Here is a 114866-nt window from a genome sequence, read left to right on the forward strand (position 1 = left end):
CGGGCGCCGGACGCTTCGGTAACATGGTGTTTCACATGGCGCACGATGACGCGCTATACGCAACAGAATCCGGGCGGGATGACGGTCGCGTCAAGGGTTTCCCGCAGATGCGGTCCGAACCGGGCCGCCAGATGGTGAGAGTTGAGCCATGACCCGCACGCAGAAGCAGTCCGACCGCGGCGAGGAGAACGCCGGGACCACGGAGAAGCAGAGCGGCAGGGGCGCGGCCAGTGCCGTCCAGTCGGTGGACCGGGCCGTGAGTGTGCTGGAGATCCTCGCCCGGCACGGCGAGGCGGGTGTCACCGAGATCGCCGAGGCGCTGGACGTGCACAAGTCGACCGCGTTCCGGCTGCTCGGCGTCCTGGAGAACCGGGGCCTGGTCGCCCAGGCCAAGGACCGGGGCAAGTACTACCTGGGGGCCGGCGTGCTGCGCCTGGCCGGAGCGGCCGCGGTGCGGCTGGACATCTCGCAGGAGGGCGTCCCGGTCTGCCGCGAACTCGCCGACGAACTGGGCGAGACGGTCAACATCGCGGTGCTCGACGACGACGCGGCCGTCAACATCATGCAGGCCCGCGGCACCGCCTCGGTGACCGCGCAGAACTGGCTCGGCAGACGCACTCCGCTGCACGCGACGTCCAGCGGAAAGGTGCTGCTCGCGCACATGACGCCCACCCTGCGCGAGGGCCTGCTCGCCCGCACCCTGCCGCGTTTCACCGAGCGCACGATCACCGGTGCGTCGATGCTGCGGGCCGAGCTGGAGGCGGTGATCGCGCAGGGGTTCGGCGTCACGATCGAGGAGCTGGAGCTGGGGCTGGCAGCCGTGGCGGCGCCGATCCGGGCGCACGACGGCAGGGTGATCGCGTCGATCAGCGTCTCGGGTCCGGTCTACCGGCTGAATTCGGACCGGCTGCCGGGGCTGGCGAAGCGGACGGTGGCGGCCGGGGCCGAGCTGTCCCGTCGTATGGGCTACGGCTTCTGACGGAGAGCAGGCAGACGACCTGAAGACGCGGACGCCGACGGACGGCGACGGACGGCGAGCACCCGGGCGGCAAGCGGCGAGCGCCTGTGTGTCCGACAGGTTTCGGCTCCTCCCCGTCGTTTTGCCGAGGGTTAACTCACGCCTCTTGACGGCTCCATGGTGCCGTTCCCAATATGTTCCTCATCGCGCAACCCACCGCGCATTGCGCAACAGTCGAGGAGGGGATCGTGCCTCATGAGGTCCGTGCCGTAGTCGCTGTCGGGAGGGGCGCACCGGTCGAGGTGCGGACGATCGTCGTGCCGGACCCCGGGCCGGGGGAGGTCCTGGTGTCCGTCCAGGCCTGCGGGGTCTGCCACACGGATCTGCACTACCGGGAGGGCGCGATCACCGACGACTTCCCGTTCCTGCTAGGGCACGAGGCCGCCGGGACGATCGAGGCGGTGGGCGCGGGAGTCACCGACCTGACGCCCGGCGACTACGTGGTGCTCGCCTGGCGGGCCCCTTGCGGGAGCTGTCGTTCCTGTCGCCGTGGCCGTCCCTGGTACTGCTTCGACTCCCGTAACGCCACCCAGCCGATGACGCTGCCCGACGGCACGCCACTCACCAGCGCCCTGGGCATCGGGGGCTTCGCCGAGAAGACGCTGGTCGCGGCCGGGCAAGCGGTGAAGATCGACCCGGCCGCCCGTCCGGAGGCCGCCGGTCTCATCGGCTGCGGGGTGATGGCCGGTTACGGCGCGGCCGTCAACACCGGCAACGTCGGGCGGGGCGACTCGGTGGCCGTCATCGGCTGCGGCGGCGTCGGCAACGCGGCGATCGCGGGCGCCTGCCTCAACGGCGCCATGAAGGTCATCGCCGTCGACATCGACGACCGCAAGCTCGACCAGGCGGAGAAGTTCGGCGCCACGCACACCGTCAACTCCCGGGGCACGGACCCCGTCGAGGCGGTCCGCGCCCTCACCGACGGGTTCGGCGTGGACCTCGCGATCGACGCCGTGGGCCGCCCAGAGACGTTCACCCAGGCCTTCTACATGCGCGACCACGCGGGCCTGCTGGTGCAGGTCGGCGTCCCCTCCCCCGAGTCGAAGGTCGAACTCCCGCTGATCGACGTGTTCTCGCGGGGCGGTGCGATCAAGTCGTCGTGGTACGGGGACTGTCTGCCCAGCCGCGACTTCCCCTACCTGATCGACCAGTACCTGTACGGGCTGCTCGATCTCAACGCGTTCGTCTCCGAGACCATCGCCCTGGACCAGGTGGAGGAGGCGTTCGCCAAGATGCGCCGGGGCGAGGTGCTGCGGTCGGTGGTGGTCCTGTGAGCGACGTCCGGCTCGTCGCCAACAAACCCGTCGTACACCCCGGACACGGGCAGGACACCACCCTCGGCGCCGGAAAGCCCCCCATCCCCACCCGCTGAGCACGTTCACCCCCACCCTGCAAGGAGGGGCATGTCCAGCACACCCACACCCACACCCACCCCAACCCCCGCATCCCATCCGCGCGGACGCACGGCCGTCCGCCCCAAGGTCGTCGTCATCGGGGCCGGCATCGTCGGCTGTTCGCTCGCCGACGAGCTGACCGCGCGCGGCTGGACCGACGTCACGGTCCTCGAACAGGGCCCCCTGCCCGCCCCCGGCGGCTCCACCTCGCACGCCCCCGGTCTCGTCTTCCAGACCAACCCGTCCAAGACGCTCGCCGAGTTCGCCCGGTACACGGTCGAGAAGTTCGGTTCGCTCCACGTCGACGGCGTCTCCTGCTTCGACCGGGTCGGCGGCCTCGAACTCGCCACCACCCCCGAGCGCCTCGCCGAACTGCACCGCAGGGCCGGTTACGCGGCGGCCTGGGGCGTCCGCGGCGAGATCGTCGGCGCGGCCCGCTGCAAGGAACTCTGGCCGCTGCTCGACGAGTCGCTGGTCCTCGGCGGCTTCCACACCCCCGACGACGGCCTGGCCCGCGCCCTGCTCGCGGCCCGCGCCCAGCAGGAACGGGCCGCGGAACGGGGCGCCCGCTTCCTGGACCGCCACACGGTCACCGGGATCGAGCAGGAGGACGGCCGCGTCACCGCCGTCGTCACCGACCGGGGCACCTTCCCCGCCGACCACGTCGTCTCCGCGGCCGGTTTCTGGGGCCCCGTGATCGGCCGGATGGCCGGGATCGACGTACCGCTGCAACCGCTCGCCCACCAGTACGTGAAGACGCGACCGCTGCCCGGACTGGCCGGAGCCACCGCCGAGGCGTCGCGGCCGATCCTCCGCTTCCAGGACCGTGACCTGTACTTCCGCGAGCACACCGACCGCATCGGCATCGGCACCTACGCCCACCGGCCGCTGCCCGTCGACCCGTTCGCGGTCCTCCCGTACGACGAGGCCCGCGCCCAGGGCATGGACATGCCCTCCTCGTACCCCCTCACGGCGGAGGACTGGGCGCCGAGCTGGGACGACTCCCGGTGGCTGATCCCGGCCCTGCGGGACGCCGAGATCGACGAGGGCTTCAACGGCGTCTTCTCCTTCACCCCCGACGGCATGCCGGTCCTCGGCGAGTCGCGGCAGGTCAGGGGCTTCTGGCTGGCCGAGGCCGTGTGGGTCACGCACTCGGCGGGCGTCGCGAAGGCCGTCGCCGAGTGGATGGTCGACGGGCGGCCCTCCCTCGACCTGCACGAGTGCGACCTCGCCCGCTTCGAGGAGGCGCAGCGCTCACCGTCGTACGTCCGCGAACGCGGGTGTCAGCAGTTCGTCGAGGTGTACGACGTCCTGCACCCGCTCCAGCCGATGGAGCGGCCGCGCCCGCTGCGCGTCAGCCCCTTCCACGCCCGGCAGCAGGAGCTCGGCGCGTTCTTCCTGGAGGGCGGCGGCTGGGAGCGGCCGCACTGGTACGAGGCGAACGCCCCGCTCGCCGACGGGCTGGACGTCCCCGAGCGCGACGCCTGGTCGGCCCGTTACTGGTCCCCCGTCGCGGCGGCCGAGGCGAAGGCCACCCGGGAGAGGGTCGCGCTCTACGACATGACGCCGCTGCGCCGTCTGGAGGTCACCGGCCCCGGCGCGCTCGCCTTCCTCGACCGGATGACCAGCAACAACCTCCGCAAGAAACCCGGCGCGGTCACCTACACGCTGCTCCTGGACGAGACCGGCGGCATCCGCTCCGACCTCACCGTGGCCCGGCTCGCCCCCGACCGCTTCCAGGTCGGCGCCAACTCCCCCGCCGACCTCGACTGGCTCCTGCGGCACGCGCCCCGCGACGTGCAGATCAGGGACATCACCTCCGGCACCTGCTGCATCGGCGTCTGGGGCCCGCTGGCCCGCGACCTCGTCCAGCCGCTGACCGGCGACGACTTCTCGCACGAGGGCTTCGGCTACTTCCGCGCCAGGGACACGTATCTGGGGCACGTGCCGGTGACGGCGATGCGGCTGAGCTATGTCGGGGAGCTGGGCTGGGAGTTGTACACCAGCGCCGACCTGGGCCTCAGGCTCTGGGACACGCTGTGGGAGGCGGGACAGGAGCACGGCGTGATCGCCGCCGGCCGCTCCGCCTTCAACTCCCTGCGGCTGGAGAAGGGGTACCGGGCCTGGGGCACCGACATGACCGACGAGCACGACCCGTACGAGGCGGGCGTCGGTTTCGCCGTGCGCATGGACAAGGACGGCTTCGTCGGCCAGGAGGCGCTGGAAGGCCTGGAGAACCGCGCCGCGCCCGCCCGCCGGCTCACCCCGCTCCTGCTCGACGACCCCGCCCATGTGGTCCTCGGCAAGGAGCCGGTGTACGTCGGCGGCGTCCCGGCCGGTTACGTGACCAGCGCGTCGTACGGCTACACGCTGGGCCGTTGTGTCGCGTACGCCTGGCTGCCGGCGCTGGCGACCGGGACGGCCGTGCAGATCGAGTACTTCGGCGCGAGGGTGCCCGCGACCGTCGCCGAGGAGCCGTTGTTCGACCCGAAGATGACCCGCATCCGTCGCTGAGACAGACACCCCAAGACGCCCACAGGAGGCCCTCCGTGTCCCCCACTTACGACGTCGTCGTCATCGGTCTCGGCGGCATGGGCAGCGCCGCCGCCCACCATCTGTCCGCGCGCGGTGCCCGCGTCCTCGGGCTGGAGAAGTTCGGCCCCGTCCACAACCGGGGCTCCAGCCACGGCGGTTCGCGGATCACCCGGCAGTCGTACTTCGAGGACCCGGCGTACGTACCGCTGCTGCTGCGCGCCTACGAGCTGTACGAGGACCTGGAGCGGGCCACCGGCCGGGAGATCGCGATCCTGCCCGGCGGAGTGATGGTCGGCCCGCCGGACTCGCGTACCGTCTCCGGTTCGCTGCTCTCCGCCCGGCAGTGGGACCTGCCCCACGAGATGCTGGACGCCAAGGAGATCCGGCGCCGCTTCCCGACGCTCGCGCCGCAGGACGACGAGGTCGCGCTGTTCGAGAAGAAGGCGGGCCTCCTGCGGCCGGAGAACACCGTGGCCGCGCATCTCCAACTGGCCACCCGGCAGGGCGCCGACCTGCACTTCGACGAGCCGATGACCCGCTGGGAGCCGTGCCGGGACGGGGTGCGGGTGCACACGGCCGAGAACACCTACACCGCCGGCCAGTTGGTGATCTGCCCGGGCGCGTGGGCGCCCCGACTGCTCACCGACCTCGGGGTGCCGTTCACGATCGAGCGGCAGGTCATGTACTGGTTCCAGCCGAGGCACGGTACCGAGCCGTTCCTGCCCGCCCGCCACCCGATCTACATCTGGGAGAACGCGGCCGGCGTCCAGGTCTACGGCTTCCCGTCGATCGACGGCCCCGACCTCGGCGCCAAGGTCGCCTTCTTCCGCAAGGGCGAGGTGACCACCCCGGAGACCATCGACCGGACGGTCCACGAGGAGGAGGTCCGGGCGATGGCCGACCACATGGCCGGCTGTGTACCGGACCTCCCCGGCACCTTCCTCAAGGCCGCGACCTGCATGTACTCGAACACCCCGGACGAGCACTTCGTGATCGCCCGGCATCCCGCGCACCCGGAGTCGGTCACCGTGGCCTGCGGTTTCTCGGGGCACGGCTTCAAGTTCGTGCCCGTCGTCGGCGAGATCCTCGCCGACCTCGCCCTGACCGGCGCCACCACTCACCCCATCGGCCTGTTCGACCCCGCCCGCCTCGCCGCCGCGCCCGCCGGAGGAGCACACTCGTGACGACGACCCCCGCCCCCGAGAACCCCTCCCCCGCGACCTCGGTCTCCGAAGCCTCCGCCGCCGAGGCCTCCGCCTCCGCCTCCGCGCCCCCTGCCTCCGCGGCCCAGCGGATCTCCCCCAGCCTCATCGCGACGCTGCCCGGCGAGTACTACACCGACCCGGAGATCTTCCGGCAGGAGCAGGAGCACGTCTTCGAGTCGATGTGGTTCTGCGCGGTCCGCAGCGGCGACCTCGGCAGACCGGGCGCGTTCCGCACCGTCCAGGTCGGCCGGGAGAGCGTCGTCATCACCCGCAACCGCACCGGTGAGCTGCGCGCCTTCCTGAACGTCTGCCGGCACCGCGGGGCCCGGCTGTGCACGGAGGAGTCCGGCGAGGTCCGCCGCAGCCTCCAGTGTCCGTATCACGCATGGACGTACGACCTTGACGGCAAGTTGATCGCCGCGCCAAACTTGATCAAGATGCCGGATGTTGATCGTGTCGAGTACGGGTTGATCAAGGTCGCCCTGCGCGAGTGGCTCGGCTACGCCTGGGTGTGCCTGGCCGACGAGCCCCCGTCCTTCGAGGACACCGTGCTGCACGCGGCCGTCGAACGGCTCGGCGACGCGGCCGCGATCGACCACTACGGCACCGAACACCTCGCCCTCGGCCGGCGGATCGTCTACGACGTGAAGGCGAACTGGAAGCTGATCGTCGAGAACTTCATGGAGTGCTACCACTGCGCCACGATCCACCCCGAACTCACCGATGTCCTCCCGGAGTTCGCCGACGGCTACGCGGCCCAGTACTACGTGGGCCACGGCGCCGAGTTCGGCGCGGAGATCCGGGGCTTCACGGTCGACGGCAGCGAGGGCTTCGACAGGCTGCCGGCGGTGAGCGAGGACCAGGACCGGCGCTACTACGCGATCACGGTCAAGCCGTCGGTGTTCGTGAACCTGGTCCCGGACCACGTGATCCTGCACCGCATGTTCCCGCTGGCCGAGGACCGCACGGTCGTCGAGTGCGACTGGCTGTACGCGCCGGAGGTCGTCGCGTCCGGCGCGGACGTGTCGAAGTCGGTGGAGCTGTTTCACCGGGTGAACGCGCAGGACTTCGAGGCGTGTGAACGGACGCAGCCGGCGATGTCCTCGCGGGCGTACCGCCGGGGTGGTGTGCTGGTCCCCAACGAGCACCACATCGGGATCTTCCACGAGTGGCTCGTCGAGAAGCTCGGAGGCGGCCATGCCTGATCTGTTCATCGACGGCGAGTGGCGGGGTGCGCTGGACGAACGCACCCGTGAGATCCGCTGTCCCGCCGACGGCTCCCTCGTCGGGGTCGTCGACGAGGGAGGCGGCAAGGACACGGTGGAGGCGATCGCCGCCGCCCGCCGTGCCTTCGACACCGGCCCCTGGCCGCACACCGCCCCGGCCGAGCGCGGTGACCTGCTGCTGCGGGTCGCCGGTCTCCTCGTCCGCGACAAGGACGCGCTCGCCCGCGCCGAGTCGCTGGACACGGGGAAACGGCTGGTGGAGAGCGAGTACGACATCGACGACATCGCGAACTGCTTCCGCTACTTCGGGCGGCTGGTGGCGAACGAGACGGGCCGGGTCGTCGACACCGGGCAGCCGGAGATCGACAGCCGGGTGGTGTACGAACCCGTCGGGGTCTGCGCACTCATCACCCCCTGGAACTACCCGCTGCTGCAGACCGCCTGGAAGGTCGCCCCGGCGCTCGCGGCCGGCAACACCTTCGTGCTGAAGCCGAGCGAGCTGACCCCGCACACCGCGATCCACCTGCTGCGGCTCCTTCAGGAGGCCGGCCTGCCACCGGGCGTGGGCAACCTGGTCCTCGGCGCGGGCCCCGAGGCGGGCGCCCCGCTGGGCGACCATCCGGACGTCGACCTGATCTCCTTCACCGGCGGTCTGCAGACCGGCCGCCGGCTGATGGCGGCCGCCGCCGGGACGGTCAAGAAGGTCGCCCTGGAACTCGGCGGCAAGAACCCCAACATCGTCTTCGCCGACGCCGACTTCGACACGGCCGTCGACATGGCGCTGACCGCGGTGTTCCTGCACTCGGGGCAGGTCTGCTCGGCCGGGGCGCGGCTCCTGGTCGAGGACTCCCTGCACGACCGGTTCGTCGACGAGGTCGTGCGCCGGGCGGCCGGGATCCGGCTGGGCGGGCCCTTCGACGAGCGGGCGCAGACCGGCCCGCTGATCTCCGCGGCCCACCGCGACAAGGTCGAGGCGTACGTCGCCCGGGGGCTGGCGGAGGGCGCGGTCCTGCGGTGCGGGGGCGAGCGTCCGTCCGGGCCGGACCACGACGGGGGCTTCTTCTACCCGCCCACCGTGCTGGACGAGTGCTCGGCCGGGATGACGGTGGTCCAGGAGGAGTCCTTCGGGCCGGTGCTGACCGTGGAGCGCTTCACGGACGAGGACGAGGCGGTGCGGCTGGCCAACGACACCGTCTACGGTCTGGCCGGCGCCGTCTGGACGACGGACGAGGCGAAGGCGGCGCGCGTCGCGGCCCGGCTGCGCATCGGCACCGTCTGGATCAACGACTACCACCCCTACGTCCCGCAGGCCGAGTGGGGCGGCTTCAAGCAGTCCGGCTTCGGCCGTGAACTGGGGCCCTCGGGGCTCGCCGAGTACCGCGAGGCGAAGCACATCTGGCGCAACACCAACCCCTCCCCGCAGGGTTGGTTCGACTAGCCGGTCCGGCCGGCCCCATACGACTCCCGGCCCCATACAACTCCCTTCTCCACCCCCCTCCTTGATCCCGGCACCCGCAGCTCGACCGGCTCCCTCCCCTCGTCCACCAGGAGTCCGCCCATGACGACGACCGAGCAACCGCCAGGCCCAGAGCAGGACGACGCCGAACTCGCCGAGTTCGGCTACAAGCCCGAACTCAAGCGCACCCTCGGCAACTTCCACACCTTCGCCGCGGGCATCAGCTACATCTCGATCCTCACCGGCACCTTCCAGCTCTTCTACTTCGGCTACGGCAGCGGCGGCCCCGCCTACTGGTGGTCGTGGCCGATGGTGTTCGTCGGCCAGTTCGCGGTCGCCCTGTGCTTCGCGGAACTGGCCGCCCGCTATCCGGTCGCGGGCTCTGTCTACAACTGGTCGAAGAAGATCGGCAATCCGCATCTGGGCTGGCTGGCCGGCTGGATGATGTTGATCGCCTCGATCGTGTCGATCTCCGCAGTGGCCCTGGCCTATCAGCTGACGCTGCCGCAGATCTCCTCGACGTTCCAGTTCGTGGGGGACGGCACCGGCAAGTACGACGTCGCGACCAACGCGGTGATCCTGGCCGCCGTGTTGATTCTGTTCACCACCGTGATCAATGCGTTCGGCGTCAAGTTGATGGCCACGATCAACACGGCCGGTGTGTTCATCGAGTTGATCGCCACGGTCGTATTGATCATCCTGTTCGCCGTCCACATCACCCGCGGCCCGCAGGTCGTCATGGAGACCAACGGCACCGGGGCGGGGTACGGGTCCGGGTACCTCGGCGCGTTCCTCGTGGCGTCGCTGGCCTCGGCGTACGTCATGTACGGCTTCGACACGGCCGCCTCGCTCGGCGAGGAGTCCCTCGACCCGTCCCGCAACGCGCCCCGCGCGATCATCCGGGCGATCGTCGCGTCGTTCGTCCTGGGCGGACTGGTGCTGCTGCTGGCGCTGATGAGCGTGTCCAGCCTGAAGGGCGAGAAGCTGTCCACGGACGGTCTGCAGTACGTCGTGCTCGACGTGCTCGGTCCGACGGCCGGCAAGGCGATGCTGTGGTGCGTGCTGATCGCCGTCACGGTGTGCGCCCTGGCCGTCCACACGGCGGCGATCCGGCTGGCGTTCGCGATGGCCCGCGACAACAACCTCCCGGGGTCCGCGCGGCTGGCCAAGTGTCACCCGCGCTTCCAGACCCCGGTGCTGCCGACCGTGATCATCGGTGTGCTGGCGCTGGCGATCCTCGTGGTCAACATCCGCCAGCCGCAGATCTTCACGGTCGTCACCAGCATCGGCATCATCATGATCTACCTCGCCTACCTGGGCGTGACCGGCCCGATGCTGGTGGCGCGGCTGCGCGGCAGGTGGCAGCCGGCCGGTGACGGGAAGTTCTCGCTCGGCCGCTGGGGGCTGCTCGTCAACATCGTCGCGGTGGTGTGGGGCGCGGCGATGACGGTCAACCTGATCTGGCCGCGGGCCGCCGTCTACAACGCGGCCGCGCCGTTCCACTGGTACCTGAAGTGGGGCGCCGTCCTGTTCGTCGCCGTGATCGCGGGCGGCGGCTTCGCCTACTACTGGTTCGTGCAGCGGCACAAGACCGGTGTGCTCGAGGACCACCGGCTGAAAGCCGGCGCGGCGCCCGCTCCGCTCGCCGCCCCGGCGGCCGACCAAGGCTGAGGAGGCCAGCAGCTCATGAGCATCGACGAGTTCGACTACGTCGTGGTCGGCGGCGGCACGGCGGGCAACGTGGTCGCGGCCCGGCTCTGTGAGGACCCCTCGGTGACGGTGTGCGTCCTGGAGGCGGGTCCGAGCGACGTCGGCGACGACGACGTCCTCCGGCTGGAGCGCTGGATGGGCCTGCTGGAGTCCGGCTACGACTGGGACTACCCGGTCGAGCCGCAGGCCAGCGGCAACAGCTTCATGCGGCACGCCCGGGCGAAGGTGCTGGGCGGCTGTTCGTCCCACAACTCCTGTATCGCCTTCTGGGCGCCCGCCGAGGACCTCGACGACTGGGCGGCGGCGGGCTGTACGGGCTGGAGCGCGGCCGACCTCTTCCCGCTGTACCGGCGGCTGGAGTCGAACGACGCGCCCGGCGACCACCACGGCCGCACCGGCCCGGTGAAGCTGCGCACGCTGAAGGGCGAGGACCCGTGCGGGACCGCCCTGCTGGAGGCGTGCGCGCAGGCCGGGATCCCGACGGTCGGCTTCAACACCGGCACGACGGTGGTGCGGGGCGCCAACTGGTTCCAGATCAACTCCGACGAGAACAACATCCGCCAGTCCTCGTCCGTGGCCTACCTGCACCCGGTCATGGGCAAGCGGCCCAACCTGGCCGTACGGACGGGGGTGCGGGCCAGGAAGCTCGTACTGGAGGGGCGGCGCTGCGTCGGCGCCGAGTACCTGGACCCGGACCTGATCCACACCCGGACGGTACGGGCCCGGCGCGAGGTGATCGTCTCGTGCGGGTCGATCGACACGCCGAAGCTGCTGATGCTGTCGGGCATCGGGCCGGCCGCGCATCTGCGCGAGGTCGGCGTGCAGGTCGTGGTGGACGCGGCGGGCGTCGGGGAGAACCTCCAGGACCACCCCGAGGGCGTGATCATGTGGGAGGCGAGCCGGCCCATGCCCACCACGTCCAGCCAGTGGTGGGAGGCGGGCATCTTCTACGACACCGAGCCGGGCCTGGACCGGCCGGACCTGATGTTCCACTACGGGTCGGTGCCGTTCGACATGAACACCGCCCGGCACGGCTACCCCACCTCGGAGAACGCCTTCTGCCTCACGCCCAACGTGACGAAGGCGAAGTCGCGCGGGACGGTGCGGCTGCGGACCCGGGACTACCGCGACAAGCCGATGGTGGATCCGCGGTACTTCACGCACGAGCACGACGTGCGGGTGATGACGTACGGGCTGAAGCTGGCGCGCCGGATCGCCGCACAGCCGGCGCTCGGCGGCTGGGCGGGCGCGGAGCTGGCCCCCGGGCCGGACGTCCGGTCGGACGAGGAACTGCTCGACTACATCCACAAGACCCACAACACCGTCTACCACCCGTCCTGCACCGTGAAGATGGGCGCGGACGACGACCCCACGGCCCCGCTGGACGCGCGGCTGCGGGTCAAGGGGGTCGAGGGGCTGCGGGTCGCGGACGGGTCGGTCATGCCGGACCTCATCGCCGTCAACCCGTGCATCACGACGATGATGATCGGCGAGAAGTGCGCCGACCTCCTGAAGGAAAACGGCTGATCAACCGGCGTGCGGCGCGGGCCGTTTGTACATCCGCGTCGCCGTGATCTCGCTGCGCACCTGCGCCGCTTCGCCCTCTCCGGCCGGGGCCTGCCGGGGCAGACCCGGCCGGAGGTGTTCCTCGACGCTGATGTACTTCAGGCCCGCCCGCAGGTCGGCGTCGTTGCGCAGCCGGATGACCAGCGGGAACTCCGCCAGCGCCGTCGTGTCGAACAGGCCCGTCGTGTACAGGAGTTGCACGCCGAGGGCGTCCGAGACCGCGCGCTGGAGTTCCAGCAGATAGGTCGCGTTGGCCCGCCCGATGGGGTTGTCGAGGAACAGCGTGCCCGCGTACCGGTGCTTGTCCCGGCCCCGGTCGTTGCTCCGCAGGGCCGCCATCGTGCAGTACAGGGCGATGGCGGCGGTGAGGAGCTGGCCGCCGGAGAACACGTCGCCCATCTGGCCGACGGGGACGCGCTCGGCGCGCAGGACGGCGTCCGGCTTGAGGATCTCGACGGCGACGCCCTTGGGCTGGAGGCCCGCGCCGACCCCGCGCAGCAGCAGGGACATGCCGTCGCGCCGCAGGTCGGAGTTCTTCTTGACGGCCGCCCGGGTCGCCTCGTCGATGACCTCGCCGAGCCGCTCGGCGAGGGTGGCCTGATCGGGCTCCTCGAAGCGGATCCGCAGGAACTCCTGGCCGGACCACTCGCCGAGCCCCTCGGGCAGGCGGGAGAGCCGCTGGGCCGAGCGCAGGGTGGCGAGCGCGGACTCGACGAGCCCCCGCAGCCGGTCCACGATCGAGTCCCGGTTGCGCTCCAACTGCGCCAACTCGTCCGTCAGGACGCGCAGTCGGGGCGCGAAGGCGTCCGCCCACTTCTGCGCGTTCTCGGGCAGCGCGGCGGCGGGCAGTTCACGGATCTGCTGCCGCGCGGGCGTACGGACCTGCTCGTAGCGTGTGGAGTTGGCGTGCCGTACGAGGGTGTCGCCGGCCTCGCGGACGGCGGACTCGGCTGCGGACAGGTCGGCGGCGCAGCCGCGCAGCGCGCGGCGGGCCTCGGCGGCCGACTGGCGGGCCTCCTCCAGGGTTCCGGGGTAGGGGTCCGGCTCCTCCTGCTCCTCGTCCGGGGTGTGTTCGCGGAGCAGGTCGCGGAGCATCGCGGCGATCTCGTCGAAGCCGCCGGCCGCGTCCTCGGCGGCGCGGTGGGCGGCCAGGAGTTCGGCGTGGGCCTCGCGGGCCTGGCTCAACGCCTCGGCGCGGGAGGCGAGTTCGGCGGTCGCGGTGCGCAGCAGGGCCTGCGCGTGTTCGGCGTCGCGCGGTTGGAGCTCCTCGGCCAGCTCGGTGTGGGCCTCGCCGTCCTCGGGCGCGAGCCGCTCGTGGTCGCCGCGCAGTCGCCCGAGCTGCTCGCTCGCGGTGGACATACGGGTCTCCAGAAGCTGCACCAGCTCCTCCGCGCGCGCTACGGCCGCCTGCCGGGACGGTCCGTCGGAGCCGTCGGGCGACTGCAGCAACTGCTCGGCACGCGTACGGACTTTGTTGCTGAGCCGGTCCAGGTCGGTCTGGGCCGCGCTCTTCTCGCTCTCCGCGCGCGCCTGTTCGGCCCGCAGGTCGGCGCCGACGCCGACCTTCTCGTACAACTGGGAGGCGGCCCGGTAGGCCTCGCGGAGGGCGGGCAGGGGCGCCTTGGCCGCGTCCTCGTCGGCTTCCGGTACGTCGTCGGGGGCGCCGGCGATCTCGGCGCGTTCGGCGCGCAGCGCGCGGGCGGTGCGGCGGGCGTCGTCGGCGGCGCGCTGGGCGCCGCGCCGGTCCTCGTCGGCGGCGCGGGCGCGCTCCAGGCAGGTCTGGGCGCGGGCCTCCGACTCGGCGGCCTCGTCGGCGAGTTCACGCACCTTGACCTGCCAGCCGGCCCGCTCGCGCAGCCGGAAGGCGAGCCCGGCGAGGGCGTCGGCGGCCCGCCGGGCCCTCTGTGCGGCCTCCTGGCGTTCGTCGCGCATCCGGGTGGCCTCGGCGGCGGTCTCGTCGGCCTCCACGCGCAGGGTCCGCGCCTCGGCGAGCTCGGCTTCGGCCTCCTCGGCGAACGCGCGCGCCTCCCCCGCGGTCTGCGCCAGCTCGGTGAGCCGCCCGGCCGGACAGCCGGTGCGCCAGGAGGCGAGCCGCGACGCCAGTTCCCGGTCCTTGCCGAGGCGTGCCGCGAGCCGGCGGATGTCCTCGTCCCGCTCGGCGGCCCGCGCGCGCAGCGCCTGCCGCTCCTCGTCGGCGGCCTGCTCGTCGTGCATGGCCGGGTTCGGCGGGACGAGGAAGACGTCGCCGTAGGGGCCGCTGTGGGCGTCGGCGGCCGGGGTCGGGGCCAGCAGGGCGGCGGCGGTGCCGACGGCCACGGCCGAACGGGGCAGCAGGGCGGCCTCACCGAGCGCCTCACGCGCGCGTGCGTGCGAAGCGGGGTCGGTGATGATCACGCCGTCGACGAGCTCGGGCCGGGCGGCGAGCACGCGCGCGTGGTCGGCGGGGTCGACGGCCTGGGCGAGGTAGCGCCAGCCGGGCAGGGCGGGGATGCCGTGCTCGCCGAGGTACTCGACGGTGGCCAGCACGTCCGGGCCGGGCGGCAGCAGTCCGCCGTCGCCGAGCGCGCCGAGGATGCGGGAGTCGTCGGCGGCGGCGGTCCGCAGCTCGAAGAGCTGCCGTTCGGCGGCGGAGACGGCGTCGTCGAGGAGTTCGCGCAGGTCGTCGGCGCTGCGGTCGAGGTCGTCGGGCGTCAGGGAGGGACCGTCGTCCGGCTCGCCGTCCTGTCGTGGCTGCGGGATCCGGCGGCGGGGCCCGCCGCCGGTGAGGCCGAGCACTTCCGTGAGCCGTTCCTCGCCGGCCAGGGACTCGGCGAGCCGCCGCTCGGCCTCGTACGAGCGCTGCGCGGCCGTCGCGGCGTCCGCGGCCCGGGCCGCGGTGAGTTCGGCGCGGGACTCCGCGGAGGCGGCCTCGCGCGCGTGCTCGCCGGCCCTTCGCGAGGCCTCCCGGGCGGTGTCCCAGGCGGCGACGGCCGTCTTCTCGGCGTCGCTGGCGGCGAGGGCCGCGCGGGCGGGGTCGGCGTCGGGCGCGCTGTCGTCGAGCCAGCCCGCGCGGACGGCCTCGGCGGTCTCCTGCTCGACCTCGGAGAGGCGCTGGCGCAGGTGGCCGACCTCGCTGCGGGCGCGCTGGGCGTCGGTGGCGGCGGACGTCGCGTCCCGGTGCGCGGACTCGCCGACCTCCTGGAGGGCGGCCGAGCGTTCCTCCTCCTCGTTGGCGAGGGTCTCGGCGTTCTCGGCGGCCGAGTGCAGGGCCCGGACGAGATCGACGGCGGCCTTGGCGCGGGCGGCGAGGGCGGGCGCGGCGTCGCGCTCGGCCTCCTGGATGGCGGCGGAGACGCGCGCGACCCGGTCGGCGGCGGCGCGGTGGCGCAGCACGGCCTCGGCGGCCTGCCAGGCCGAGTGCAGGGTGCGGGCGTCGGCGAGTTCCCGCTTCTGCGCGGCGGCGGACTTCTCGGCCGCGGCGAGCGCCAACGAGGCGTGCCGGAAGGCGAGTTCGGCGGCGATCAGCGCGCTGCGCCCGCGGGCCCCCTCGGAGTGCGTGACGGCGTAGGCGGCGGCCGTGACCCGCTGGGCCAGATCGCCGGCCCGGACCTTCTCCCGCACGCCCCGCGCGGACAGCCGCCGGGCCTGCGCGCGGGTGCGCCGCTCGGCCGCGGCGTGGACGTCACGCGCGCGTGCCCGGGCGTCGGCGGCCTCGACGATCCGGCCCAGCAGGTCCACCGACCCGGCGGTGAAGTCCCGTTCGGCGATCAGTTCGGCTCGTCGGCCCAGCTTGTTGCCGAAGCCGCTGACGAGGTCGGCGAGCCCGTCGGTGTCGCGCGTGTCGGTGACCGCGCGCAGCAGCAGGTCGGTGAAGTCGGAGTCCTTCTTGACCGCGAAGAGGCCGGCGGCCTCGCCCTCGTCGGCGTTCATCTCCCGCTGGTAGCGGAAGAGTTCGGGGTCAAGGCCGAGTTCGGTGAGGTGCTCGACCCAGCGGTCGTGGATCTCCTCCCAGTGCACCTCCAGGTGCGGATACGCCTTCCCCGCCTCGGTGATGGCGTCCCGGAACCCCTTCATGGTGCGCCGCCGCCCGCGCGCCCCGGAGGCGCCCTCGACGGGCGGGCGTACGGCGGTGGACTCGGCGACGGGCAGGTTGTCCAGGCTCAGCCCGGGTCCCGGCCGGAAGGAGTACCAGGCTTCCGCGAACTTGCGCGGATCGTTCGACACCTGCCGTCCGCGCCACTCGCTCGCCTTGCCGACGACGACGCACTCGCCGGTGAGCACGTGCTGCCACTCCAGCGCCACGTGTCCGCAGTCGTCGGCGAGGAGGAACTTGCGCAGCACGCCGGAGCTGGCGCCGCCGAGGGTGTTGCGGTGTCCCGGCAGCATCACCGAGAAGATCAGCTTGAGCAGGACGGACTTGCCGCCGCCGTTCTCCAGGAAGAGCACGCCCGCGGGCGCGGGCCGGCGCGGCGGGCCGACCGGCTCCTCCTCGAAGAACTCCGCCTGCGTGGGCGCGGGGTCGGGCACGACGTCGCCCACGCCCCGCAGGTCAAGCACGGTGTCGGCGTAGCGCGCACCGGCGGGACCGATGGAGTAGAGGCGGACCCGGGACAGCTCGTACATGGCGGACTCTCGTAAGTCTTCGGCGGATCAGCAGATCAGGGGGTGAGGAGCTTCAGCAGCTCCACAGGCTTCGGCAGCGCTACGGGCGTCGGTAGCTCTACGGGCTTCAGGAGCCTCAGGAGCTTCCGGAGTGGAACGGCAGTCCGGCGTCGGCCACCAGGTCCAGGTCGTCGGTCTCCTCGGGGGGCAGCAGGGTCGGCGTGCCGTCGGTGACCGGGACGACGCCCAGCTCCAGCAGCTCGGCCATGGCGGCGGCGCCCGCCATGTCGCGTACCTGGAGCTGGTAGCGCGCGGTCGTCCGGAAGGTGCCGCCGCTGTCGTCGCCGGTCCGCTGGAGGAAGCCGGAGTCGGTGAGGAACCCGACGGCCTTGCCGACGATGCCGGTCGTCGAACCGGCGAGTCTGCGCGCGTCCTTGGTGGCGCCGGTGGAACTGCGTCTGGCCCAGATCCGCCAGGCGGCCTCCAGGCCGGGCGCGTCGGTCGCGGGGTCGGTGTTCTCGCCCTGCTCCGCCGCCCGCTCCTCCAGACGCCTGCAGGCCTGGCGTACGAAGGCGTCGACGCCGTTGACGCTGACCCGCCCGATGTACCCGTCGTCGGCCAGGTCCTCGGGCCGCGGGAACGCCATCGCGGCGACGGCGAGGTGCGCGAGCCCGTGCAGGAACCGGTCGCCGCCGTCGGCGGACGTACGACGCGCGTAGTCCCCCATCCGCACGGCGAACACCGAGTCCTCGGCGGCGGTCACCGCCATCCCCGCGCGCGGGGACACCTCCAGCACGATCAGTCCGAGCCCGGCGGCGACGGCGTCGGCGAGCCGGGCGAACGCCGGGTCCTCCCGGTGGCGCCGCAGCAGCTCCGCGTACTCCTGGTCGCGCGCGGGCTGCAGTTTGGGCTGCAGTCCGAAGGCGACGAGCCGCGCCGCGTCGGCGGCGTCGGCGGGGGTGACGGCGGCGCTCACCGCCGGGGCGGGGGCCTCCGTGTCGCTCCACTCGACGTGCTCGGTCACGGCTTCGGCTCCTCGGTGTTCTCGTGCTCGGTGTTCTGGTGCTCGTTCATTCGGTTCCCGGTCCGGCTCATGCCGCCTCCGTGCGGTCCGCCGCCATTCCCGCGGCGTCCAGCAGGGCGGTGCCGACGATGAGATCGGCCCCGCCGAACTCGGGGTCGTCCAGCTCCGTGCCGTCGTCCACGGCGAACAGCAGCTTCTCCTCGCCCTGGCGGTAGGCGGTGCCCACGGCCGGGCTGGCGGCGTGCACCGCCAGCAGTGCCACCAGGTACGGCAGTTCGAGGTCGCCGGTGCGGCGCGCCTCCGCGAGCAGCCCCGACAGCCGGCGCGGCGCGTCCGCCGGCAGGTCGAGCAGCTCCTTGGCGACCGCCAACTGCTCCTCGCTGAACCGGCTGTCGTCCGGCGTCGCGATGAGGTCCGGCTCCGGCATCTCCGCCCCCAGATGCTCCCGCTCGACGGGCGGCGTCAGCAGCAGGTCGACGAGATCGCCCACCCGCACCGACACCGGCGTACGCAGCCCGGTCCCGCGCGCGAAGAACGCGTCGGTGACCCGGACCGCCTGCTCCAGCGGCAACGGCAGCACGGGCGCGACGAGATGCCCGTAGAGGTCGATCCCCGACGACGTCATGGGTGTGGCGAACGCCTGCCGGTCCTGCTCGGCGCGGAACAGCGGGCCGGCCTCCAGCAGCCTGGACTGGAGCTGGGTGTGCCGGCGGATGCAGTCCTTGACGATGTCGACGAGTTCGGCGGCCCGCCGCTTGTTCTCCGCGTCCTCGATCTCGTCACGGGCCTTACGGATGTTGGTGAGGATCGCGTTCTCGTGGCGGTAGCGGTCGGCGACGTGGTCGAGGGCCTCGGCGATCATGTCGGGCACGGCGTTGAGCCAGTCAACCGCGCGGACGTTGCGCCGGGTGGCCTCCAGGGCGCGGCGCAGCGTCTCCGCGTACTGCACGGTGCGGTAGCGGGCCTGCTCGGCGGCCAACTGCGCGTCGGCGAGGCGGCCTCGGCGGATGAGCACCTCGAGCTTGACCTCGGCGGCGATCTGCGCGCTGGTGACGTCGGTGTCGAGGGCGCCGACGAGGACGTTGACCGCCTCGTCGGTGGTCCGGAGGTAGACCACGCCGCCGTAGCCGGTGACCTCCTCGATCAGCTTGAAGTCGTAGTCGCGGCGCACATAGGTGCCGTCCGGCGCGAACGTGCCGTAGGCGGCGCGGAAGCCGCGGTCGACGCTGCCGACGTTGATCAGGTTCTCCAGGACCCAGCGAGCCACCCGCTCGTGCTCGGCGACGGGCCGCCGGGGGGCCTGTGCGGCGATGCGCGGCAGGAGTCTGGCCACTATCTGGTCGTGGTCGGCGCCGGTGTCGAAGTCCATGTTGAGCGTGATGAGGTCGATGGCGGCGAGGGCGATCTCCGCCATGCCGTAGACCGAGTACTCACCGGCGAGATTGGCCTTGCGCGCGTCGAGGTCGTGGATCGGCGCGGTGCAGGCGAGCGCGCGCAGCCGCCGCGCCAGCCCCTCGTCGGCGGCCGGCCCCAGCGCGGGGCGCGGCCCCGCGCTGAGCTGGGGCGGAACACGGTCCGTCGAAGCAGGCGAAGTCACGGTGCACAGACTAGGTCCTCGGTCTGACAACGACCCAAACGACGCGGATCGCCTCCGGCGGTCGGCCGGGCGGCTACCGGTCGTTCTCCGGGTGCGGGCCGGTGGGGGCTTGTCGCGCGGTTCCCCGCGCCCCTAGAGGAGGGCTTCGCCCTCCCCCTCCCTCCGCCGGTAGACGTCGACGACCCGGGCCAGTGAGTCGGCCAGGTACACGTGGAGCAGTTTCTCCGCCTCGTGCTTGTCGCCGGCCTCCAGGGCCTCCAGGATCTGGCGGTTGCGCTGGAGGTACGGCTCGTGCAGCAGACGCGGCTCGCCGACGAGGTGGAAGGCGAGGCGCAGCTCGGCGAAGACACTGCGCATCAGCTCGTCGGTGCGGGCGCTTCCGGCCAGGGCCACGAGTTCCCGGTGGAAGTGGAAGTTGGCGGTCCCCAGCCCTTTCCAGTCATTCTCGACAGCCGCCACCTGGCCCTCCGTGACACTCGCCCGGAGACCGTCCAGCGCGTACGGCGGCTCCCCGAGCCCGCGTGTGACGGCGCACTCGACGAGCGTGCGCGTGCGGTAGATGTCCTCGACGTCCTCGACGGTCACGACCCGGACGAACACGCCCCGGTTCAACTCGTGGACGAGCAGTCGCTCGTGGGTGAGCAGCCGGAACGCCTCGCGCAGTGTGTTGCGGGACACACCGAGGGCTCCGCCGATGCTGTCCTCGGACAGTCGCGTCCCGGGCGGGAAATAGCCCTCGGCGATGCGGCTCCTGAGGATGTCCGAAACCCGTTCGGCCGTGCTGGTGCGGCCCAGGAGGGCGCGGTCGTCGGCCAGTCCCGCCAGCTGCTCTGCCATGCCCGGAATTCAACCGCAGATACGAGAACGAAACAACGTAGGTATTGAAGGATCGTTCAACGATCCTCTACCTTCCTTTCCAGGCACCGCCCCCGCCCCCACCCCGGCGACCCGCCTCCCGCACCACTCCAGCGCCACGCCCGCACCGGTCGCGCATCGCTCCCTCACGGCACGGCTCACTCCCAGCACCCTCCGTCCTCCCACAGCGAGGTGCCCCATGAGTACGACCCCTCCACCGCAGGCCCCGACCACCGACGCCCGCCCCGCGGCGTCCGAACACGCCCCCGACGACGGCGCACTGGCCTGGCTGCGCGCCCTCGGTCCGCGCGGCCGGCGCGCCTTCGCCGGCGCGTTCGGGGGCTACGCCCTCGACTCCTACGACTACTTCACGCTGCCGCTGAGCATGGTCGCGCTGGCGGCGTACTTCGGTCTGGACAGCGGCCAGACCGGCCTGTTCACCACCGTCACCCTGGTCGCGTCCGCGATCGGCGGGGCCGTGGCGGGCGTCATGGCCGACCGGATCGGCCGGGTCAAGGCCCTGATGATCACGGTGATCACGTACGCGGTCTTCACCGTCGCCTGCGGCTTCGCGCCCACCTACGAGACGCTGCTGATCTTCCGGGCCCTGCAGGGCCTCGGGTTCGGCGGCGAGTGGGCGGTCGGCGCGATCCTGGTCGCCGAGTACGCGAGCGCGAAGCACCGGGGGCGCACCCTCGGCGCGATCCAGAGCTCGTGGGCCGTCGGCTGGGGTCTCGCGGTGGTCGCGTACACGCTGGTCTTCTCGTACGTCGGCGACGACATGGCCTGGCGCGTGATGTTCTGGACGGGCGCCCTGCCCGCGCTGCTCGTCGTGTGGATGCGGCGCCGGGTGCAGGACGCGCCGCAGGCCACGGCCGCCCGCGAACAGAGCGCCGAGAGAGGCTCGTTCCGGGCGATCTTCAAGGGGCCGCTGCTGCGCACGACGCTCTTCGCGGGCCTGCTCTCCACCGGTGTGCAGGGCGGCTACTACACCCTGGCGACCTGGGTGCCCACGTACCTGAAGTCGGAGCGCGGTCTGTCGGTGGTCGGCACCGGCGGCTATCTCACCTTCCTGATCTCGGGCGCCTTCCTCGGCTACCTGACCGGTGGCTACCTCACCGACCGGCTGGGCCGGCGCCGCAACATCTGGCTGTTCGCCCTGCTGTCGGCGGTGTGCATCCTGGCGTACACGAACATCCCGAGCGGCGCGAACACCCTGCTCCTCGTGCTCGGCTTCCCGCTCGGGTTCTGCATGTCGGCGATCTTCAGCGGCTTCGGGTCCTACCTGAGCGAGCTGTACCCGACCGCCCTGCGCGGCACAGGACAGGGCTTCACGTACAACACCGGGCGCGCCGTGGGCGCCGTCTTCCCCACCATGGTCGGCTTCCTGGCCGACAGCTGGGGTGTGGGCGGTGCGCTGGTGTTCGGCGCGATCGGTTACGCCATCGCCGCCCTGGCGCTGCTCGGGCTGCCGGAGACCCGCGGGAAGGAACTGGTGTGAACCGTCCGCTCGTCACACAGGACAGTCGTCCGATCCTCACAGAGGACTACCGTCCCATCCACCCGCAGGACCACCGGCCGCCCCCTGCCGCGGACCGTCCCGTCACCCTCGTCGACGAGCACGCGCACGCGTGGAGCCCCGCCGCCGCCCGGGCCCGCTTCCGGGCGGGCCTGACGGGCCCCACGGCCGGGGTCGCGGCGGGCCACACCCAGGTCAACCTGATCTCGGTGCCCGCGGACTGGGCGTACGACATGCTGCTGTTCTGCCAGCGCAACCCGAAGCCCTGTCCCGTCCTCGACGTGACGGACGCCGGCTCCTGGACGACCGTCCTGGCCGAGGGCGCGGACCTGCGTACCGATCTGCCGCGCTACCGGGTGTGGGAGGACGGGGAGCTGGTGGACGAGCCGACGGACGTGCGCGCGTACTGGCGCGACGACCTGGTGTCGTTCCTGATCGGCTGCAGCTTCACCTTCGAGTGGGCGCTCGCCGGGGCGGGCGTCCCGATCCGGCACGTCGAGCAGGGACGCAACGTCCCGATGTACGTGACGAACCGTCAGTGCCGCCCTGCGGGGCGGCTGCACGGCCCCCTGGTGGTGTCCCTGCGGCCGGTGCCGCCGCGGCATCTCGCGGCGGCGATCCGGGAGAGCAGTCTGCTCCCGGCCGTGCACGGCAGCCCCGTACACTGCGGCGATCCGTCGGGGCTGGGCATCGACGACCTCGGCCGGCCCGACTTCGGCGACGCGGTGGACGCCGCGCCGGACGACATCCCGGTGTTCTGGGCCTGCGGCGTGACCCCGCAGGCCGCGGTGATGGCCTCACGCCCGCCGTTCGCCCTCACCCACGCCCCGGGACAGATGTTCCTCACCGACGCCCGCGACGAGCAGTACCGCGTGGCCTGAGACGGAGACAAGGAGACACGGAGAAACCATGACCGCGACGACCGCGATCGATCTGAACGCCGACCTCGGCGAGGGCTTCGGCCGCTGGGAGCTGACCGACGACGAGCGGCTGCTGTCCGTCGTCACCAGCGCCAACGTGGCCTGCGGCTTCCACGCCGGGGACGCGGCCACCATGCGGCGGGTGTGCGAGCTGGCGGCCGAGCGGGGCGTGACGATCGGCGCGCAGGTCTCCTACCGGGACCTGGCCGGATTCGGGCGGCGCGCCATGGACGTGCCGAGCGCCGAACTGGCCGCCGAGGTGGCGTACCAGATCGGCGCCCTGGACGTGTTCGCCCGGGCGGCCGGCGCGCGCGTGGCGTACGTGAAGCCGCACGGCGCGCTCTACAACCGGGTCGTGCACGACGAGGAGCAGGCCCGCGCGGTGGTCGACGGGGTGCGCCTCGCCGACGCCGCGCTGCCCGTGCTCGGGCTGCCCGGCTCACGTCTGCTGGAGCTGGCCCGCGAGGCGGGGCTGCCGGCCGTCCCGGAGGCCTTCGCGGACCGCGCGTACACCGAGGAGGGCACGCTCGTGCCACGTGGGCGGGACGGGGCCGTGGTCAGCGATCCGGACGCCGTCGTGGAGCGGTCGGTGGGCCTGGCCCGCCTCGGCCGGGTCACCTCCCACGCGGGGTCGTCCATCGAGGTACGCGCGCGTTCCCTGTGTCTGCACGGCGACACGCCCGGCGCGGTGGAGCTGGCCCGCCGGGTCCGGCGCCGGCTGGAGGAGTCGGGCGTGCGGGTGGAGGCCTTCGCATGAGCCTGCGCGTCCGGTCCGTCGGCGACGACGCCCTGCTCGTCGAGGTGGCCTCGGGTGCGGAGGCCGAGGCCCTGCACGCCGAGCTGCTGCGCCGTCGCGCGGCGGGCCTGCTCAGTGCCCGCGAGATCGTCCCGGCGGCCCGCACGGTCCTCCTGGACGGTCTGACCGACCCCGGCCGCCTGGCGTCCGAGCTGGCCGCCTCCGACATACCGCCCGCTCCCGCGCGCGAGAGCGACGTCGTGGAGATCCCTACGCGGTACGACGGCCCGGACCTGTCCGAGGTCGCCGCCCTGTGGGGTGTCCCGGAACAGGAGGTGGCCCGCATCCACGCGGCCGCCGTGTTCCGGGTCGCCTTCTGCGGGTTCGCGCCAGGCTTCGGCTATCTCACCGGCCTGCCCGCGCGCTACGACGTCCCGCGCCGGGCCGCTCCGCGCACCTCCGTGCCGGCGGGTTCGGTGGCGCTGGCGGGGCCGTACACGGGCGTGTACCCGCGTTCCTCGCCGGGCGGCTGGCAGTTGATCGGCACCACGGAGGCGGTGCTGTGGGACCACGCGCGCGTACCGGCCGCACTGCTGGCGCCGGGCACACGCGTGCGCTTCGTCCCGGCGGGGCCGGGAGGGCCGGTGGACACGGTGGGGACGGCAGAGACGGTGGGGACGACATGAGCGACCGCGCACTCTGCGTCGTCCGCGCCGGGGCGCTCACCACGGTGCAGGACCGGGGCCGTCCCGGACACGCGCATCTGGGCGTGCCGCGTTCCGGTGCGCTGGACGTGCCCGCGGCGGCCCTCGTCAACCGGCTGGTGGGCAACCCGCCCGACGCGGCCGTCCTGGAGACCACGCTCAACGGCTGTGCGCTGAGGCCGCGTTCCGCCGTGACCGTGGCGGTCGGGGGCGCGCCCTGCCGGGTCACGGTGGACGGCCGGCCGGTCGCCTGGGGCGCACCCGTGCGCGTCCCCGCCGGGGCGGTGCTGGACGTCGGACCGGCCGTCTCCGGGGTACGCGGTTACGTGGCAGTGGCCGGCGGCATCGCCGTCGAACCGGTTCTCGGCAGCCGCTCCACGGACCTGCTGTCGGGCCTCGGCCCCGCCCCGCTCACGGACGGCACGATCCTGCCGCTGGGCCCCCTGGGGCCGCCGGGGCGCGAACTCGCCCCGCACGCGCGCGTGGACGTCGCCCCGCAGCCGGCGCCCCCGGCCGAACTCGTCCTGCGGGTGACTCTGGGCCCGCGCGACGACTGGTTCACCCCGGACGCGGTCCGCGCCTTCACCTCGCGGACGTTCCGCGTGTCCTCGGCGAGCAACCGCATCGGGCTGCGCACCGACGGGCCCGCCCTGGAGCGGGCGCTCAGCGGGGAGCTCGCGAGCGAGGGGATGGTCCTGGGCGCCGTACAGGTGCCGCCCGCGGGCCGCCCGGTGGTCTTCCTGGCCGACCACCCGACCACCGGGGGCTACCCGGTGATCGGGGTCGTCCGCGCGACCGACCTCCCGGCCGCCGCCCAGGCGGTACCGGGAACACCGGTCCGCTTCGTGGCCGTACGCCGACGCTGACGCCCATGGCGTCCGTCTCAGGCGGCGTCCGGCTGCCGTTCCCCCACGGACAGAGCGGTGAGTGCGGCGGACACCGCGGCGGAGGCGCGTAGGTCGAGCCGGGCGCTCGTGCCCCGCGCGCGGTGCCGCATCTCGTCGGCGGCCAGGGTGAGCAGTTGCGGGAGCAGGTCGGTGCACCGCCGGGCGATCCAGCCGGTGCCGGCGGTCGCCAGCCACCACAGGCTCGCCGACGTCGTGGGCGCCGGGAACTCGGGCTCGGGCGACGGCGCGGGCCCGGTCGCGAGGCCCGCCTCCGCCAGCAGCGCGTGGAAGCGGACGGCCAGTTGCCGGTGCCCCCGTTCGCCGGGGTGGAGCCGGTCCGCGCTCCACATCGCCCGGTCGGTGAGCCAGGCGCCCTCCGAGGCGTGCAGGTGGACGGCGCCGTACCGCTCGGAGAGGGCGTGCACGACGGTGTTGACGGCGCGCTGGCGCCGGGCCAGCGGCCGGGCGAGGGCCCCGGGCAGCCCGAGGGTCCCGCCCGGGTCGGGCAGGCACGCGGTGAGCAGGACCGCGCCCTGCTCGGCGAAGGCGCCGTAGACCGTGTCGAGCCGGGCGGCCACGGCGTGGATGTCGAAGGTGCAGCGCAGGGTGTCGTTGACGCCGACGACGACGGAGACGACGTCGGGCCGTAGCGCCAGCCCGGCCGGGAGCTGCCGTTCCAGCACGTCCCGCGTCTGCGCCCCGCTGACCGCGAGGTTGCTGAACTCCACGGCCGCCACGGGCCCCTCGCCCCCCTCGATCCCCTCAGCCCCTTCGGCTCCCGCGGCCTCCTCGCCCCTTTCGGCCTCCCCGGCGATCCCGTCCGCGAGGAGCGCGGCCCAGCCGCGCCACCCCTCGCCCACGGGGTCCCCCACGCCCTCGGTGAGCGAGTCCCCGAGCGCAACGAAGCGGACGCGTCTCATCCGAGGCCTCCGGGCACGAAGGGACGGGCAGGGGCGGTGGCCGGTCCCGGTGCGGGCGGGTCGTAGGCGTCGCTCCCGGCGGGCACCGTCGCGTCGTGCGCGGCGAGGAACCCGTCGACGGCCGTCCCCCAGCCGAAGCACTCCGCACGCGCGCGTGCCGCCTCCCGGCGGGCCGCCGAAGGACGCTCCAGGAGGTTCTCCACAGCGTCCGCGAACGCCTCCCCCCGGTCGGCCGCGGTGGCCCCCGCGGCCCCGATCACCTCGGGGAGCGCCGAGGAGGCGCTCGCGACGACGGGGGTCCCGCAGGCCATCGCCTCCAGGGCGGCGAGCCCGAACGTCTCCGCGGGCCCCGGTGCCAGGCACACGTCGGCGGAGGCCTGCAGGGCGCCCAGCGAGCCGCGGTCGGAGACGTGCCCGAGGAACGTCACGGGCAGCCCGCGCTCCCGGGCCCGCTGCTCCAGCTGCGGCCGCAGGGGCCCGTCCCCGGCGACGACGAGCACCGCCCGCACACCGCGCCGCAGCAGCGCCTCCAGGGCGTCCAGCGCCGTACCGGGCCGCTTCTCCACGGAGAGGCGGGTGCACATCACCAGCAGGATCTCGTCCACGCGCGCGTGGACGGCCCGCAGTCCGGCGTCGCGCAGGGCGGGGTGCCGTTCGACGAGGTCGACGCCCAGCGGCGCCCGCACCACGTTCCGCGCCCCGATCCGGACGAACTCCCGCTCGGCGAACTCGGTGGTGCACACCACGCGCGCGTACGTGTGCGCCGTACGGAGGTTGAGGGCGTCGGCGGCGCGCCGGGCCGCTGCTTCGGGCACGCCCCAGGTGCGCAGGACGCCGTCGGCGGTCTCGTGGGAGACCATCACGGCGGGAACGCGGGCCCGGCGCGCCCAGGTGCCGGTCCAGCGCAGTGTCGTGCGGTCGGAGACCTCCAGGCGGTCGGGGGCGAGTTCCTCCAGGAGGCGGGCGACCCGCCGTTTGTCGGTGAGGACGCGGTAGCCGCCGGTGCCGGGGAGCAGCGGCCCCGGCAGGGTGATCACCCGGCCCTGCTCGGTCGCCCGGTCGCCGACCCGTTCACCGGGGACGATCAGGACCGGCTCGTGACCGGCCGCGCGATAGCCCTTGCCGAGCTCGCGCAGCGCCGTGCGCAGCCCGCCCGAGGCGGGCGCCACGAAGTTGGCGAGCCGCACGATCCGCAACGGCCCGGAGCGCGTACCGGCAGCACGGCCCGCGCCGCCCAGGTCGCTCACGCCGCCCAGGTCGCTCGCGTCGTACAGGGCGCTCATGCCGCCACCACCAGTCGGCGTGCGGCGAGCACGTCCTCGTAGTGGCTGATGAGCCGGTCCCCGACGGCGGCCCAGGTGCGTCCCTCGACCCATTCCCGCCCGGCGGCGCCGTAGGCGGACCGCTGTGCGGGGTCGGCGGCAAGCGAGGCCACCGCGCCGCGCACCCGGGCCGCGTCGCCCGGCGGGACGAGCAGGCCGGTGCGCCCGTGGGCGACCAGGTCCAGGGGGCCGCCCGCGGCGGGCGCGACCACCGGCACACCGCTGGCCATGGCCTCCTGGACGGTCTGGCAGAACGTCTCGAAGGGGCCCGTGTGCACGAACACGTCCAGCGAGGCGAAGATGCGGGCGAGTTCGTCGCCGGTGCGGTTGCCCAGGAAGGCCGCGCCCGGCAGGGCCTCCTCCAGGCCGGGCCGGCTCGGCCCGTCGCCCACCACGACGACGCGGACGCCGGCCAGCCCGCACACGCCGGCCAGCAGCTCGACCTGCTTCTCGGGGGCGAGCCGGCCGACGTAGCCGACGATCAGCTCGCCGTTCGGGGCCAGTTCGCGGCGCAGTGCCTCGTCGCGGTGGTCGGGACGGAAGCGCACGGTGTCCACGCCGCGCGGCCACAGCTTGACCCGGGGCACCCCGTGCGTGTCCAGGTCGTGCAGGGCCGCGCTGGAGGGGGCCAGGGTGAGGTCGGCGGCGGCGTGCACGGACCGTATCCGGCGCCAGGCCGCCGCCTCGCCGGCGCCCATGTAGGTGCGGGCGTATCCGCCCAGGTCGGTCTGGTAGACGGCGACGGCGGGAATGCCCAGCCGGGCGGCGGCGGCCATGCCGCGGACGCCGAGGATGAAGGGGCTGGCCAGGTGGACCAGGTCGGCGCGGTGCTCGGCGATGGCCGCGGCGACGCGTCGGCTGGGGAGGGCGACGCGGACCTGGGGGTAGCCGGGGAGCGGAAGGGAGGGGACTCGGACGACGGGGCAGGGCGCTTCGGCGTCCGGCCCGGTCCCGGCGGCGGTGGCCGGGGCGACGACGACGGGGGCGTGACCGCGATCGACGAGGTGTCGGGCGGTCTGGAAGGCGCAATGGGCCACGCCGTTCACGTCGGGGGGAAAGGATTCGGTCACGATGACGACACGCATACCCGTGTTGTCGCCGCCCCGGACGTGGCCACGTCAAAGTGGATCTTTCCGCACGACAAACGTCCCGTGGCCGTTGAGCTGAGCACCCGGTGCCCGCTCGACGCGTACCGCGCAGGTCGGACGGCGTCCATGCCCGTCCGCCCCACTGGTCACCCCGTGTTCATCCGCCGGGGCGGGCCGCCGCCCGGCTCCCCTCGGGCGGCGGCCTGCCCCGGTGTCACACGGCGGTGTCACATGGCTGACGCGGCGTCCGGTCCGATCCGGCTGCGGACGGCGGTCTGGACCTCCGCCTCCTCGGCCGGGTCGGCGGCGAGCCGGCGCAGGCGCTCCACGACCCGGGTGTCACCGGTCTCGGCGTGCCGGGCGGCGATCTCGCGGGTGCCCTCCTCGCAGTCCCAGAGACACTCGACGGCGAACCCGGCGGCGTAGGAGGGGTCGGTGGCGGCGAGTGCGCGGGCGCAGCGCCCGCGCAGATGCGACGAGGCCGTCTCGCGATAGATGTGGCGCAGAACCGGCGCCGCGCAGACGATGCCGAGTCGTCCGGCGCCGTCGACGAGGGTCCACAGGGTCGGCGCGTCGCAGCCCTCGCCGCGTACGGCCTCGCGCAGGGCGCCGAGGACCAGGTCGCTGTCCTGGGTGCCGCCCCGGCAGGCGAGCATGCGGCCGGCGGCGGCGCCGAGGGCGTCGGGCCGGTGGACCCAGCCGCGGGCCCGGTCGACGGCGGCGACGCTGCGCATACGTTCGAAGGCGTCGACGGCGGCCTCCACGACGGCCGTCGAGCCGGCGGCGACGGCCTGCTCGATCAGGACCGGAGTGTCGGGATCATTGCAGTCGGCGAGGTAGCGCAGGGCGGTACAGCGGGCTCCGTCGCTGCCGTCCTTGGCCGCCTGCACGATCTCGGGGCGGTCCTCGGGCCCGGCCACGGCGGACAGACAGCGGGCGGCGGGCACATGGAGGGCGGCGCCGCGTTCGACGCCCTGCTGGGCCCACTCGAACACGGCCCGCACGCTCCAGCCGGGGCGGGGTCCGCCGGGACGCATCTGCCGTTGCCAGCGGTCGAAGGAGCCGGCCTCGTGAGCGGCACGCACGCGCGTGGACACGTGTTCGCGGGGATCCTCGGCCCACAGCCGCCAGGGCCGTGGCTCGAAGGCGTCCCGGACCGCGGCGACGAGTTCGGCCTCGCCCTCGGCGTCGGCGGCGAACCGCGCGAGCACGGGTACGGCCAGGGCGCGCAGCCCGGCGTCGTCGTCCCGCAGGGCGAGTTCGTCCAGGGCCCAGGCCCAGTTGGCACCCGAGGCGGCGTACCTGCGCAGCAGGTCGAGGGCGTCTCGCCGGCCGTAGGAGGCGAGATGACCGAGGACGGCCAGGGCCAGGCCCGTGCGCGACTCCTCGGTGTCGAAGACGTCCTCGACGTCGAAGAGGTGGGCCTCGATCTCGTCCAGCTCGCCGTTCAGGTCGAGGTAGAGGCGGGCGTAGTAGAGGGAGCGGTTCTCCACCTGCCAGTCGTGGCGGGGATCCCGCAGCACACAGTGGTTCAGCGCCGCGAGCGCCTCGGCGCGCGGGGCGGTGAGCGCGTGCAGCGTGCCGTCGCCGCGGCCCCTCTGGAGCAGGCCGAGCAGCGTACCGCTGGGCGCTATGACCGGATCGAACATGGGAAACAGCCTCACATCAAGCGTCGACGCAACCGGGGACGTGCATTACCTGGCCGCGTGACAACACGTCGGGGCGCCCGCCGTTTCCTGCTTGCTGTAGACCATTTCCTTCTGCCTCTCGTCAGTTGGCCCATGCGGACCGCGTCACGGCCCGCGCGGTGCGGCAACACCTGCCCAGCCATCACGTCCGTGCATCACGACGTCATGATGACCCGGCTGTTCTACCTGCCGCGACCGAAATTTCCGGCGGCCTTGTACCGCCTCCCCCGTGGTCGTTGATTTATCCGGTCAGGAACTTCTCTCGACCTGCCCAGGACCGTCGGCTCAGTGCGCGCCGAACAGTTCCAGCAGCTCCGTCTTGCCGAACATGCGGGCCGTGTCGACGGCCGAGGGCGTGCCCTGTGAGGGGTCGGCGCCGGCCTCCAGCAGGGCCCTGATGACGTCCGTCTCACCCTTGAAAACGGCTCCGGCGAGCGGGGTCTGACCCCGGTCGTTGATCCGGCCGGCCTCGGCGCCGCGGGCCAGCAGGGCCCGGACCGCCTCTGCGTGCCCGTGGTACGCGGCGAGCATCACGAGCGAGTCGCCGCGGTCGTTGGTCAGGCCTGCGGGAACGCCCGCGTCGACGTAGGCCACGAGCTCCTCGGTCTGTCCCCGGCGGGCCAGATCGAAGATCTTGGTCGCCAGTTCCACGACCTCGGGGTCGGGGGCTTCGGACATCGGCCGGACCGCCTCTCGCTACAACCGTTCAGGTGAATCGCCAGCGTACTGGCTCGCCGCACACATGGCCGGTCCCGTCGGCGGCAAAGATCACGGGCAGACCCGTTCGACGCAATTTCGCTGCTCAGCAGCCCACCAGACCTTCCGCCACTCGGGGGAAATCTGCCGAATTTCACCCAGTTGCACCTTTTATCGTATGGATACATCCTGTGAGCCTGGAAGTACTCATGGTGACTGTCCCCGCGAACCAGGAGAACTCAAATGATCCTGTCCATGTCAGGCGTGGTCCTGCTCGGCATCATCGTCTTCCTCTTCTTCCGGAAGGACGGGCTCAAGGCGTCGCACGCCGTGGTCTCGGCCCTCTTCGGCTTCTACATGGCCAGCACGGCCATCGCTCCGAGCATCAAGGCGGGCGGCGAGAGTCTGGCCGGCCTGCTGGGCGGCATCAAGTTCTGACGCCGCACGTCCCGTCCGTACGCACCTCCAGGAGACAGCAGTGGTCCGGCGCCCCCTCCCCCGCATCCTGAGCACAGGCAACGCGCAGCTCGCCCGGAGCCGGGAGCTGGCCCGGACGGCGGCCGACAGCGCCACCGATGTCCTCCATCCGCTGATCACGATCACCCGCGGACTGCGCCGGCTGGCCTCGGCCGGGCGGCGCAGGTGGGCCGGGACCCCCAAGGACCGGCGCGGACCGCTGCTGTTCCTGGCGGCCTCGGTGATCCTGGTCGTCGCACTGGTGCCGTACGGCCCGCTGCTCGCCGTCATCACCCTGATGGCGGCGGCGGCCTGGCAGGGCAGGGACCGCACCCCACCGGTTCCCGAAGGCCCCGACGAGTCGCAGACCCAGCGGCTCCAGGTCCTGTACGACGCTCTGGTGCCGTACTTCTCGACGGCCGAGGACCCTTCTCCCCTCTACGCCCACGGCGGCGAGTGGGAGAAGGTCTTCCCGGCCCAGGAGTTCGACGACTCGGGTCGCGTCACCCACCTCGTGATCCGCTACCCGGCCTACTTCCCGGACGGCGAGGCCGCCCCCCGCGCGCGGATCGAGCAACTGCTCGCCGCGAAGTCGGGCCGCGGCCGTGAGTACCTCTTCGTCTGGGACGAGGAGGGCAACGAGCTCACGGTCGGCGTCCTCACCCCCCTCCCCACCGACATCGCCGCCCAGCGCTTCGTCACCGCCCCCGGCGAGACGGTCCTGGGCTTCACCGACCCCTCCCGGGTCCAGCGCACGCTGCCCCTCGCCTTCGGCAAGGACCGGCGCGACGTCCCGCCGGTCGTCTGGCGCACCGGAGTCCGCTCCACCGAGCCGCACCTGCTGGCGGTCGGCCAGCCCGGCAGCGGCACGTCGACCCTGCTGCGCTGCATCGCCCTGCAGGCCCTGCAGTACGGCGACGTCCTGATCGTCGAGGGCGGCGGCACCGGCGAGTACGCCTGCCTGACCGGCCGGGAGGGCGTCCTGGGCGTCGAGGTCGGCCTGGCCGGGGCGCTGGCCGCCCTGGAGTGGGCGGCGGGCGAGACGGAACGCCGCCTCATCGCCGCCAACCTGGCCCGGCAGGCGGGCCAGGCGCCACCGGAGGACACCAAGCGCCCCCTGTGGATCGTCCTGGACCGCCCCACCGTCTTCACCCACCTCGCTCACGCGGACGGCCACAAGGACCCGCAGTCCCTCCTTCAGGTCCCCCTCCGGCACGGCCGCGCGGCCGCCGTCACGGTCGTGGTGGCCGAGCAGTCCGACGCCCTGGACTCCCTGAGCGACGCCGTACGGCAGCACACCCGCGCGCGTGTCGTGCTGGGGCCGGCGTCGCGGGAGCACCTGGAGACGGTGCTCGGCGCGCCCCCGCACACCACGCCCGTCGACCACGTCCCGCCGGGGCGCGGATACGCCCGGCTGGGGTCGGGCCCGGTGCACCGGCTGCAGGTGCCGGCGACTCCGGATCCGTACGACGACGCGACGAGCGACGCCGACCGGAAGGCGGTGCTGGACCTGCTGCCGCCGCGTTCCGCACCGGCCGACACACCGGCCGACACGAAGTCGCTGTCGGTGCCGGTGCCGGTGGAGGCCGCCGTCGTGGAGTAGGCGCGGCACGCGCAGCAACCGGTGCCCACGCGGGCGGGTGACGCACCCGCCCGCGTCCTCACGCGCACCACCGCCCGTACCGCTACGCCACGAACGTGCGCGGCCCCTCGCCGCCCGCCACGCCCCCGCTCTCCACGATCCGCGCGGTCGCGGCCAGCCGAGCGGCCGCCTCCTCCGCCACCGCGCCGCCCACGGTGAACGGCAGCCGCACATACCCCTCGAAGGCGCCGTCGACCCCGAACCGTGGCCCGGACGGCACCCGCAGGCCCACCCGCTCCCCCGCCTCGGCGAGCCGCGACCCGGAGAGCCCGCCTGCCCGCACCCACAGCGTCAACCCGCCCTTGGGCACGGCGAACTCCCACTCCGGCAGCTCCCGGCGCACCGCCGCCACCAGATCGTCCCGGTTTCCCCGGGCCTGGGCGCGCCGCAGCTCGACGGCCTGCTCCCAGCCGCCGGTGCTGAACAGCCAGTTCACCGCCAACTGCTCCAGCACGGGCGTGCCCATGTCTGCGTAGGCGCGGGCGGCGACGAGGCTGCGGATGACGTCCGGCGCCGCCCGCACCCAGCCGATGCGCATCCCGGCCCAGAAGGCCTTGCTCGCCGACCCGACCGTGACCACCGTCGACCCGGCGGGGTCGAAGCCGCACACGGGCCGCGGCATCTCGACGTCGTCGTCGAGCCACAGTTCGGTCATGGTCTCGTCGGCGACCAGGACCGTCCCGGCGGAGCGGGCCGCCTCCACGAGCCGGCGCCGCTGGTCCTCGTCGGCGAGCGCGCCGGTCGGGTTGTGGAAGTCGGCGACGACATAGGCGATGCGCGGCGCGGCTTCGCGCAGGACCTGGCGCCAGCGGTCCATGTCCCACCCGGCGAGCCCCTCGGCCATCGCGACGGGCACCAGCCGGGCGCCCGCCTCCCGCATCAGCTGAAGGATGTTGGCGTAGGAGGGCGACTCGACGGCGATGCGCTCGCCGCGCCCGCCGAACAGGTGGCAGATGGCGTCGATGGCCCCCATCGCCCCGGTCGTGACCATGATCTGCTCGGGCATCGTCGGGATCCCGCGCGCGGTGTACCGCTCGGCGATCATCGCCCGCAGCGCGGGCAGCCCCGCCGGGTAGTCGCCGTGCGTGTGGGCGTACGGGGGCAGCTCCTCCAGCGCGCCCTGGACGGCGCGGGTGAGCCAGGGCTCGGGCGCGGGCAGCGCCGCGCAGCCCAGGTCGATGATCGAGCCGAGGGCCTCGGGCGGCAGGGGCTCCAGGCCGCGCGCCGGAACGGGGTTGCCCGCCGGGACGGCCGTCCAGCTCCCGGCGCCGCGCCGCGACTCCAGGAACCCTTCCGCGCGCAGCGCCTCGTAGGCGGCGGCGACGGTCGTACGGCTCACGGAGAGGGAGAGCGCCAGTTCCCGTTCGGCGGGCAGGCGGGCGGCGACGGGGACGCGGCCTTCCAGCACCAGCAGCCGGACGCCGTCGGCGAGCGCGCGGTAGGCGGGCGGGCGGCGCGTCCCGGGGCCGGCCGGGCGGTCCTGCTGGGACTTGAGCAGCCGCGCGAGCTGCGCGGCCCCCACCGCCGAGGTCCACTGGGTCATGTTTCCAGTCCACCTTCCCGGAATTGGCCATGGATGGCGTTCGCTTCCAAGCCACAGAGTGTCATGGGTCAGGCCACTACGACCACCCACCATGACCACTCGCTACGACCACTCACCATGACCACGAAGGGGCACCTCTTGGCGACCAGGGCACATCTCACACGACGGCTGGTCCAGCTGTACGCCGGCCTCGCGCTGTACGGCGCCAGCACGGCCCTGCTCGTCGAAGCGGGCCTGGGCCTCGAACCCTGGGGCGTGCTCCACCAGGGCCTGGCCCAGCTCACCGGCCTCACGATCGGCGTCGTGTCGATCATCGTCGGGGCGACCGTGCTGCTGCTGTGGATCCCGCTGCGCCAGCGCCCGGGCCTCGGCACGGTCTCCAACGTCTTCGTCGTCGGCCTCGCGATGGACGGCACGCTCGCGCTGGTCCCCGACACGCACAGCCTGGCCGTACGCGTTCCGCTGCTGGTGGCGGGCATCGTGCTCAACGGCGCGGCCACCGGCCTGTACATCGCCGCCGCCTTCGGTCCCGGGCCGCGCGACGGGCTGATGACGGGGCTGCACCGGCGCACCGGGCGTTCGATCCGGCTGATGCGGACGGCGATCGAGGTGGCGGTCGTGGCGACCGGCTTCGCCCTCGGCGGCACCATCGGCGTCGGCACGCTCCTCTACGCGCTGACGATCGGTCCGCTCGCCCAGGTGTTCCTGCGGATGTTCGCCGTTCCCGCGGCATCCGGCGGCAGCACGGTCGTTGCCACCGGGACACCCCAGGGAGCGATACTGCGTCCGTGACCAGCCTCATACGCCACCCCTACCTCGACCATCCGGGCCCCCTCCCGTTCGCGCACCGCGGCGGGGCCGCGGACGGCCTGGAGAACACCGAGGCGCAGTTCCGGCGCGCGGTCGAGGCGGGCTACCGCTACCTCGAGACCGATGTGCACGCCACGCGGGACGGCAAGCTCGTCGCCTTCCACGACGCGACGCTGGACCGGCTGACCGACGGCGCGGGCCGCATCGCCGACCTCCGGTGGTCGGACGTACGGCACGCGCGCGTGGGCGGCAGGGAACCGGTGCCGCTCTTCGAGGAGCTCCTGGAGACCTTCCCCGAGGCGCGCTGGAACATCGACCTCAAGGCCGAGCCCGCCCTGCACCCCCTGCTCAACCTCATCGGCCGCACGGGCGCGTGGGACCGCGTCTGCGTCGGCTCGTTCTCGGAGGCCCGCGTCGTGCGCGCCCAGCGGCTGGCCGGGCCACGCCTGGCGACGTCGTACGGCACCCGGGGCGTGCTCAACCTGCGGCTGCGGTCCTGGGGCGTGCCCGCGGCGCTGCGCCGGTCGGCGGTCGCCGCGCAGGTGCCCGAGACCCAGTCGGGCATCCAGGTCGTGGACCACCGCTTCGTGCGCGCCGCCCACGCGCGCGGGCTGCACGTGCACGTGTGGACGATCAACGACGCGGATCGGATGCACCGGCTCCTGGACCTGGGAGTCGATGGCATCATGACCGATCACATCGACACGTTGCGCAAGGTCATGGAGGACCGGGGCGTCTGGGTCTGACCCCTCGGACCCACCGCCCCCGCGCGGTCGCGGCAGCGGGAAGCGAGGGCACGGGTGGGCATCGACACCGTGCGGACGGCGGACTCCGACGAGTCGGCCGAGCGGCGGCGCGAGCAGCGCGGCTGGTACTTCTACGACTGGGCGTGCTCCGTCTACTCGACGAGCGTGCTCACCGTGTTCCTCGGCCCGTACCTGACGTCGATCGCCAAGAACGCGGCGGACGCCGACGGATACGTGCATCCGCTGGGCGTCCCGGTCCGCGCGGGCTCCTTCTTCGCGTACTCCGTGTCCCTGTCGGTGATCGTCGCCGTCCTGGTGATGCCCCTGGTGGGCGCCGCCGCCGACCGCTCCGGCCGCAAGAAGCCGCTGCTGGGCGCCGCCGCCTATGTCGGCGCCGCGGCCACGGCCTGCATGTTCTTCCTCGACGGCGACCGCTACCTCCTGGGCGGCGTGCTGCTGATCGTGGCGAACGCGGCCCAGTCCGTGTCGATGATGCTGTACAACTCCTACCTGCCGCAGATCGCCCCGCCCGAGGAACGCGACGCGGTCTCCTCCCGGGGCTGGGCCTTCGGGTACGCGGCGGGCGCCCTGGTCCTGGTCGTCAACCTGGTCCTGTACCTCGCCCACGACTCCTTCGGCGTCTCCGAGGCGATGGCCGTCCGCATCTGCCTGGCCTCCGCCGGCCTGTGGTGGGGCGGCTTCACGCTGGTCCCGCTGCTGCGGCTGCGCGACCGGCCGGCCGCCACCGCGCGGGAGGCGACCGCGCCGGGACTGCGCCAGCTCGCGGCGACGGTCCGCGACATGCGCCGCCACCCGCTCACGCTCGCCTTCCTCTTCGCGTACCTCGTCTACAACGACGGCATCCAGACCGTGATCTCCCAGGCCTCGGTCTACGGCTCCGAGGAACTCGGCCTCAGTCAGTCCACGCTGATCGGCGCCGTCCTGCTGGTGCAGGTGCTGGCCGTGGCGGGCGCGCTGGGCATGGGACGCCTGGCCCGGACGTACGGCGCGAAGCGCACGATCCTCGGCTCCCTGGTGGCGTGGACGCTCACGCTGGGCGCCGGGTACTTCCTGCCGGCCGGGGCGCCGGTCGGCTTCTTCCTGCTGGCGTCCGCCATCGGGCTGGTCCTCGGCGGCAGTCAGGCCCTGTCCCGCTCCCTGTTCTCCCATCTGGTCCCGCCGGGCAAGGAAGCCGAGTACTTCTCCGCTTACGAGATGAGCGACCGGGGCATGAGCTGGCTGGGACCGCTGCTGTTCGGCCTCACCTACCAGCTGACCGGGAGCTACCGGGACGCGATCATCTCGCTGGTGGTCTTCTTCGTCATCGGGTTTCTCCTGCTCGCGCGGGTGCCGGTACGGCAGGCGATCGGCGACGCGGGAAATCCTGTACCCGAGAAGATTTAGCGCTCAAGGCGAAAGGGCGGTAGTGTACGCGTTTGGCCCGCCAGGCGTACCGTTACTGCGCGTCAAAGATGCAGAAACGCTGGGTGACATCTCCTTTCAGATGTGACAAACCGGGCGGCGGTGGGTACTGCACTGGTTGACAAGGCTACGGCTACGACGGCGACGCACGAACCCGGAACGGGACTCGGAACGGGAATCTTTACCGCCGACCGGACGTTGACCGGATGACGACGACAGCGACACCTGTCCTGTGGGCGACAAGCCCGGGAGGCACGATTCATGAGTGAGCGAGCTCTTCGCGGCACGCGCCTCGTGGTGACCAGCTACGAGACGGACCGCGGCATCGACCTGGCCCCGCGCCAGGCCGTGGAGTACGCATGCGAGAAGGGGCACCGGTTTGAAATGCCCTTCTCGGTCGAGGCGGAGATCCCGCCGGAGTGGGAGTGCAAGGTCTGTGGAGCCCCTGCACTCCTCGTTGACGGCGACGGCCCTGAGGAAAAAAAGGCCAAGCCCGCGCGTACGCATTGGGACATGCTGATGGAGCGGCGGACCCGCGAGGAACTGGAAGAGGTCCTCGAGGAGAGGCTGGCCGTTCTGCGGTCCGGGGCGATGAACCTTGCGGTACATCCCCGGGACAGCCGCAAATCGGCGTAGCCGAAGGCCGGTAAGAAACGCACTCCAATGACCGCGGGCGCCGTACGTGATATGCGTACGGCGCCCGCGGTCTTTGTGCTGCCATCTGCCGGTTCCGGGTGACCGGCCCTGAGGGCCGCGCCCCCAGGGCCCCATCGGCCCTTCGGGCCTCGTCCTCAAACGCCGGACGGGCTGAGTCGTACCGGACCGTACCGAGTAGTCACCGTTCGTCCCTGATGACCTCGCCCGGTACCACCTTGCCGTCCGGGCGGTGGATGCGGGCCTGCTGGAAGGCGTCGCCCAGGGAGCCCTGGGTGGCTGCCGCCGTGCGCAGCTTGCGTTCGGCGAAGGCGGTGACCGCCTTCTGGACCGGCGGGAGCAGGAGGAGCAGGCCGAGTGCGTCGGTGGCCAGGCCCGGGATCATCAGGAGGAGGCCGCCGAGCATCATCAGACCGTTGCCGCCGCCCTTGGTGGGGGCCGTGCCGCGCTGGAGTGTCTCGTTCAGGTTCTGGAAGGCTCGTCGGCCCGCCCGCTTGATGACCACCGCGCCGAGCAGGAACCCGGCGAGCAGCAGCAGGAAGACCGTGAATCCGCCGGCCGCGCCCGCGACCACGGTCAGCAGCCAGATCTCCAGTACCAGCCACCCGGCGAGGCCCAGCGGCAGGAACGTCCGCAGGCGGGAGCGGCGGGGCCGGGCGGAGGGGGCTGCTGATGCGGAAGCCGGGTACGTCGGGATCGGAGCGCCAGTCGTCATGCTTCCAGTGTGCCCGGGCTCGGCTCAGACCGGGATAAGGGGAGGCTCAGGCGCCGCTGTGAGGCTCCGCGTCGCTCTGCGGCTTCGCCGCGGGCGTCTGGGGTCGCTCGGGCTGGTCCCCGGTGCGGCCCGTGATCTTGTTGACCCGTTCCCCCACGCCCCACGCCGTGACCCGCCAGAGCGCCTCCACGAGGATGTCGCGGCTCATCTTGGAGTCGCCGAGTTCCCGCTCGACGAAGGTGATGGGGACTTCCACGACATGGAAGCCGGCCCGCACCGCACGGCGGGCGAGGTCGACCTGGAAGCAGTAGCCCTGGGAGGAGACGTCCTTGAGGCCGAGGCCCTCCAGGGTCTCGCGGCGGAAGGCACGGTAGCCGCCGGTGACGTCGCGCAGCGGGAGATCGAGGGCGATGCGGGAGTAGAGGCTGCCGCCCCGGGAGATGACCTCGCGGGACTTGGGCCAGTTCACCACCCGGCCGCCCGGCACCCAGCGGGAGCCCAGGACCAGGTCGGCGCCCTTGAGCGCGGTGAGGAGACGGGGCAGTTCCTCGGGCTGGTGGGAGCCGTCGGCGTCCATCTCGATGAGCACGCCGTAGCCGTTCTCCAGGCCCCAGCGGAAGCCCGCGAGGTAGGCGGCGCCGAGGCCTTCCTTGCCCTTGCGGTGCAGCACCTGGACCTGGTCGTCCCCGATGGCGAGTTCGTCGGCGAGCTTGCCGGTGCCGTCGGGGCTGTTGTCGTCGGCCACGAGGACGTGGGCCTCGGGGACAGCCTCGCGAACCCGTTCGACGATGCCCTTGATGTTCTCCGCCTCGTTGTAGGTCGGAATGATCACCAAGGCGGTGCCGAGCGGACCGAATCGCCTCCCTCGGTCCTGTGCCGCGAGGGTCCCGTCGCCGTCGTTCACTGCTGCCCCTTCAAGTCCGTACGCAGGGGACCACCATAGTGGCCCTCGCCTGCGCCGACGTGACAAGACGTTCGACTGATGGTGTCGAATACGCAAGAGCCGGGTAACAAGGTTCCTTTGGGCTTGTATGTACGGAGTTGGCCCGCACGGGTGTCCTCGGGCCTGCTGCGGATGGGGGCCCGGCGCTCTTCGGGCCGGCCCGGGATCCGCTGGCTGCGGGTCGGCCGAAAGCCGTTGTCTACTGAGCGCCCGGGCCCCACCCGGGTCACACCTCCCCGACCGGCCGGAACGTTCCCTCGCTGCGGCGCGGGCGCTGAGCCTGGCTGGCAGTGGCGGTGCGCCGGTGCGGCACACCGTCCCTGACCCAGCGGCGCCGCGGCGAGTGCGCGGACGTTCCCCGGCGGGGCGTCCGGTGGTGGACTCCGCCGAACCTACCGGCCTTCCGCCATCGGCTGTCAACAGCCGCTTGACCTGCGGATCTTTCGTCAATGCCCTGGTCAGCGGGGAGGAGACGCAGGTCGCGCGACAGCGGGCGGACGGGTGATCTTCCCCGCGCCGCCCCGGGAGATCACTCGCTCGGCCGTACGAACACGGTCCTGCCGCCCACCACCGTGCGCAGGCACACCGGGAGGTCGTTGCCGGGGGTCAGGTCGGGCAGTCCGGGGGTGCCGGAACGGGGGTCGGTGGACCAGCGGGCGACCCGGTCGTCGGGGGCCTGGACGACCAGTTCGGCCGTACGCCAGACCGCGTAGTCGGCGGGTGCGCCCGGGACCAGGACGCCCGCGTCGTCGCGGCCGACCGCCCGCCAGCCGCCGCGTGTGTGGGCCGTGAACGCGGCGCGTGCGGAGATCCGGTGCCCGGGGGTGCGGTGGAAGGCGGCGGCGCGGACCGTGCCCCACGGGTCGAGCGGGGTGACCGGGCTGTCGGAGCCGAAGGCGAGCGGGACGCCGGCCCGCAGCAGGGCCGCGAAGGGGTTCAGGGTGCGGGCCCGTTCGCCGCCAAGACGCTGGGCGTACATGCCGTCCTCGCCGCCCCACAGGGCGTCGAAGGCGGGCTGGACGGAGGCGGTGAGGCCGAGTTCGGCGAAGGCGGCGATCGTCTCGGGCGTGAGCATCTCGGCGTGCTCCACACGGTGGCGGGCGGCGCGGATCCGGCCGAGGCCGACCTTCTCCGCGGCGGCGCGTACGCCCTCCACGACGGCGGTCACGGCGGCGTCGCCGATGGCGTGGAAGCCCGCCTGGAGGCCGGCCTCGGTGCAGGCCGCGACGTGCGCGGCGACCTCGGCGGCGCCCAGGTAGGCGGTGCCGGTGTGGCCGGCGTCGGTGTACGGGGCGTGCAGACAGGCGGTGTGCGAGCCGAGGGCGCCGTCGACGAACAGGTCGCCGGCGGCGCCGAGCGCGCCCAACTGCCGAACCTTGTCGATATTCCGCTCGGCCCAGTAGCCGACGACCCGCGGGCCGGGTTCCTCGGCGGCGAGCCGCAGCAGGTCCGTGAAGTCGTCCTCGGAGGAGATCTCCGGGCCCGCGCACTCGTGGACGGAGCCGATGCCCAGGGAGACGGCGTGCGCGAGGGCGGTCCGCTGCGCCTCGGCGCGCTGGGCGGGCGTCACGGCTGCGAACGCGGCGGCGCGGACGGCGTGGTGGGCGTCGCGGGTGAGCGGCTCCCCGTCCGCGTAGCCGGCGCCGGTCCGGGCCCGGGGCGCCAGGTCCAGCAGGGCGGTGGTGACGGCGGCCGAGTGGACGTCGATGCGGCTGAGGTAGAGCGGCCGGCCACCGGTGGCCTCGTCCAGTTCGTCCCGTCGGGGCGGGCGGCCCTCCGGCCAGCGGGAGGCGTCCCAGCCGTGTCCGAGCAGCACCTTGTCGTGCGGTCGGGCCGCCGCGAAGTCCCGTACGCGGGCGAGGGCGGCCCCCAGGGAGGGGGCGGCGGACAGGTCGAGGCCGGTCAGCGCGAGGCCGGTGGAGGTGGTGTGCACATGGGCGTCGGTGAACGCCGGGGTGACCAGGCCGCCGTCCAGGTCGACCACCTCGTCGACGCCGTCCGCGAAGGCGTCGGCGGCGCCCTCGGAGCCGACCCAGGCGACCTGGCCACGCTCGACGACCATTGCGGTCGCGAACGGGTCGGCGGGGCTGTGGACCTCTCCTCGGCGGAGCAGGACGGTCTTCGGCTCGGGGGCGCGCTCACTCATGGGGAACAGTCTCGCGCCTCGCGCCGGCCGCCCCGCACGGGACCCCGGCTCGGGGACCCTCAGATCCGCGGCGGCCGGGCCTCGTACGGGGTGGACAGGACGACCGTCGTCCGTGTCGACACGCCCGCGAGTGCCCGGAGCCGCCCGAGCAGTTCCTCCAGCTCGTGCGGGGTGGCGACGCGCACCTTGAGGATGTAGTTCTCGTCGCCGGCCACGCTGTGGCAGGCCTCGATCTCGGGTACGCCGGCCAGGCGTTCGGCGATGTCGTCGGGGGCGCTGGGGTCGAACGGTTTCACCGAGATGAAGGCGGTCAGGGGCAGCCCGATGGCCTCGGAGTCGACGACGGCCGCGTACCCACGGATGACGCCCCGCTGTTCCAGTCGGCGCACCCGTTGATGCACGGCCGACGTGGACAGGCCCGTCGCCTTGCCCAGATCGGTGTAACTCATCCGCCCGTCCTTGACGAGCAGCTGCACAATTTGTCGGTCCAGCTCCTCCATGACGCAAGAACTTACCGTGCGGGTGATCGCCGCGTATACCTATGCAGCGCGGGTCATAGCCGGTTCGTGATGTCGCCGCTCCAGGCACCTGCACGCGGCATGTGACGAAGGCCACAGCACTCGTCAAGTCTTCGTGATGCACTCGCGATTACCGCCGAGACGGGGTGGGAAGTGCTTGCTGTGGTCGAGGCCGCAGTGCCTTCACGGCCCAGCCCGAGGGGGAGAATCCATGCAGAGTCTTAAGCGCCCTGGTCGCACCACGCCCAAGCGGCTCCATTCGGTCGTCGAGCCCGAGCCGGAGGGCGTCGAACCCGCCGATCTGGACTACTCCGACAGTTTCGACGCGGACGACGCCGACGAGGGCGACGGCTTCGACGCGTACGACACCTTCGAGATGTACCGGGTGATCTGCCCGGACTGCGCGCAGCCCATCGCACTGCTGGCGGACGAGGAGGTCCTGCCGGAGCACGCACTGTGCGCCTCGCCGTGGAACCCGTTCGGGCTCACGGTCTGCGCCGGGACGGGACGCGGCGCGTCCGAGGCCCGGCCCGCGGACGAGTCCGTGGAGCCCCAGGAGCAGGACACCGCACTCCTGCTGACGCTCCCTCAGGGACTGGACTGGCGCACCCAGCCCTTCTCGCACGTCGGCGGGCCGGCCTCGCGCCCGATGCGCGTACCGGCGATGCGCCGCGCCGCCGCCTGAGCCCCGTTCGGCGCTCACTTCAGCGGATCGACTCCGGTGACTGCCCTGCACCATGGCCGCGGACAGCCATGGTGCAGCCAGTTGCCCTCCAACTGACCCACACCCCGAACTGACGCCCGGTCGCACTCGCCGGTGACTTGTCGTCGCATCTCCGCGTTGCCCCGGTATGACCCCCATCTCTTCGACTGCGCCCGGGCGTCACCGCCAGCTCTTCGCTGTCGTGCGCCCGGGATCCGGCTACGCAGAATCGGTTCCGCCGACTCCGCCGCCCCCGCAGGACCCGCCCATCTACCGTGACCTGCTGCGCACTTGGGCCGACCGGGGCCGCACCCTGCCTGGGTGCCACGACCCGGAGTGGGTGCGGCTGGTGGCCCCGCAGGTGCGGCCGGGGCAGTTCAGCGGGTTTCCGGACCCAGCAGATGACGGGCGATGACCATCCGCTGGATCTGGTTCGTGCCCTCGACGATCTGCAGGACCTTCGCCTCGCGCAGGTAGCGCTCGACCGGGAAGTCGGCGGTGTAGCCGTACCCGCCGAGGACCTGGACGGCGTCGGTGGTGATCTGCATCGCGGCGTCGGTGCAGTGGAGCTTGGCCATCGCGGCCTGCCCTGCGAACGGCCGGCCGGCGTCCCTCAGCCGCGCGGCCGCGAGATAGAGCGCCCGGCCCGCCTCGATCCGGGTCGCCATGTCGGCGAGCAGGAAGCGCAGCCCCTGGAAGTCGGCGATCGGCCGCCCGAACTGCCGTCGCCGCCTCGCCCAGGCGACGGCCTCGTCGAGGGCCGCCTGGGCGAGGCCGACCGCGCAGGCGGCGATGCCGAGCCGCCCGGAGTCCAGCGCGGCCAGGGCGATCGCGAAGCCCTGACCCTCGTCCCCGATGCGGCGCGCGTCGGGGATCCGTACGCCGTCGAAGTGGACCTGGGCGGTGGGCGAGCCCTTGAGTCCCATCTTGCGCTCCGGGGTCGCGGCGCTGAGGCCCTCGGCGTCGCCGGGCACCAGGAACGCCGTGATCCCTGCTGCGCCCTCGCCTCCGGTGCGGGCCATGACGGTGTAGAAGTCGGCGATCCCGCCGTGGGTGATCCAGGCCTTCGTGCCGGTGATCACCCAGTGGTCGCCCTCCCGCACGGCCCTGGTCCGCAGCGCGGCGGCGTCCGAGCCGGCGGACGGCTCGGACAGGCAGTACGCGCCGAGCAGCCCGCCGCCGAGCATGTCGGGCAGGTGCGCGGCCCGCTGCTCCCGCGTGCCGTGGGCGGCGAGAGCGTAGGCGGCCAGGGTGTGCACGCTGACGCCGAGCCCGACGGTGAGGCGGGCCGCGGCGAGCTCTTCGAGGACCTGGAGGTAGACCTCGTACGGCTGGTCGCCGCCCCCGTAGGCGGAGTCGTACGGCAGACCGAGCAGCCCCGATGCCGACAGCAGGGTGAACAGCTCACGCGGGAAGCGCCCCGCCTCCTCTTCATCGGCTGCGGGCGGGGCGACCTCGCGGCGGACGATGGCGCGGACGAGCGTCATGAGTTCCCGGGCCTCGGCCGTGGGCAGCGGGCGGTCCACCGGTGTCGGCCGGCGATCGGGCATGACGGCTTCCTCCTCCCTGACCGGCCGACGGCTTCGCGCTGTGAGTATGCGCGCGGGAAGCCCTCGCCGCACGGGCGGAAGGACGAACGGGCGGCGAGCGGGCGTCAGTCCTCGCGGCGGGCGGGCTTCGGGGCCGGGAAGGAGGGGTCGAGCTCCTCGATGGCGCGCATGGAGCCGCCCAGGGTCTTCACCAGCAGGTCGCCCATGACCTCGCGGGAGAGTTGGGGGCGGTCGATCCATTCGAGGGTGGCCCCCTCGACGCTGCACAGCCAGGCGAGCAGGCCCATCCTGGGCAGCGGCGGAATGTCGCTGTGGCCGTACGCGCCCTCGGCGATGGTCGCGACGATCGCCGCGCGCACCCCGTCCCGGATCGCGTGCACCTCGGTGTCGAAGCCGACACCGCCGCTGACGATCGTGCGGTAGGCGGCCTGGTTGTGCTCCGCGTAGCGCAGATAGCTGTCGATGGTGCGGTGCACCCGGTCCACCTGGGGCAGCTCGATGCCGCTCGCCGCGAAGCTGACCAGGTCGGCGACGGCGTCCTGGATGATCGCCAGGTAGTAGCCGCGCTTGGACTGGAAGTAGTAGTAGATGAGCCCCTTGGCGACGTGCGCCTGCTTGGCGATGTCGTCCATCGAGAGCGCGTCGTAGGACGTGTCGGCGAACAACTTCCGTCCGATGGAGATGAGTTCGGCGCGGCGCGCCAGTGAGCGCTCGGTGCCGCGTGCCCGGGGACGGGCAACTTCGCGCTGTTCGCTGATATTCAATTTCGACCCTGGTCTCGGGCGGTCGGCGGGACGTTCGCAGTATGTCAGGTCAACCGTGCGTCAAGTCACGCCCGTCACAGCAGCCCGAGTCGGGTGACCAGCATCGCGACGACCGCGACGAGGACCCAGCCCATGACGTGCTCGATGATCTTCGGGCCGTCGCTCTCGGGGCCGCCGGTGCGGGCCCGGACGGCGGTAGCTGTGGCTGTGGCCATGGCTGTCTGTGCGGTCATGGTGTCTCGCTGAGGTCGGATGTCTGGGTGGATTCCCCCCACCGATCCGTCCACCTTGCCACCCGTCGGGGCTTTTGCGGCCGAGATCTTACTCACATGACCTTGCTCGGACGGCCTTGCTCAGACGGCCTTGGTCACGCGCGCACGCCCACCGCTTCGAGCGCCGTGCACTGGCGCACGGTCGGACGCGCCGGGAAGTAGAGGTAGCAGACGCCCCCGGTGCCGGAAGTCACCTTGCCGCTTGCGTTGTACCGCTTGGTCCTGAGCCAGATGTTCTCGAACTCCCGCCGCGCGTACACGCGCCGCACCGCGCCGTCGTCCGCCGAGAACGGATCGTTGGCGATCACATCGCCCTCGGCCGTGAAGCCGATCACGGTCATCAGGTGCCCGGACGTGCCGTACCCCGCCCCCGTGAGCTCCCCCTTGAGGAAGGACTGGGACGTCATGGCCGGGATCCCGGCCGCGATCAGCGTCTCCAGGTCGGTGAGGGAGCCGAGCCGGGTGACCACGCCCTGGAGGTCCGCGAAGGTGGCCGCGTAGGCGGCGTTGAACGGCCAGTTGCCGCAGCCGGCGTACTGATGGTCGTACGTGTGCCTGGCCGCGTGGCACACCTGCGGGTCGGCGTAGGACGGGTCGACCCACGCCAGTTGCTTCGGCGTGAGCCGGCCGCCCCAGTACTCGATGATCATCTGCGAGGAGGTGGGGCTGCACCAGGCCTCGCCGCCGCTGTCGTACTCGGGGTACTGGCCCTGGTGGATCTCCTGCGAGTAGCGCGGGACGGGCAGCTCCCGCGCGAGGCCGGGCGCGGAGGCCGGAACGGTGAAGCGGTCCGGGACGTCGGAACCCGTCGCGCCCAGCCGCCACACCGTCGGGGTGAGCGCGGTGCCGGGGCGGCGGTACAGGGTGAGGCGGAGGCGGTACGAGTCGAGGCGCAGGCCGGTCGAGGCGTCGTCGATCGCGAAGGTGTCGGTCCAGACGGTGCTCCTGCCGTCGGTCTGGCCGTCGACCGAGGTCCGCTTGATGTCCTGGTCGCCGGAGGCCCAGCGGCCCATCACGTACCAGGGGGTGGCCGTGCCGTCGGAGTACGTGCCCGTCAGCTCGATCTGGAGCCAGGTCCCGGCCGGGGTGCTCGCGTTCCAGGAGGCGATCACCTCGGTCGCGGGGACGGCGAGCGCCTGGAGCGGGGACGTCCAGGTCGCGTACTCCCATGCCGCGGTGCTCTTGGTGTGCGGGTCGGTGTAGTCGACGGTGCCGAGCGGGGCGGCGACGGCGACGCCCGGGCGGACGCCCGCCACGGCGCGGGTGCCCTTGGCGGTGCCGGCGAGCCAGTCGGCGTACGAGGTCCAGGCGTGGTGGCCGACGGAGCGGGCCGGGGCCGATGCGCCGTCCGCGGCGTCGTCGGCGTCGGCGTCGGCGCTGCCTGTGGTGTCCGCCGTGTCTGTGGCGTATGCGGTGTCCGCCGTGGCGGCAGCCGTGGCCGAGCCCCCTGCCACCGCCGCGGCGACCGCGGCGGCGAGGACCGTTCTGCGGGACGGCTGTTCGGCTCTGCTCATGGGCGGAGGACCCCCAGGGTGTCGGCGCGGCTGTGCGCCCACTATGGACGGGGGCGGGCACGCCTTCCAGCACTTCCGGCCGTGCCACGCCCACGACCACCGGTCTGCGCCACCTGCGCGGACGCGGCGAGCGGCGTCCGGCGTACCGCCGTAGACTTTCGCGCCGAACCGATGCCCCCCTTCACCGCACCCCCGGGACCCGCCATCCGCCAGCTCGCCGCCCGGCTCCGCCGCCTGCCCCCGTCCTGCGGGCCGGTCCGTCTGATCGGTGTCGACGGGCACGCCGGTTCGGGGAAGTCCACGTTCGCCGGGAAGCTGGCCGAGGCGCTGGGGGGCGTGCCGGTGCTGCGCCTCGACGACATCGCCAGCCACGACGAGCTCTTCGCGTGGACCGGGCGTCTGCTGACCCAGGTGATCGAGCCGTTCCGCCGCGCCGAGACCGCGCACTACGCCCCCTACGACTGGCGCGCCCACCGCTTCGGCCCGCCCCTGCCGCTGCCCCCTGCCCCCGTCGTCCTGGTCGAGGGGGTCGGCGCGGGCCGCCGCGCCCTGCGGCCGTTCCTGGCGTGCCTGCTGTGGATGGACGTGCCGCCCGAGGAGGCCTGGGCGCGTGGACGGTCGCGGGACGGGGAGGAGCAGCGGGAGTTCTGGGACGGGTGGGTTCCGGCGGAAGTCCGCCATTTCGCCGAGGATCCCTCGCGACCCCATGCGGCCCTGCTGGTACGGCAGTTGAAGCTCGGGTACGAGGTGCTGCCGGGGCCGGTGAGAGAGCTTGGTCCACACCAGGATGTCACCCACCGTGATGGACCACCCGCGATGTGGTGAACCCGTGAAGGGCCGCGCACGCGAACTTCGCCAAGTGCTTCAACTGCGCTTGACCGACCGGCCGTACAGGACTTACGTTCTGAATGTGCGGCATTCGAAGCCGCCCTCAGACGCGAAGCCCCCGGTTGTTCCCCCGTGATCGGGGGCTTCGTTCTGCCCTCAACCCGTTTTCCGGCCCTTCCCTGGCGCTTTCCGGCCGTTTTCCGGACGCGACGTGACACGATTCGCTCACCCAGGGTCACCGTGCGGGATGCGCCCCGTCTGCTCCCACCTCACCGAACGACCGGTACGGCACCCTACGGCGGGCACCGCTCACGCAGGTACGATGCCCTCGGTGCGACCTGGAAAGTTGCTGCGCGCACCTTGCAACTCCGGTCCGCGGCACAGCGGTTCGACCAAGGCAGCCGACGGGCGACGACTCGGCGGCATACCGACGGGGGCACGGTTTGTGGGGGACGTGATGGACTTCGGCACGCAGGGTCCCGAGGCCCCGGCCGACGCGGCCGACCTCGCCTGGCTGCGAGGCGTGGACGCCTACACGATGGGCGCCTATCCACAGGCGGAGGACGAGTTCCGCGCCGCGGTGCGCATCGATCCCGGGATGGCCGACGGCTGGCTCGGGCTGCACGCGCTGCGCGTCGACACGACGACCGCGCTGCTGCGGATGTTCCGGCACCGCGAGCGCTTCGGCGAGCAGCGGACCCGGCACCGCCGCACGCTCAACTCCTGGTACTGGCTGGGCTGGTGGGTGCAACCGGTGCTGGAGAGCCCGCGCGATCTGCTCCTCGCGCACGCCTCGCACTGGCTGGACGGCCGCCATGTGCCCGAGCTGGACCGGGCGCTCGCCGGGCTCCCGCCCGTCGACACCGACCACCAGGTCCGCTTCCTGCACGCCTGCCGCGCTTACCTGGTCAAGGACTGGGAGCAGTTGGTCCGGCACACCGACCCGCTGCTCGACGACCCGCTGCTGGGCATCGAGGCCGGCCTGTTCGGCGGGATGGCCCGGGTGCGGCTGGAGATGTACGGGCAGGCCGAGCCGCTGCTCTCGGCGGCCCTGATGCGCTGCCGCAGCGAGCAGCCGCAGCGCAAGGAGCTGCGGTACTGGCTGGCCCGGGCCCACGAGGGCACCGGCCGCTCGGCGGCGGCCCTCCCCCTGTACCGGGCCGTGCACCGCGTCGACCCCGCCTTCATGGACACCTCGGCCCGGCTCGCGGCCATCGCCGAGAGCGACGGGTACGACGACACGGCCGACCTCGCGGCGATCACGCTCACCGGGGTCGGGCAGGACATGGTGGACGGGCCGGACGGCTTCGACCCGCTGTTCGGCACGGAGGGCCGGGACCTGCGGCTCAGCGAGCCCGCCGACCTGCCGCCCGACCTGCCGCCCGTCGTCCCGCTGCCGTCGGTGACCGATCCCGCGGTGCGGGAGAAGTTCGTCGTCCCCTCCGTGCTGCCGGCCGGGCCCACCGACCCCGTGTTACTGGAGGAGGCACTCGCCGAGCTGGAGCGCATGGTGGGCCTGGAGCCGGTGAAACGGCAGGTCAAGGCCCTGTCCGCGCAGCTCAACATGGCCCGGCTGCGGACCGGGCAGGGCCTTCCGGTGCAGCCGCCGAAACGGCACTTCGTCTTCTCCGGGCCCTCGGGCACCGGCAAGACGACGGTGGCCCGCATCCTGGGCCGCGTCTTCTACGCCCTCGGGCTGCTGGGCGGCGACCATCTCGTGGAGGCCCAGCGGGCCGACCTGGTCGGCGAGTACCTCGGCCAGACGGCCGTCAAGGCCAACGAGCTGATCGACTCCGCCCTCGGCGGCGTGCTCTTCGTCGACGAGGCCTACTCGCTCTCCAACTCCGGTTACGGCAAGGGCGACGCGTACGGCGACGAGGCGTTGCAGGTGCTGCTGAAGCGGGCCGAGGACAACCGGGACCACCTGGTGGTGATCCTGGCCGGCTATCCGGAGGGCATGGACCGCCTGCTCACCGCGAACCCCGGACTGTCCTCCCGCTTCACGACCCGCGTCGACTTCCCCTCCTACCGGCCGCTCGAACTCACCTCCATCGGCGAGGTGCTGGCCGCGGAGAACGGTGACGTGTGGGACGAGGAGGCCCTCGACGAGCTGCGCTCGATCGCCGGGCACGTCGTCGACCAGGGGTGGATCGACGAGCTGGGCAACGGGCGGTTCCTGCGGACGCTGTACGAGAAGAGCTGCGCGTACCGCGATCTGCGGCTGTCGACCTACCCGGGCACGCTGACCCGGGACGACCTGTCGACACTGCGGCTGGCGGATCTGATGCAGGCGTACGGCGAGGTGCTGTCGGGACGGGGGCCGCAGGATCCGTCGACGATGTGACGGACCCCGCGGACCCCATAGCTCCCCCGGCTCGGGTCAGCGAGCCAGCGCTTCCTTCGGCTCGTCGCTCACCCTCGGCTCCGTCAGCCGGACCTCGGGCTCGGACAGCTCCCGGTGCGCGGGGTCCGTGACCTCGCCCACCAGCAGCTCCAGGACGTCCTCCAGCGCGACCAGGCCGAGCACCCGGCCGGACGCGTCGGCGACCTGCGCCAGGTGGGTCGCCGCCCGGCGCATCACCGTCAGCGCGTCGTCCAGCGGCAGTTCCGAGCGCAGCGTCGTCATCGGACGCCACACCTGCTGCGGCACCGCCCGCTCGGAGTTCTCCACGTCGAGGACGTCCTTCACGTGCAGGTAGCCCATGAAGGCGCCGTTCTCCGCGGCGACCGGGAAGCGGGAGTAGCCGGTGCGGGCGGTCAGCTCGACGATCTCGCCCGGGGTGACCGACGGACTGACCGTGATCAGCGACTCGCGCTTCAGCAGGACGTCCGTCACCGGGCGGGAGCCCAGCTCCAGCGCGTCCTCCAGCCGCTCCTGCTCCTCCCGGCCGAGCAGGCCGGCCTGGCCGGAGTCCTCCAGCAGACGGTTGAGCTGCTCGCTGGTGACGACGGCCTCGACCTCGTCCCTGGGCTCGACGTGGAAGAGCCGCAGGATGCCCCGGGCGCAGGCGCCGAGGGCCACGGTGATCGGCCGGCACACCCGGGCGAAGGCGACCAGACCGGGGCTGAGCCACAGCGCGGCCTTCTCCGGGGCCGCCATGGCGAGGTTCTTCGGGACCATCTCGCCGATGACGAGGTGGAAGAAGACCACCGCGGCCAGGGCTATGACATAGCCCAGGGGGTGGATCATGCCGTCCGGGAGGTGGATCCACTCGAAGAGCGGTTCCAGCAGCTCGGCGACCGTCGGTTCGGCGACCGCGCCCAGGGTGAGCGAGCAGACGGTGATGCCGAACTGGGCCGCCGCCATCATCTGGGGCAGGCGCTCCAGGCCGTAGAGGACCTGGCGGGCGCGGGCGGTGCCCAGGGGTTCGATCTGGCTGCGGCGGACGGAGACGAGCGCGAACTCGGCGCCGACGAAGAAGCCGTTGGTGAGCACGAGCAGTGCGGCGAAGAGGAGTTGGAGGACGCTCATCGGGCGACCTCCGCGACCACGGCGGTCCGCACCAGCCGGATCCGTTCGGCCCGGTAGTGGCCGACCCGGCGCACCGAGAGCCGCCAGCCGGGCAGTTCGGTCCGGTCGCCGACGGCCGGGATCCGGCCGAGCAGGTCGGCGACGAGCCCGGCGACCGTCTCGTACGGGCCCTCGGGGACCTCCAGGCCTATGCGCTGGAGGGTGTCGACGCGGCAGCTGCCGTCCACGTCCCAGGCGGGCCTGCCCTCTTCGGGCGGGGCCGCGGCGAGCTCGGGCGTGTCCTGGCCGTCGTGCTCGTCGCGGACCTCGCCGACGAGCTCCTCGACGATGTCCTCCAGGGTGACCACGCCGGCCGTGCCGCCGTACTCGTCGACGACGACGGCGATGGGCTGCTCGCTGCGCAGCCGGGCCAGCAGGGGCTGGACGGGCAGGGTCTCGGGGACCAGCAGCGCCGGGCGGGCGATCCGGCCGAGCGGGGTGCGCAGCCGGTCGTGGACGGGGATCGCCAGGGCGTCCTTGAGGTGGACCATGCCGACGATCTCGTCGATCTTCTCGCGGTAGACGGGGAACCGGGACAGGCCGGTGGCCCGGGTCAGGTTGACGACGTCCTCGGCGGTGGCCGACGACTGCAGGGCGCTGACCTTCACGCGCGGGGTCATGACGTGCTGCGCGGTCAGTTCGGCCAGCGACAGGGTCCGTACGAACAGGTCGGCCGTGTCCTGTTCGAGGGCGCCGGCCCGGGCCGAGTGACGGGCCAGGGAGACCAGCTCGCCGGGGGTGCGGGCGGAGGCCAGCTCCTCGGTGGGCTCGACGCCCAGGGCGCGCACCAGGCGGTTGGCGACCGTGTTGAGGGCTGAGATCACCGGCCGGAAGAGGCGGGAGAAGGCGGCTTGCGGGCCCGCGACGAACCGCGCGACCTGCAGGGGCTTGGACACCGCCCAGTTCTTGGGCACGAGTTCGCCGATCACCATCTGCACGGCGGACGCCAGCAGCATGCCGACGACCACGGCGACACCGGAGACGGCGCCCTCGGGGATGCCGATCGCGGTGAACGGGCCGTGCAGCAGCTCCGCGAGCGCCGGCTCGGCGAGCATGCCGACGACGAGGGAGGTGATGGTGATGCCGAGCTGGGTGCCGGAGAGCTGGAAGGACAGCTCCTTCAGCGACTCGACGACCGTACGGGCTCGCTTGTCGCCCTCGGCGGCGGCCTTCTCGGCCTCCGGGCGTTCGACCGTGACGAGGCCGAACTCGGCGGCGACGAAGAAGCCGTTGGCGAGGATGAGCAGGAACGCGGCTGCCAGGAGCAGCAGGGGCGTGGTCATGATGCCGCCGCCTCCGAACCAGGTCGGGTGGGGGCGGCGCAGGTACTACAGGACGAACCGTCCATCGCCGGAGGGAGTCACTCCTCGGGTAGCAGGAACCCCTGTGCACCGGGCAGGGCACATCAGGGGCGGAGGCGGCAAGGGGAACGCCTCCGTCACCAGATTAATCAAGACAATGGCTCCAGCGGCAGGGTGGACGGCCCTGAGTCAGCCCTGATCTTGCCCTGTGGACGGTTCGGGGTCCCGGACGGACCGGATTTCCGCGAGGGCGCGCAGGGTGCGCGCGTCGGTGATGGCCTGCTGCTTGTCGATGCCCGGCTGGATGCCGAGCGCGGGCAGGCTGGTGCCGTCGCTGAGGTCGAGGAACACCCAGGGGTCGCCGGGGCGCAGGTTCACCCGGAGGATCTCCGCCCACGCCAGGCGCCGCCGGCTCGCGATGTTCACGACGGTGACACCGGAGTCGTCGGCGTCGACCCGTACCCGGGCGAGCCGGGCGAGCACCCAGAAGATGAGGGCGCCGGTGAGGACGAAGCTGAGCCGCTCCCCCGGGCCGAGCTGTTCGAGCAGCATCGCCACGGCGGAGATGACGAGGAAGATCGCCACTCCGGCCGTGAGCAGCACCGCGCGGGTGCGGCCCGGCCGGAGGGTGACGGGGAGGGTGGGCAGATCGCTACCCGGATGATCGGACATGTTCCCGGAGGTTTCTCGCCTGGGGCTTCAGAGGCGGCAGGCGTGGATGGCCGTGGTCAGGATGGCGCGGGCGCCGATGTCGTACAGGTCGTCCATGATCCGCTGGGCCTCCTTGGCGGGGACCATGGCGCGGACGGCGACCCAGCCCTCGTTGTGCAGCGGGGAGACGGTCGGCGACTCCAGGCCCGGGGTCAGCGCGACGGCCTTCTCGAGCTGCTCGACGCGGCAGTCGTAGTCCATCATCACGTAGGTCCGGGCGACCAGGACGCCCTGGAGGCGGCGCAGGAACTGCTGCACCTTCGGCTCGGCGGCCTCGTCGGTGTCCGCGCCGGTGCGGCGGATGACGACGGCCTCGGACTTCATGATGGGGTCGCCGAACACCTCCAGGCCCGCGTTGCGCATCGAGGTGCCGGTCTCGACGACGTCGGCGATGACCTCGGCGACGCCCAGCTCGATCGCGGTCTCGACGGCGCCGTCGAGGTGGACGACGGCGGCGTCGATGCCGTGCTCGGCGAGGTACTTGTCGACGATGCCCTCGTAGGAGGTGGCGACCGTCTTGCCGGCCAGGTCGGCGAGGCCGGTGGCCGTGCCGGGCTTGGCGGCGAAGCGGAAGGTGGAGCGGGCGAAGCCGAGCGGCAGGATCGTCTCGGCGTTGGCCCCGGAGTCGATGAGCAGGTCGCGGCCGGTGATGCCGATGTCGAGCTTGCCGGAGGACACGTAGATCGCGATGTCGCGGGGGCGGAGGTAGAAGAACTCGACCTCGTTCACCGGGTCGACGATCCGCAGTTCCTTGCTCTCCCGGCGCTGCTGGTAGCCGGCCTCATGCAGCATGTCCGCCGCAGGTCCGGACAGGGAACCCTTGTTGGGGACGGCGATGCGCAGCATGAGGCGAGCTTCCTTCGCGTGGAACGTGGAAAAGGGGCGACTGTGTGACGGGCGACTGCTGTCTGGAAAGGGTTTACAGGTGGGCGTACACGTCGTCCAGCGAGATTCCGCGGGCGACCATCATCACCTGGACGTGGTAGAGCAACTGCGAGATCTCCTCGGCGGCTGCTTCCTTGCCCTCGTACTCGGCGGCCATCCAGACCTCGGCGGCCTCTTCGACGACCTTCTTGCCGATGGCATGGACGCCCTTCCCGACCAGTTCGGCGGTGCGGGACGTGGTGGGGTCGCCGGTGGCGGCCTTCTGCTGGAGCTCGGCGAAGAGCTCCTCGAAAGTCTTGTTCGACATGGTGAGGTCAGCCTAGCTCCAATGCCGGGTTCGTCAGCGCCAGGGTTCGGATACTGAGCGGAGGGTGGCCGCGGTCGCCACGGCCGCCGTCACCGCCTCGTGTCCCTTGTCCTCGTTGGAGCCCTCGATGCCGGCCCGGTCCAGGGCCTGCTCCTCGGTGTCGCAGGTCAGGACGCCCATGCCGATGGGGACGCCGGTCTCGACGGAGACCTGGGTGAGGCCCTGGGTGACGCCCTGGCACACGTACTCGAAGTGCGGGGTGCCGCCGCGGATGACGACCCCGAGGGCGACGATCGCGTCGTAGCCCCGCCCGGCCAGCACCTTGGCGACGACCGGGAGCTCCCAACTGCCGGGCACCCGCAGCAGGGTCGGCTCGTCGATGCCGAGGTCGTGCAGGGCGCGCAGGGCGCCGTCGACCAGGCCGTCCATCACCTTCTCGTGCCACTGTGCCGCGATGACGGCGACCCGGAAGTCACCCACATTGCGTACGGACAGTTCCGGTGCACCCTTGCCGCTCACGTCTCTCCTCAGTGCTGTTCTCTGCCGCTGTGCTTACTTGCTGCTGTTGCTGCTGTTGCTGCTGTTGCTGCTGTTGCTGCTGTTGCTGCTGTTGCTGTTGCTGCTGTTGCTGCTGTTGTGCCTACTGGTTGCCGCAGGGGGACACGGGGGCCGGGTCCAGCCAGGGCAGGTCGTGGCCCATCCGGTCCCGCTTGGTGCGCAGGTAGCGGATGTTGTGCTCGCCCGCCTGCACGGGCATCGGCTCGCGCTCGGTGACCTCGATGCCGTGCCGGACGAGCGCGTCGGTCTTCTCGGGGTTGTTGGTCATCAGGCGCACGCTGCGCACACCGAGGTCGTCGAGGATCTGCGCGCCTGCCCCGTAGTCGCGGGCGTCGGCGGGCAGGCCGAGCTCCAGGTTGGCGTCGAGGGTGTCGTGGCCCTGCTCCTGGAGTTCGTACGCCCTGAGCTTGGACAGCAGGCCGATGCCCCGGCCCTCGTGGCCGCGCAGGTAGACCACCACGCCCCGGCCCTCGCTCTGGATGCGCTCCAGGGACGCGTCGAGCTGGGGGCCGCAGTCGCAGCGCAGCGAAGCGAAGACGTCGCCGGTGAGGCACTCGGAGTGCACGCGGACCAGGACGTTGTCGCCGTCGCCGAGGTCGCCGTGGACGAGGGCGACGTGCTCGACGCCGTCGACGACGGAGCGGTAGCCGTACGCGGTGAACGTGCCGTGGACGGTGGGCAGCCGGGTCTCGGCCTCGCGCCGGACGGTGGGCTCGGCGGAGCGGCGGTAGGCGATCAGGTCCTCGATGGAGATGATCGTCAGGCCGTGCTTGCGGGCGAACGGGATCAGTTCGGGCAGCCGGAGCATCCGGCCGTCCTCGCCGGCGATCTCGACGATCGCGCCGGCCGGGCGCAGGCCCGCGAGGCGGGCGAGGTCGACGGCGGCCTCGGTGTGGCCGTTGCGGGTCAGCACGCCGCCGGGCTGGGCGCGGAGCGGGAAGACGTGCCCCGGGCGGACGAAGTCGTCCGCCTGCGCCGCGCCGCTCGCCAGCAGGCGGAGGGTGGCGGCGCGGTCGGCGGCGGAGATGCCGGTGGTGACGCCGTGGGCGGGACCGGCGTCGACGGAGACCGTGAACGCTGTCCTCATCGACTCGGTGTTGTCCTCGACCATCTGCGGGAGCTTCAGGCGCTCCAGTTCGTCGCCCTCCATGGGGGCGCAGATCAGGCCGCGGCACTCGCTCATCATGAAGGCGATGATCTCGGGGGTGGCCTTCTCGGCGGCGACGACGAGGTCGCCCTCGTTCTCGCGGTCCTCGTCGTCGACGACCACGATGGGGCGGCCTGCCGCGATGTCCGCGATGGCCTGCTCGATCGGGTCGAGCGAGAAGTCCTCGATGCCGTCGGTGGTGTAGAGGATCGGTGCCGTACTCATGCCGGCGCTCCTTCCAGAGCGGGCTGCGAGGCCTTGCGGGAGCGCAGCCACCAGTCGCGCATGCCCCACAGGACGAGCGCGCCGTAGATGACGTAGACGAAGCCGGAGAAGGCGTAGCCGTTGGCGAAGTTGAGGGGGACGCCGACGAGGTCGACCAGGAGCCAGGCGAACCAGAACTCGACCATGCCGCGGGCCTGGGCGTACATGGCGACGATGCTGCCGACGAAGATGTAGGCGTCCGGCCAGGGGTCCCAGGACAGGGCCGGGTAGGCCGTGAAGAGCAGGGCGACGGCGACCGTGCCGAGCGCTGCGGCGCCGGTCATGGCCGCGCGCTCGCGCCAGGTGGCGAAGCGCGGGGTGATGGCGCCGTCGGTGGCGCTGCCCTTGCTGCGGTTCCACTGCCACCAGCCGTACAGGGCGACGGCCATGACGACGACCTGCTTGCCGGCGCTGCCGGTCAGGTGGCCGAAGAAGGCCACGAAGAGGACGAGTCCGGAGAGGAACTGCACCGGCCAGGTCCACAGGGAGCGCCGCCAGCCGAGGGCGAGGGTGATCAGGCCGAGGATGTTGCCGATCATGTCCGACCAGAGGATGTGCTGGTCGAACAGGACGAAGGCCTCGGAGTTCAGCGAGTTCACCGCGCCGCTCCCTGAGTGGTGGTCAGCAGGCGCTCGACGTACTTGGCGACGATGTCCACCTCGAGGTTGACCGGGTCGCCGGGCTGCTTGAGGCCGAGCGTGGTCAGGGCGAGGGTGGTGGGGATGAGGCTGACGGTGAAGTGGTCGAGGCCGGCGTCCACGACCGTGAGGCTGATGCCGTCGACGGTGATGGAGCCCTTCTCCACGACGTACCGGGCGAGGCCGGCGGGGAGGGAGATCTTGATGATCTCCCAGTTCTCGGAGGGCGTGCGCGCCAACACCGCGCCGGTGCCGTCGACATGGCCCTGCACGATGTGCCCGCCGAGGCGGGCGCCGACGGCGGTGGGGCGTTCGAGGTTGACGCGGGAGCCGACGCCGAGGGCGCCGAGGCTGGAGCGGTTCAGGGTCTCCGCCATGACGTCGGCGGTGAACTCGTCGCCCTCGTGTTCGACGACGGTGAGACAGACCCCGTTCACGGCGATGGAGTCGCCGTGCTTCGCGCCGTCGGTGACGACGGGGCCGCGCAGCCGGAAACGGGAGGCGTCGCCGAGGTTCTCGACGGCGGTGACCTCACCCAGTTCTTCGACGATTCCGGTGAACACTTCCCGGGTCCTCCTGCCTCTTCGGGCACGGACTCCGGGGCCTGTCGATGACGACAGTTTGAACGGGCAACGGCACTGGGGGCGACGCCGGACAGACCCGTCCGCGGACGGGTACGTATACGGCGGCGCGCACGAATGCCCGCCCGCCGCGCACTGCCTCCCATCCGGACTTTAACCGTCGGTCCAGGAATTTCACCTGGTCAACCGGCCGCTGGAAGCGACCGGGTCGCGGACTGTAACCGCCGGTTCGGACTTTCACCGACCCCGGAGTGCGCTGCTATAGGTACAGGGTCAGTGTGCCACGGCCGACAGTCGTCCATACAGGTGAAGGGTGTGGGGTGGCTCACAGGCCGTCACCACCGGGTCGGCGCACACCCATTGGCGTACTGGTCTAGTCCTTTTTAGGGTCTACTCGACGGGAAGAACACCGGGGTGCGGGCGGTGTCGAATACGAACAAGCTGGACTTCGTGGAGCGTTCCGGCCGGGAGCGTCCGGTGTTCGAAGGGGCTGAACAGCATGACCACGATCCTGGTGACCGGCGGCAGTGGAACCCTGGGCCGGCTCGTCACCCAGCGGCTGCGGGCGGACGGGCACGAGGTGCGGGTGCTGAGCCGGCACAGCGAGCCGTACGCCGTCGACCTGCGGGAGGGCGGTGCCGGGCTGGACGCGGCCGTCGCGGGCGTGGACACGATCGTGCACTGCGCGAGCACGCCGCGCGGGGGTGACGAGCAGGCGGCCGCGAACCTGATCGCCGCGGCGCGCCGGGCCGGGGTGGAGCACCTGGTCTACATCTCGATCGTCGGGGTGGACCGGGTCCCGTTCGGCTACTACAAGACGAAGCTCGCCGTGGAGAAGCTGGTGGCGGAGTCGGGGCTGGGCTGGACCGTGCTGCGGGCGACCCAGTTCCACGACCTGCTGGTCCAGGTGCTGCAGGGGCTGGCCAAGGTGCCGGTGATGGTCCTGCCGGCCGGGGTGAGCGACCAGCCCGTGGAGGTCGCGGACCGGCTCGCGGAGCTGGCGACGGGCGCGCCGGCGGGGCGGGTCGACGACATGGCCGGGCCCGAGGTACGCACGTTCGAGTCGTTCGCCCGCGCGTTCCTGAAGGCGAGCGGCAGGCGGTGCGCGGTGGTGAACGTGCCGCTGTGGGGCGCGGCCTACCGGGGCTTCCGGGCGGGCGGTCACCTGGCGCCGGAGCGGGCGGTGGGCAAGGGAACGTTCGAGGATTACCTGGCGCAGCGCACCCGCCACTGACCGACATCACAGGGGCACACCTAGCGCGTCCCGAACAGCTCCTCCTGGGCGGACTCGCGGGCCGTCAGCAGCGCCCCGCGCAGCACCGCGGCACCGCCCAGGGCACTGGGGCGGACCTCCGTGGGCAGGGGCGCCATGCGGCGCAGCCGCTCGGCCACCCGGCCGGCGAGCGCGTCCCCGCCGGCCTGTCCGACCTCGCCGCCGAGGACCACGCAGCCGGGGTCGAGGACGGCGACGACGGAGGCGGCGCCCAGGGCGAGCCGGTCGGCGAGGGCGTCGAGGAAGCGGTCGGCGCCGCCCCCGGCGGCCGGCCGCACCGCTTCCCGCACGAGCGCCGCCGCCACCGGCTCGGTGGGGCGCGCGCCGACCGCCGTCAGGCCGTGCTCCCCCGCCAGGGCGGCGATCGCCGCCGAGCCGGCCAGCGAGTGGAAGCCGCCCTCGCAGTCCGTCGCCGAAGGCAGGCCGCCGGTGCCGGGGACCGGCAGGAAGCCGATCTCGCCGGTGCCGCCGGAGGCCCCGCGGCGCAGGGCTCCGTCCAGGACGACGGCCGCGCCGGTGCCGTGGCCCAGCCACAGCAGGACGAAGGTGTCGCGATCCCGGGCCGCGCCCTCGCGCTGTTCGGCCAGGGCGGCGAGGTTGGTCTCGTTCTCGACGTGCGCGCGGGCCTGCGGGAACCGTTCCTGGAGGGCGGCCACCAGGCGGCGGTGCCACGCGGGCAGGCCGCTGGAGTCGCGCAGTTCGCCGCTGGCCGGGTCGATCAGGCCGGGCGCGCCGATGCCGAGGGTGTGCAGCCGGTCGGCCCCGGCCTCCTTCGCCGTCCGCTCGACCAGCGTGACCGCCTGCTCCACGGCCGTCCCGGTGCCCGTGTCGCCGCCGATCGGCACGGCCGCCTCGGCGAGCACCCGGCCGACCAGGTCGGAGACGAGCACGGCGACGCCCTCCGTGCGCACGTCCAGCGCGGCCAGGTGGGCGCGGTCGGCGACGATCCCGTAGAGCTTCGCGTTCGGCCCGCGGCGCTGCTCGCCCGCCTCGCCGGCGACCTCGATCAGGCCGGCGACGGTGAGGCGTTCGACGAGGTCGGCGACCGTGGGTCGGGACAGGCCGGTGAGCTGCTTCAACTGCCCTGCCGTCAACGGGCCTTCGTGTTGCAGCAGGCGCAGGGCGAGGCGGTCGTTGATGGCCCGGGCGGTGCTCGGGGATGCGGGCATGGCGGGAATCCTCCCACGGCGGTCGAGAGCGCCTGGCGGCCGTCGAAACGCCCACTATTTATCAGGCAGGGTTCCTGATAGTTTACGGCGGCGGCGCGACAGCTCGACGGACGCGACAGCGCGGCACGAGCCGGGAGGGCGGGAGAATGGGCGGAGTGGGTGAGGTGAGCGACGCACCGACGGAGGTACGGCGCGCCCGGTACGCCGTGGCGGCCGTGTTCACCGTGCACGGCGCGGTCACCGGTTCGTTCGCCACTCGCGTGCCGTGGATCCAGGACCACGCCGGCGTGTCCACCGGCCAGCTCGGGTTCGCGCTCGCCTTCACCGCGTTCGGGGCGGCCTGCGCGATGCCGCTGGCCGGCTCGATCACCCATCGCTTCGGCAGCCGTGCGGCCCTGCGCGGACTGCTCGCGCTGTGGACGCTGGCGCTGACGCTGCCCTCCCTCGCCCCGAACCTGCTCACGCTGTGCCTGGCGATGTTCGCCTACGGCGCCACCTCGGGCATGGCCGACGTCGCGATGAACGCGCTCGGCGTCGAGGTGGAGCGGCTGCTCGGCAGGTCGATCATGTCGGGGCTGCACGGCATGTGGAGCGCGGGCGCCCTGCTCGGCTCGGCGGGCGGGACGCTCGCCGCGCACCTGGGGTCGGACGCGCGCGTGCACCACGCGCTGGCGGCGGCCGTGCTGACCGGCCTCGGCCTGCTGGCCTGCCGCTGGGTGCTGGACCTGCGGCCGGCCGAGGACGAGGAGCCGCCGCCGCGGTTCGCGCTGCCGCCCCGCTCGGCGCTGCTGATCGGCGCGGTCGGGTTCTGCGCGGTGTTCGCGGAGGGCGCCAGCCTGGACTGGTCGGCCGTCTACCTGCGCGACCAACTCGGCTCGTCGGCCGGGGTGGCGGCGGCCTGCACGACCGGCTTCATGTTCACGATGGCGGTGGCCCGGATCGCGGGCGACGCGGTGGTGAACCGGTTCGGCGCGGTGCGTACGGTCCGGGCGGGCGGGGTCCTCGCCGCGCTGGGCGGGCTGCTGATCGTCGTCGCGGGGCATCCGGCGGTGGCGATGGGCGGGTTCGGGCTGATGGGGCTGGGCATCGCGGTCGTCGTGCCGCTGTGCTTCGCGGCGGCCGGGCACAGCGGGCCGAACCCCAGCCAGGCCATCGCGGGCGTCGCGACGGTCACGTACACCTCCGGGCTGATCGCCCCGAGCCTGATCGGCGGGGTGGCGCAGGCGACCAGCCTGATGGTGTCGTTCGGTGTGGTGACGGTGCTGGCGTTCGGGCTCGTGGCGTTCGCGGGGGTGCTGCGGGGCAGCGGCGGGCGGACGGGCGCGAAGGTCGGTGCGCAGGCCGCGGCGGTCCCCGGCCCACAGCCCTGAAGGGGGCCAGCTAAGCGGTCGCTCACCCTCCGGTTCCACGGGAGAATGATCGCGACAGCCGCACCCCTGACGACTGGCACCGGCCGCGGCGGGCGTCATCATCGGCGTCGGCAACGTCACGATGAAGTTCACCGACACCTTCTCGTTGAGCGGCATCGCGCTCGGCACGGTCGTCGTCATCACCGGCTACCACGCGCTGCGCGCCTTCGCCCCCGCCCACCTCAAGACCAACGGCCACTGCTGGACGGCGGCACGAGCAGCTACGACGAGGCCGGCTCGTAGGCGGGCGCGGCGGGCGCGTTCCCCCGTTCCGGGGAAGCGTCGGGCTCGCCGACCCGCGGACCGGCCCAGGGCTGCGACCCTGCCCCCATGCCGCAAACGGAACAGTTCACCGCTCCCGTCGAGACAGGCGTCCCGTGGGGCGTCGACGTAGACACGGTCGGTCCGAGCGTCGACGACGTGCTCGCCCGGATGCACGCCCTCGACGCGACCCTGCCTCCCTTCGACGGGGTCGCGGTCTTCAACCGCGTCTACCTCGCGGTGACCCGGGAGGTGGACCGGCGCATCGAGACCGGCCGGTTCCCGGACGCGCGGGCCGCCGTCACGCTGGACGTGCGGTTCGCGCAGCGCTACCTGGACGCGGTGGACCCGCTGCCGAGCGACCGGCGCCCACCGGCCTGCTGGCGCCCGCTGCTGCAGTTCCGCCGCCATCCCGGCGTACGCCCCCTGCAGTTCGCCGTCGCGGGCATCAACGCGCACATCGGGCACGACCTCGCGCTCGCCGTCGTGGACGCCTGTCGTAGCCTCGGCTGCGAACCGGCCGAGCTGGAGGACGAGTTCGAGCGCGTCGGCGACCTCCTCGTCTCGCTGGAGGAACGCATCCGCGAGGAACTGATGCCGGGCCCCGACCTGTTGCAGATCGCCGACCCCCTCACCCACCTGCTCGGCTCCTGGAGCCTGGAACGCGCCCGGGACGCCACCTGGACGGCGGCCCGGGCGCTGTGGGCGCTGCGCCGACTCCCCGACGTCGCCGAGGAGTTCACCGAACGGCTCGACACGGCCGTCGGCTTCGCGGGCCGCATGATGCTCACCCCCATGTGAGACCTCGTGCTGTGAGCCCCCGTGCTGCGGGACCTCAGTCCTCCGGGAGTGCCACGGGCGCGATCTCGTCGTACACGTCACCCGGGCCCGGGTTGGTCGCGTCGGTGGTCCCGCCGAAGTGGTGCATGACGCCCCAGACCGCGTTCAGCGCGGTCTGGACGGCGCCCTCGGCCCAGCCGGCCGTCCAGGAGATGTCGTCGCCGGCGAGGAACACGCCCCGCTTGTCCTCGGGCAGCCGGTCCTGCATGAAGTGGGTGAACAGGCGCCGCTGGTAGCGGTAGTGGCCGGGCAGGTTGGCCTTGAACGCGCCCATGAAATAAGGCTCGTTCTCCCAGGAAACGGTCACCGGGCTGCCGATGACGTGCTTCCTGATGTCGACCTTCGGGTAGATCTCGCCGAGCGACTTCAGCATGACCTCCATCCGCTCGTTCGCGGACAGCGGCAGCCACTTCAGGCTGTCGTCGCACCACGTGTAGGAGAGGCAGATGACGGCGGGCCGGTCCGGGCCGTCGTCGAGGAGGTAAGTCCCGCGCGTCATGCGGTCGGTGAGCGTCATCGACATGACGTCACGCCCGGTCTCCTCATCCTTGTCCAGCCAGAACGGCCGGTCGACGGGCACGAAGAGCTTGCTGGACTCCATGTAGTGGGTGCGCTCGATGGCGGTCCAGTGGTCGATCGGGAAGAGCGAGTCGTCGCAGTCGATCTTCGACAGCAGCATCCAGGACTGGGCGGTGAAGACCGCCGCCCGGTAGGTGCGTATGTCGCCGTTCGCGTCCGTCACGGTGATCCGGTTGCCCGCCGTGCGGTGCAGCCGGATCACGGCCGGGCGGGGCTCGCCGCCCTCGTGCAGGCTCGCGAGCGAGGTGCCGTACGGCCAGTGGACGATCTTCTCGGGCTCGCGTTCCCACAGCCGCAGCGGGAGTTGCTGGGAGCCGCCGACGATGCCGCGGTGGTGGTCGTCGGCCTCGCTGTAGACGACGCGCAGGATCTCCAGGATGGAGTTCGGGAAGTCGGTGTCCCAGCCGCCGGTGCCGAAGCCGACCTGGCCGAAGATCTCGCGGTGCCGGAAGGACTTGAACGCCGCGGAGTCGCAGAGGAAGCCGTAGAAGGTCTGGTTGTCGAGCTTCTCGACGAGCTTCGCCCAGATCTCGCGGATGCGCGGCACGTCCCGCTCGCGCATCGCGCGGTTCATGTCGGAGAAGTCGGCGCCCTCTTCGAGACAGGCGTTCCAGGCGTGCATCACGTCGCGGTAGACCTGCGGCAGGTCGTCGACGGTGGTCGCGTAGTGCGACTCGCCCTTGAGGTCGACGACGGTCGAAGGGGTCACGTCGGCAAGGGGGTTGGGGAACGGCCGGGTCCGAAGGCCCACCAGGTCGATGTAGTGCTGGAGGGCGGTGGAGGACGGTGGGAAGCGCATCGCGCCCATCTCGGCGGTGAGGGAGGGGTCGCAGCCGTCGAAGCCCACGGTCCGCAGGCGCCCGCCGATCCGGTCGGCCTCGTAGACGACCGGCCTGAGGCCCATCTTCATCAGCTCGTAGGCGGCCACGATGCCGGACAGGCCGCCGCCGATCACCGCGACCTCGGCGCCGTGCTCGGTCGCGGGGATCTGGCCGAGCCCCGCCGGGTGGCCGAGGAAGTCGTCGTACGCGTACGGGAAGTCCGGGCCGAACATGGTGATCGGCGGCTGCTGCTGCTCGTCTGCGTGCTCGACGGCGTTGGGCACGGTGGACGTCATGGGGTACGGACTCCTTGCACAGGAAATGAGCGTGTGGGTTTCAGACCAGGGACCCGTACAGGCCCGGGCGGCGGTCCTTCAGGTACGGGTTCGCCTCGCGGGAGGCGGCGAGGGCGACGGGGTCGGCGTCGGCGAAGAGCAGTTCCTCGCCGCGTCCGGCACGGGCCCGGGCGACCCCGTCGGGACCGGCGAGGGTGGACAGCCCGACGAACTCGAACTCCCCTTCCTGACCGACCCGGTTGACGTAGGCGACGTACATCTGGTTCTCGAAGGCGCGCACCGGGATCATCGACTCGGCGACGAACTGGAAGGGGTGCATCTGCGCGGTCGGCACGACGAGGAGGTCGGTGCCGGCCAGGGCGTGGGCGCGGACGTTCTCCGGGAACTCGACGTCGTAGCAGATCATGAGGCCGACGGTGAGGCCGTTCAACTCGGCCTGGACGACCGGCTGGTCGCCCGGGTGGAAGTGGTCGTGCTCGAAGCAGCCGAAGAGGTGCGTCTTGCGGTAGTTGGCCAGCCGGGTGCCGTCGGCGCCGATGAGCTGGGCCGCGTTGTACACCGTCTCGCCGGCGCGCTCCGGGTAGCCGTACGCGATCGCCAGCCCGTGCCGGCCGGCGAGTTCGGCGATCGTGTCCGCGGCGTCCCCGTCGGCGGGCTCGGCGAGGCGGGCGACGTCGTCGCCGATCGCGTACCCGGTGAGGAACAGCTCCGGCGCGACCAGGAGCCCGGCGCCCGTGGCGGCGGCCCGGTCCGCGGCCTCGTCGAGGACCTTGAGGTTCTCGACGACGGAGCCGGGGCGGCCGGAGCTCTGGAGCAGGGCGGTGCGCATGCGTGATCCTCACCGGTACGAGGGGGTTCGGGGGCCTCTGAAGGGGGCCTTCTGGAGACCTTCTGAGAAACCTTCTAGGGGCCAGACAGACGGTACGGTCGGCCGCGCTCGGCGGACAAGGAGGAGCCGTTGCGCGCCGGTGAGCGGTTCGTTGCGCGCATCGGGGGTGGAGCGGCGATTCGTTGCGCGCCCTCACTCCCGTCCGCCCCGCTCCCGTCTTCTCCGGGCGACCGCCAGCGCCGTCACCAGGTACGGCACGGCGCACACCGCGAAGACGGTGCCGTGGGCGAAGGACGACCCGAGGACGCCGTACACGCCGTAGACCGCGATGGTCACCAGCTCGGTGCCCAGGCTCGCGACGGAGGTCACGGTGGCCCGGCCGGTGCCCTCGATGCGCTGCTGGAGCCGGACGTCGGCCAGGACGGTCGCCAGTTGGAAGCCGCCGAAGGCGAGGGCGACGAGGACGACGCCGGCCGGCCGCTCCGTCAGCGCGCCGGCCGCCAGGGCGAGCGCGGCGCCCGCGAGGAGCGCGGCGAGGCCGGTGCCGCCGAGGCGCTCGGCGCGCCCGGACAACAGGCTGCCGACCGTGACGCCGGCCCAGATCACCATGAGCAGGTAGGGGACGGCGGCGTCCGGTACGCCGGTCTCCCTGACCAGGAGCGAGGTGTACTCGTCGAGCGCGCCCCACACCGCCGTGACGGCCGGGACCAGCAGCAGGGCGCCGAGGACGCGCCGGTCCCGGTGGACCTCGGCGAGTCCGGCGCGCAGCGTGGCCGCCCAGCCGTCCTCGCTCTCGGCGGCCGGGGTGCGGTGCTCGGGGAAGCGGGTCGCCGTCGCGGCGCAGAGCAGACACGCCAGCACGCTGGCCGCGCCGACGGCCGGGTAGCCGCCGGCCGCGAAGACCGGCCCGGCCAGGCCCATGGCCGACATGACGGCCACCTGGCCCACGGCGTGCGCACGGCCCATGACGTGGGCGTACCGGTCCGCCGCGCCGACCCGGTCCAGTTCCTCGTACACCAGCGCCTCCAGGGCGCCGGAGCCCAGCGCGCCGCGCGCACCCCACAGGACGAAGCCGGCCGCGAAGGCCCAGTACGACGGGACGAGCACCCACAGCGCGAAGCCGGCCGCCCCCAGCAGCGGGCCGATCCACAGCAGCAGCCGACGGGACACGGCGTCGGCCCAGGCCCCGGAGGGGACCTCCAGCAGGACGCCGGTCAGCGACCACAGGACGAAGAGGGAGGAGATCTGTCCGACCGACAGGCCGCTGTCCGCGAACAGCAGCGCGTACACCGGGTAGAGCAGCACGAACTCGTCGAGGAACGCGTACGCGTACAGCGTGGCGGTCAGTCGACGGGTGTCGGGGCCGGTCGTGGATCAATGTCGCCAGGTCATGCGACCGAGGGTAGCCGCCGGACGGCCGATGCGCACCGGTCGGTTCAGATACTGATCAGGGCGGGTACCGGTCAGGTCGGGCACCGGTCAGGTCGGCGAGCCCGAGGAGAAGCGGCGCAGCAGGGGCGACAGCACCAGGACCGACTTGGTGCGCTCCACGAACGACTCCCCCGCGATGCGTTCCAGGACGCGTTCGAAGTGGCGCATGTCGGCGGCGAAGACCTGGGCGACGGCGTCCGCCTCACCGGTGACGGTGGACGCGGCCACGACCTCCTGGTAGCGCTCGAGGCCCCGCTGGATGGTCTCCGGGGAGGTGTTGCGCCGGCAGTAGATCTCGACGAACCCCTCGGTCTCCCAGCCGAGGGCCGCCGGGTCGACCCGTACGGTGAAGCCGGTGATGGCTCCGGTGGCCCGCAGCCGGTCCACGCGGCGTTTCACGGCGGGCGCGGACAGGCCGACCTGGTGCCCGATGTCCGCGTAGGAGCGGCGGGCGTCCTCGGCGAGGGCGTGCACGATGCGTTCGTCGAGATCGTTCAGCACAGTGGGTTGATCACTTTTCGGATGTTGCGAGTCGGGAGCGGCGGTGGCCGCAACTGAAGTAGAACACGAGCCCGACGGCCGTCCAGACGCGGAAGACGAGGCCCGGGCCGGGCAGGACCGGGGAGAGCGTTGCATCGCAGGACGACTGAACGCGCCCCGAAAGGGGCGCGGGGAACCGCGCGGCCGGCCGCGGAAGACCCGCACCCGAACTACGGCCCGACCAGCGGAGCTACCAGCTGGAGTGCAGCGGCTTGCCCTCCGCATAACCGGCCGCGCTCTGGATGCCGACGACGGCCTTCTCGGCGAACTCCTCCAGGGAGCCCGCGCCCGCGTAGGTGCAGGAGGAGCGGACGCCGGCGATGACCGAGTCGACCAGGTCCTCGACGCCCGGGCGGGCCGGGTCGAGGAACATCCGGGAGGTGGAGATGCCCTCCTCGAACAGCGCCTTGCGGGCCCGGTCGTACGCCGACTCCTCGGACGTGCGGTTGCGGACGGCCCGGGCGGAGGCCATGCCGAACGACTCCTTGTAGGGGCGGCCGTTCGCGTCGTGCTGGAGGTCGCCCGGGGACTCGTACGTGCCCGCGAACCAGGACCCGACCATCACGTTGGACGCGCCGGCGGCCAGTGCCATCGCGACGTCACGAGGGTGGCGGACACCGCCGTCGGCCCACACGTGCTTGCCGTACTTCTTCGCCTCGGCCGCGCACTCCAGGACGGCCGAGAACTGCGGCCGGCCCACGCCGGTCATCATCCGGGTCGTGCACATGGCGCCGGGGCCGACGCCGACCTTGATGATGTCGGCGCCCGCGTCGATCAGGTCCTTGACGCCCTCCGCGGAGACGATGTTGCCGGCCACGATCGGCACCCGCGGGTCCAGTGCGCGCACGGTGCGGATCGCGCCGAGCATCGACTCCTGGTGGCCGTGCGCGGTGTCGATGACGAGCGTGTCCACGCCCGCGTCGAGCAGTTGCTTGGCCTTGCCCGCGAAGTCGCCGTTGATGCCGACGGCGGCGGCGACGCGCAGCCGGCCCTGCGCGTCGACGGCCGGCGTGTACAGCGTGGCGCGCAGGGCGCCCTTGCGGGTGAGGATGCCGGCGAGCTTGCCGTCCTCGCCGACGGCGGGGGCGTAACGCCGGTTGGCCGCGTCGAGGGTGTTGAAGGCCTCGCGCGGGTCGATGTCGGCGTCCAGGAGCAGCAGGTCCCGGGACATGACGACCTCGAGCTGCGTGAAGCGGTCGACGCCGGTCAGGTCCGCGTCGGTGACGACGCCGACCGGCCGGAAGTCCTCGTCGACGACGACACCCGCGTTGTGCGCCCGCTTGGGCAGCAGGGCCAGCGCGTCGGCCACCGTCTGGTGGGAGGCGAGCACGATCGGAGTGTCCAGCACCAGGTGACGGCTCTTGACCCAGGTGACCACGTCGGTGACGACGTCGATCGGAATGTCCTGCGGGATGACGACGAGGCCGCCCCGCCGGGCCATGGTCTCGGCCATCCGGCGGCCGGCGACGGCGGTCATGTTGGCGACGACCAGCGGGATCGTGGTGCCGGTGCCGTCCGGGGCGCTGAGGTCCACGGCCTGCCGCGACCCGACGGCGCTGCGGCTCGGCACCATGAAGACGTCGTCGTAGGTGAGGTCGTAGGCAGGCTGGATGTCGTTGAGGAAACGCACGTGCTGCACATCCCGGTCGATCAGAGGTGACCCCCCGACAGGACAGCCAGGGGGAGAAGCACGTACCTCATTCTCCCACGAAGCCCCAGATCCGATGCCCGGACGGAACGTCCAAGCAGCTCGGCGGGGCCTTAGGAGGATCCTCCGAGGGCGAGCAGCACGGACAGCTCCGGAACCCGGTCCACCGCCTGCGAGAACACGTCCTCGGCGATCTCCCACTCCTCGGGCCGCGCGCTGGCGTACGGCCGCCAGTTCCGTACGACGATCCGCAGCGCTTCGTCGCCGGGCGGGGCGGAGAGGTCGGTGAGGCTGTCGGCGAGGGCGTCCCAGTTGCGTCCGAACCAGTCGGGCAGGCCGAGGGCGTCGGCGCAGCGGTCCATCAGGGCCGCCTTGTCGGCGACCCCGTCGAGATCCAGGGTGAGCACGTGCTCGGTCATCCGGAAACCGTCCTGAGGTGGTCGTGGTGACGGCGGAGCAGGTCGCGGTGACGGCGGAGCGGAGGGGGCGGCCCGTATACGAACCGCCCCCCTGACGCACCGTCAGATCCCGTCCGGGTCCGCCCGGTTGAGGGCCGGCTTCGGTGCCGGTCCGGCCGTCATCAGGTAGTCGGCCGCCGACGTGTCCGTCACCAGGCTGGTGACGAGACCGGAGCGGAGGACCGCGTCGATCGCGGCCGCCTTGCGCTGACCACCCGCTATGGCGACGACCTCGGGGACCCGGCGCAACTGGTCGGTCTTGACCGTGATGCACCGCTCGCCCAGGTCGCGGCCGACCCTGCGGCCCTCGGCGTCGAAGAGGTGCGCGGACATCTCGGCGGCGACGCCGAGCGAGGCGTAGTGCGCCCGCTCCTCGTCGCTGAGCATGTCGTGCACCGTCGAGATGCCCGGCTCCCAGGAGCCGATGGAGACGCAGGCGACCGTGACCTTGTCGAAGTACTCGAAGGCCCGGGCGATCCCGGTCTGGTGGCGCAGGGCCTGCGCGGTCGCCGCGTCCGGCAGCAGCATCGGCGCGTAGATGGGGTGCGCGTCGCCGCCGGACACCTGGGCGGCGCGGCGGACGGCCTCGACCGAGCCGCGTTCGGCGGTCCCGGCGTCGTACACACCCGTCAGCTGCACGACCGTGCAGGGCGGCAGCCGGTCCAGCGCCGCCGCCATGTGAATCGTGGACCGGCCCCAGGCCAGCCCCAGCACATCCCCCTCCTCGACCAGTTCGCCGAGCAGGTCGGCGGCCACTTCCCCCAGGTTCTCGGGGTCCGTCGCCTCCTCGGCCTCGGCCGGGGACTCGACCACGACGGCGTGCCTGAGGCCGTAGCGGGCGCGGAGCGCGTCGGAGCGCTCGGCGTCCAGTTCGGCCGGCACGCGGATCTCGATCCGTACGAGATCCCGTTCGAGGGCGGTCTCCAGGACCCGGGCCACTTTGAAGCGGCTGACGCCGAACTCCTCCGCGATCTGGATCTTGGACTTTCCCTCAAGGTAGAAGCGGCGGGCCATGGCCGCCGCCTGCACCAGCTCTGCGGGTCCCATCCGCATGGCTGACCGGCCCGCCGACATACCCGACACGGCGTTCTCCTCACTGCTGTTCACACTCTGGATACGCCGTTCATCCTCGCAGATCCGGCGCAGTTGATCAGCTCTGATGGGAGCCGTTCACATTCCTGTCGGTAAGTGGTTGGTTCAGTGTCGGCATCCCCACGAGGCCGCCACGGTCGCCGCCTCCGCCTGAGCCCGCAGACCACGCACCGCCGCGGCCGGGTCGTCGGCGCCGTACACGGCCGAGCCGGCCACGAACACGTCGGCGCCCGCGTCGGCGCACCGCTCGATCGTGGCGGCCGAGACCCCGCCGTCGATCTGGAGCCACAGGTCGAGGCCGTGCTTGCTGATCAACTCGCGGGTGCGGCGGATCTTGGGGAGCATGATGTCGAGGAAGGCCTGGCCTCCGAAGCCCGGCTCGACGGTCATGATCAGCAGCATGTCGAGTTCGGGCAGCAGGTCCTCGTACGGCTCGATCGGCGTCGCAGGCCTGAGCGCCATGGAGGCACGGGCGCCCTTGGCGCGGATCTCGCGGGCGAGCCGCACGGGCGCGGCGGCCGCCTCGACGTGAAAGGTGACGGACGAGGCACCCGCCTCGACGTACTGCGGGGCCCAGCGATCGGGGGCCTCGATCATCAGATGGCAGTCCAGCGGAGTGTCCGTCGCACGGGCCAGTGCCTCTACGACCGGCACACCGAGCGTGAGGTTCGGGACGAAATGGTTGTCCATGACGTCGACGTGGAGCCAGTCGGCTCCTTCGACCGCTTTCGCCTCGTCCGCGAGACGGGCGAAATCGGCGGACAGGATGCTGGGGTTGATCTGCACGGCCATGCCCCAAGCCTGCCATGCCCTCCGGGGGTTAGCGGCATCGGTCCTGGGTGGGTACGGTCGTCTGTTCGCCGCGGGCCCACTGTGGCTGGTCGCGCCCGCGCGGCGGAGCCGCACATGCCTCAGCCCCGCGCCCCTTATCAGCTGAGGTGGGTATGAAGGGGAACCGTGGGCTCGCGCATCTCGTCTGTGGGCGGCGGGCCAAGTGGCTGGTGTTGGGGTTGTGGGTGGTGGTGCTGTTTCTGACGGCGCCGTTCGCCTCGAAGCTCACCGACGCCCAGGACAACGACGCGGCCTCGTGGCTGCCGGGGTCGGCCGAGTCGACGCAGGTGCTGGAGATCTCGGAGCACTTCCGGCCCGAGCAGATCCCCGCGGTCGTCGTCTACGCCCGTGACGGCGGGCTCACGGCGCAGGACCGGGCGCGGATCACCGAGGACGCGGCCCAGCTCAGGCGGCTCACCGACCACGGCATCCGGGGCGCCGAGACCCGCGGCCCGGTCTACGACCGCCCGGCCGACCCCCGCGCCGCCCAGATCCACGTGCCGATCACCATGGACGAGAAGGGCTGGTCGCGCATCGCCCCGGCCGTCGACTCGATCCGTGACGTCGTCGGCGACAGCGGCGCCGGACTGGCCGTGCACATCACCGGACCCGGCGGCACCTCCGCGGACTTCTCCAAGGCGTTCGAGGGCATCGACTCGACCCTGCTGCTGTCGGCGATGACCGTCGTCGTCGTCATGCTCCTGATCACCTTCCGCAGCCCCACGCTCCTGCTGGTCCCGCTGCTCGGCGTGGTCGTCGCCCTGTTCACCGCCCAGGCCCTGATCTACTTCCTGGCCCAGCACGCGGGCCTGACCGTGAACGGCCAGAGCGCCGGCATCCTCACGGTCCTCGTCTTCGGCGCGGGCACGGACTACGCCCTGTTGCTCGTCGCCCGCTACCGCGAGGAGCTGCGCCGGCACGAGGACCGCCACGAGGCGATGGCCCTGGCCCTGCACCGGGCGGGCCCGGCGGTGCTGGCGTCCGGTGCCACGGTGGTGCTGAGCATGCTCGTGCTGATGGCCGCCGAGATGAACTCCACCGCCGGCCTCGGCCCGGTCGCGGCCATCGGCGTGGCCGTGGCCCTCCTCGCCATGATCACGCTCTTCCCGGCCCTGCTGGTGATCTGCGGCCGCTGGATCTTCTGGCCGGTGATCCCGCACCAGGGCTCCCCCGAACCGACCGAGCGGGGCTTCTGGGCCCGTACGGGCCGCTCGTTCGCCAGCCGCCCGCGCATGATCTGGGCGGTGACCGCCCTGGTCCTCGCGGTCTGCTCGCTGGGCCTGATCCAACTGCGCGCGGAGGGCATCAGCAACGCGGACGCCTTCACCGGCAAGCCGGACTCGATCACCGGCCAGGAGATCTCCGAGCAGTACTTCCCGGCGGGCAGCGGCGACCCGCTCGTCATCGTCTCGAACCAGGCCCAGGCCCGGCAGGTGAGCCGGACGGTGGCCGCCACGGACGGCGTCGTCCCGACCTCCCTGGGGCTGCCTCCCGGCACGAAACCGCTCCACGACGGCAAGGTGCTCTTCGAGGCGACCATGACCGCCCCGTCGGACAGCGAGGCCGCGAAACACACCGTGCAGCGGGTCCGGGACGCCGTGCACGCGGTGCCCGACGCCGACGCGCAGGTGGGCGGCGGCACGGCGGCCCTGCTGGACGCGGACACGGCGACCACCCACGACAACGTGCTGATCATCCCGCTGGTCCTGGGCGTCGTCCTGCTCATCCTCTGCGGCCTGCTGCGCGCGCTGATCGCCCCGCTGCTGCTGATCGGCACGGTCATCCTGTCCTTCGCGGCGGCCCTCGGCCTCAGCGCGCTGGCGTTCCGCCACGTCTTCGACTACGCGGGCGAGTCGACGGACTTCCCGCTCTTCGTCTTCGTCTTCCTGGTGGCGCTGGGCATCGACTACAACATCTTCCTGACCACCCGCATCCGCGAGGAGGCCGCCCGCCAGGGCACCCGGCAGGGCGTGGTGACGGGCCTGGCGGCGACCGGCGCGGTGATCACCTCGGCGGGCCTGGTGCTGGCCGGCACCTTCGCGGCCCTCGCCACCCTCCCCATGGTCGCCTTCGCGGAGATCGGCTTCGCGGTGGCCCTGGGCGTCCTGATAGACACCTTCATCGTGCGGTCGGTGCTGGTCACGTCCCTGTTCCTGGACATCGGCCCGAAGGTGTGGTGGCCACACCGGCTGTCCCGGGACGAGGGCGCCGCCGCGACCCCGCCGAAGGAGCCCGCACCGCCCATGTAGCCCACGTAACCCACGTAACCCACGTAGGCAGGGAACACCTCGGGGATACCCGCGGATACTTCGGACTACTGCGGATATCGCGGTTTCCGAAGAGCCCTTTGCATGACCATGCGAGTTCATGCATAATCTTCCCATGTCCAAGGTCCTCACCTCCCTTCCCTCCGGCGAGCGCGTCGGCATCGCCTTCTCCGGCGGGCTCGACACCTCGGTCGCGGTCGCGTGGATGCGCGACAAGGGCGCCGTCCCGTGCACCTACACCGCCGACATCGGCCAGTACGACGAGCCCGACATCGCGTCGGTGCCCGGCCGCGCCAAGGCCTACGGCGCCGAGATCGCGCGTCTGGTCGACTGCCGTGCCGCGCTGGTCGAGGAGGGCTTGGCCGCGCTCACCTGCGGGGCGTTCCACATCCGCTCGGGCGGGCGCGCCTACTTCAACACCACGCCGCTCGGCCGTGCCGTCACCGGCACGCTCCTCGTGCGGGCGATGCTCGAGGACGACGTCCAGATCTGGGGCGACGGCTCCACCTTCAAGGGCAACGACATCGAGCGGTTCTACCGCTACGGTCTGCTCGCCAACCCGCACCTGCGGATCTACAAGCCCTGGCTGGACGCGGACTTCGTGACCGAGCTCGGCGGCCGCAAGGAAATGTCGGAGTGGCTGCTCGCCCACAAGCTGCCCTACCGGGACTCGACGGAGAAGGCGTACTCCACCGACGCCAACATCTGGGGCGCCACCCACGAGGCGAAGACCCTGGAGCACCTGGACACCGGCGTCGAGACCGTCGAGCCCATCATGGGCGTGCGGTTCTGGGACCCGTCGGTCGAGATCGCCGCCGAGGACGTCACGATCGGCTTCGACCAGGGCCGCCCGGTGACGGTCAACGGCAAGGAGTTCGCCTGCCCCGTCGACCTGGTGATGGAGGCCAACGCCATCGGCGGCCGGCACGGCCTGGGCATGTCCGACCAGATCGAGAACCGGATCATCGAGGCGAAGAGCCGCGGCATCTACGAGGCGCCCGGCATGGCCCTGCTGCACGCGGCCTACGAGCGCCTCGTCAACGCGATCCACAACGAGGACACCGTCGCCCAGTACCACAATGAGGGACGGCGCCTGGGCCGCCTCATGTACGAGGGCCGCTGGCTGGACCCGCAGGCGCTGATGATCCGGGAGTCGCTGCAGCGCTGGGTCGGCGCGGCCGTCACCGGCTCGGTCACCCTGCGGCTGCGGCGCGGCGAGGACTACTCGCTCCTCGACACCACGGGCCCGGCGTTCAGCTACCACCCGGACAAGCTGTCCATGGAGCGCACCGAGGACTCCGCGTTCGGCCCGGTGGACCGGATCGGCCAGCTCACCATGCGCAACCTCGACATCGCCGACTCCCGCGCCAAGCTGGAGCAGTACGTCGGCCTCGGCCTGATCGGCACCGGCAGCCCCGTCATCGGCGCCTCCCAGGCCGCCGCGACCGGCCTCATCGGCACCATGCCGGAGATGCCGGAGGGCGGCGCCGAGGCCATCGCCTCCCGCGGCGAGGTCTCCGACGCCGACGAGCTGCTGGACCGCGCCGCGATGGAGTTCGGCACGGACTGATCCCCCGAGGGGGACCCACCCCACCGCGAGAAAGGCCGCCCGACGCCGTCAGAAAACGGCGTCGGGCGGCTTTTTCGGGCTTTCGCGCTGCATCCGGGCTACAGGGGTGTCAGCCGGTCTTCCTGATCAACGCCAGGTACATGGCGTCGGTCCCGTGCACATGCGGCCACAGCTGGACGTCGGGCCCGTCGCCGAGCGCCGGTACGCCGGGCAGCAGGGGCCGGGCGTCGATCAGTTCGGCGGCCGGGAACTGCTTGAGCAGGTCGGCGACCACGGCCCGGGTCTCGGCGAGGTGCGGCGAGCAGGTGGCGTACCCGACGACGCCCCCGACCCGGACGGACTCCAGCGCGCTCCGCAGCAGCCCGCGCTGGAGCGGGGCGAACCCGTCGAGGTCCTCCGGCCGGCGCCGCCAGCGCGCCTCGGGCCGCCGCCGCAGGGCGCCGAGGCCCGTGCACGGTACGTCCATCAGCACCCGGTCGAAGGTGCCGTCCCGCCACGGCGGCCGGGTCCCGTCGGCGGCGATGACCTGGTAGGGCCCGGGGTTGCCGGCCAGGGTCTTGGCGACGAGGCCCGCCCGGTGCGGCTGCTTCTCGGACGCCAGCAGCATGGCCCCCCGCTCGGCGGCGAGGGCGGCGAGCAGCGCGGCCTTGCCACCGGGCCCGGCGCATCCGTCGAGCCACTTCGTGTCGGGCCCGTCGAGCGGCGCGTTGGCCAGCGCGAGCGCCACGAGCTGACTGCCCTCGTCCTGCACGCCCGCCCGACCGTCCCGTACGGCGTCGATGGCGCCGGGCTCACCGCCCTCGGTGAGCCGCACGGCGTACGGCGACCAGCGCCCGGCGACCGCTGCCTCCTCCCGGAGCAGCTCGTCGGTGGTGGCCCGCCCGGGCCGGGCGACGAGCGTCACCTCGGGCCGCTCGTTGTCGGCCTCCAACAGCTCCTCGATGCCGGCCCGCCCGCCGCCGAGGGAGTCCCACAGCGCGGAGACGACCCAACGGGGATGCGAGTACACGACGGCGAGGTGGTCCTCGGGGTCGTCGTCGTAGGGCGGGGCGACCTTCTCGATCCACTCGTCGAGTTCATGCTGAGCGACCTTGCGCAGCACCGCGTTGACGAACTTGGCCCGCCCGTCGCCGAGCACGACCCGGGCGAGCTCGACGGAGGCGGACACGGCGGCGTGGGTCGGAATGCGCGTCCCGAGCAACTGATGCACCCCGAGGCTCAGCACATCGAGGACCGGCGGATCGACCTCGCGCAGCGGCCGGTCGACACAGGCCGAGATGACGGCGTCGTACGTCCCCTGCCGACGCAGCGTCCCGTAGACCAGCTCGGTGGCAAGAGCCGCGTCCCGCGCGTCGAACTTCGCGGGCCCCTCCTTCTCCCGCGCCTTGCGCAGCAACGGCGGCAACACGAGGTTGGCGTAGGCGTCCCGCTCGTCCACAGCCCGCAACACCTCGAACGCGAGGAGACGGACAGGATCCTTCTGGGGCCGACGGTAGGGCTTGCCCGGCTTCGGGGAACGCTGGGGCTGATCACTCACGAAAAGGTGCTCCGGATTACAGGATGAGGACTGAAGGGACTGGAGGTAAAGACAGAGGAGAGGCCTGGAAGGCAGGGATCTCGAAGTCACGTCCAGCGTACGTCGACGGGGACGGCGGGTGGGTTCCGGTCGGCGGGGGCTCGTGCAGGAGCGTTACGCCCCGACCGTCACGCCCCGACGGTCTCGTCCTCCCCGATCCGGACGCCCCGCGCCCAGTCGGCGGCCCGCATCGGCTTCTTGCCCTGTGCCTGCACCCACACCAGCTCGACCGCGTACGAGCCGGTGCCGACGTGCACGCTGTTCTTGCCGACGGACAGCGCGCCGGGGGCGAGATCGGTCCGCTCGGGAGCCGGGTGGACCTGGATGAGCTTGAGCCGCTCGCCCCGGAAGACGGTCCAGGCGCCGGGGGCCGGGGTGCAGCCGCGCACCACGCGGTCGACGCGCAGCGCCGGCGTGGCCCAGTCGACCTGGGCGTCCTCGACGGTGATCTTGGGCGCGAGGGTGATCCCCTCGCCCGGCTGCGGTACGGCCTTCAGGGTGCCGTCCTCGATCCCGTCCATGGTCGCGGCGAGCAGCCCGGAGCCGGCGAAGGCGAGCCGGGTGAGCAGGTCGCCGCTGGTGTCGGTGGACCGGATCTCCTCGGTGACCGTCCCGTAGACCGGCCCCGAGTCGAGACCCACCTCGATGAGGAAGGCGGAGGCGCCGGTGATCTCGTCCCCCGCCATGATCGAGTGCTGCACGGGCGCGGCGCCCCGCCAGGCGGGCAGCAGCGAGAAGTGCAGGTTGACCCAGCCGTGGGCCGGAATGTCCAGCGCCACCTTGGGCAGCAGCGCCCCATAGGCCACGACGGGACAGCAGTCGGGCGCGATCTCCTTCAGCCGCTCCAGGAACTCCGGATCCCGGGGCTTGACGGGCCTCAGCACCTCGATGCCCGCCTCCTCCGCCCGCTGGGCGACAGGAGAGGCGACCAGCCGCCGCCCCCGCCCGGCCGGTGCGTCGGGCCGCGTGACGACAGCGGCCACCTCGTGCCGCCCCGAGGCGATCAGGGCGTCCAGAGCGGGAACGGCGACCTCGGGGGTACCGGCGAAGACGAGCTTCATGAGTGGGCGGGGCCTCTCGGACAGGTCGAATGACGGGCGGGCGGGGGGCCCGGGGCGGGGTGGGGGTGGGCGGGGTCGGGGCAACACAGAAGTTTGTGACTCCTCCCCCGGCTGAAGCCGGGGGCTTCTCGTTACGCCGGGTTGGCGTTGCGACGGACCAGCCCGGCCCGTAGAACGTTGGTGGCTGCCACGGTGTCGGCGTGCGCGTGGTGGCCGCAGGCGACGCAGTGGAATTTTTCCTGTGTGGGCCGGTTCTCCTTGGCGGTGTGCCCGCATTCGGGGCAGGTGCGGGAGGTGTTGCGGGGGTCCACGGCGATCACTTCCCGTCCGGCGCTTTCAGCCTTGGCGTGCAGGATCGTCAGGAACACCCCCCAACCGGCATCGTTGATCGAACGGTTCAGTCCTGCCTTCGCCGCGGCCCCGTTGGGCAGGAACAAGCCTGCCTGGCCGGGGTCGGGCTTCGGTGCGGGGGCCTTGCTCATGTTGCGGATCTGGAGGTCTTCGTGCGCGATGACATCGTGCGCGTGCACCAGGCCGAAGGCGGTCTTGTGCGCGTGGTCGAGACGCTGACGCCGTACCTTGCCGTGCAGTTCGGCGACCTTCTCCACCGCGCGCCGGTGGTTGGCGGTGCGGTCCTTGGCCTTGCGGCGCGGGAAGCGGGACAGTGCCCGCTGTGCGGCTTCGAGCCTCGCGGCTGCCTTGCGCCCGTGTCTCGGATTGGGGACGAAGTCGCCGTTCGAGTCGGCGAGGAAGTTTGTGATGCCCAGGTCGATGCCGATCATGCTGCCGGTCGCGGGCAGCGGCTCGGGCCGGTCCTGCCCGGCGGTCAGCACGACGAACCACTTGGCGCCCTCACGCTTGACCGAGACGGTCTTGACCCGGCCGGCCACCGGGCGGTGCTGGTTGACCTTCACATGCCCCACGCCCTGGAGGCGGACGCGGGTGACGGGATCGTGCGGGGTGGAGTCCCAGCGGCAGCCGTCGCCGTCCTTGGGGAAGTCCACCGTGTCGAACCAGTTCACCCCGCGAAAGCGCGGATAGCCGGGCGTGTCAGCGGACCTGACCCGGCGGAAGAACGCGGCGAACGCCTTGTCCAGGCGGCGCAGGGTGGCCTGCTGCGAACTGAACGACCAGCGGCCCTGACGCTCCGGGTCGAACGCCCGGATGTCCTTGAGCTGGGCCGACTGGCCGCCGTACCTGACGCTGGTCTTCGACGGGTGCCGCCAGGCGTCACGCCGCTCCTGCAAGGCCCCGTTGTAGAGGGAGCAGTGATCGCGCAGCATCTCGGCCAGCGCCTGCGCCTGACGGACAGTGGGACGCAGGAGGAACTTGTACGCACGGATCATCCAGCCCACCCCCTCCGGTCGGGTTCGCTCGATCCTACTACACTTGGCGCATGTCACCACGCTGGGAACCAGATCCCGACATCAGACGAGGAAACCATGTAATTTTCAACCTCCACGCGCACTTGGTGTTTGTCACTAAGTACCGGCGGGAGGTCTTCAACGACGACATGCTGACGCGCTGCGAGGAGATCATGCGGGACGTGTGCCAGTCCTTCGAGGCCGAGCTGCGGGAGTTCAACGGCGAAGGCGATCACGTCCACCTGCTCGTGCACTACCCGCCGAAGGTCGCCCTGTCCAAACTCGTCAACAGCCTCAAAGGCGTCAGCTCCCGCTACCTGCGAGCGGAGTACACCAGCCGGATCAACCGGATCGGCACAGGGTCCGTCTTCTGGTCCCCGTCGTACTTCGCGGGATCCTGTGGCGGCGCACCACTGAACATGGTGAAGGACTACATCGACAACCAGAAGCGGCCATCCTGACCGTCACCAGGCAGGCAGAGAGCTCCGGCGCTTCGCGCCCCCGGGCCGAGGATCGCATTCCCGCCCGGCCTGAAGGCCGGGATGCCCTGCGAAGATCAAGGGATGGGGCGGGAAGGTCAACGCCGCAGGGGCCGAGGAAGATCCCGCACAAGGCCAGGGCCGGAGACGCCGCTAGGACGGGGACACCGCCGAAGCCCGCGCAGCCGCGCACCCGCCGACGGCGGGAACCCCCACAGGAAACCCGCACTTCTCCGTCCAACTGGAAACCGGCGGTGCGCGGGTGGGAGACAAGACCGGCGAGGGCCGAAGGCCGAGCCGCGCACCCCACCCAGGGGGCGTACGCATATGCCCATACGCCCCCACACCGTGACCAGCGGAGCGAACCCGCGTTGGTCAAGAAAGAGTTGACCACACCTACTTCAACGCCGGTTCGAGAGGCTTGTTCATGGCCGACCATGCAACCCACGACGCCCAGGCCCGGGCCAGCCTGCACTTGCTGGTGCGGGACATCGAGCGCGTCCGCCGGCAGGTGGACGCACTGCGCACCCTCACCGCCCAGTTGGGCAACGTCTACCGCCCCCGCCGCTCCGGCCCCTCCACGGGCTTCGTCGTCTACGGACGCGCCCCCGCCCCCACGGTCCGCCTGGCCCAGGAACTGCGGGACAGCGTCGAGACCCTGGTCACCGCAGCGGTGGACTTCGACCGTTCGCTCGGCTTCTCGTGGGACGCGGTGGGCTCCGCACTCGGGGTCACCAAGCAGGCCGTCCACCGCCGCTACGGCGCCCGCCGCGCCACGACCCAGGCGACGACGACCACCGAGGCCGAGCGGCCGACGGAACCGACCGCTGCCCACACGGTCGGCGTGACCGCGGGCCTCCCGACGGTTCCCACGGTCCCCGCCGCTCGCTCGATGCCGACCCAGCCGACGGCCGGCAGCCCGGCCCTCCGCGACCCGGCCCTCCGCGACGAGGCAAGGCCGACCGCCTTCCCCGGCCCACGCAACGGCTGACGCCCCCACCACCACGACCACCGAGCACCACCCCACCAAGCACCGCCCACCCTGCCCTCTCGGCCCGCCCCGAGAGGGCAGCCGCATACCCAGCACCACACAACACACCCCCCTCACCCGACCTCACCCGATATCCGGCGGATCGATCCGCACCCACACAACCTCCTCTCCACCCCGCCCCGCCCGAGCCATCCGAGCCGCCTGCGCCGCCTTCAACGCGGCAGCCAGCGCAGCGCCCCGCCCCGGCGGCACCCGGATCAACGCCCGCTCCCACCGCTCCCCGGGTGGCGGCGCCCCCGCCCGCCGAGGCCGCCCCGCAGGGCCGGCCGACACCTCAACCGGAACCGGCCCCAACACCTGCGCCTCCCCAGGCAGTTCGAGGGCTCCCAGGAACGCGGCCACCGCCTCCGCCGGCCCCGACACCGCCGCCATCCGCGACACGGGCGGAAACCCCAGCTCGGCCCGCTCGGCGAGCTCCCGCACCGCGTGCCCCACGGGATCCCACCGCACCAGCGCCTGCACGGGCCGCAGGGTCGGCTCGGCGACGACGACGACGGTCCCGCCGTCCCCCTGCGGCCGTACGAGGGCGGCGGCCGCGATCCAGCGGCGCAGCGCGTCCTCCCCGGCCCGCAGGTCGGGCCGTCCGAGCATGGCCCAGCCGTCCAGCAGCAGCGCGGCCGCGTACCCGCCTTCGGCGACCGGCTCGGCCCCGGGCGTGGACACGACGAGCGCGGGCGCCCCCGGCACGGTGTCCAGCACCTGTTCACGCCCCGAAGTCCGCACCGGAACCGCAGGAAACGCCCGCCCCAGCTCCTCGGCGGTCCGCCGCGCCCCCACGACCTGGGCCCGCAACCGGAACGAACCGCACTCCGGACAGTGCCAGGCACCCTCCTCACGCCCGCACCACCCGCACCACAGCACGCTCCCCGCGCCCCCCGTTCCCCCGTCCCGCGCCTCCAACGGCCCGGAGCAGTGCCGGCACCGGGCGGCGGCGCGGCACTGCGCACACGCCATCCGCGGCACGTACCCCCGGCGGGGCACCTGCACGAGCACCGGCCCGTGCCGCAGCCCTTCCCGGACCGCCTGCCAGGCGAGGGTGGGCAGCCGGGCGGCGCGGGCGGCCTCGTCCCGCGCGAGATCCTGGTCGCCCACGGTCCGCACCAGCGGAGCGGCCCGCCGCACCTGCTCCCGCGCGGCGACCAGTGGCCGCGCCCACCCGCTCTCGACGAGTTGGGCGCCCTCCACGGTGCAGCTCCAACCCCCCATCAGGAAGCCGCACTTGTCCTGCGCGGCCCGCAGCAGCAGCACCTCCCGCGCATGGGGCTGCGGCGCGTGCTGCTCGCTGTGGCTGTCGTCCCCGTCGTCCCAGAGCGCGACCAGCCCGAGATCCTGAACCGGCGCGAACATCGCGGCACGCGTCCCGACGACCGCCCGCACGGACCCGCGTCGCACGGCGAGCCACTCCCGATACCGCTTCTCGGGGCCGGCGTCCGCGGTGAGCAGCGCATGCCGCCCCTCCCCCAGCAACGCCGTCAGCGCGGCGTCGACCCGCGCGGCGGCCCGCCCGTCCGGTACGACGACCAGCGCCCCGCGCCCCGAGGCGAGCGTCGCGGCGACGGCCCGCGCCAGCTCGCCGCTCCACTCGGGCCCGGGCAGCGCGTTCCACACCGCCCGCGGCGCGCCCCCGGACGCCAGCGACTCGAGGAACCCGCCCCCGCGCTCGTACCGCCCCCAGGATCCGGCCTCCGGCGCTCCCGGCGGCGGCAGCGGCGCGGGAGAGGGCCGCTGCTCGGCACGCGCGTTGCGCGGCGGCACGGCGAGCTGCAGCACATCGGCGAGGCTCCCCGCGTACCGGTCGGCGACAGCCCGCGCGAGACCCAGCAGCTCCTGGCTCAGCACCGGCTCGGGCGACACCACCTGGGCGAGCGCCGCGAGCGGCCCGGAGTAGTCCGACGCGGCGAGCCGCTCGACGAGGAAGCCGTCGATGAGCCCGCCACCCTCGCGCCGTCCTTCCCGGACCCGCCCCCGCCCGGCCCCGAACCGCACGCGCACCCGCACCCCCGGCTGCGCGTCCGCGTCCAGCTCGGCCGGCACCGCGTAGTCGAAGTACCGGTCCAGATGCAGCACGCCCTTGTCGACGAGCACCCGCGCGACCGGCAACTCCTCGGCCAGCGCGGCCCCCCGCCACGTCCGGGGCTTGGCCCGCGGCGCCTTGGCCTGCCGCACGCTCTCCCGGATCAGCGCGAGCTGCTCCGGCGGCGCGCCCTCCCCGGCCGCACCACCGCCCCCCTGCCCGTTCTCGCTGCTCACGCCTGCATTCTTACCAAACACCACTGACAACGCCCGCGCCGCAGCCACCCGACCCGGGGTTCACGTACCTGCACGCAGCCTCACCCGCCCACGACGACGTCGGCTCCCGGGACCATCAGGTCCCGGGAGCCGACGTCACACGCGGAATCCTGGTTTACAGCCCCGCGGCCTTCCGCAGCGCGTCCACGCGGTCCGTGCGCTCCCACGTGAAGTCGGGGAGCTCGCGGCCGAAGTGGCCGTACGCGGCGGTCTGGGCGTAGATCGGGCGCAGCAGGTCGAGGTCGCGGATGATCGCGGCCGGGCGGAGGTCGAAGACGTCGTCGATGGCCTTCTCGATCTTCTCGGCGTCGACCTTGGCGGTACCGAAGGTCTCGACGAAGAGGCCCACCGGCTCGGCCTTGCCGATCGCGTAGGCGACCTGGACCTCGCAGCGGGCCGCCAGACCCGCCGCCACCACGTTCTTCGCCACCCAGCGCATCGCGTAGGCGGCCGAGCGGTCGACCTTGGACGGGTCCTTGCCCGAGAACGCGCCGCCGCCGTGCCGGGCCATGCCGCCGTACGTGTCGATGATGATCTTGCGACCGGTGAGGCCGGCGTCGCCCATCGGGCCGCCGATCTCGAAGCGGCCGGTCGGGTTCACCAGCAGGCGGTAGTTCTCGGTGTCCAGCTTGATGCCCTCGTCCAGCAGGGCCTTCAGCTCCACCTCGACGACGAACTCGCGGATGTCGGGGGTCAGCAGGGAGTCCAGGTCGATGTCGCTCGCGTGCTGCGAGGAGATGACGACCGTGTCGAGGCGGACGGCCTTGTCGCCGTCGTACTCGATGGTGACCTGGGTCTTGCCGTCGGGGCGCAGGTAGGGGATGGTCCCGTTCTTGCGGACGTCCGACAGGCGCTTCGACAGGCGGTGCGCCAGGAAGATCGGCAGCGGCATCAGGGTGGGCGTCTCGTCGGAGGCGTAGCCGAACATCAGGCCCTGGTCGCCCGCGCCCTGCTTGTCCAGCTCGTCCTCGTCACCCTCGACGCGGGACTCGTACGCCGTGTCCACACCCTGGGCGATGTCGGGGGACTGCGCGCCGATGGACACCGACACGCCGCAGGAGGCGCCGTCGAAGCCCTTCTTGGAGGAGTCGTAGCCGATCTCGAGGATCTTGTCGCGCACGAGCTGGGGGATCGGCGCGTAGGCCTTGGTCGTGACCTCACCGGCCACGTGGACCAGACCGGTCGTGATCAGGGTCTCGACCGCGACCCGGGAGGTCGGGTCCTCACGCAGCAGGGCGTCGAGAATGGTGTCGCTGATCTGGTCAGCGATCTTGTCGGGGTGACCTTCGGTCACAGACTCCGAAGTGAACAGGCGACGGGACACAACGCTCCCTGGGGTTGCAGCGGCTGCTGGCTGATCATTGGCGGACGCGACGGGAGCTGCGCCCGGCGTCGTCCGAGAACAGTTTATCGGTCATGCCCCACCACCGGCCCACCCGTCTCGCCTCTCGGGAGTGCTGTGACCTGCGGCACGGGCATTCTGCCGAATGCCCGGCACCCTTGGCCAGGGGCGCCGCGCCCGAATCGGGCGGGGCGGCCGACCAGGGCGCAGCGCATCAAACAGTCAGGCCAGTCGCCGTGTCACCAGGTCCCACACGATTTCGGCCAAGGCCTCCTTGGGGCCGTGTGCCACAGGGGTTTCACTGCCGTCGGCGCCCAGCACGACGGCCTCGTTCTCCTCGGAGCCGAACGTTCTGCGCTCCCCCACCTCGTTCACCACCAGCAGGTCGCACCCCTTGCGCCGTAGCTTCGTCCGGCCGTTGGCGAGGACGTCGTCGGTCTCGGCGGCGAAGCCGACAACCACCTGGTTGGGGCGCGCCCGGTCGGCGGAGAGCTCCGCGAGGATGTCCGGATTCCGTACGAGGACGATGGGGTCCGGTTCCCGGCCGTCCTTCTTCTTGATCTTTCCGGTCATGTACGTCTGTGGCCGGAAGTCGGCGACCGCGGCGGCCATGACGACCGCGTCGGCGTCCGGGGCCGCCTTCAGGACCGCCTCGCGCAGTTGTACGGCCGTGCCGACCTGGACGACGTCGACCCCGGCGGGGTCGGGCAGGCCGGTGTTCGCGGCGATCAGCGTGACGCGGGCGCCGCGGGCGGCGGCGGTGCGGGCGAGCGCGTAGCCCTGTTTGCCGGAGGAGCGGTTGCCGAGGAAGCGGACGGGGTCGAGGGGCTCGCGGGTGCCGCCGGCGCTGACCACGACGTGCCGGCCGACGAGGTCGGGTTCGCGCACCCCCCTGGCCAGGACGCGGCGGCAGACCTCGAAGATCTCGGCCGGGTCGGGCAGTCGCCCCTTGCCGGTGTCGACGCCGGTGAGGCGGCCGACGGCCGGTTCGATCACGAGGGCGCCCCGGCGGCGCAGCGTCGCCACGTTCTCCCGGGTGGCCGGGTGCTCCCACATCTCCGTGTGCATCGCGGGGGCGAAGACGACCGGACAGCGGGCGGTGAGGAGGGTGTTGGTGAGGAGGTCGTCGGCGAGGCCGTGGGCGGCCTTGGCGAGCATGTCCGCCGTGGCCGGGGCGACGACCACCAGGTCGGCGTGCTGGCCGATGCGGACGTGCGGGACCTCGTGGACGCCGTCCCAGACCTCCGTGGAGACGGGGTGGCCGGAGAGGGCGGACCAGGTGGCGGCGCCGACGAAGTGCAGCGCGGCGGCGGTGGGGACTACGCGGACGTCATGCCCCGACTCCGTCAGTCTGCGCAGCAGTTCGCAGGCCTTGTAGGCGGCGATGCCCCCACTGACACCCAGTACGACCCTCGGCTTGTCCACCGGCTCTCCCCGGACCTCGGCACCATGTACGCCGCGGCTCCCGGCGCACGAGTCCATCAGACACCACAGGCCCGGCAGTCGTGCTGCCGGGCCTGTGGAAAAACCAACTGCGAACCGAAAATACTACTGCGCGGGACCCTCGACGGCCTCGGACGTCAGCAGTCCGGCGTTGATCTCGCGGAGGGCGATCGAGAGCGGCTTCTCGTGGACGTGGGTGTCCACCAGCGGACCGACGTACTCGAGGAGGCCCTCGCCGAGCTGCGAGTAGTACGCGTTGATCTGGCGGGCCCGCTTGGCCGCGTAGATCACGAGGCTGTACTTCGAGTCGGTGGCCTCGAGGAGCTCGTCGATCGGCGGGTTGATGATGCCCTCGGGCGCGGAGATGGAAGAGGACACGCTCTACCTTCCGATGGATGGGAAAAGACGGGTCGTGATCACAGAACCCTCCAGGCACCCGGAGGGCTGGGAGGACGCGTGATCACACAACATCGACCAAGGCTAGCAGCTCACGCGCCACGTCCTCGACGGAGGTGTTGACCAGGGTCACGTCGAACTCCGGCTCGGCCGCGAGTTCGATCTTCGCGGCGTCCAGCCGGCGCTCGATGACCTCGGGCGGCTCGGTGCCCCGGCCGGTGAGTCTGCGCACCAGTTCCTCCCAGGAGGGAGGGGCCAGGAACACCAGCCGGGCCTCGGCCATGGACTCGCGGACCTGCCGGGCGCCCTGGAGGTCGATCTCCAGGAGGACCGGCTCGCCCGACTCCAGGCGCTCCAGCACCGCCGCGCGGGGGGTGCCGTAACGGTTCCCGGCGAACTCGGCCCACTCCAGCAGCTCGCCGTTGGCGATCAGCTTGTCCATCTCCTCGTCGGTGACGAAGAAGTAGTGGACTCCGTGCCTCTCGCCGGGGCGGGGCCTGCGGGTCGTCGCCGACACCGAGAGCCAGACCTCGGGGTGTTCCTTGCGCATATGGGCGACGACCGTGCTCTTACCGACCCCAGAGGGGCCGGAGAGCACGGTCAGCCGCGGACGTACGTCCGGGGGCTCGGGGGTCGTCCCCCGGAATGTTGCAGCCATGCAGCGATTATTCCAGCAATCCCGGAGTACCCGGGACTCCCTTCCCGCAGGACCCGGGAATCAGGAGCCGGTGCTGCCGAACTCCCGCTCCAGGGAAGCGATCTGGTTGGAACCGAGGCCGCGCACGCGGCGGCTCTCGGAGATGCCGAGTCGCTCCATGAGCTGCTTGGCGCGGACCTTGCCCACGCCCGGAAGCGACTCCAGGAGGGCGGAGACCTTCATCTTGCCGATGACGTCGTTTTCCTGACCCTGCTTGATGACCTCGTGAAGGGAGGCGCCGGAGTGCTTGAGTCGATTCTTGACCTCGGCCCGCTCCCGGCGAGCCGCGGCGGCCTTTTCGAGCGCGGCTGAGCGCTGTTCGGGGGTAAGGGGCGGAAGAGCCACGCCTACGTCACCTCGGATGTCGAACTGTCGGATACGGACCGGTGAGGAACCTAGTCGCCCCACACGCGGTGAGCTACGAGCAACACGCTGCCCGTTCACTCTCCGTCGGAGACTAGCGGCCAACTCCGCCGGAGTCAGCGAGAACAGAGGAAAAGTCCTGGTCAGCCTCCGTCAGGCCGGACATTTAACTCATAGTGCCCCGGATTTGAGGATGTATCCAGACTCAAGTCGACCAACGGCCGCCCGACCGAGCCCCCGGTCGGGCGGCCGCAGCCCCTCAGACGGAGGCCACCGCGTCGCGGACCGCTTGCGCGAACCGGTCAACTGCGTCACGCAGAGCGACGATGCCGGGACCGTGACGCAACACACCCCGACTGACGTTCGGCACGACGTTGCGCACCGCGGGGCCGAAGACCCGGGGAAGGTCGGCCGGGGTCGCCCCCTGGGCGCCGACGCCGGGCGCGAGGAGCGGGCCGTTGATGTCGAGGTCGTACGTCGAGAGGTCGCCCAGGGTGGCGCCGACGACCGCGCCGAAGGAGCCCAGCGGCTCCTCCCCCGCGTTCTCGGCGGCCAGGTGCGCCAGCATCGTCGCGCCCACGGTGCGCCCGTCGGCCCGCACCGCGTGCTGGACCTCGCCGCCCTCCGGGTTGGAGGTCAGCGCCAGCACGAACAGCCCGGCGCCGCTCTCACGGGCCAGCGCCACCGCCGGCGACAGGGATCCGTAGCCGAGGTACGGCGAGACCGTGAGCGCGTCGGAGAACAGCGGGGCGTCCTTGTGCAGGAAGGACTCGGCGTAGGCGGCCATGGTCGAGCCGATGTCGCCGCGCTTGGCGTCCATCACGACCAGGGCGCCGGCCGCCCGCGCCTCCTGGACCGACTTCTCCAGGACGGCGACCCCGCGCGAGCCGAACCGCTCGAAGAAGGCGCTCTGCGGCTTCAGCAGGGCGACCCGGTCGGCCGTCGCCTCGACGACCGTGCGGCTGAACCGCTCCAGACCGGCGACGTCGTCGCTGAGCCCCCACTCGGCGAGCAGGGAGGCGTGCGGGTCGATGCCGACGCACAGCGGGCCGCGCTCGTCCATGGCGCGCCGCAGCCGCGCGCCGAAGGGCTCCAGGGTCATGCCGTCCTCCTCACGTCGGCGCCGACCGCGTCGGCGAGGGTGGCGTAGGGGCTCGTCCGCAGGCGGGCGGCAAGGCCCTTGTGGATCGCGCGGCCCCAGAAGGGCCCTTCGTAGACGAAGGCGCTGTAGCCCTGTACCAGCGTGGCTCCGGCCAGGATGCGCTGCCAGGCGTCCTCGGCGTTCTCGACGCCGCCGACGCCCACGAGGGTGACACGGTCGCCCACGCGCGCGTAGAGCCGGCGCAGCACCTCCAGGGAGCGGGCCTTGACGGGCGCCCCGGACAGGCCGCCGGTCTCCTTCACGACAGAGGGTTCGGATTTCAGACCGAGTCCCTCACGCGCGATGGTGGTGTTCGTGGCGATGATCCCGTCCAGGCCGAGTTCGACGGCCAGGTCGGCGACCGCGTCGACGTCGTCGTCGGCCAGGTCCGGGGCGATCTTCACCAGCAGCGGGACGCGGCGCGAGGTCACCGTACGGTCGGCGGCCTCCCGGACGGCGGTCAGCAGCGGGCGCAGCGCCTCGGTGGCCTGCAGGTTGCGCAGCCCCGGCGTGTTCGGCGAGGACACGTTCACGACCAGGTAGTCGGCGTACGGCGCGAGCCGCTCGGTCGACTTCACGTAGTCGCCGACGGCCTCCTCCTCCGGTACGACCTTGGTCTTGCCGATGTTGACGCCCACCACGGGCCGGAAGACCGGCTCACGGGACGCGAGCCGGGCCGCCACGGCGAGCGAGCCCTCGTTGTTGAACCCCATGCGGTTGATGAGCGCCCGGTCCTTCACGAGCCGGAACAGCCGCTTCTGGGGGTTGCCGGGCTGCGGCTCCCCGGTGACCGTGCCGATCTCGACGTGGTCGAAGCCCAGCATCGACATGCCGTCGATCGCGACGGCGTTCTTGTCGAAGCCCGCGGCCAGCCCGAACGGGCCGTGCATGCGCAGCCCGAGGGCCTCGGTGCGCAGTTCCGCGTAGCGGGGCGCGAGGGCGGCGGCGACGAACGTGCGCAGCACGGGGACGCGGGCGGCCAGGCGGATCCAGCGGAAGGCCAGGTGGTGGGCCTGCTCCGGGTCCATCCGTTTGAAGACGAGGTTGAAGAAGATCTTGTACATGGTTCCCTCACGAAGAGGGGGACACCGTTTCCGGTGTCCCCCTCAGGGCTGCTAGTCGCGGGCCGCGGTCAGTTGCTGCGCGTGTTCCTGGAGTGAGCGGACGCCCACGTCCCCGTGGTTGAGGGCGTCGATGCCCTGGACGGCGGCGGCGAGCGCCTGGACCGTCGTCAGGCACGGCACGGACCGCGCCACGGCCGCCGTACGGATCTCGTAGCCGTCGAGGCGGCCGCCGGTGCCGTACGGGGTGTTGACGATGAGGTCGACCTCGCCGTCGTGGATGAGCTGGACGATGGTCTTCTCGCCGTTCGGGCCGGTGCCCTCGGACTGCTTGCGCACGACCGTGGCGTTGAGGCCGTTGCGGCGCAGGACCTCGGCCGTGCCGGAGGTGGCGAGCAGCTCGAAGCCGTGGGCGACCAGCTCGCGCGCCGGGAAGATCATCGAGCGCTTGTCGCGGTTGGCGACCGAGATGAACGCGCGGCCCTTGGTGGGCAGCGGGCCGTACGCGCCCGCCTGCGACTTGGCGTACGCCGTGCCGAAGACGGAGTCGATGCCCATGACCTCGCCGGTGGAGCGCATCTCCGGGCCGAGGACGGTGTCGACGCCGCGCCCGGAGGTGTCGCGGAAGCGGCTCCACGGCATCACGGCCTCCTTGACGGAGATCGGCGCGTCCAGCGGCAGTTCGCCGCCGTCGCCGGTGGCCGGGAGCAGCCCCTCGGCGCGCAGTTCTGCGATGCTCGCGCCCAGCGAGATGCGGGCGGCGGCCTTCGCCAGCGGCACCGCGGTCGCCTTCGAGGTGAAGGGGACCGTGCGGGACGCGCGCGGGTTGGCCTCCAGCACGTAGAGGATGTCGCCGGCCATCGCGAACTGGATGTTGATCAGCCCGCGGACGCCGACCCCGCGCGCGATGGCCTCCGTGGAGGCCCGCAGGCGCTTGATGTCGAAGCCGCCGAGGGTGATCGGGGGCAGGGCGCACGCCGAGTCGCCGGAGTGGATGCCGGCCTCCTCGATGTGCTCCATGACACCGCCGAGGTACAGCTCCTCGCCGTCGTAGAGCGCGTCGACGTCGATCTCGATGGCGTCGTCGAGGAAGCGGTCGACGAGGACCGGCCGGGTGGGGCTGATCTCGGTCGACTCGGCGATGTAGGACGACAGCCGGGTCTCGTCGTAGACGATCTCCATGCCGCGCCCGCCGAGGACGTACGACGGCCGGACGAGGACCGGGTAGCCGATTTCGTCCGCGATGGCCTTGGCCTCGGCGAAGGTGGTGGCCGTGCCGTGCTTCGGGGCCGGGAGGCCGGCCTCGGCGAGCACGCGCCCGAACGCGCCCCGGTCCTCGGCCGCGTGGATGGCCTCCGGGGGCGTGCCGACGATCGGCACCCCGTTGTCCTTCAGCGCCTGCGCCAGGCCCAGCGGGGTCTGGCCGCCGAGCTGGACGATCACACCGGCGATCGGCCCGGCCTGCGCCTCCGCGTGGACGATCTCCAGCACGTCTTCGAGGGTCAGCGGCTCGAAGTACAGGCGGTCGGAGGTGTCGTAGTCCGTGGAGACGGTCTCCGGGTTGCAGTTGACCATCACGGTCTCGTACCCGGCGTCGGACAGCGCGAAGGAGGCGTGGACGCAGGAGTAGTCGAACTCGATGCCCTGGCCGATGCGGTTCGGGCCGGACCCCAGGATGATGACGGCCGGCTTCTCGCGCGGGGCGACCTCGCTCTCCTCGTCGTAGGACGAGTAGAAGTACGGCGTCTTCGCGGCGAACTCGGCGGCGCAGGTGTCGACGGTCTTGTAGACCGGGCGGATGCCCAGCGCGTGCCGGACCTCGCGGACGACGTCCTCGCGCAGGCCGCGGATCTCGGCGATCTGCTGGTCGGAGAAGCCGTGCCGCTTGGCCTCGGCGAGCAGGCCGACGTCCAGCCGGTCGGCGGCGGCCAGGTCGTCGGCGGTCTCCTTGATGAGGAAGAGCTGGTCGACGAACCAGGGGTCGATCTTCGTGAACTCGAAGACCTCCTCCGGCGTGGCGCCCGCGCGGATGGCCTGCATGACGGTGTTGATCCGGCCGTCGGTGGGCCGGACCGCCTCGCGCAGCAGCTCGTCCTTGTTTCCGGCGGAGCCGGGCTCGCCGACGAACGTGAACTGGCTGCCCTTCTTCTCCAGCGAGCGCAGCGCCTTCTGGAGGGCCTCGGTGAAGTTGCGGCCGATGGCCATGGCCTCGCCGACCGACTTCATGGTGGTGGTGAGGGTCGAGTCGGCGCTCGGGAACTTCTCGAACGCGAAGCGCGGGGCCTTCACGACCACGTAGTCGAGCGTCGGCTCGAAGGAGGCCGGGGTCTCCTTCGTGATGTCGTTCGGGATCTCGTCGAGGGTGTAGCCGACGGCGAGCTTGGCCGCGATCTTGGCGATCGGGAAGCCGGTCGCCTTGGAGGCCAGCGCCGAGGAACGCGACACGCGCGGGTTCATCTCGATGACGATGACCCGGCCGTCCTCGGGGTTCACCGCGAACTGGATGTTGCAGCCGCCGGTGTCGACGCCGACCTCGCGGATCACGGCGATGCCGATGTCACGCAGGGTCTGGTACTCGCGGTCGGTCAGCGTCATCGCGGGCGCGACGGTGATCGAGTCGCCGGTGTGCACGCCCATGGGGTCGAAGTTCTCGATGGAGCAGACGACCACGACGTTGTCGTGCTTGTCGCGCATCAGCTCCAGCTCGTACTCCTTCCAGCCGAGGATGGACTCCTCCAGGAGGACCTCGGTGGTCGGGGAGAGCGTCAGGCCCTGGCCGGCGATGCGGCGCAGCTCCTCCTCGTCGTGGGCGAAGCCGGAGCCGGCGCCTCCCATGGTGAAGGAGGGGCGGACGACGACCGGGTAGCCGCCGCCGAGCGTGTCGACGCCGGCGAGCACCTCGTCCATGGTGTGGCAGATGACCGAGCGGGCGGACTCGCCGTGGCCGATCTTCTCGCGGACGGCTTCCACGACGCCCTTGAACAGTTCGCGGTCCTCGCCTTTGTTGATGGCCTCCACGTTGGCGCCGATCAGCTCGACGCCGTACTTCTCCAGGACGCCGTTCTCGGCGAGCGCGATAGCCGTGTTGAGGGCCGTCTGACCGCCCAGGGTGGGCAGCAGGGTGTCGGGCCGCTCCTTGGCGATGATCTTCTCGACGAACTCGGGGGTGATCGGCTCGACGTAGGTGGCGTCGGCGATCTCCGGGTCGGTCATGATCGTCGCCGGGTTGGAGTTGACCAGGATCACCCTGAGGCCCTCGGCCCGCAGGATGCGGCACGCCTGGGTGCCGGAGTAGTCGAACTCGGCGGCCTGGCCGATGACGATCGGGCCGGAGCCGATGACCAGGACGGACTGGATATCGGTGCGCTTAGGCACGCTGGCCCTCCATCAGGGATACGAAGCGGTCGAACAGGTAGGCGGCGTCGTGCGGGCCCGCTGCCGCTTCGGGGTGGTACTGGACGGAGAAGGCCGGCTGGTCGAGCAGCCGCAGCCCCTCCACGACGTCGTCGTTGAGGCAGACGTGGGAGACCTCGGCGCGGCCGAACGGGGTGTCGCTGACCTTGTCGAGCGGCGCGTCCACGGCGAAGCCGTGGTTGTGCGCGGTGACCTCGACCTTGCCGGTCGTACGGTCCTGGACGGGCTGGTTGATGCCCCGGTGGCCGTACTTCAGCTTGTAGGTGCCGAAGCCGAGGGCGCGGCCGAGGATCTGGTTGCCGAAGCAGATGCCGAACAGCGGGGTCCTGCGCGCGAGGACGGCGGTCATCAGGGCGACGGGGCCGTCGGCCGTGGCCGGGTCGCCGGGTCCGTTGGAGAAGAAGACTCCGTCGGGGGAGACGGCGTAGACGTCCTCTTCCGTGGCGGTCGCGGGGAGCACGTGCACCTCGATGCCGCGCTCGGCCATGCGGTGCGGGGTCATGCCCTTGATGCCGAGGTCGACGGCGGCGACGGTGAACTTCTTCTCGCCGACCGCCGGGACGACGTAGGCCTCCTTGGTGGCGACCTCCTCGTACAGGCTCGCGCCCTTCATGTGCGGCTGGGCCTGCACGCGCGCGAGGAGCTCGGGGTCGGCGGCGAGCGCCTCGCCGGAGAAGACGCCGGCGCGCATCGAGCCGCGCTCGCGCAGGTGGCGGGTGAGCGCGCGGGTGTCGATACCGCAGATCCCGACGACGCTCTGCGCGACCAGCTCGTCGTCCAGCGACCGCTTGGAGCGCCAGTTGGACGGCACGCGCGCGGGGTCGCGCACGACGTAGCCGGAGACCCAGATGCGGCTGGACTCGTCGTCCTCGTCGTTCCAGCCGGTGTTGCCGATCTGCGGGGCGGTCGCGACGACGATCTGGCGGTCGTACGACGGGTCGGTCAGGGTCTCCTGGTAGCCGGTCATGCCGGTGGAGAACACCGCTTCGCCGAAGGTCTCCCCCACGGCCCCGAAGGCACGGCCCCGGAAGATCCGGCCGTCCTCCAGGACGAGTACGGCGGGAGTCTTGTCGGCTCCCCTGGTGGAGGTCGTCATCGTGCGCCTTCCGTCGTGTTGTTCTTGATGGTGCTGTTCTTGATCATGGAGTTGATGGCGTCGACCCACGCGGTGTGCTCGGCCGCCGTGTCCGAGCGGAAGCCGGAGTCGATCAGCTTGTCGCCGTGCGCCCAGGTCACCACCAGCAGTCCGCCCTCGGTGAGGACCTTGCCGGCGATGCCCTTGCCGAGCAGCGCCTCGCGCAGCGCGCCGGCGGGGATGAAGAAGTCGGTCGCACCGGGGCGTACGACGTCCACTCCCGCGTCCGTCAGGGTGAGCTCGACCCGGCTGCGGGTGCCCAGACCGTGCGCCACGATGCGGTCGAGCCACTGCCCGGCGGTGGTGGAGCCGTGGTAGCGGCCGCTCATCGTCAGTCTCGCCTCGCCGGGCTCTTCCGGCGCGCCGGGCAGCTCGGGCAGGTCGCCCTGGAGCGTGCCGCGCCACTTCCAGCCCTCGCGCATCAGCCAGTAGACGAGCGCGATGAACAGGCCGAGGCCGACCACCCAGCCGATGCGCGCGGCCCAGTCGGTCACCGCGGCCGATTCCTTCTCGGCCGCGAGCAGAAGTGCAGCAGATGTCACGTGAGCTTCCCGTCGACGAGCGTGGCCTTGCCCCGGAGCCAGGTGTGGGTGACACGGCCCGGCAGCTCACGCCCCTCGTACGGGGTGTTCCGGCTGCGCGAGGCGAAGCCCGCGGGGTCCACGGACCCACGGTATGCCGTGTCGACGAGCGTGAGGTTGGCGGGCTCACCAGCCGAGACGGGACGCCCGTGCCCCGTGGCCCGGCCGATCTGGGCGGGCTTGAAGGACATGCGCTCGGCGACCCCGGCCCAGTCCAGCAGGCCCGTCTCCACCATCGTCTCCTGGACCACTGACAACGCGGTCTCCAGGCCGACCATGCCCATGGCGGCCGCGGCCCACTCGCAGTCCTTGTCCTCGTGCGGGTGCGGGGCGTGGTCGGTGGCGACGATGTCGATCGTGCCGTCGGCGAGCGCCTCGCGCAGGGCGAGCACGTCGCGCTCGGTGCGCAGCGGCGGGTTGACCTTGTAGACGGGGTTGTAGCTGCGCACCAGCTCGTCCGTGAGGAGGAGGTGGTGCGGGGTGACCTCGGCGGTGACGTCGATGCCGCGGGACTTGGCCCAGCGGACGATCTCGACCGACCCGGCGGTGGAGAGGTGGCAGATGTGCACCCGGGAGCCGACGTGCTCGGCGAGCAGGACATCCCGGGCGATGATCGATTCTTCGGCCACCGCGGGCCAGCCCCCGAGCCCCAGCTCGGCGGAGACGACGCCCTCGTTCATCTGGGCGCCCTCGGTCAGCCGCGGCTCCTGCGCGTGCTGGGCGACGACCCCGCCGAAGGCCTTCACGTACTCCAGCGCGCGGCGCATGATCACGGCGTCGTCGACGCACCTGCCGTCGTCGGAGAAGACGGTGACCCCGGCGGCCGACTCGTGCATGGCGCCCAGCTCGGCGAGCTTCCTGCCCTCCAGGCCGACCGTGACCGCGCCGATCGGCTGCACGTCGCAGTAGCCGTGGTCCCGGCCGAGCCGGTAGACCTGCTCGACCACACCGGCGGTGTCGGCCACGGGGAAGGTGTTGGCCATGGCGAAGACGGCCGTGAATCCGCCCGAGGCCGCCGCGCGCGTACCGGTGAGGACCGTCTCGGAGTCCTCGCGGCCGGGCTCGCGCAGATGGGTGTGCAGGTCGACCAGCCCCGGCAGCAGCACCTTGCCGCCGGCCTCGACGACCTCCGCGCCGTCCGCGCCGAGACCGACGCCGACCTCGGCGATCGTCCCGCCGTCGATCAGGACGTCCTGCGGCTCACCGCCGAGCACCTTCGCACCACGGATCAGGATCTTGCTCATGTTGTTACTTCTCCTCGGTGGTACGGGCGTGGCTGACGGCGGGTTCGTTGCCGCCCAGGAGCAGGTAGAGGACGGCCATCCGGATGGACACGCCGTTGGCGACCTGTTCGATGACGGTGCAGCGCTCGGAGTCGGCGACCGCGGCGGTGATCTCCATGCCACGGACCATCGGGCCGGGGTGCATCACGATGGCGTGCTCGGGCATCCGTGCCATCCGGTCGCCGTCGAGGCCGTAGCGCCGGGAGTACTCGCGCTCGGTCGGGAAGAACGCGGCGTTCATCCGCTCGCGCTGCACGCGCAGCATCATCACCGCGTCGGACTTCGGAAGCGTGCTGTCGAGGTCGTACGACACCTCGCAGGGCCACGACTCGATGCCGACCGGCACCAGGGTGGGCGGGGCGACGAGGGTGACCTCGGCGCCGAGGGTGTGCAGCAGGTCGACGTTGGAGCGGGCGACCCGGCTGTGCAGGATGTCCCCGACGATCGTGATGTGCCGGCCGGAGAGGTCCTGCCCGATCCCGGCGTCCCGGCCGATGAGCCGGCGGCGCATGGTGAAGGCGTCCAGGAGGGCCTGGGTGGGGTGCTGGTGGGTGCCGTCGCCCGCGTTGATGACGACGGCGTCGATCCAGTCGGAGGTGGCCAGCCGGTACGGCGCTCCGGAGGCGCCGTGCCGGATGACGACCGCGTCGACGCCCATCGCCTCCAGGGTCTGCGCGGTGTCCTTCAGGGACTCGCCCTTGGACACCGATGATCCCTTGGCGGAGAAGTTGATCACGTCCGCGGAGAGACGCTTCTCGGCGGCCTCGAAGGAGATACGCGTGCGCGTGGAGTCCTCGAAGAAGAGGTTGACGATGGTGCGGCCGCGCAGGGTCGGCAGTTTCTTGATGGGCCGGTCGGCGACCCGGGCCATCTCCTCGGCGGTGTCGAGGATCAGGACGGCGTCGTCGCGGGTGAGGTCGGCGGCCGAGATGAGATGACGCTGCATCTGTCAGGCTCCGTAAGGCAGTTCACGTATGGGGAGATCACGGGCGTGCAGGGGCACGGCGGCGGGACGTACGGCACACAGGGCCGTACGCGCGCGTGCTACTGCTGGGCGGTCTGCTTCACACCGAGCAGCACGGCGTCGCGACCGTCCTCCTCGGCGAGCAGGACCTTGACCGTCTCCCGCAGCGACGTGGGGAGGTTCTTGCCGACGTAGTCGGCGCGGATGGGCAGCTCGCGGTGGCCGCGGTCGACGAGGACCGCGAGCTGCACCGCGCGCGGGCGCCCGATGTCGTTCAGGGCGTCGAGGGCGGCGCGGATGGTGCGGCCCGAGAAGAGCACGTCGTCGACGAGGACGACCAGCCTGCCGTCGAGGCCGTCGCCGGGGATCTCGGTGCGGGCCAGCGCACGCGGCGGGTGCATGCGCAGGTCGTCGCGGTACATCGTGATGTCGAGGGAGCCGACCGGGATCTTGCGGTCGGTGATCTCCTCCAGCTTGGCCGCGAGCCGCTGGGCGAGGAAGACGCCACGGGTCGGGATGCCGAGGAGCACCACGTCGTCGGCGCCCCTGGCGCGTTCGACGATCTCGTGGGCGATGCGCGTCAGCACGCGCGCGATGTCGGGGCCTTCGAGAACGGGCCGCGCATCGACTTGCCGGGGATCCTGCGGAATGTCCTGCTTGTCCATAAGAAACGGACCTCCTTCTCCGCCTCACGGGACGGACCTTAAAGGACGTCGGATTTGCGCCATCCACGGTAGCAGGCCGGAAGGACACCCTGATCACCCCCTTGGCGTAACCGGCCACGGATACCACGGAAGAGTCGGTGTGGACCATTCGGCTTGACGCAGAAGAATCACGCTGCGTAACCTCACAGTGAGTCACCAGCACGCGGCCCAGCCGCGTCTACCCAGTGCCGGGGAGCTATATGTCCAGCGAATACGCCAAACAACTCGGGGCCAAGCTCCGCGCGATCCGCACCCAGCAGGGCCTTTCCCTCCACGGTGTCGAGGAGAAGTCCCAGGGACGCTGGAAGGCGGTCGTGGTCGGTTCGTACGAGCGCGGCGACCGCGCCGTGACCGTGCAGCGCCTTGCCGAGCTGGCGGATTTCTACGGGGTTCCGGTGCAGGAGCTGCTGCCGGGCACCACGCCGGGCGGGGCGGCCGAGCCCCCGCCGAAGCTGGTCCTGGACCTGGAGCGACTGGCCCATGTGCCGGTCGAGAAGGCGGGCCCCCTCCAGCGGTACGCCGCCACGATCCAGTCCCAGCGCGGTGACTACAACGGCAAGGTGCTGTCGATCCGCCAGGACGACCTGCGCACCCTCGCCGTCATCTACGACCAGTCGCCTTCGGTCCTGACCGAGCAGCTGATCAGCTGGGGCGTCCTGGACGCGGACGCGCGTCGCGCGGTCTCCCACGAGGAGAACTAGCCGCTCCGCGGTTGAGCAGAAACGTACCCTCGGAGGTGGCCGGAACCTGACGGTTCCGGCCACCTCCGCTTTTGGCGCGAACATGCCGCAGGGCCCACAGCGTGCGCTGTGGGCCCTGCGGCATGTTCGCGCCCCGAGGGGGCGCGGGGAACTGCGCGACGAGCCACAGACGGCCCTCAGGCCTCCTACGGCCCGCAGTTCCCCGGCTTCCCGCGGAGCTACTCGCGCCGCAGGGACGGCTTGAGCTCCTTGAGGCGGCCGAGCAGGCCGTTGACGAACGAGGGCGACTCGTCCGTGGAGAACTCCTTGGCCAGCTGCACCATCTCGTCGAGGACGACCGCGTCCGGAGTCTCGTCGGCCCAGATCAGCTCGTAGGCGCCGAGACGGAGGATGTTGCGGTCGACGACCGGCATCCGGTCCAGCGTCCAGCCGACCGAGTACTGGGAGATCAGCTCGTCGATGCGCCGCGCGTGCTGCGCGTAGCCCTCGACGAGCTGCATCGTGAACTCGCTCACCGGCGGCTGCCGGGTGTCGGCCCGGGAGAGCCGGATCCAGTCCCCGAGGACGGTCAGGACGTCGGCTCCGCGCTGGTCGCCCTCGAAGAGGATCTGGAAGGCGCGCTTGCGGGCCGTGTTGCGGGCAGCCACGGTTAGCTGTTCACCCGGCCGAGGTAGTCGCTGGTGCGGGTGTCGACCTTGATCTTCTCTCCGGTGGTGATGAAGAGCGGGACCTGGATCTGGTGACCGGTCTCCAGGGTGGCGGGCTTGGTGCCACCCGTGGAACGGTCGCCCTGCAGGCCCGGCTCGGTCTCCTGGACGACGAGCTCGACGGCGGCCGGCAGCTCTACGAAGAGCACCTCGCCCTCGTGCTGCGCCACGGTGGCCGTGAAGCCCTCGATCAGGAAGTTGGCGGCGTCGCCGACGGCCTTGCGGTCGACCATGAGCTGGTCGTAGGTCTCCATGTCCATGAAGACGAAGTACTCGCCGTCCATGTAGGAGAACTGCATGTCGCGCTTGTCGACAGTGGCCGTCTCGACCTTGACGCCGGCGTTGAACGTCTTGTCGACGACCTTGCCGGAAAGCACGTTCTTGAGCTTGGTGCGCACGAAGGCCGGGCCCTTGCCGGGCTTGACGTGCTGGAACTCGACGACGGACCAGAGCTGGCCGCCTTCGAGCTTGAGCACCAGGCCGTTCTTGAGGTCGTTCGTGGAAGCCACGGTTGCGGAATCTCCTGGACTGACGTGGACGACCCCGGGGCACGCACTCCTACAGCGCGAGCAGCTCCTTGGTCGTGATGGTGAGTAGCTCGGGTCCGCCGTCCGCCTCTGGGCGTACGACGAGCGTGTCATCGATCCGGACGCCGCCCCGGCCCGGGAGGTGGACCCCGGGTTCGACGGTGACCGGCACGCAAGCGTCCAGTTTACCCATGGCCGCGGGAGTCAACTGCGGGTCCTCTTCGATTTCGAGTCCGACACCGTGTCCCATGAGTGCCGGAAGGCCCTCGGTATGCCCCGCGGAGTCCAGCACCTGGCGGGCCGCGCGGTCCACGTCACGGTAGGCGGCGCCGGGCGCCAGGGCCTCGCGTCCGGCCCGCTGAGCGGCGAAGACGAGGTCGTAGAGCTCGATCTGCCAGTCGGCCGGAGACGTCCCGATCACGAAAGTACGGCCGATCTCACACCGGTAGCCGCGGTAGGCCGCCCCCAGGCAGACAGTGAGGAAGTCGCCTTCCTCGACCCGCCGGTCGGTGGGCCGGTGGCCGCGCCGGCCGGAGTTCGGTCCGGAGGCGACCGAGGTGGCGAAAGCGGCGCCGTCGGCGCCGTGGTCGACGAGGCGGCGCTCCAGTTCGAGGGCGAGGTGCCGTTCCGTCCGCCCGACGAGGATGGACTCCAGCAGCTCCCCCAGGGCCTGGTCGGCGATCTCGGCGCCGATCCGCAGGCAGGAGATCTCCTCCTCGTCCTTCACCACCCTCAGCTGTTCGACCGCGCCGCCCAGGTCGCCGAGACGCAGGCGCGGGGCGACCGAGCGGAGTGCCCGGTGGCGGGCCACCGTGAGGTGGTGCTCCTCGACCGCGAGGGAGTCTCCGCCCCGGGCCGTGAGGAGGTCGGCGGCGGCGACCGCCGGATCGCCTCCGGCGCGGGAGAGGGAGTGCACGCGCAGGGCGTCGTCCGGCCGTCCTCCGCCCGGACGGTCGTCCGGCGGGCCGGTGCACACGAGGAGGTCCTCGCCTCTGCCCAGCAGCAGGACGGCACCGTGCGGGGACGCGCCCGCCAGGTATCTCACGTTGGCGGGGCTGGAGATCAGCGCGGCGGCGCTGCCGCCGGCGTTGCAGCGCTCTCTCAGCCGTGTGCGACGGGACGCGTAGACCTCTGACATGACACGAGCGTAGGAGGGGTGGCTGGATTGTGCCGGTTGGGAGGGCGTTCGGGGGAACCGGGGAGGGACACGCATGGTTGTCTGCCCACTACCGGGCAGTTTGCCGCGCCCACGCGGCGGAGCCGCACATCGGCACGGTCCCGCGCCCCTGGGTCGGCTGCCCCCTCTGGCGGTTGGAAGGGCTCTACCACTTCGGGGGGCTTGCTATGGCCCTTGCCAGTACGTCGTCCAGGAGCCTTGCCGTTGTGGGGACGTCGAGTTGGGTGTTGTCGATGATGGGGAGGCCGGAGCCGTACCAGCCGGCCATGCGGCCGTGGATGCGGGCGACCTCCTCGTCCGTGAGGCGGCGGTTGCCGGAGCGTTCGGCGTTGCGCTCCAGGACCACTTCGAGGCCGGGGAGGAGGACGACGGGCAGGAGGCCGGGCCCCACGTGTCGTTTCCAGCCACCCAGGCCCACGGCCGGGCGGTCGGGGAAGATCGCGTCGTCCAGGATGCACGAGATGCCGTTGGCCAGAAAGTTACGCGCGGCGAAGCCGCAGGTGCGGCGGGCCAGACGGTACTGGGCCTCGGAGTGGTCGTTCCACCCGGACTGCGGGTCGGCGAAGCCCGAGCGGACCCATTCGCGTACGTCGTCGAGGCTGACGTGGGCGGTGGGCACCCGGCGGTGGTCGGCCCAGTACTTGGCGACGCTGGTCTTGCCGGCGCCCGCGGGGCCGATCAGCAGGACCGCGAGCGTCGTGGCCGTCGGGTCGGGGACGGTCGGCGCGGGCGGTGCGCTGGGCATGGGCACGGGGCCGCCGGGCGGCAGCGGTACGTGCCCGGTGGCGTCGGCGCCCGGCGGGACGGGGGCGTGCTGCGGGGCGGGCGGGTGCGGCACGGGCGGGACCGGCGGGTGGGGCGCGGGCGGGGCCGGGCCCGAGGGGGCCCCGAGGTATCCCGGCTGCGGCTGCGGCTGGGGGGCGCTGCCCGGCTGGTGCGACCAGCCGGCGGCCGGACCGTGCCCCGGCTGGTGGGGCGGCGGCAGCGGAGAACCCACTGCGTGCTGCATCCGGTGCCACTCCGTCTCGTACAGGCAATGGGCGCTGGCTGTAGGGGTGCGGACCCCTCTTCGCTACTGAACGGTACCGCCCCCGACCGTCGTTTGGTGAACGGCCGGGGGCGGTCCGAAGTGCCCGGTGCGCAAGGCGAATCGGGCGGAAGGGAACCGGGCGGACGTACCCGCCCGCCCCGCGGTCCTACTCGCCCACCTCGCCGTACGCGGCGAGCAGGACGGCCGGGTCGGGACCTTCCAGAACGGTCGGCTTGGCCAGGCCGTCCAGGACGATGAAGCGCAGCAGGTCGCCGCGGGACTTCTTGTCGACCTTCATGTTCTCGAGCAGCTTGGGCCACTGGTCGTGGCGGTAGTGCAGCGGGAGGCCCACCGACTGAAGGACCGTGCGGTGCCGGTCGGCCGTGACGTCGTCCAGCCGGCCGGCCAGGCGGCCCAGTTCGGCGGCGAAGTGCATGCCGACCGAGACGGCCGCGCCGTGCCGCCACTTGTAGCGCTCGTTCTTCTCGATGGCGTGCGCGAGCGTGTGGCCGTAGTTGAGGATCTCCCGCAGCCCCGACTCCTTCAGGTCGGACGACACCACGTCCGCCTTGACCCTGATGGAGCGCTCGATGAGCTCGGCGGTGTGCGGTCCCGCCGGGGTGCGGGCGCCCTCGGGGTCGGACTCGACGAGGTCGAGGATCACCGGGTCGGCGATGAAGCCGGCCTTGATGACCTCGGCGAGCCCGGAGACGTAGTCGTTGACCGGGAGGGAGTCCAGCGCGGCCAGGTCGCACAGCACACCGGCCGGCGGGTGGAAGGAGCCGACGAGGTTCTTGCCCTCGGCGGTGTTGATGCCGGTCTTGCCGCCGACGGCCGCGTCGACCATGGCGAGCACGGTGGTCGGGACGGCGATCCAGCGCACCCCGCGCAGCCAGGTCGCGGCGACGAACCCGGCGAGGTCGGTGGTCGAACCGCCGCCGACGCCCACGACGACGTCCGTGCGGGTGAACCCGGACTGGCCGAGCGCCTTCCAGCAGTAGGCGGCGACCTCGGCGGTCTTGGCCTCCTCCGCGTTCGGCACCTGGATGGCGACGGCCTCGTAGCCCTGCCCGGCCAGATCCGCGCGCAGCGCCTCCCCGGTCTCGGCCAGCGCCTCGGGGTGGATCACGGCGACCCGCTTGACCCGGTCGCCGATCAACCCGCCGAGCTCACCCAGCAACTGACGGCCGACCAGGACCTCGTACGGCTCGGAGCCCGCGCTGCCGCCGACCCGGATCCTTGTCACGGACTCGCTGCTCATGCTTCCTTCAACTCCAGTGAATCCAGGGCGACTTGAGCCACCTCTTCAGGTGTGCGGCCGTCCGTCGCGACCACGGCCGTGGCGACGCCCTCGTACAGGCCGCGGCGGGCTTCCATCAGTTCGCGCCACTGCTTGCGCGGGTTGACGGCGAGCAGCGGGCGGGCCGTGTTGAGGCCGGTGCGCTTGACGGCTTCCTCGACGTCCATCGCGAGGTAGACCACGCGCTGCCCGGCGAGCAGGCCACGGGTGTCCGCGTCCAGGATCGAGCCGCCGCCGAGCGCCAGGACGCCGTCGTGCTCGGCGAGCGCGCGGTGCACCGCCTGCTTCTCGAAGGCGCGGAAGACGTCCTCGCCCGCGTCGACGAAGATCTCCGCGATGCTGCGGCCCTGCTCGGCGACGATGTCGTCGTCGGTGTCCCGGTAGCCGACACCGAGCCGGTCGGCCAGCAGCCGTCCGACGGTGGACTTGCCGACGCCCATCGGGCCGACCAGGACGACCAGCGGCCCGCTCATCGGATGTGCAGGTTGTCGAGGTACGACCGCACGTTGCGGCGGGTCTCGGGGACGCTGTCGCCGCCGAACTTCTCCGCCACCGCGTCCGCCAGCACCAGCGCGACCATCGCCTCGGCGACGATCCCGGCGGCCGGGACCGCGCACACGTCGGAGCGCTGGTGGTGCGCCTGGGTCGCCTCGCCGGTGACGACGTCCACCGTCTGCAGGGCCCGCGGCACGGTCGCGATCGGCTTCATCGCCGCCCGGACGCGCAGCAGCTCGCCCGTGGTCAGACCGCCCTCGGTGCCGCCGGAGCGGCCCGTCGCCCGCCTGATGCCCTCGGGCGTGGTGACGATCTCGTCGTGCGCCTTCGAACCCGGCACGCGCGCGAGGCCGAAGCCGTCGCCGACCTCGACGCCCTTGATCGCCTGGATGCCCATCAGGGCGGCGGCGAGCCGGGCGTCCAGCCGGCGGTCCCAGTGCACGTGCGAGCCCAGACCGACCGGGACGTCGTACGCCAGCACCTCGACGACGCCGCCGAGGGTGTCGCCGTCCTTGTGGGCCTGGTCGATCTCCGCGACCATCGCCTTCGACGCGTCGGCGTCCAGGCAGCGCACCGGGTCCGCGTCCAGCTTCTCGACGTCGGCCGGGGTCGGGAGGACGCCGTAGGGCGCCTTGGCACCGGCCAGCTCCACGACGTGGGAGACGATCTCGATGCCGGCCGTCTCCTTCAGGTACGACCGGGCGACCGCGCCGAGCGCGACCCGGGCGGCCGTCTCACGGGCGGAGGCGCGCTCCAGGATGGGCCGGGCCTCGTCGAAGCCGTACTTCTGCATCCCGGCGAGGTCGGCGTGGCCGGGGCGCGGGCGGGTCAGCGGGGCGTTGCGGGCGAGGCCCGCGAGGATCTCCGGGTCGACCGGGTCGGCCGCCATGACCTGCTCCCACTTGGGCCACTCCGTGTTGCCCACCATGACGGCGACCGGGGAACCCAGGGTGAGGCCGTGCCGGACGCCGCCGAGGAAGGTGACCTCGTCGCGCTCGAACTTCATCCGTGCCCCGCGGCCGTAGCCGAGCCGCCGCCGCGCCAGGTGGTCGGCCACCATGTCCGTGGTGATCGGCACGCCGGCGGGAAGGCCCTCCAGCGTGGCGACAAGTGCGGGACCGTGGGACTCCCCCGCGGTCAGCCAACGCAGCCTGCTCAACGATGCTCCTCAGTACTCGCGCCCTGGTACTGCCTACGCGCGTCCTCGCGTACGTCGTCGGCGGACCGGGTGCGCGGCTCCGGCCAGCCATCTTCGATCCTCCCACGTCCGCCCGCCGACCCCGGCCGCCGGTCCACCAACCGGACGGGATCTGTCACATCGGGCGGACCGGCACGGCGTTTCGGTCCGGCGTTCAGCGGGCGGCGAGGGCGTGTTCGCCCGCCGTGCGCATGGCCTCCACGGGCGCCGGGGCGCGGCCGGTCATCCGCTCCACCTGGAACACCGCCTGGTGAACGAGAAGGTCGAGTCCGCTGACGACGGCGCCGCCGAACATCGACCAGCGGGCGGCCAGCTCGGTCGGCCACGGGTCGTAGAGCACGTCGAAGAGGGTGGCGGGGCGCTCCGGCACCGAGGCGGCGAGGGCGTCGGTGGCTGCGGCCGGGGTGGTCGCGACGACCAGCGGGAAGCGCAGGGCGTCGGCGGCGTCGCCCCAGTCGGCGATGCGGATCCCGACGTCGAGGCGCTCGCCCCACTGCCGCATCTCGGCGGCGCGGGCCGCGCTGCGGACGTAGGCGACGATCTCGCCCGTGCAGACCCGGGCCAGCGCGGCCAGTGCGGAGGAGGCGGTGGCGCCGGCGCCGAGGATCGCGGCCGAGTCGACCTGTTCGACGCCGCGCTCGCGCAGGGCGGCGACCATGCCGGGGATGTCGGTGTTGTCGCCGACCCGGCGTCCGTCCTCGGTGAGGACCAGGGTGTTGACCGCCTCGACGGAGGCCGCCGTCTCGCTGATCTCGTCGAGCAGCGGGATGACCGCGCGCTTGAGCGGCATGGTCAGCGACAACCCCGCCCACTCCGGCCCGAGTTCCGCGAGGAACCCGGGCAGGCCGGCCTCGTCGACCTCGAAGCGGTCGTACGTCCAGCCGGTGAGCTCCAGCGCCTCGTACGCGGCGCGGTGCAGCGTCGGGGAGAGGGAGTGCGCGATGGGCGAACCGAGTACGGCGGCCCGGCGGACGTCAGTTGCCCGAACTCTCATTGAACTTGTCCTTGAGTTTCTGGAACTCCTGGTGCGTCTTGGCGAATTCGGTCTTGCTCACGCCGTCGGTCGCCACGAAGTAGTACCAGCCGCTGTCGGTCGGATTCAGCGTCGCCTTGATCGCCACATCGCCGGGGTTTCCGATCGGGCCGGGCGGGAGACCCTTGTTGGTGTACGTGTTGTACGGGTCCTTGTTTCTGTTGATCTCCGACTCACTGATATGGATCTTGCTTTCGCTCTTCAGGTAGTTGAAGGTCGAGTCGAACTGCAGGAATCCATAGGTCTCGGGGTTCGCGAGATTCATGCGGTTGTAGACGACCTCGGCCATCTTGCGGTAGTCGTCGGCCGTCTTCCCCTCGGCCTGGACGAGGCTGGCGACCGTGATGACCTGCAGCGGACTGTCCAGCTTGAGCGCCTTGGCCTTGGCCTCGAGGTCGTATCCGCCGTACACCTCGTTGGCGTGGGCGACCATCGCCTTCAGGACCGCCTCCGGCTTCATGCCCTTGGCCGCGGGATAGGTGCCCGGGTAGAGGAAGCCCTCCAGCGGGTCCTTGATCTCGTCGTTGTCGTTCGCCCAGCCGGGCAGTCCGAGCGTCTTGTACTGGCTTTCCGCGACCTTCCGGGTGGCACCGGAGGCGAGACCGAGTTTCGTGTCGATGGTCTTGTAGACGGTCACGTTCCGCTGGCCCGGCGCGACCACCACATTGGCCTGGCTCTTCGGGTCGAGCATCATCGCGACGGCGCTTTTGGCGGACATTTCCTTTTTCAGGGTGTACGCGCCGGCCTGGATCGAGTCGCCTTCGGGATTGCTCGTGAACGCGGACACGAAGGCGTCGACGCTCTTGACGACGCCGGCGTCCTTCAGCAGCCGGCCGATGTCCGCGCCGCCCGACCCCTTGGGAACCTCCACGCTCACGCTCTGGCTCGTGCCGCCGCCCGCGTAGTCGGGAGCCGAGCCGTAACGATTCTTGTAGAAGTGGTAGCCGAAGTAGCCGACGCCGCCGACAGCACCGGCGAACACCAGGACGACGACCAGGCAGGCGACGCCGTTGCGGCTCTTCTTGGTCTTCGTGCCTTTGGAACCGTTGCCGCCTTTGCCGCCCCGGCCCCGCCGGTTTCCGCGGCCCTCCGGCTCGTCGTCGTCCGCTTCGTCCTCGGCGTCGCCGCCGCCCGCGAAGAAAGCGTGCCCGCCCTCGTCGGGTCCGGGATCCCAGTCGGGCTTCTGTTCCGGCTCCGACTCCTGCTCCGACTGCGCCGGTTCGGGCTCGGGGCGCCGCCGGGCGGGGGGCTCCGGCGGCGGATACGCGTCCGGGGTGCCGTAGAAGTCGGGCTGCTCCGCGCCGTAGGCCGCGGCCTGCTGCCCGTAGGGGTCACCGGGGTCGGCCGCGTACGGGACGTGGGCATGGGTGCCCGCGCCGTCCCAGCCGCCCTCCTGGTAACCCTCGTGGTAGGCCTGGGGGTTCTGCTGGTTCTGGTGGTCGTGCTGGTTCTGGTGGTTCTGCTGGTTCTGCTGGACGTACTGCTGCTGCCCCTGATCGACGTACTGCTGCGGGTCGTAGCCCTGGTACTGCGGGTCGTACTGCTGCTGGTCGTACTGCTGCGCCTGTCCTTGGCCCCAATCGCCGTACTCCGGCTGCTGCGGCTGCTGCGGGTACTGGTGCTGCTGCTGGCCGCCGTAGGCAGGCTGATGACCCGCGTGGGCCTGCTGCCCTTCCCATCCGCCGTCCCCGTACAACGGGTCCTCCGGATGCCACGGTTCGGAGCCTGGGCCCCGGCCATACTCAGTCATCGATCCCCTAGAGCCGCGAGGCGGCGGTCGCGCGGCTTGGCGGAGCCGGCTCCGTTCCGTCTCTCTCTGTGCGGTGGCTGTTCGAACACCCCCGCGTGGCGCGGAACGTTACCGTATCGCGATCAGATGACCACTTCGACGCCCTCGCCCGGTGGTTTACCTGACACCCGTTCGGATTCCAGCGCCTGCTGAAGGATGATCACAGCGGCCGCCTGGTCGATCACCGAGCGGCCCTTCTTGGACTTCACCCCCGACGCGCGCAGTCCCTGACTGGCCGTCACGGTCGTCATCCTCTCGTCCACCAGACGTACGGATACGGGCGCGATTTTGTTCGCCAGCTCCTGGGCGAAGCCCCGCACCTTCACCGCCGCCGGGCCCTCGCCCCCCTTGAGGGAGCGAGGGAGACCGACGACGACCTCGATCGGCTCGTACTCCTCGACCAGTTGTCCGAGCCGGCGGTGCGCCGCCGGGACGTCCCGGCCGGGGACCGTCTCCACCGGGGTGGCGAGGATCCCGTCGGGGTCGCACGAGGCGACCCCGATCCGGGCGTCCCCGACGTCGATCGCGAGCCGCCGGCCCTTGCGCATCGACTGGCTCACTTGGCCGTTTCCGCCACGAGCCGCTCGACGGCGTCGACGGCCTCGCCGATCGCGGCCGGGTTCTGGCCGCCGCCCTGGGCGACGTCCGGCTTGCCGCCACCGCCGCCGCCGAGGGTCTTGGCAGCCGTACGGACCAGGTCGCCGGCCTTGAGGCCGCGCTCGCGGGCGGCCTCGTTGGTGGCGATGACCGTCAGCGGCTTGCCGTTGCCGACCGTGAACAGGGCGACGACGACGGCGCGTCCGCCCTGGATACGGCCGCGCACGTCGAGGACCAGCCTGCGCAGGTCGTCCGGGGTCGTGCCGTCCGGGACCTGACCGGTGACGACGGCGATCCCGCGGACGTCCTTGGCGGACTCGACGAGACCGGCGGCGGCCTGGAGGACCTTCTCCGCGCGGAACTTCTCGATCTCCTTCTCGGCGTCCTTCAGCTTGCCGAGCATGGCGGAGACCTTCTCCGGGAGCTCCTCCGGACGCCCCTTGATCAGCTCCTGGAGCTGGGCGACGACCGTGTGCTCACGGGCCAGGAAGTTGTAGGCGTCGACGCCGACGAGAGCCTCGATACGGCGCACCCCCGAGCCGATCGACGACTCGCCGAGCAGCTTCACCAGGCCCAGTTGGGCGGTGTTGTGCACGTGCGTGCCGCCGCACAGCTCCTTGGAGAAGTCGCCGATGGTCACGACGCGCACCCGCTCGCCGTACTTCTCGCCGAACTCGGCGATGGCGCCCTGCTTCTTGGCCTCGTCGAGGGTCAGGATCTCGGCGTGCACGTCCAGGTCGCGGGCGAGCACCTCGTTGATCTTCTGCTCGACGTCGGTCATCACGGCCGTCGGGACGGCGGCCGGGGAACCGAAGTCGAAGCGGAAGCGGCCGGGCTGGTTCTCCGAACCGGCCTGGGCGGCCGTCGGGCCGAGGGCGTCGCGCAGGGCCTGGTGGGTCAGGTGGGTGGCCGAGTGGGCGCGGGCGATGGCCGTGCGGCGGCGGATGTCGATCGAGGCGTGGGCCTTGGCGCCGACGGTGACCTCGCCGAACTGGACGACGCCCTTGTGGACGTACACCCCGGGCACCGGCTTCTGGCAGTCGCGGATCTCGATGACGGCACCGGTGTCGACCTTGATCCGGCCGGTGTCGCCGATCTGGCCGCCGCCCTCGGCGTAGAACGGGGTGCGGTCGAGGACGATCTCGACCTCGTCGCCCTCGGTGGCGGCCGGCGAGGAGGCGCCGTCGACGAGGATGCCGACGACCGTCGACTCGCCCTCGGTGTCCGCGTAGCCGATGAAGTCGGTCTCACCGGCCCGGTCGGCGATCTCGCGGTAGGCGCCGGTGCCGGCGTGGCCGGTCTTCTTGGCCTGGGCGTCGGCCTTGGCGCGCTCCCGCTGCTCCTTCATCAGACGGCGGAAGCCGTTTTCGTCCACGGACAGCCCCTGCTCGGCGGCCATCTCGAGGGTGAGGTCGATCGGGAAGCCCCAGGTGTCGTGGAGCAGGAACGCCTTGTCGCCGGCGAGGACCTTGCCACCGGAGGACTTGGTCTCGGTGACGGCCGTGTCGAGGATGTTGGTGCCGGCCTTCAGCGTCTTGAGGAAGGCGTTCTCCTCGGCGACGGCGACCTTCTCGATGCGCTCGCGGTCGGTGACCAGCTCCGGGTACTGCCGGCCCATCATCGCGATGACCGTGTCGATGAGGTCCTGGACGACCGGACCCGTGGCGCCGAGGAGGCGCATGTTGCGGATGGCGCGGCGCATGATGCGGCGCAGCACATAACCGCGGCCCTCGTTGCCGGGGGTGACGCCGTCGCCGATGAGCATGACGGACGTGCGCATGTGGTCGGTGACCACGCGCAGGGAGACGTCCGAGTCGTGGGCCTTGCCGTACTCGACGCCGGTCAGCTCGGTGGCCTTCTTGATGACGGCCATGGAGGTGTCGATCTCGTACATGTTCTGCACGCCCTGCAGAATCATGGCGAGGCGCTCCATGCCGAGGCCCGTGTCGATGTTCTTGCTCGGCAGGTCGCCCAGGATCTCGAAGTTGTCCTTGCCGATGCCCTCGCCGCGCTCGTACTGCATGAAGACGAGGTTCCAGATCTCCACGTACCGCTCGTCGTTGACGGCGGGGCCGCCCTCGGCGCCGAACTCGGGGCCGCGGTCGTAGTTGATCTCGGAACACGGTCCGCAGGGGCCGGGGACGCCCATGGACCAGTAGTTGTCCTTCATGCCGAGGCGCTGGATGCGCTCGGCGGGGACGCCGATCTTTTCGCGCCAGATGGTCTCGGCCTCGTCGTCGTCGAGGTAGACGGTGATCCACAGGCGCTCGGGGTCGAGCCCGTAACCACCCTTGTCCTGGGGCGTGGTGAGCAGCTCCCAGGCGTAGGTGATGGCGCCTTCCTTGAAGTAGTCGCCGAAGGAGAAGTTGCCGCACATCTGGAAGAACGTGCCGTGGCGGGTGGTCTTGCCGACCTCTTCGATGTCGGGGGTGCGCACGCACTTCTGCACGCTGGTGGCACGCGACCACGGCGGCTTGACCTCACCGAGGAAGTACGGCTTGAAGGGGACCATGCCGGCGGGGACCAGGAGCAGAGTCGGGTCGTCCGCGATGAGCGACGCCGAAGGGACGACGGTGTGCCCGCGCTCCTCGTAGAAGCTCAGCCAGCGGCGGCGAATCTCGGCCGACTCCATCAGTGGTCCTCATTCCGGTTGTGCGAGTACGTCGGGTTCTCGACGTGCCTCGGGTTGCTCGGGTCGGTGCGGTTCTCCAGGGCGGCATACCGCCTGGGTGCGGGGAGTTCGGGGTCCTCGTGGATCCCGAGTGCCTCCCCCAGTTCGGCCTCCCGCCGGGCCATGTTGTCGCGGACGTCGAGCGCGAAGTCCAGCGCGCGGTCCTTGAGGCGGGCTCCCGTCTCGAGCGCCTTGTTGGCCGCGGTCGCGGCCAGGCTCTCGGGGGTCAGCTGCCTCAGCTTGCGGTTGACCTTGGTGGTGGCCCACACACCGGCGGCGACGCCCGTGCCGAACCAGAACGTACGACGGAACATCGCCGGCTCAGTCCCTCTTTCCACGGGGCTTGCGCTTCTCCCGCCGGGAGACCGTACGGCCCACGATCACGGTACGCCGGGGCTTTCCGGCGGGCGGGTCGTCCTTGCCGCCGCCGAGCGCCCGGCGTACGCCGTAGCCGAAGGCGGCGACTTTCACCAGGGGGCCGCCGAAGGTGGAGGCGACGGTGCTCGACAGCGCCGACGCGTTCGACGTGACCTCCTGGACGTCCGAGGCGATCGCGTCGACCCGGTCGATCTGGGTCTGCGCGGAACGCACCGCCGCGGAGGCGTCGGCCAGCAGCGGGACGGCCTGTTCGGTCACGTCCGCGACCAGCCGGGTGGTCGCCCTCAGCGTCTGGGCCAGCCTCGCCAGCGCGACGGCGAGGAAGGAGACCAGGATCGCCCAGAAGACGGCCACCAGGATTCCGGCCACCTCTCCACCGGACACCGTGCACCTGCTCTCATGAACACCTGCTGACAACTGCGCTGAGCCTATCGCGCCCCGCGCGCCCCGCCGAACCGGATTAAGACGCGCGAAAACCCGCCGCCCCGCCCGCCCCGAAGGGCGAGGGAACGACGGGCTCTCAGATCCGGGAGGGGATCAGCGGGCGTAGTACTCGACGACGAGCTGCTCGTCGCAGATGACCGGGATCTCCTTGCGGTTCGGCTCGCGGTCCAGGCGGAACGCCAGGGCGCCGAGGTTCACCTGGAGGTAGCGCGGGGTCTCGCCGTCGGGGGCGAAGCCACCGGCGCGGGAGACCTCGAACAGCGTCTTGCTGCGGCTGCGCTCACGGACCATCACGACGTCGTCGGGCTTGACGCGGAAGGACGGCTTGTCGACCTTCTGGCCGTTGACCTCGATGTGGCCGTGCACGACCATCTGACGGGCCTGGTAGATGGTGCGGGCGATGCCCGAACGCAGGACCAGGGCGTCGAGACGACGCTCGAGCTCGATGATCAGGGCCTCACCGGTCTTGCCCTGGACCTTGGAGGCACGCTCGTAGGCGCGGACGAGCTGGCGCTCGGACACGTCGTACTGCGCGCGCAGACGCTGCTTCTCGAGCAGACGGACCTTGTAGTCCGAGTTCTGCTTGCGGCCACGGCCGTGCTCGCCCGGCGGGTAGGGGCGGGCCTCGAAGTACTTGACGGCCTTCGGGGTCAGCGCGATGCCGAGGGCACGCGACTTCTTGACCTTGGGACGGGGCTGATTCGCCACTGTCTATGTCTCTTTCCTGGGTTTCGGCTCACCAGAGTTAAGGGAGGTCGCATCCGCAGCCTGGGAAACCCGCTTCCGTCCTCGCGGACGGACCGGGCAGCCGCTCCCTGGTCTGGGCACAACGTGCAGCACGCGAGTGGCCCACCGGCCTCTCCCGGTTACCCGGGTGGTGGTGGGCTGCCCGCGACACCGATCGACGGTGCGCGACGCTCCTGGAAACCCCGCCCGAGGGCCGGGTCTCCGGCTGGATGTCCCGTTCTGGTGAACCGGCCCTGAGGCCGGACACGGGACGCAGCACTTCGGGCGAGTCTACAGGGTGCTCACGGCCCCTTTCGACCGAGGTGCTGTCTGGTCCACTCGACCGCGTCCGCGTAGCGGGCCTCGGCGCCGTGCCGGGTCGGCGTGTAGTACTCCCGGCCGTGGATCGCGTCCGGCGCGTGCTGCTGGGCGGCGATGCCCTCGGGCAGGTCGTGCGGATACACGTACCCCTGCGCGTGCCCCAGTTTGGCGGCGCCCTTGTAGTGCCCGTCGCGCAGATGCGGCGGGACGGGCCCGGCCTGCCCCTTGCGTACGTCGTCCAGGGCGGCGCCGATCGCCGTCGTCGCCGCGTTGGACTTGGGGGCGAGGGCGAGGGCGATGGTGGTGTGGCTGAGGGTGAGGGCGGCCTCGGGGAAACCGATCATGGCGACGGCCTGGGCGGCGGCGACCGCGAGGGGCAGCGCGGCGGGGTCGGCGAGGCCGATGTCCTCGCTGGCGGAGATCATCAGGCGGCGGGCGATGAAACGGGGGTCCTCGCCGGCCTCGATCATGCGGGCCAGGTAGTGCAGGGCGGCGTCGACGTCGGAGCCCCGGATGGACTTGATGAGGGCGCTGGCGACGTCGTAGTGCTGGTCGCCGTCGCGGTCGTACTTCACGGCCGCGCGGTCGACCGTCTGCTCCAGGGTCTGCAGGCTGATCTCGGTCTCGTCCTGGTCGAGGGCGGCGCCGGCGGCGGCCTCCAGGGCGGTCAGGGCGCGGCGGGCGTCGCCGCCGGCGATGCGCAGGAGGTGGGCCTCGGCGTCCTCGGGGAGGGTGACGGCGCCCTTGAGGCCGCGGTCGTCGGCCAGGGCGCGCTCGACGAGATTCCGGAGGTCGTCGTCGGTGAGGGGTTCGAGGGTGAGCAGGAGGGAGCGGGACAGCAGCGGCGAGATCACGGAGAAGTACGGGTTCTCGGTGGTCGCCGCGATCAGCGTGACCCAGCGGTTCTCGACGGCCGGCAGGAGGGAGTCCTGCTGGGCCTTGCTGAAGCGGTGGATCTCGTCGAGGAAGAGGACGGTCTCCTTGCCGTAGCCGCCGATGGCGCGGCGGGCGCCGTCGATGACCGCGCGGACCTCCTTGACGCCCGCGGTGATGGCCGACAGCTCCACGAACCGCTTGTTGGTGGCCTTGGAGACGACGTACGCCAAAGTCGTCTTCCCCGTGCCGGGCGGCCCCCAGAGGATCACGGACGACGGCCCGGCCGGGCCCTTGGCGCCGTCGCCGACCAGGCGGCGCAGGGGTGAGCCCGGCTTCAGCAGGTGCTGCTGGCCCACCACCTCGTCGAGGGTGCGCGGGCGCATCCGGACCGCCAGGGGGCTCCCTGTCGGGTCCTTCTCCTGGCGGTCTTCGGCTGCGGCGGTGAACAGGTCGGGCTCCACACTCCGGAGCCTACGTCAGGGGTCTGACATTGATACCCGGGGCCATCCTGCCCTGGGCCGGGGTCAGGCCCAGAGGGAGGCGCCCCAGCGGGTCAGGATCAGCATGGCGATGATGCCGACGTGGGTGGCCGGCAGGACCCAGGTGAACTCGCCGAAGAACCGCTTCAGCCAACTCGGGGCGGGCAGGAAGCCGTTGCGCACGTTGAACGAGGTGACGTACCAGAACATGGTGATCGTCGCGACCCAGGCCAGCGAGCACCACAGGCACAGGGCGTTGATCTCGTACAGGGACTGGTACTGCAGCCAGGTGCAGAAGGCCACCCCGAACAGCGTGCCGAAGTTGAAGGTCAGCCAGTACCAGCGGGGGAAGCCGGCCCGGGTCAGCAGGCTCATGCCGACGCAGATGACGATGCCGTAGGCGACGAGGCCGAGCATCGGGTTGGGGAAGCCGAAGGCCGCTGCCTGCTTGCTCTCCATGACGCTGCCGCAGGAGATGATCGGGTTGATGCTGCAGCTCGGGGTGAACGTCTTGCCGTCCACCTTGCCTTCGAGGATCTTGAACTTGTCGATCGTGATGACCCACGCGGCGAGCAGACCGGCCGCGCCGGTGATCAGCAGCAGGATCGCGAACGCACGGCTGCCGCCCACCGTCCGGGCCTCGGTCGCGGCGACGCGCTCCGGCTCGGACTCCGTGGAGACGTCTTTGACTGTCGTCTTGCTCATCACGCCGATTCCGTCACTGGGGAGTTGGACCATCTTCGGGCAGGGGCCATTGTGCCGCACGGGACCGGGTGTCCACCGTTCGCTGGACATAAGCAAGTCCGTGCGACGTATGGCGAAGGGCGCCGGAGACCCGCCCCGGCGCCCTTCGTGACGTGCTAACCGAGCCTCGACTCCAGCTCGGCCACGATCTCGTTCACACCGATCGACGTCTGCTCGCCGGTCGTCATGTCCTTGAGCTGGACGACGCCCTCGGCGAGGTCGCGTTCGCCGGCGACGAC

At 71.9% G+C, this 114866-nt stretch carries 100 protein-coding genes, 1 pseudogene and 1 riboswitch (1 of these 102 only partly in view); of the genes and pseudogenes, 31 read left to right on the top strand and 70 right to left on the bottom strand.

Annotated elements, in window-relative coordinates; genetic code table 11:
- Window positions 1-148: 148 nt before the first annotated feature.
- The 8 genes from OG352_RS06870 to OG352_RS06905 all read left to right on the top strand — a co-directional run bounded on the left by OG352_RS06870 (window position 149) and on the right by OG352_RS06905 (window position 12071).
- Entirely contained in the window at window positions 149-979 is an 831-nt protein-coding gene (locus tag OG352_RS06870) for an IclR family transcriptional regulator (RefSeq protein ID WP_329215413.1), read from the top strand.
- A gap of 227 nt (window positions 980-1206) precedes the next feature.
- Window positions 1207-2292: an S-(hydroxymethyl)mycothiol dehydrogenase gene (locus OG352_RS06875; protein ID WP_329215415.1), complete on the top strand. Its 1086-nt coding sequence runs from the start codon at window positions 1207-1209 to the stop codon at window positions 2290-2292.
- A gap of 129 nt (window positions 2293-2421) precedes the next feature.
- Entirely contained in the window at window positions 2422-4926 is a 2505-nt protein-coding gene (locus tag OG352_RS06880) for a GcvT family protein (protein ID WP_329215417.1), read from the top strand.
- 35 nt (window positions 4927-4961) lie between these two features.
- Window positions 4962-6131 (top strand): N-methyl-L-tryptophan oxidase, encoded by a 1170-nt coding sequence (solA, locus tag OG352_RS06885; protein WP_329215419.1) that lies wholly within the window; start codon window positions 4962-4964, stop codon window positions 6129-6131.
- A gap of 110 nt (window positions 6132-6241) precedes the next feature.
- Window positions 6242-7357: an aromatic ring-hydroxylating oxygenase subunit alpha gene (locus OG352_RS06890; protein ID WP_329223739.1), complete on the top strand. Its 1116-nt coding sequence runs from the start codon at window positions 6242-6244 to the stop codon at window positions 7355-7357.
- Window positions 7350-8816, top strand: a complete 1467-nt coding sequence (locus OG352_RS06895) for an aldehyde dehydrogenase family protein (RefSeq protein ID WP_329215421.1) — start codon at window positions 7350-7352, stop codon at window positions 8814-8816. The genes OG352_RS06890 and OG352_RS06895 overlap by 8 nt, the downstream gene beginning before the upstream one ends.
- 120 nt (window positions 8817-8936) lie before the next feature.
- Window positions 8937-10505 carry an APC family permease gene (locus OG352_RS06900; protein ID WP_329215423.1) on the top strand — a complete coding sequence of 523 codons (1569 nt, stop codon included), beginning with the start codon at window positions 8937-8939 and terminating at the stop codon, window positions 10503-10505.
- 15 nt (window positions 10506-10520) lie between these two features.
- Complete coding sequence (locus OG352_RS06905) at window positions 10521-12071, top strand: GMC family oxidoreductase (protein WP_329215425.1); 1551 nt, start codon at window positions 10521-10523, stop codon at window positions 12069-12071.
- Here the strand turns inward: OG352_RS06905 and OG352_RS06910 are convergent, their stop codons facing one another.
- The 4 genes from OG352_RS06910 to OG352_RS06925 all read right to left on the bottom strand — a co-directional run bounded on the left by OG352_RS06910 (window position 12072) and on the right by OG352_RS06925 (window position 20149).
- A complete protein-coding gene (locus OG352_RS06910) occupies window positions 12072-16712 on the bottom strand; it encodes a hypothetical protein (RefSeq protein WP_329215426.1) in 4641 nt (1546 codons plus the stop codon).
- 115 nt (window positions 16713-16827) lie between these two features.
- Window positions 16828-17715: a hypothetical protein gene (locus OG352_RS06915; RefSeq protein WP_329215428.1), complete on the bottom strand. Its 888-nt coding sequence runs from the start codon at window positions 17713-17715 to the stop codon at window positions 16828-16830.
- Between the two features lie 67 nt (window positions 17716-17782).
- Window positions 17783-19312, bottom strand: a complete 1530-nt coding sequence (locus tag OG352_RS06920) for a hypothetical protein (protein WP_329215430.1) — start codon at window positions 19310-19312, stop codon at window positions 17783-17785.
- A 132-nt stretch (window positions 19313-19444) separates the two neighbouring features.
- The gene (locus OG352_RS06925) at window positions 19445-20149 is read right to left on the bottom strand and encodes a GntR family transcriptional regulator (RefSeq protein ID WP_329215432.1); all 705 of its coding nucleotides are present in this window, start codon (window positions 20147-20149) and stop codon (window positions 19445-19447) included.
- Between the two features lie 217 nt (window positions 20150-20366).
- Between OG352_RS06925 and OG352_RS06930 the strand changes: the two genes are divergently transcribed.
- Genes OG352_RS06930 through OG352_RS06950 form a run of 5 tightly spaced genes read left to right on the top strand, consistent with a single transcriptional unit; the run spans window position 20367 to window position 24912 of the window.
- Window positions 20367-21668, top strand: a complete 1302-nt coding sequence (locus OG352_RS06930) for an MFS transporter (protein ID WP_329215434.1) — start codon at window positions 20367-20369, stop codon at window positions 21666-21668.
- A gap of 56 nt (window positions 21669-21724) precedes the next feature.
- A complete protein-coding gene (locus OG352_RS06935; RefSeq protein WP_329223740.1) occupies window positions 21725-22567 on the top strand; it encodes a putative hydro-lyase in 843 nt (280 codons plus the stop codon).
- A gap of 28 nt (window positions 22568-22595) precedes the next feature.
- Window positions 22596-23363, top strand: coding sequence for a LamB/YcsF family protein (locus tag OG352_RS06940; protein WP_329215435.1), 768 nt, complete (start codon window positions 22596-22598; stop codon window positions 23361-23363).
- 2 nt (window positions 23364-23365) lie between these two features.
- Window positions 23366-24028, top strand: coding sequence for a 5-oxoprolinase subunit B family protein (locus tag OG352_RS06945; RefSeq protein ID WP_329223741.1), 663 nt, complete (start codon window positions 23366-23368; stop codon window positions 24026-24028).
- Window positions 24025-24912 (top strand): biotin-dependent carboxyltransferase family protein, encoded by an 888-nt coding sequence (locus OG352_RS06950; protein WP_329215437.1) that lies wholly within the window; start codon window positions 24025-24027, stop codon window positions 24910-24912. Before OG352_RS06945 ends, OG352_RS06950 begins: the two co-directional genes overlap by 4 nt.
- A gap of 17 nt (window positions 24913-24929) precedes the next feature.
- Here OG352_RS06950 and OG352_RS06955 read toward each other — a convergent pair whose 3' ends face one another.
- The 5 genes from OG352_RS06955 to OG352_RS06975 all read right to left on the bottom strand — a co-directional run bounded on the left by OG352_RS06955 (window position 24930) and on the right by OG352_RS06975 (window position 30629).
- Window positions 24930-25853, bottom strand: coding sequence for an SGNH/GDSL hydrolase family protein (locus OG352_RS06955; protein ID WP_329215439.1), 924 nt, complete (start codon window positions 25851-25853; stop codon window positions 24930-24932).
- A complete protein-coding gene (locus OG352_RS06960; RefSeq protein ID WP_329215441.1) occupies window positions 25850-27136 on the bottom strand; it encodes a glycosyltransferase in 1287 nt (428 codons plus the stop codon). Before OG352_RS06960 ends, OG352_RS06955 begins: the two co-directional genes overlap by 4 nt.
- Window positions 27133-28260: a glycosyltransferase family 4 protein gene (locus OG352_RS06965; protein WP_329215443.1), complete on the bottom strand. Its 1128-nt coding sequence runs from the start codon at window positions 28258-28260 to the stop codon at window positions 27133-27135. The genes OG352_RS06960 and OG352_RS06965 overlap by 4 nt, the downstream gene beginning before the upstream one ends.
- Before the next feature lie 230 nt (window positions 28261-28490).
- A complete protein-coding gene (locus OG352_RS06970; protein ID WP_329215445.1) occupies window positions 28491-29912 on the bottom strand; it encodes a HEAT repeat domain-containing protein in 1422 nt (473 codons plus the stop codon).
- A 324-nt stretch (window positions 29913-30236) separates the two neighbouring features.
- On the bottom strand, window positions 30237-30629 hold the full coding sequence (locus tag OG352_RS06975; protein WP_329215447.1) for an ankyrin repeat domain-containing protein: 393 nt from the start codon (window positions 30627-30629) through the stop codon (window positions 30237-30239).
- Window positions 30630-30890: 261 nt separating this feature from the next.
- Between OG352_RS06975 and OG352_RS06980 the strand changes: the two genes are divergently transcribed.
- Both OG352_RS06980 and OG352_RS06985 read left to right on the top strand, forming a co-directional pair.
- The gene (locus OG352_RS06980) at window positions 30891-31085 is read left to right on the top strand and encodes a hypothetical protein (RefSeq protein WP_329215449.1); all 195 of its coding nucleotides are present in this window, start codon (window positions 30891-30893) and stop codon (window positions 31083-31085) included.
- A gap of 40 nt (window positions 31086-31125) precedes the next feature.
- On the top strand, window positions 31126-32706 hold the full coding sequence (locus tag OG352_RS06985) for a hypothetical protein (protein WP_329215451.1): 1581 nt from the start codon (window positions 31126-31128) through the stop codon (window positions 32704-32706).
- A gap of 82 nt (window positions 32707-32788) precedes the next feature.
- Here OG352_RS06985 and OG352_RS06990 read toward each other — a convergent pair whose 3' ends face one another.
- The gene (locus tag OG352_RS06990; protein ID WP_329215453.1) at window positions 32789-34288 is read right to left on the bottom strand and encodes an SCO1417 family MocR-like transcription factor; all 1500 of its coding nucleotides are present in this window, start codon (window positions 34286-34288) and stop codon (window positions 32789-32791) included.
- 117 nt (window positions 34289-34405) lie between these two features.
- Between OG352_RS06990 and yczE the strand changes: the two genes are divergently transcribed.
- From yczE to OG352_RS07010, 4 genes are all read left to right on the top strand, one after another.
- A complete protein-coding gene (gene yczE, locus OG352_RS06995; protein WP_329215454.1) occupies window positions 34406-35080 on the top strand; it encodes a membrane protein YczE in 675 nt (224 codons plus the stop codon).
- Entirely contained in the window at window positions 35077-35844 is a 768-nt protein-coding gene (locus tag OG352_RS07000; protein ID WP_329215456.1) for a glycerophosphodiester phosphodiesterase, read from the top strand. The genes yczE and OG352_RS07000 overlap by 4 nt, the downstream gene beginning before the upstream one ends.
- A 54-nt stretch (window positions 35845-35898) precedes the next feature.
- The gene (locus OG352_RS07005; RefSeq protein WP_329215458.1) at window positions 35899-37248 is read left to right on the top strand and encodes an MFS transporter; all 1350 of its coding nucleotides are present in this window, start codon (window positions 35899-35901) and stop codon (window positions 37246-37248) included.
- 279 nt (window positions 37249-37527) lie between these two features.
- A complete protein-coding gene (locus tag OG352_RS07010; protein ID WP_020128921.1) occupies window positions 37528-37902 on the top strand; it encodes an RNA polymerase-binding protein RbpA in 375 nt (124 codons plus the stop codon).
- A gap of 199 nt (window positions 37903-38101) precedes the next feature.
- Here the strand turns inward: OG352_RS07010 and fxsA are convergent, their stop codons facing one another.
- The 4 genes from fxsA to OG352_RS07030 all read right to left on the bottom strand — a co-directional run bounded on the left by fxsA (window position 38102) and on the right by OG352_RS07030 (window position 42224).
- Complete coding sequence (gene fxsA / locus OG352_RS07015; protein WP_329215460.1) at window positions 38102-38635, bottom strand: FxsA family membrane protein; 534 nt, start codon at window positions 38633-38635, stop codon at window positions 38102-38104.
- Between the two features lie 46 nt (window positions 38636-38681).
- Window positions 38682-39539 carry a polyprenol monophosphomannose synthase gene (locus OG352_RS07020; protein ID WP_329215462.1) on the bottom strand — a complete coding sequence of 286 codons (858 nt, stop codon included), beginning with the start codon at window positions 39537-39539 and terminating at the stop codon, window positions 38682-38684.
- Window positions 39540-40107: 568 nt separating this feature from the next.
- Window positions 40108-41724 (bottom strand): amidohydrolase, encoded by a 1617-nt coding sequence (locus tag OG352_RS07025; RefSeq protein WP_329215464.1) that lies wholly within the window; start codon window positions 41722-41724, stop codon window positions 40108-40110.
- Window positions 41725-41783: 59 nt separating this feature from the next.
- On the bottom strand, window positions 41784-42224 hold the full coding sequence (locus OG352_RS07030) for an Lrp/AsnC family transcriptional regulator (RefSeq protein WP_020128917.1): 441 nt from the start codon (window positions 42222-42224) through the stop codon (window positions 41784-41786).
- A 229-nt stretch (window positions 42225-42453) separates the two neighbouring features.
- On the opposite strand from OG352_RS07030, the gene OG352_RS07035 reads away from it, so the two are divergent.
- Window positions 42454-42927: a hypothetical protein gene (locus tag OG352_RS07035; protein WP_329215467.1), complete on the top strand. Its 474-nt coding sequence runs from the start codon at window positions 42454-42456 to the stop codon at window positions 42925-42927.
- Window positions 42928-43322: 395 nt separating this feature from the next.
- On the opposite strand, the gene OG352_RS07045 is transcribed toward OG352_RS07035, so the two are convergent.
- The 4 genes from OG352_RS07045 to OG352_RS07060 form a co-directional block, all read right to left on the bottom strand.
- Entirely contained in the window at window positions 43323-44495 is a 1173-nt protein-coding gene (locus OG352_RS07045; RefSeq protein WP_329215471.1) for an acyl-CoA dehydrogenase family protein, read from the bottom strand.
- 104 nt (window positions 44496-44599) lie between these two features.
- Complete coding sequence (locus tag OG352_RS07050; protein WP_329215473.1) at window positions 44600-45259, bottom strand: TetR/AcrR family transcriptional regulator; 660 nt, start codon at window positions 45257-45259, stop codon at window positions 44600-44602.
- Between the two features lie 74 nt (window positions 45260-45333).
- Complete coding sequence (locus tag OG352_RS07055) at window positions 45334-45492, bottom strand: SCO1431 family membrane protein (RefSeq protein ID WP_329215475.1); 159 nt, start codon at window positions 45490-45492, stop codon at window positions 45334-45336.
- Between the two features lie 134 nt (window positions 45493-45626).
- Entirely contained in the window at window positions 45627-47045 is a 1419-nt protein-coding gene (locus OG352_RS07060) for a peptidase C39 family protein (RefSeq protein WP_329215477.1), read from the bottom strand.
- 171 nt (window positions 47046-47216) lie between these two features.
- Here OG352_RS07060 and OG352_RS07065 point away from each other — a divergent pair, with 171 nt between their 5' ends.
- Both OG352_RS07065 and OG352_RS07070 read left to right on the top strand, forming a co-directional pair.
- The gene (locus tag OG352_RS07065) at window positions 47217-47870 is read left to right on the top strand and encodes a uridine kinase family protein (protein WP_329215479.1); all 654 of its coding nucleotides are present in this window, start codon (window positions 47217-47219) and stop codon (window positions 47868-47870) included.
- 460 nt (window positions 47871-48330) lie between these two features.
- The gene (locus OG352_RS07070) at window positions 48331-50217 is read left to right on the top strand and encodes an AAA family ATPase (RefSeq protein ID WP_329215481.1); all 1887 of its coding nucleotides are present in this window, start codon (window positions 48331-48333) and stop codon (window positions 50215-50217) included.
- Window positions 50218-50253: 36 nt separating this feature from the next.
- Here OG352_RS07070 and OG352_RS07075 read toward each other — a convergent pair whose 3' ends face one another.
- The 9 genes from OG352_RS07075 to OG352_RS07115 form a co-directional block, all read right to left on the bottom strand.
- Window positions 50254-51345: a hemolysin family protein gene (locus OG352_RS07075; protein WP_329215483.1), complete on the bottom strand. Its 1092-nt coding sequence runs from the start codon at window positions 51343-51345 to the stop codon at window positions 50254-50256.
- Window positions 51342-52667, bottom strand: coding sequence for a hemolysin family protein (locus OG352_RS07080; protein ID WP_329215484.1), 1326 nt, complete (start codon window positions 52665-52667; stop codon window positions 51342-51344). Before OG352_RS07080 ends, OG352_RS07075 begins: the two co-directional genes overlap by 4 nt.
- A gap of 207 nt (window positions 52668-52874) precedes the next feature.
- On the bottom strand, window positions 52875-53357 hold the full coding sequence (locus OG352_RS07085) for a PH domain-containing protein (protein WP_329215486.1): 483 nt from the start codon (window positions 53355-53357) through the stop codon (window positions 52875-52877).
- A 27-nt stretch (window positions 53358-53384) separates the two neighbouring features.
- A complete protein-coding gene (gene hisG / locus OG352_RS07090; protein WP_329215489.1) occupies window positions 53385-54242 on the bottom strand; it encodes an ATP phosphoribosyltransferase in 858 nt (285 codons plus the stop codon).
- A gap of 73 nt (window positions 54243-54315) precedes the next feature.
- Entirely contained in the window at window positions 54316-54588 is a 273-nt protein-coding gene (locus tag OG352_RS07095) for a phosphoribosyl-ATP diphosphatase (RefSeq protein ID WP_329215491.1), read from the bottom strand.
- Between the two features lie 33 nt (window positions 54589-54621).
- Window positions 54622-55107, bottom strand: coding sequence for a 6,7-dimethyl-8-ribityllumazine synthase (gene ribH / locus OG352_RS07100; RefSeq protein WP_329215493.1), 486 nt, complete (start codon window positions 55105-55107; stop codon window positions 54622-54624).
- A 121-nt stretch (window positions 55108-55228) separates the two neighbouring features.
- The gene (locus tag OG352_RS07105; protein WP_329215495.1) at window positions 55229-56518 is read right to left on the bottom strand and encodes a bifunctional 3,4-dihydroxy-2-butanone-4-phosphate synthase/GTP cyclohydrolase II; all 1290 of its coding nucleotides are present in this window, start codon (window positions 56516-56518) and stop codon (window positions 55229-55231) included.
- Window positions 56515-57156: a nicotinamide mononucleotide transporter family protein gene (locus OG352_RS07110; RefSeq protein WP_329215497.1), complete on the bottom strand. Its 642-nt coding sequence runs from the start codon at window positions 57154-57156 to the stop codon at window positions 56515-56517. Before OG352_RS07110 ends, OG352_RS07105 begins: the two co-directional genes overlap by 4 nt.
- Complete coding sequence (locus OG352_RS07115; RefSeq protein WP_093775913.1) at window positions 57153-57758, bottom strand: riboflavin synthase; 606 nt, start codon at window positions 57756-57758, stop codon at window positions 57153-57155. Before OG352_RS07115 ends, OG352_RS07110 begins: the two co-directional genes overlap by 4 nt.
- 146 nt (window positions 57759-57904) lie before the next feature.
- Window positions 57905-58035: riboswitch (FMN riboswitch) on the bottom strand.
- A gap of 240 nt (window positions 58036-58275) precedes the next feature.
- Between OG352_RS07115 and OG352_RS07120 the strand changes: the two genes are divergently transcribed.
- On the top strand, window positions 58276-59010 hold the full coding sequence (locus OG352_RS07120) for an SDR family oxidoreductase (RefSeq protein WP_329215500.1): 735 nt from the start codon (window positions 58276-58278) through the stop codon (window positions 59008-59010).
- Window positions 59011-59030: 20 nt separating this feature from the next.
- Here OG352_RS07120 and OG352_RS07125 read toward each other — a convergent pair whose 3' ends face one another.
- A complete protein-coding gene (locus tag OG352_RS07125) occupies window positions 59031-60218 on the bottom strand; it encodes an ROK family transcriptional regulator (protein WP_329215502.1) in 1188 nt (395 codons plus the stop codon).
- A 146-nt stretch (window positions 60219-60364) separates the two neighbouring features.
- Here OG352_RS07125 and OG352_RS07130 point away from each other — a divergent pair, with 146 nt between their 5' ends.
- The 3 genes and pseudogenes from OG352_RS07130 (at window position 60365) to OG352_RS07140 (ending at window position 62689) form a co-directional block, all read left to right on the top strand.
- The gene (locus tag OG352_RS07130; protein ID WP_443072177.1) at window positions 60365-61588 is read left to right on the top strand and encodes an MFS transporter; all 1224 of its coding nucleotides are present in this window, start codon (window positions 60365-60367) and stop codon (window positions 61586-61588) included.
- A gap of 73 nt (window positions 61589-61661) precedes the next feature.
- Window positions 61662-61870, top strand: a pseudogene (locus OG352_RS07135) (nitrate reductase); the annotation flags it as partial.
- Between the two features lie 87 nt (window positions 61871-61957).
- Entirely contained in the window at window positions 61958-62689 is a 732-nt protein-coding gene (locus OG352_RS07140; RefSeq protein WP_329215506.1) for a DUF5995 family protein, read from the top strand.
- Window positions 62690-62723: 34 nt separating this feature from the next.
- Here OG352_RS07140 and OG352_RS07145 read toward each other — a convergent pair whose 3' ends face one another.
- The 8 genes from OG352_RS07145 to rpe form a co-directional block, all read right to left on the bottom strand.
- Window positions 62724-64424 (bottom strand): flavin monoamine oxidase family protein, encoded by a 1701-nt coding sequence (locus OG352_RS07145; protein ID WP_329215508.1) that lies wholly within the window; start codon window positions 64422-64424, stop codon window positions 62724-62726.
- Window positions 64425-64464: 40 nt separating this feature from the next.
- Window positions 64465-65253 (bottom strand): carbon-nitrogen hydrolase family protein, encoded by a 789-nt coding sequence (locus OG352_RS07150; protein WP_329215510.1) that lies wholly within the window; start codon window positions 65251-65253, stop codon window positions 64465-64467.
- Window positions 65254-65445: 192 nt separating this feature from the next.
- Complete coding sequence (locus OG352_RS07155) at window positions 65446-66600, bottom strand: MFS transporter (protein WP_329223743.1); 1155 nt, start codon at window positions 66598-66600, stop codon at window positions 65446-65448.
- Window positions 66601-66732: 132 nt separating this feature from the next.
- Complete coding sequence (locus OG352_RS07160) at window positions 66733-67185, bottom strand: Lrp/AsnC family transcriptional regulator (RefSeq protein WP_329215512.1); 453 nt, start codon at window positions 67183-67185, stop codon at window positions 66733-66735.
- Window positions 67186-67414: 229 nt separating this feature from the next.
- Window positions 67415-68854: a GuaB1 family IMP dehydrogenase-related protein gene (locus OG352_RS07165; protein ID WP_329223745.1), complete on the bottom strand. Its 1440-nt coding sequence runs from the start codon at window positions 68852-68854 to the stop codon at window positions 67415-67417.
- 131 nt (window positions 68855-68985) lie between these two features.
- Window positions 68986-69291 (bottom strand): barstar family protein, encoded by a 306-nt coding sequence (locus tag OG352_RS07170; RefSeq protein ID WP_329215514.1) that lies wholly within the window; start codon window positions 69289-69291, stop codon window positions 68986-68988.
- A gap of 102 nt (window positions 69292-69393) precedes the next feature.
- Window positions 69394-70437 carry a sugar-binding transcriptional regulator gene (locus OG352_RS07175; protein WP_329215516.1) on the bottom strand — a complete coding sequence of 348 codons (1044 nt, stop codon included), beginning with the start codon at window positions 70435-70437 and terminating at the stop codon, window positions 69394-69396.
- Between the two features lie 90 nt (window positions 70438-70527).
- On the bottom strand, window positions 70528-71214 hold the full coding sequence (rpe, locus tag OG352_RS07180) for a ribulose-phosphate 3-epimerase (RefSeq protein ID WP_329215518.1): 687 nt from the start codon (window positions 71212-71214) through the stop codon (window positions 70528-70530).
- 152 nt (window positions 71215-71366) lie between these two features.
- On the opposite strand from rpe, the gene OG352_RS07185 reads away from it, so the two are divergent.
- Both OG352_RS07185 and argG read left to right on the top strand, forming a co-directional pair.
- Window positions 71367-73502: an MMPL family transporter gene (locus tag OG352_RS07185; RefSeq protein ID WP_329215520.1), complete on the top strand. Its 2136-nt coding sequence runs from the start codon at window positions 71367-71369 to the stop codon at window positions 73500-73502.
- Window positions 73503-73635: 133 nt separating this feature from the next.
- Window positions 73636-75090, top strand: coding sequence for an argininosuccinate synthase (gene argG / locus OG352_RS07190; RefSeq protein ID WP_329215522.1), 1455 nt, complete (start codon window positions 73636-73638; stop codon window positions 75088-75090).
- A 109-nt stretch (window positions 75091-75199) separates the two neighbouring features.
- On the opposite strand, the gene OG352_RS07195 is transcribed toward argG, so the two are convergent.
- The 3 genes from OG352_RS07195 to OG352_RS07205 all read right to left on the bottom strand — a co-directional run bounded on the left by OG352_RS07195 (window position 75200) and on the right by OG352_RS07205 (window position 79073).
- Window positions 75200-76627, bottom strand: coding sequence for an RsmB/NOP family class I SAM-dependent RNA methyltransferase (locus OG352_RS07195; protein WP_329215525.1), 1428 nt, complete (start codon window positions 76625-76627; stop codon window positions 75200-75202).
- A 167-nt stretch (window positions 76628-76794) separates the two neighbouring features.
- A complete protein-coding gene (gene fmt, locus OG352_RS07200; protein WP_329215527.1) occupies window positions 76795-77727 on the bottom strand; it encodes a methionyl-tRNA formyltransferase in 933 nt (310 codons plus the stop codon).
- Between the two features lie 131 nt (window positions 77728-77858).
- Window positions 77859-79073 (bottom strand): RNA-guided endonuclease InsQ/TnpB family protein, encoded by a 1215-nt coding sequence (locus tag OG352_RS07205; protein WP_329215529.1) that lies wholly within the window; start codon window positions 79071-79073, stop codon window positions 77859-77861.
- Window positions 79074-79123: 50 nt separating this feature from the next.
- On the opposite strand from OG352_RS07205, the gene tnpA reads away from it, so the two are divergent.
- Both tnpA and OG352_RS07215 read left to right on the top strand, forming a co-directional pair.
- Window positions 79124-79552 (top strand): IS200/IS605 family transposase, encoded by a 429-nt coding sequence (tnpA, locus tag OG352_RS07210; protein WP_329215531.1) that lies wholly within the window; start codon window positions 79124-79126, stop codon window positions 79550-79552.
- A 445-nt stretch (window positions 79553-79997) separates the two neighbouring features.
- Window positions 79998-80561, top strand: a complete 564-nt coding sequence (locus OG352_RS07215; protein ID WP_329215533.1) for a hypothetical protein — start codon at window positions 79998-80000, stop codon at window positions 80559-80561.
- A 123-nt stretch (window positions 80562-80684) separates the two neighbouring features.
- On the opposite strand, the gene OG352_RS07220 is transcribed toward OG352_RS07215, so the two are convergent.
- The 14 genes from OG352_RS07220 to pyrR form a co-directional block, all read right to left on the bottom strand.
- Window positions 80685-82871 (bottom strand): primosomal protein N', encoded by a 2187-nt coding sequence (locus tag OG352_RS07220; RefSeq protein ID WP_329215535.1) that lies wholly within the window; start codon window positions 82869-82871, stop codon window positions 80685-80687.
- 154 nt (window positions 82872-83025) lie between these two features.
- Window positions 83026-84234 carry a methionine adenosyltransferase gene (gene metK / locus OG352_RS07225; protein ID WP_329215537.1) on the bottom strand — a complete coding sequence of 403 codons (1209 nt, stop codon included), beginning with the start codon at window positions 84232-84234 and terminating at the stop codon, window positions 83026-83028.
- A gap of 240 nt (window positions 84235-84474) precedes the next feature.
- Entirely contained in the window at window positions 84475-85677 is a 1203-nt protein-coding gene (gene coaBC, locus OG352_RS07230; RefSeq protein ID WP_329215539.1) for a bifunctional phosphopantothenoylcysteine decarboxylase/phosphopantothenate--cysteine ligase CoaBC, read from the bottom strand.
- Between the two features lie 123 nt (window positions 85678-85800).
- Window positions 85801-86073 (bottom strand): DNA-directed RNA polymerase subunit omega, encoded by a 273-nt coding sequence (gene rpoZ / locus OG352_RS07235; protein ID WP_003988945.1) that lies wholly within the window; start codon window positions 86071-86073, stop codon window positions 85801-85803.
- 82 nt (window positions 86074-86155) lie between these two features.
- Window positions 86156-86749 carry a guanylate kinase gene (gene gmk / locus OG352_RS07240; RefSeq protein WP_329215541.1) on the bottom strand — a complete coding sequence of 198 codons (594 nt, stop codon included), beginning with the start codon at window positions 86747-86749 and terminating at the stop codon, window positions 86156-86158.
- A 60-nt stretch (window positions 86750-86809) separates the two neighbouring features.
- Window positions 86810-87133, bottom strand: a complete 324-nt coding sequence (locus OG352_RS07245) for an integration host factor (RefSeq protein ID WP_329215542.1) — start codon at window positions 87131-87133, stop codon at window positions 86810-86812.
- A gap of 277 nt (window positions 87134-87410) precedes the next feature.
- On the bottom strand, window positions 87411-88253 hold the full coding sequence (pyrF, locus tag OG352_RS07250; protein WP_329215544.1) for an orotidine-5'-phosphate decarboxylase: 843 nt from the start codon (window positions 88251-88253) through the stop codon (window positions 87411-87413).
- Complete coding sequence (locus OG352_RS07255) at window positions 88250-89356, bottom strand: quinone-dependent dihydroorotate dehydrogenase (protein ID WP_329215546.1); 1107 nt, start codon at window positions 89354-89356, stop codon at window positions 88250-88252. Before OG352_RS07255 ends, pyrF begins: the two co-directional genes overlap by 4 nt.
- A 51-nt stretch (window positions 89357-89407) precedes the next feature.
- The gene (gene carB / locus OG352_RS07260; RefSeq protein ID WP_329215548.1) at window positions 89408-92728 is read right to left on the bottom strand and encodes a carbamoyl-phosphate synthase large subunit; all 3321 of its coding nucleotides are present in this window, start codon (window positions 92726-92728) and stop codon (window positions 89408-89410) included.
- Window positions 92721-93863 (bottom strand): glutamine-hydrolyzing carbamoyl-phosphate synthase small subunit, encoded by a 1143-nt coding sequence (gene carA, locus OG352_RS07265; RefSeq protein WP_329215550.1) that lies wholly within the window; start codon window positions 93861-93863, stop codon window positions 92721-92723. The genes carB and carA overlap by 8 nt, the downstream gene beginning before the upstream one ends.
- Window positions 93860-94444, bottom strand: coding sequence for a PH-like domain-containing protein (locus OG352_RS07270; RefSeq protein ID WP_329215552.1), 585 nt, complete (start codon window positions 94442-94444; stop codon window positions 93860-93862). Before OG352_RS07270 ends, carA begins: the two co-directional genes overlap by 4 nt.
- Window positions 94441-95727, bottom strand: coding sequence for a dihydroorotase (locus tag OG352_RS07275; protein ID WP_329215554.1), 1287 nt, complete (start codon window positions 95725-95727; stop codon window positions 94441-94443). The genes OG352_RS07270 and OG352_RS07275 overlap by 4 nt, the downstream gene beginning before the upstream one ends.
- 4 nt (window positions 95728-95731) lie before the next feature.
- Window positions 95732-96712 (bottom strand): aspartate carbamoyltransferase catalytic subunit, encoded by a 981-nt coding sequence (locus OG352_RS07280; RefSeq protein ID WP_329215556.1) that lies wholly within the window; start codon window positions 96710-96712, stop codon window positions 95732-95734.
- A 98-nt stretch (window positions 96713-96810) separates the two neighbouring features.
- Complete coding sequence (gene pyrR, locus OG352_RS07285; protein WP_329215558.1) at window positions 96811-97395, bottom strand: bifunctional pyr operon transcriptional regulator/uracil phosphoribosyltransferase PyrR; 585 nt, start codon at window positions 97393-97395, stop codon at window positions 96811-96813.
- A gap of 239 nt (window positions 97396-97634) precedes the next feature.
- On the opposite strand from pyrR, the gene bldD reads away from it, so the two are divergent.
- The gene (gene bldD, locus OG352_RS07290) at window positions 97635-98135 is read left to right on the top strand and encodes a transcriptional regulator BldD (RefSeq protein ID WP_030785871.1); all 501 of its coding nucleotides are present in this window, start codon (window positions 97635-97637) and stop codon (window positions 98133-98135) included.
- Between the two features lie 218 nt (window positions 98136-98353).
- Here bldD and nusB read toward each other — a convergent pair whose 3' ends face one another.
- The 17 genes from nusB to hisS all read right to left on the bottom strand — a co-directional run.
- The gene (gene nusB / locus OG352_RS07295) at window positions 98354-98782 is read right to left on the bottom strand and encodes a transcription antitermination factor NusB (protein ID WP_329215564.1); all 429 of its coding nucleotides are present in this window, start codon (window positions 98780-98782) and stop codon (window positions 98354-98356) included.
- Window positions 98783-98784: 2 nt separating this feature from the next.
- Window positions 98785-99351, bottom strand: coding sequence for an elongation factor P (gene efp / locus OG352_RS07300; protein WP_020117452.1), 567 nt, complete (start codon window positions 99349-99351; stop codon window positions 98785-98787).
- A gap of 49 nt (window positions 99352-99400) precedes the next feature.
- Window positions 99401-100507, bottom strand: coding sequence for an aminopeptidase P family protein (locus OG352_RS07305; protein ID WP_329215565.1), 1107 nt, complete (start codon window positions 100505-100507; stop codon window positions 99401-99403).
- A gap of 184 nt (window positions 100508-100691) precedes the next feature.
- Window positions 100692-101555 carry a Pro-rich N-terminal domain-containing protein gene (locus OG352_RS07310; protein WP_329215566.1) on the bottom strand — a complete coding sequence of 288 codons (864 nt, stop codon included), beginning with the start codon at window positions 101553-101555 and terminating at the stop codon, window positions 100692-100694.
- Window positions 101556-101742: 187 nt separating this feature from the next.
- Window positions 101743-102837 (bottom strand): 3-dehydroquinate synthase, encoded by a 1095-nt coding sequence (aroB, locus tag OG352_RS07315; protein WP_329215567.1) that lies wholly within the window; start codon window positions 102835-102837, stop codon window positions 101743-101745.
- On the bottom strand, window positions 102834-103349 hold the full coding sequence (locus OG352_RS07320; RefSeq protein ID WP_329215568.1) for a shikimate kinase: 516 nt from the start codon (window positions 103347-103349) through the stop codon (window positions 102834-102836). The genes aroB and OG352_RS07320 overlap by 4 nt, the downstream gene beginning before the upstream one ends.
- Window positions 103346-104530 carry a chorismate synthase gene (gene aroC / locus OG352_RS07325; protein ID WP_329215569.1) on the bottom strand — a complete coding sequence of 395 codons (1185 nt, stop codon included), beginning with the start codon at window positions 104528-104530 and terminating at the stop codon, window positions 103346-103348. The genes OG352_RS07320 and aroC overlap by 4 nt, the downstream gene beginning before the upstream one ends.
- A gap of 193 nt (window positions 104531-104723) precedes the next feature.
- Window positions 104724-105563, bottom strand: a complete 840-nt coding sequence (locus tag OG352_RS07330; protein ID WP_329215570.1) for a shikimate dehydrogenase — start codon at window positions 105561-105563, stop codon at window positions 104724-104726.
- Window positions 105544-107352 carry an endolytic transglycosylase MltG gene (gene mltG / locus OG352_RS07335; RefSeq protein WP_329215571.1) on the bottom strand — a complete coding sequence of 603 codons (1809 nt, stop codon included), beginning with the start codon at window positions 107350-107352 and terminating at the stop codon, window positions 105544-105546. The genes OG352_RS07330 and mltG overlap by 20 nt, the downstream gene beginning before the upstream one ends.
- 122 nt (window positions 107353-107474) lie before the next feature.
- Entirely contained in the window at window positions 107475-107939 is a 465-nt protein-coding gene (ruvX, locus tag OG352_RS07340) for a Holliday junction resolvase RuvX (protein WP_329223748.1), read from the bottom strand.
- A gap of 8 nt (window positions 107940-107947) precedes the next feature.
- A complete protein-coding gene (gene alaS / locus OG352_RS07345; RefSeq protein WP_329215572.1) occupies window positions 107948-110620 on the bottom strand; it encodes an alanine--tRNA ligase in 2673 nt (890 codons plus the stop codon).
- Window positions 110620-110973, bottom strand: coding sequence for a hypothetical protein (locus OG352_RS07350; RefSeq protein ID WP_329215573.1), 354 nt, complete (start codon window positions 110971-110973; stop codon window positions 110620-110622). Before OG352_RS07350 ends, alaS begins: the two co-directional genes overlap by 1 nt.
- A gap of 7 nt (window positions 110974-110980) precedes the next feature.
- On the bottom strand, window positions 110981-111421 hold the full coding sequence (locus tag OG352_RS07355; protein WP_329215574.1) for a DUF948 domain-containing protein: 441 nt from the start codon (window positions 111419-111421) through the stop codon (window positions 110981-110983).
- A 153-nt stretch (window positions 111422-111574) separates the two neighbouring features.
- Window positions 111575-112189, bottom strand: a complete 615-nt coding sequence (gene rpsD, locus OG352_RS07360; RefSeq protein WP_093775827.1) for a 30S ribosomal protein S4 — start codon at window positions 112187-112189, stop codon at window positions 111575-111577.
- 320 nt (window positions 112190-112509) lie between these two features.
- Window positions 112510-113865, bottom strand: a complete 1356-nt coding sequence (locus tag OG352_RS07365; RefSeq protein ID WP_329215575.1) for a replication-associated recombination protein A — start codon at window positions 113863-113865, stop codon at window positions 112510-112512.
- Window positions 113866-113928: 63 nt separating this feature from the next.
- A complete protein-coding gene (locus OG352_RS07370; protein ID WP_329215576.1) occupies window positions 113929-114588 on the bottom strand; it encodes a vitamin K epoxide reductase family protein in 660 nt (219 codons plus the stop codon).
- Between the two features lie 155 nt (window positions 114589-114743).
- Window positions 114744-114866, bottom strand: the 3' end of a protein-coding gene (hisS, locus tag OG352_RS07375; RefSeq protein WP_329215577.1) for a histidine--tRNA ligase. It continues 1140 nt past the right edge of the window; the window shows 123 of its 1263 coding nt (coding positions 1141-1263); its start codon lies off the right edge, out of view — the gene reads right to left on this strand; it ends in the stop codon at window positions 114744-114746.

The organism is Streptomyces sp. NBC_01485 (assembly GCF_036227125.1).
GTDB lineage: Bacteria > Actinomycetota > Actinomycetes > Streptomycetales > Streptomycetaceae > Streptomyces.

Excerpts from the sequence above, each read along its gene's own strand:
- OG352_RS06870 (WP_329215413.1), top strand. The coding sequence starts at position 149 with ATGACCCGCACGCAGAAGCAGTCCGACCGCGGCGAGGAGAACGCCGGG.
- OG352_RS06880 (WP_329215417.1), top strand. The coding sequence starts at position 2,422 with ATGTCCAGCACACCCACACCCACACCCACCCCAACCCCCGCATCCCAT.
- OG352_RS06895 (WP_329215421.1), top strand. The coding sequence starts at position 7,350 with ATGCCTGATCTGTTCATCGACGGCGAGTGGCGGGGTGCGCTGGACGAA.
- OG352_RS06900 (WP_329215423.1), top strand. The coding sequence starts at position 8,937 with ATGACGACGACCGAGCAACCGCCAGGCCCAGAGCAGGACGACGCCGAA.
- OG352_RS06905 (WP_329215425.1), top strand. The coding sequence starts at position 10,521 with ATGAGCATCGACGAGTTCGACTACGTCGTGGTCGGCGGCGGCACGGCG.
- OG352_RS06910 (WP_329215426.1), bottom strand. The coding sequence starts at position 16,712 with ATGTACGAGCTGTCCCGGGTCCGCCTCTACTCCATCGGTCCCGCCGGT.
- OG352_RS06925 (WP_329215432.1), bottom strand. The coding sequence starts at position 20,149 with ATGGCAGAGCAGCTGGCGGGACTGGCCGACGACCGCGCCCTCCTGGGC.
- OG352_RS06930 (WP_329215434.1), top strand. The coding sequence starts at position 20,367 with ATGAGTACGACCCCTCCACCGCAGGCCCCGACCACCGACGCCCGCCCC.
- OG352_RS06940 (WP_329215435.1), top strand. The coding sequence starts at position 22,596 with ATGACCGCGACGACCGCGATCGATCTGAACGCCGACCTCGGCGAGGGC.
- OG352_RS06950 (WP_329215437.1), top strand. The coding sequence starts at position 24,025 with ATGAGCGACCGCGCACTCTGCGTCGTCCGCGCCGGGGCGCTCACCACG.
- OG352_RS06955 (WP_329215439.1), bottom strand. The coding sequence starts at position 25,853 with ATGAGACGCGTCCGCTTCGTTGCGCTCGGGGACTCGCTCACCGAGGGC.
- OG352_RS06960 (WP_329215441.1), bottom strand. The coding sequence starts at position 27,136 with ATGAGCGCCCTGTACGACGCGAGCGACCTGGGCGGCGTGAGCGACCTG.
- OG352_RS06965 (WP_329215443.1), bottom strand. The coding sequence starts at position 28,260 with ATGCGTGTCGTCATCGTGACCGAATCCTTTCCCCCCGACGTGAACGGC.
- OG352_RS06970 (WP_329215445.1), bottom strand. The coding sequence starts at position 29,912 with ATGTTCGATCCGGTCATAGCGCCCAGCGGTACGCTGCTCGGCCTGCTC.
- OG352_RS06975 (WP_329215447.1), bottom strand. The coding sequence starts at position 30,629 with ATGTCCGAAGCCCCCGACCCCGAGGTCGTGGAACTGGCGACCAAGATC.
- OG352_RS06980 (WP_329215449.1), top strand. The coding sequence starts at position 30,891 with ATGATCCTGTCCATGTCAGGCGTGGTCCTGCTCGGCATCATCGTCTTC.
- OG352_RS06990 (WP_329215453.1), bottom strand. The coding sequence starts at position 34,288 with ATGACCCAGTGGACCTCGGCGGTGGGGGCCGCGCAGCTCGCGCGGCTG.
- yczE (WP_329215454.1), top strand. The coding sequence starts at position 34,406 with ATGACCACGAAGGGGCACCTCTTGGCGACCAGGGCACATCTCACACGA.
- OG352_RS07010 (WP_020128921.1), top strand. The coding sequence starts at position 37,528 with ATGAGTGAGCGAGCTCTTCGCGGCACGCGCCTCGTGGTGACCAGCTAC.
- fxsA (WP_329215460.1), bottom strand. The coding sequence starts at position 38,635 with ATGACGACTGGCGCTCCGATCCCGACGTACCCGGCTTCCGCATCAGCA.
- OG352_RS07025 (WP_329215464.1), bottom strand. The coding sequence starts at position 41,724 with ATGAGTGAGCGCGCCCCCGAGCCGAAGACCGTCCTGCTCCGCCGAGGA.
- OG352_RS07030 (WP_020128917.1), bottom strand. The coding sequence starts at position 42,224 with ATGGAGGAGCTGGACCGACAAATTGTGCAGCTGCTCGTCAAGGACGGG.
- OG352_RS07035 (WP_329215467.1), top strand. The coding sequence starts at position 42,454 with ATGCAGAGTCTTAAGCGCCCTGGTCGCACCACGCCCAAGCGGCTCCAT.
- OG352_RS07045 (WP_329215471.1), bottom strand. The coding sequence starts at position 44,495 with ATGCCCGATCGCCGGCCGACACCGGTGGACCGCCCGCTGCCCACGGCC.
- OG352_RS07055 (WP_329215475.1), bottom strand. The coding sequence starts at position 45,492 with ATGACCGCACAGACAGCCATGGCCACAGCCACAGCTACCGCCGTCCGG.
- OG352_RS07060 (WP_329215477.1), bottom strand. The coding sequence starts at position 47,045 with ATGAGCAGAGCCGAACAGCCGTCCCGCAGAACGGTCCTCGCCGCCGCG.
- OG352_RS07065 (WP_329215479.1), top strand. The coding sequence starts at position 47,217 with ATGCCCCCCTTCACCGCACCCCCGGGACCCGCCATCCGCCAGCTCGCC.
- OG352_RS07070 (WP_329215481.1), top strand. The coding sequence starts at position 48,331 with ATGGACTTCGGCACGCAGGGTCCCGAGGCCCCGGCCGACGCGGCCGAC.
- OG352_RS07075 (WP_329215483.1), bottom strand. The coding sequence starts at position 51,345 with ATGAGCGTCCTCCAACTCCTCTTCGCCGCACTGCTCGTGCTCACCAAC.
- OG352_RS07080 (WP_329215484.1), bottom strand. The coding sequence starts at position 52,667 with ATGACCACGCCCCTGCTGCTCCTGGCAGCCGCGTTCCTGCTCATCCTC.
- OG352_RS07085 (WP_329215486.1), bottom strand. The coding sequence starts at position 53,357 with ATGTCCGATCATCCGGGTAGCGATCTGCCCACCCTCCCCGTCACCCTC.
- hisG (WP_329215489.1), bottom strand. The coding sequence starts at position 54,242 with ATGCTGCGCATCGCCGTCCCCAACAAGGGTTCCCTGTCCGGACCTGCG.
- OG352_RS07095 (WP_329215491.1), bottom strand. The coding sequence starts at position 54,588 with ATGTCGAACAAGACTTTCGAGGAGCTCTTCGCCGAGCTCCAGCAGAAG.
- OG352_RS07105 (WP_329215495.1), bottom strand. The coding sequence starts at position 56,518 with ATGAGTACGGCACCGATCCTCTACACCACCGACGGCATCGAGGACTTC.
- OG352_RS07120 (WP_329215500.1), top strand. The coding sequence starts at position 58,276 with ATGACCACGATCCTGGTGACCGGCGGCAGTGGAACCCTGGGCCGGCTC.
- OG352_RS07125 (WP_329215502.1), bottom strand. The coding sequence starts at position 60,218 with ATGCCCGCATCCCCGAGCACCGCCCGGGCCATCAACGACCGCCTCGCC.
- OG352_RS07130 (WP_443072177.1), top strand. The coding sequence starts at position 60,365 with ATGGGCGGAGTGGGTGAGGTGAGCGACGCACCGACGGAGGTACGGCGC.
- OG352_RS07140 (WP_329215506.1), top strand. The coding sequence starts at position 61,958 with ATGCCGCAAACGGAACAGTTCACCGCTCCCGTCGAGACAGGCGTCCCG.
- OG352_RS07145 (WP_329215508.1), bottom strand. The coding sequence starts at position 64,424 with ATGACGTCCACCGTGCCCAACGCCGTCGAGCACGCAGACGAGCAGCAG.
- OG352_RS07150 (WP_329215510.1), bottom strand. The coding sequence starts at position 65,253 with ATGCGCACCGCCCTGCTCCAGAGCTCCGGCCGCCCCGGCTCCGTCGTC.
- OG352_RS07170 (WP_329215514.1), bottom strand. The coding sequence starts at position 69,291 with ATGACCGAGCACGTGCTCACCCTGGATCTCGACGGGGTCGCCGACAAG.
- rpe (WP_329215518.1), bottom strand. The coding sequence starts at position 71,214 with ATGGCCGTGCAGATCAACCCCAGCATCCTGTCCGCCGATTTCGCCCGT.
- OG352_RS07185 (WP_329215520.1), top strand. The coding sequence starts at position 71,367 with ATGAAGGGGAACCGTGGGCTCGCGCATCTCGTCTGTGGGCGGCGGGCC.
- argG (WP_329215522.1), top strand. The coding sequence starts at position 73,636 with ATGTCCAAGGTCCTCACCTCCCTTCCCTCCGGCGAGCGCGTCGGCATC.
- fmt (WP_329215527.1), bottom strand. The coding sequence starts at position 77,727 with ATGAAGCTCGTCTTCGCCGGTACCCCCGAGGTCGCCGTTCCCGCTCTG.
- OG352_RS07205 (WP_329215529.1), bottom strand. The coding sequence starts at position 79,073 with ATGATCCGTGCGTACAAGTTCCTCCTGCGTCCCACTGTCCGTCAGGCG.
- tnpA (WP_329215531.1), top strand. The coding sequence starts at position 79,124 with ATGTCACCACGCTGGGAACCAGATCCCGACATCAGACGAGGAAACCAT.
- OG352_RS07215 (WP_329215533.1), top strand. The coding sequence starts at position 79,998 with ATGGCCGACCATGCAACCCACGACGCCCAGGCCCGGGCCAGCCTGCAC.
- gmk (WP_329215541.1), bottom strand. The coding sequence starts at position 86,749 with ATGGCTGCAACATTCCGGGGGACGACCCCCGAGCCCCCGGACGTACGT.
- pyrF (WP_329215544.1), bottom strand. The coding sequence starts at position 88,253 with ATGACCCTGGAGCCCTTCGGCGCGCGGCTGCGGCGCGCCATGGACGAG.
- OG352_RS07255 (WP_329215546.1), bottom strand. The coding sequence starts at position 89,356 with ATGTACAAGATCTTCTTCAACCTCGTCTTCAAACGGATGGACCCGGAG.
- carA (WP_329215550.1), bottom strand. The coding sequence starts at position 93,863 with ATGACGACCTCCACCAGGGGAGCCGACAAGACTCCCGCCGTACTCGTC.
- OG352_RS07275 (WP_329215554.1), bottom strand. The coding sequence starts at position 95,727 with ATGAGCAAGATCCTGATCCGTGGTGCGAAGGTGCTCGGCGGTGAGCCG.
- OG352_RS07280 (WP_329215556.1), bottom strand. The coding sequence starts at position 96,712 with ATGCAGCGTCATCTCATCTCGGCCGCCGACCTCACCCGCGACGACGCC.
- pyrR (WP_329215558.1), bottom strand. The coding sequence starts at position 97,395 with ATGGACAAGCAGGACATTCCGCAGGATCCCCGGCAAGTCGATGCGCGG.
- bldD (WP_030785871.1), top strand. The coding sequence starts at position 97,635 with ATGTCCAGCGAATACGCCAAACAACTCGGGGCCAAGCTCCGCGCGATC.
- OG352_RS07305 (WP_329215565.1), bottom strand. The coding sequence starts at position 100,507 with ATGTCAGAGGTCTACGCGTCCCGTCGCACACGGCTGAGAGAGCGCTGC.
- OG352_RS07310 (WP_329215566.1), bottom strand. The coding sequence starts at position 101,555 with ATGCAGCACGCAGTGGGTTCTCCGCTGCCGCCGCCCCACCAGCCGGGG.
- aroB (WP_329215567.1), bottom strand. The coding sequence starts at position 102,837 with ATGAGCAGCGAGTCCGTGACAAGGATCCGGGTCGGCGGCAGCGCGGGC.
- OG352_RS07320 (WP_329215568.1), bottom strand. The coding sequence starts at position 103,349 with ATGAGCGGGCCGCTGGTCGTCCTGGTCGGCCCGATGGGCGTCGGCAAG.
- OG352_RS07330 (WP_329215570.1), bottom strand. The coding sequence starts at position 105,563 with ATGAGAGTTCGGGCAACTGACGTCCGCCGGGCCGCCGTACTCGGTTCG.
- mltG (WP_329215571.1), bottom strand. The coding sequence starts at position 107,352 with ATGACTGAGTATGGCCGGGGCCCAGGCTCCGAACCGTGGCATCCGGAG.
- ruvX (WP_329223748.1), bottom strand. The coding sequence starts at position 107,939 with ATGCGCAAGGGCCGGCGGCTCGCGATCGACGTCGGGGACGCCCGGATC.
- alaS (WP_329215572.1), bottom strand. The coding sequence starts at position 110,620 with ATGGAGTCGGCCGAGATTCGCCGCCGCTGGCTGAGCTTCTACGAGGAG.
- OG352_RS07350 (WP_329215573.1), bottom strand. The coding sequence starts at position 110,973 with ATGTTCCGTCGTACGTTCTGGTTCGGCACGGGCGTCGCCGCCGGTGTG.
- OG352_RS07370 (WP_329215576.1), bottom strand. The coding sequence starts at position 114,588 with ATGAGCAAGACGACAGTCAAAGACGTCTCCACGGAGTCCGAGCCGGAG.